Here is a 115,343-nt window from a genome sequence, read left to right on the forward strand (position 1 = left end):
CCCCGGGCGCAGCCGATGGGCGGCGGGTTGTCGCTGCGGACGATGATCGTGGCGAGGGCGACCACACAGGCGGCGAGGACGAGGGTGATGTTCCGGGCGGCGGGGCTGAAGGTCGGTGTCTTGTCGTCGACGCTTCTGGACACGTTGCGGTGGACGTCCACCGCGTCCCGGATGCCGGTGATCTGGATCGCGCGCTCCGTCACGCTGCCGGAGAGCATCACGAGTAGTTTGAAGTACTGGTTGCGCTCCAGGGAGACCTTGGGCATGAGGACGGAGGTGCCCTGCTTGCGCAGCCCGGGCCCCGCCCGCATCTCGTCCCGGACCGGTGCGTAGTCCGAGGGGATGGTGGCGACCACGGCCTTCACGTCCTTGTCGCTGAAGGTGATCTTCAGCCCCTCGGACTCGGTCGACGGCAGGTAGTCCCCGTGGTCGATGTCGCGCTGGCCGTCGTTCTCGATCCGGAGCAGGACCAGGGTGGAGCCGTTCTCGGCGATGTCGCCGTCCCGCAGGGTCAGGGTGCCGGCGGTCTCGCCGCCGTCGCGCAGGGGCGTGTTCAGCTGGACGCGGTACCCGAGCCGCTTGCCCCGCTGCTGGAAGCGCTCGTACACGATGACGCCGGCGGAGACGAGGACACCGAGGAGCGCGGTGCCGACGGCGATGACGTTCTCGGCGGTGAGCCAGTCCACGGATGCGACGGTACGGACGTGTGTGCGGTTCTGTGGGAGAGCTCCTATTCCGCCATCAGGAGTTCTCCCTTCGTTCAGCCGGCCCCGGCGGCCGGCACGGGTTGGCCGAACAACGGTTGCCGGGGCTGGGGAGCGTGGGTGTAATGGCCACGAGGGGGCCAGGCGGAGAGGAACCGCATGCGTGTCGTCGAAGTGACCGCCTACGGCGGCCCGGAGGTCCTGATGATGGCCCGCCGGCCGGAGCCCGAGGCCGGTGAGCGGCCCGGGCAGGTCCGGGTGCGCCTGAAGGCGGCCGGGGTGAACCAGGCCGACCTGCGGATCCGCGCGGGCCGGTACGGGGTGCTGATGGGCGCCCTGACGCCCCCGTTCGTCCTCGGCACGGACTTCGCGGGCAAGCTGCTCGATCCGGTCCCCGGCATGCCGGAGGGCACCCGGGTGGCCGGTTTCGTCCCCTGGTTCGAGGAGCTGACCGGCGAGGGCACGTACGCCGAGGTCATCTGGGTCGAGCCGGAGTGGCTGGCCCCGATCCCGGACGACGTGGAGTTCACCGTGGCCGCCTCCCTCCCGCTGGCCTCGGCCACCGCCCAGCGCGGTCTGGACCGGCTCGCGCTCCCGGCGGGATCGACCCTGCTCGTCTCCGGGGCCAGCGGCGTGGTGGGCCGGCTGGCGGTCCAGTACGCGGCGGCGGCCGGGCTGCGGGTGGTGGCCGTCGCCCACGAGGGCGACCAGCACGAGCTCAAGGTCCTCGGCGCCGAGCACTGCGTCGTGCGGGGCACCCCGGAGGAGATCGTCGCGCGGGTCGCCGAGGCGGTCCCGGAGAAGGTGGACGGAGCTTTCGACGGCGCGTTCCTCGGCGGTCCGCTGCTCCAGGCCGTGAAGGACGACGGCGCGTACATCGCGCTCGTCCCCGACCGCACGCCGGCCGCCGAGCGGAACATCCGGGTGGAGACCGTCCTCGGCAAGCCGGACTCCGCCCGGCTGAAGGAGTCCCTGGAGAAGGTGGCGGCCCGCGAGCTGATCACCCGGGTGTCGGACGTGATGCCGCTGGAGCACGCGGCGGAGGCCCATCGCAGGGCGGAGGCGGGGCACCGTCCCGGCCGCATCATCCTGATGATCTGACCGAGTCGTCGTGGTGCGCCGAAGGCGCCGAGGGCCTCACGGCACTCGGCGCCTTCGGCGTGCGCGACCTGCGCGGTGACCTGGCAGGAAGCAACGGCCGCACCCCGCACGAATGTTGAGGCACCACAAGAAACCGGAACCCCATATGTCACAAGTGTTGGTCTAGACCTTGACAGGTCCAGACCAAGGGCGCTTCGCTGGCCTTCCCCCACGGAAGGGCTAGCGCATCATGCGACGACTGCTCGTACTCCTGTCCGCGCTCCTCACGGCCGTCGGCCTGGCCGTCATCGTCCCCGCCACCACAGCGGGGGCGGCCCCCGCGTGCGTGGGCGCCTGGAACTCCTCCAGCGTCTACACGGGCGGCATGACCGCCTCGTACAGCGGCCGCAACTGGTACGCCAAGTGGTGGACCCAGAACGAACGCCCCGGCTCCTCGGACGTCTGGCGCGACGAGGGCGCGTGCGGCGGCGGTACGACCCCGCCGAACCCGTCCGGATTCGTCGTCTCCGAGGCCCAGTTCAACCAGATGTTCCCGAGCCGGAACTCGTTCTACACGTACAGCGGCCTCACCGCCGCCCTCGGCGCGTACCCGGCGTTCGCCAACACCGGCAGCGACACGGTGAAGAAGCAGGAGGCCGCGGCCTTCCTCGCCAACGTCAACCACGAGACCGGCGGCCTGGTCCACATCGTGGAGCAGAACACGGCCAACTACCCGCACTACTGCGACAGCAGCCAGCCCTACGGCTGCCCCGCCGGTCAGGCCGCGTACTACGGCCGTGGCCCGATCCAGCTCTCCTGGAACTTCAACTACAAGGCCGCCGGTGACGCCCTCGGCATCAACCTCCTCAGCGACCCGTACCGCGTCGAGCGCGACGCGGCCGTCGCCTGGAAGACCGGCCTCTGGTACTGGAACACCCAGAACGGCCCCGGCACGATGACCGGTCACAACGCCATGGTCAACGGCGCCGGCTTCGGCCAGACGATCCGTTCGATCAACGGCGCGCTGGAGTGCGACGGCAAGAACCCGGCGCAGGTCCAGAGCCGGGTCACCAAGTACCAGCAGTTCGCCCAGATCCTGGGCGTGCCGACGGGCGCCAACCTGTACTGCTGACGCCCCAGGGGTACGTAGCGCATACGGACACGGCGGTTCCCGGGCCTCTCGGAGGAGGCACCGGGAGCCGCCGTCGCTCGTCAGTCCTGCCACTCCAGGAACGCGCTCCAGGCGGCCGGCGCGACGGCGAAGGTGGGGCCGTCGGTGACCTTGGAGTCACGGAGGTGGACGGAGTGGGGGCAGGTGGCGACTTCTACGCAGTTGCCGCCGCCGCTGTCGCTGTAGGACGACTTGTGCCAGTCGAAGGCGACTTCGAGGCAGTCGCCGCCGCTGGAGCTGCTGTAGCTGGACTTGAACCAGCGCAGGGTCTCGCTCATCTACCTTCTCCCGCCAACTGCTCGATGAGACCCAACGACTCGCGCGTGCCAAGGGCCTGTGCCCGGATCTTCGCATAGCGCTGAGCGTACGTACGCACCTTCACCGGGTCGGTGATGATCACGCTCTCGTCCTGGATCTCCAGGTAGACGAGGCGGGTGTGTTCAGCGGTCTCGATCACGTTCAGCATGCCGCGATCGCCGGCGTTCTCGCCGGTCAGGCCGACATCCATCGGCAGGATCTGTACGGTGACGTTCTTCCGGCGGGCGCACTCCGCCAGATGCAGGTACTGCGCCCGCATGATCTCGTCGCTGCCGAACTTCCTGCCCAGTGCCGACTCGTCCAGGACCAGCTCGATCAGTCGCATCGGGTCCTTGTCGAAGAGCGCCTGGCGCGCGATGCGCGCCTCGACCAGCTCTTCGACGCGCGCGTCGGACGGGGGTGGGTAGCCGCCCGCGATCTGCGCCCGGGCGTAGGCCTCCGTCTGGAAGAGACCGTGCACGTTGTGCATCGAGAACAGGTTGAGACTCGTGGCCTTCTGCTCGATCGGCGCGTAGTCGCGGAACTGCTCCGGCAGTTTCTCCAGCCGTACGAGCTCCCGCATCTCCTCGAAGACGCCCGTCCCGTCCCCCAGTGCCTCTTCCAGCTTGACCATCATCTCGTCGCTCACCGGATGCAGCAGGCGCTCCATCGCGCTGATCGCCGCGCCCGTGTACCCCATGCGAGAGCCGAGTTGCTCCTGCGTCAGCCCCTTCCGTAGCCGCATTTTCTTCGCTACGGCGGCCACCATCCGCGCCGCAGGACCCACCGATTCCTTGTTCTCTGATCGCGCCATCGCGCTCCCCATTCGAACTCAACCGGTCTCAACCGGTCTCAACCGCTCCCCGCCGAATTCGACTGACCACAAGGGGCGTTGGCGCTGGTCAAGGGGTTGCCGACGCGTCCTCTCAGTCGTGGAAAACGCTAGCGGGGACGCGCCAGACTGTCCCCGTGAATTCAGAGAATGGTGGAGCGAACATGTGCTGGATTCCCGTTTCCGGATTCCAGCTCCGTAAGGCCGGTGTGCAATTCGACGCGGTACGGGTGGACGGCACCGACGGCCGACGCCTCGCCGACCGCATGGAAGAGCTCACCGGCGGCGACCCGGGGCCGGTCGTCATCGAGGCGAACGGGCGGCGCGGGGTCTACTTCCTCGTTCCGCCCGGGACGACCGCCCACCGGTCCTGGCCCCGGGGTGCGACGCGCTTCACGTCCGGTCCGGCCCACGTGGGGTACGTACCGGTGCCGGCGCTGACGGGGCGGACCTGGCCGCTGTCGTGGCGGTTTCCGCCGACGGAGCCGGACCGGTTCGTCCACACCCTCCTGCTGCGGAGCGCTTGCACGGAAGTGCTGTCGTCGACCGACGGGTGACCCCTCCTTATGTGCCCTTGCGTACCTTCCGTGGCGGGACGTTCGTGGGGTTGAGTCGGAGATCGCCGACGATCCCGGAGGGGCGGAGCCCGATGCGCGAGCGCCAGACCAAGGAAGCCACCGAGGAGAAGGAAGGCCGGATCAGGCGCGGGGTCGCCCGGTCCGGCCCGGGGCCCGCCGGGCACCGGCACGAACTCCTGCACCTCCAGGGCACGGTGGGCAACGCGAACGTCGTGCAGCGGCTGCAACGGTCGGGTCACGCGCCCCACGCGGAGGACCACGGCCACGGCCACGACCACCCCCACGGCCTTCCGGTCCAGCGGGCGATCACCGTCGACGGCACGGCGGTCGAGGACCCCGCCCAGGTGCTGGCGGCGAGCGACGTGGGCGACCTCCTCTCGGAGACGGGTCTGAGGGTGCTGAACTACCTCAAGCGACCCGAGTTCGGCGCGTCCCTGGACGTGAAGGACGGCGAGGAGCTGGCGATCGAGGTCGACAGGATCGCCGCGATGATCGACCTGGTGCACTCGATCAACTCCAGCGGCATCCTGGGCCGCAGGACGCTCGGGCAGCAGGGCATCGCGCACACCGGGTCCAACGACCTCGGCGACACCACGGCGCTGGCCGTGAACGTGCTCGACGCGCGGACCGCGACGGACCACGAGGCCCTCCAGGACGTGGTGACGAACTCGCTGACCTCCCGCAACAACGGCAGCTTCAGCGTCGCCATGGAACGCCCCCAGGACGAGGACATGATCCTCGCCGACCTCGCCGAGGTGACCGACGGCGGCGGTCTTTCGGAGACGGAGCTCGAAGGACTGCGGCGGGACGCGGCGGGCGACGCGAGCCTGCTCGGGATGCTCGTGAACGCCATGCGGAACCAGAAGCTCTCCGAGGCGCAGGGTGAGGTCGTGGCCCGGTACACGGCGCTGCTCCAGGCGCGTACGGAGAACACGGCGATGGCGATCATCGACCGGCCGGGCGCCGACGTCGCCACACTCGGCCCGGGCAGCCGGGCGTACGAGTCCGACGTACCGGCCGACCGGATCCCGCCGGGCGGGGCCGGCGGGTTCACCTCGCTCGTGCTGCCCGGATGGTTCGAGCCGTACGGGCTGCTGCTGATGACGAGGGACTGGCCGGCCGGGGTGAAGCTGCGCTTCGCCGGGACGAAGAAGATCACCGCCCACTACCGGGCGGCGGACCAGGACTGGCCCGTCACGGTCGATGCCCCGGACTACGCGTCCGAGATCGAGAAGACGCTCCAGGAGTTCAAGCTGATCGCGACCCACATCCTCAAGACCTCGGGCGGCATCTGACCGCCCGAGGCCGGGGGGCCGGGTCAGCCGCCGCTCCGCAGGGGCGCGACCGGCGTGGGGCCGGGGTAGATGTGGTCGGGGGTCACGACCCGGGTCACCGCCTGGCCGAGGAAGGCACTCGGCTCCTTGCCTTCGGTGAGGACGTCGGTGTTGAGGAGGATGACCAGGGACGCCCGTGCCTCGGGGAGGTAGACGACCAGGCTCTCGTACCCCAGCGTGGAGCCGTCGTGGCCGATCCAGCCGTTGACGTCGAAGATGCCGAGCCCGTACGAGGCGTTGGGGATGCCGATCGGCTGCGTGTCCAGCCGTTCCGCCTGGGTCTCGGGCGTCAGGAGCGTGCCGGTGGCGAGGGTCCGGGACCAGCTGCGCAGGTCCTGGAGGTTGGAGATGACGGCCCCGGCGGCCCACCCCCACGACGGATTCAGGTCGGTGGCGTCCTCGATCTCCCCGGAGGTCGTCTGGGCGGTGTAGCCGTGTGCGTGCGGCTCGGGGAACTCCGGGGTCGTCGGGAAGATCGTGTCGCGCAGCCCGGCGGGTTCCAGGACCTGGTCCTCCATGACGTCCTGGAGCGGTCGGCCGGTGACCTTCTCGATGGCCAGGCCGAGGAGGATCAGATTGGTGTTGGAGTACTCGAACGTCGAGCCGGGCGCGAACTGCACGCCGTGCTTGAAGGAGTAGTCGAGCAGGTCCTGTGGGGTGAAGGGCTCGGTGGGGAGCGTGTCGAGCCGCTTGTTGAAGTCCGGGTCGTCGGCGTAGTTGTAGAGCCCGCTGCGCATGCCGGCCAGTTGGCGCAAGGTGATGCGCTCGCCGTTCGGGACGCCGGAGACGTACTGGTCGATGGTGTCGTCCAGGCCCAACTGCCCCTGGTCGACGAGGCGCAGGAGCGCGGTGACGGTGAACGTCTTGGTCACGCTGCCGACGCGCATGTTGAGGTCGGGGGTCATGGGCGTGCCGGTCTGTTCGTCGGCGACGCCGAACGCCCTGACGTAGCTGCCCTTGCCGGGGGCCCACAGGCCCACGATGACGCCGGGCACCCGCGTCTGACGCATGGTGTCCTGGACCGCCTTGTCGATCTCGGCCGCGACGGCCGGTGTCAGCTCGGGGAACTCGCCGTCGTCGGTCTGCGGGACGGCGGTGGCGGGGGTGACGGCGGTGGCGGCGGCCTGGGAGGCCGCGGGAGCCGTTCCGTACGCGGCGCCCGCCGCGGTCGGTACGACGAGCATGCCTGCCGCTGCGGCGAGCGCGCAGGCGCTGCGCAGCCGGAGCCGGGTGGATCTCATGAGGCGCCCTCCTGCCGGTCAGGGACGGGGGCAACATCAACATGCTAGGTCGGGGGTCCCGGCACCGCGCGCCCAGAACGTTCCGGGGACCCGCTCCCGGCTCCCCGCACATCCGTCGCTCCGGGTCCGCCCTGCCGCCGCTCCGGCCGCTTCTACCCCTGCGGTCCCACCGCCCCGGCCCCGCGCCCCTCCGCCCCGGCCGCTTCCACCGCTTCCAGCGCCCCCGAGAGGCGTTCCAGGACCCGCACGGTCTCCTCGAAGGCGTCCAGGCCTCCGAGCGCATCCGTCAGGCGGGCCGCGAGCTCCGCGTGGCCCGGGTCGATGCGCCGGACGGCGGCGCGGCCCTCGGGGGTCGGGGCGAGCAGTTTGGCGCGGCGGTGGGCGGGGTTGGTCTCGTACGCCGCGAGCCCCCGCTCCACCAGCAGGTCCGCGATCCGCTGGACGCTCTGCCGGGTGATGCCCATGGCGCGGGCGATCCCGGCGACCGGCAGCGGTTCGGGCAGGACGGCGCCCAGGACCTGCCACCACGCGGCGGTCAGGCCGGCGGGCGCGGCCAACTTCTCGGAGACCGCGAGGAACTGGCCGTTCAGCCGGAAGACGCCGAGTGCCGTACGGGACAGGGCGTCCTGCTGCTCCCGGCTCACGCGTTGAGCTCCTCGTACGCCGCCGGGTCCGAGTCGTGGAAGAGGCGGTACCAGGCGTCGAGCCTGGCGCCCTCGAAGGCGCCCAGCCTCCCGAGGACCTCGCGGGCGAAGGCCACCGGTTCGGTCGGTCCGGCGGTGATCAGATCGCCGTCGGTGACCGCGTCCGCGTCGACGTAGTGCTGCCCGCCCTGGTAGCCGGTGGCGGCCAGGTAGAAGGAGATCGCGCTGGTGTGCGCGCGGTCGTCGAGGAGGCCCTCGCGGGCCAGTCCGGCGGTGGCGCCGCAGATGGCGGCGACCGGGACGCCGGCGTCGAGGAAGCGGCGGGCGGCGCCCGCGAAGGGGGCGAGGTCGTCGCTCGTGTCCCAGAGGTCGGCGCCGGGGAGGATCAGCAGCGCGCTGTCCTCCGGCCGCAGGTCGTCGAGGGCGAGATCGGGGAGGATCCGGGTTCCGGCGATGGTGGCGACGGGCTTGTCGGCGACGGGCCCGACGGTCCTGACCGTGAAGCCGGAGCGGGCGAGCCAGGCGGTGGCGTGACCCGTCTCCCAGTCGGCGAGGGTGTCGTACACGGCGAGGTGGACGGTGCGGGGCATGGTGGGCCTCCTGCGCGGTTTTGCGGTGCCGTTCTCGTATGACAGAAGGCTGTCATGTCGACAGGATGCTGTCAATGGTCGCCGTGCGTGGAATCACCTCCCGGCAACGTGTCGCGTCCGCCCCGGTCTCGGTGGACAAGATGGTCATGGCCGCTCCGACCTGCGCGTCCTTACCCTGGGGGCATGACCCCTCATGTCGAACCCGATCCCCAGGCCGGCGCGGCCGTGAAGGCCGCAGACCGCGCGCACGTGTTCCACTCCTGGTCCGCCCAGGGCCTGATCGACCCGCTCGCCGTCGCCGGCGCCGAGGGTTCGTACTTCTGGGACTACGACGGCAACCGGTACCTCGACTTCACCAGCGGCCTCGTCTACACCAACATCGGCTACCAGCACCCCCGTGTGGTCGCCGCCATCCAGGAGCAGGCCGCGAAGCTCACCACCTTCGCGCCCGCCTTCGCCATCGACGTACGCTCCGAGGCCGCACGCCTCATCGCCGAGCGCACCCCCGGCGACCTGGACAAGATCTTCTTCACCAACGGCGGCGCCGAGGCCGTCGAGAACGCCGTACGGATGGCCCGGCTGCACACCGGCCGCCACAAGGTGCTCTCCGCCTTCCGCTCGTACCACGGCGCCACCTCCACCGCGATCAACCTGACCGGCGACCCGCGCCGCTGGGCCTCCGACACCGGCTCCGCGGGCGTCGTGCGCTTCTGGGCGCCGTTCCTCTACCGCTCGCCGTTCTACGCCGAGACCGAGGCGCAGGAGTGCGAGCGCGCCCTCGCCCACCTCGAGGACACCATCGCCTTCGAGGGCCCGGGCACGATCGCCGCGATCATCCTGGAGACCGTCCCCGGCACCGCCGGCATCATGACCCCGCCGCCCGGTTACCTCGCGGGCGTCCGCGCGATCTGCGACAGGTACGGCATCGTCTTCGTCCTGGACGAGGTCATGGCCGGCTTCGGCCGCACCGGCAAGTGGTTCGCCGCCGAGCACTTCGACGTCGTGCCCGACCTGATGACCTTCGCCAAGGGCGTGAACTCCGGTTACGTGCCCCTCGGCGGCGTCGCGATCAACGCGGAGATCGCCGCCACCTTCGACAAGCGGCCCTACCCGGGCGGTCTGACCTACTCCGGCCACCCGCTCGCCTGCGCCGCCGCCGTCGCGACCATCGAGGTCATGGAGGACGAGAAGGTCGTCCAGCACTCCGCCCACATCGGCGAGACCGTCCTCGGCCCGGGCCTGCGCGACCTGGCCGAGCGCCACCCGTCGGTCGGCGAGGTCCGCGGCATGGGCACGTTCTGGGCGCTCGACCTGGTCAGGAACAGGGAGACCCGCGAGCCGCTCGTCCCGTACAACGCGACGGGTGAGGCCAACGCCCCCATGGCGGCCTTCGGCGCGGCGGCCAAGAAGCACGGCCTGTGGCCCTTCATCAACATGAACCGCACCCACGCCGTCCCCGCCTGCAACGTCAGCGAGGCGGAGGCGAAGGAGGGCCTGGCCGCCCTCGACGCGGCGCTGAGCGTGGCCGACGAGCACACGGTGTAGGAATCGTCACGGAGTCGGACCCTCCGTCTGGTCTAGGGTGTCCCAGAGCCGGACGGAGGGGGCCGACCATCATGCCCGCGAGCGGAGCTGTCACCCGCAACACCCTGCGGCGACAGATCGCGGACGCGCTCCGTGACGAGGTGCTCGCCGGGCGTTTGCAGCCGGGCGAGGAGTTCACCGTCAAACAGATCGCCGAGCAGTACGGCGTCTCGGCGACCCCGGTCCGCGAGGCCCTCGTCGACCTCTCCGCGCAGGGGCTCCTCGACTCCGACCAGCACCGCGGCTTCCGCGTGCACCAGTTCACGATCGCGGACTACCGCGGCATGGTCGAGGCCCGGATGCTCGTCGTGGACGGCATCTTCCGCCGCCACGACCCCGCCGTGCAGCCGCCGGGCCCCGACGTCTCCCGAGGGGTCGCGCTGGTCTCCATACGGCGCCGGGGCGAGGCCGCGGCCCGCGCGGCCCGCGCCGGGGACCTCGACATCCTCATCGGCTACGACATCCGCTACTGGCGCGAGCTGGGCCGGCTGGTCTCCGCCAACGACTACATCGCGGACTTCCTGCACCGGCTCCGGGTCCAGGCCTGGGTCTTCTCCGTGCCGTACCTGCGCGCCGACCGGGACGTCCTCGGCCGGCTGTGGAGCGGGCACGTGGAGCTCGTGGACGCGCTGACCCTGGGCGACGCGGTCGCGGCGGCCGAGGTCATGCGGGCGTACAACCGGCAGTCGCTGGAGTGGGCGGACCACCTGGAGACGCGCACGGCGTGACAGGACCGGCCGATCGCACCGCGAACCGGCCGATCGCATCGAGAACCGGCCGATCGCACCGCTCGGCGGGGTGTCGGGGAGGGCGCCCGGGGGCAGGTCCCCACCGGGTGTGCGGTGCGCACCGCGCCGACTACCCTGGCCGTCCCTGCAACTGACGGAGAGCGAGCGTCCCTTGGCCTGTGACCTGTGGCTGGTCCCTCTGGTCGACGTGCTGTGCCACAGCCCCGACAACCCCTTCGCCGAAGAGATCGCCGCCTACGACAAGGCCCTGACCGCGTCCGGCCTGCCGACCGTGCCGGTGTACGCCTACATGCCGGGGCTCTCCGGCGATGTCGCGCCCGTCGCCGGGTTCGACTACGACGCCCTGCACTTCCTGCGCCGCGCCTACCTGCTGCAGTTGTGCGGCCTGCCCGTCGAGCCGGTCGACGAGCTCGGCGGCGACTACGAACAGCTCCTGGAGATGTTCGAGTCGGCCGCGCAGCAGTCCCACCTCGTCTGGCACTACGACCACGCCGGGGCGTACGTGCCCGTGGACTTCCCGGCGCCGCTCTCCAGCGACGAACTCCTGGAGGGCGGCGGCCCGCTGGGGTCCTCGCACGGCCTGCTGCGGGAACTGGAGTTCGTCGCGCCCGCGATCGGGATCGACGCGGGCAACCCGCCGCCCGCGCCGGTGCCGCCGGAGCGGCCGACCTCGCTGGAGGAGCCGGCCAGGCCGATCGCGTACGACGACAGCCCGTTCGCGCGCGAGCGCCATGTCTGGCTGGGGCTGCACGCGGCGGCGACCCGGAGCCTCGGCCAGGGCTCGATGATCATCCTGAGCTGACGCGGACGGCCGACCGGATACGCGGACGGGCGGCCGGACGACGGGAAGGGCGCCCCCGGAGCCGACGGGGGCGCCCTTTCGCGTACGCACGCGAGGACGTTCGGTCAGCGCGGCTCGGGCGGGCGCTGCCTCGGCATGTTGGGACGGGTGCCCGGTGGGAGCGGGAAGCGGGTGGAGGGGTGGCCGCCCTCGGGACGGGACGGGCCCGCGCCGACGGCCTGGAGGGCGAGCGGCGCGGGGCCGGAGCGGAACTCGATCATCCAGTCCGCCGTCTCCGCCCGTACGAGCTCCGTCACGTCCTCCGAGAACCGGCGCAGCACCCCCAGGCACCGCTCCGCCGCCTCGCTCGCCGTCCCCTCGGTGGGCCCGAGGACCTCCCGCACGCTCTCCGACGCCCAGTCGAACTGCAGGGCCTGGAGTCGGCGCTGCACGGCCTGGGCGGTCGCGACGTCCCTTATCCAGCCGGACGTGAGCCCGAAGTACCGGTCGCACGCCATGCACGCGGCGCCGAGCAGCAGGGACAGGTACCCCCAGCCCGCTGCCCCGTCCGGCGCCACGTCGGTCAGGTCGAGCAGCGGCAGCGCGGCGCCCGCGATGACGCCCAGGGCCGTACCGACCCGCAGGGCCCGGGCGGAGCGGCGCTTCCAGACGCGGTCCGACAGGTACCACTCGGCGGTGCGCAGGGCCTGGGACTCCACCCACCGGTACAGCTCGTCCAGCCGCTCCGCGGGCTCGCCCCAGTCGCCGAGCGGGAACGGCGTCCCGGTCAGATCGCGGCGCGCGGCGGACCCCCCGGGCTGCGCCGGTCGCCCAGGCTCCCCGGGGGGCGGCTGCGGCGGCTGCATCTCCGGCTGCTGGCTCACCGGGGCACTCCTCTGTTCAGCTCAGCGCTCGTGACGCTCTGTGGCGTGCGGTGCACGTGGTGCCTGCCCTTCCTACCGCCGAATGGTGGGCTGCGGGCCCGGAATCCCGGGATTTCCGCCCGCAAGGGGGTCTTGATCAGCTAGAGGAGCCCGCAGTTTCTCACCCGAAAGAGTTGTGGCGGCAGGGCGGGCATGGACCACGTAGGCTCGGCATACCGAACATCAGTCGTCCCGGTGTCCCCCGGATACCGGCGAAAAGCCAGGAGTGACCGTGATTCCCGGTGGTGGCCAGCCCAACATGCAGCAGCTCCTCCAGCAGGCCCAGCAGATGCAGCAGGATCTCGCGCGCGCCCAGGAGGAGCTCGCCGCGACCGAGGTCGAGGGACAGGCCGGCGGCGGCCTGGTGACCGCGACGGTAACCGGCTCGGGCGAGCTGCGCGGCCTGGTCATCGACCCCAAGGCGGTCGACCCGGAGGACACCGAGACGCTGGCCGACCTGGTCGTCGCCGCGGTCAAGGCCGCCAACGACAACGCGCAGCAGCTCCAGCAGGAGAAGCTGGGCCCGCTGGCGCAGGGCCTGGGCGGAATGCCGGGCCTGGGCTTCTGAGCCGCTTCCCGGCCTGGGCTACTAAGGCGCCCCGGCAGCCACTACCGTAAGAAACAAGCACTTCTGAGAAGGGCGCTGGCGTTGTACGAAGGCGTGGTTCAGGACCTCATCGACGAACTGGGCAGGCTGCCCGGCGTCGGCCCCAAGAGCGCCCAGCGGATCGCCTTCCACATCCTCCAGGCCGAGCCGACCGACGTCCGCCGGCTGGCGCACGCGCTCCTGGAGGTCAAGGAGAAGGTCAGGTTCTGCGAGGTCTGCGGCAACGTGGCCCAGCAGGAGCAGTGCGCCATCTGCCGCGACCCGCGCCGGGACCAGTCGGTCATCTGCGTGGTCGAGGAGCCGAAGGACGTCGTGGCGATCGAGCGGACCCGCGAGTTCCGCGGCCGCTACCACGTGCTCGGCGGCGCGATCAGCCCGATCGAGGGCGTCGGGCCGGACGACCTGCGCATCCGTGAGCTGCTCGCACGGCTCGCGGACGGGACGATCACCGAGCTGATCCTCGCGACCGACCCGAACCTGGAGGGCGAGGCCACCGCGACCTACCTGGCGCGGATGATCAAGCCCATGGGCCTCAGGGTCACGCGTCTGGCGAGCGGCCTGCCGGTCGGCGGTGACCTGGAGTACGCCGACGAAGTCACCCTGGGGCGTGCCTTCGAGGGGCGGCGGCTGCTAGATGTATGACGACAGGGCCTGCGCGCCCGCGCCCGCGCTCGAAGGAGGCACCCGCGATGTCTGATGCCACACTGCACGCGATCACGCAGGACCCGGACGACTTCGCGGTCCAGATCGCCGACTCGATCGAGTCGTTCATCGTGGCGACGACGGAAGTCGCCAAGGGCGACGAGCCCGACAGCGCGGTGCCCTTCCTGCTCCTGGAGATCTCCCAGCTGCTGCTCGCGGGCGGGCGGCTCGGCGCGCACGAGGACATCGTCCCGGACGAGCGCTACGAGACGGACACGGGCCCGGAGCCGGACGTGGACGACCTGCGCGAGCGCTTCGCGGCGATGCTCGACCCCGTGGACGTCTTCTCCGAGGTCTTCGACCCGTACGAGCCCCGCAAGGCGCCCGTGCCGGCCCGGATCTCCGACAACCTGGCCGACATCGTCACCGACCTCCGCCACGGCCTGGCCCACTACCGGGCGGGGCGCACCAGCGAGGCGCTGTGGTGGTGGCAGTTCTCGTACTTCTCCAACTGGGGCCCGACGGCCTCGGCGACCCTCCGCGCCCTCCAGTCGCTGGTCGCCCACGTCCGGCTCGACCAGCCGCTGGCCGCCCTCGACGGCCTGGACACGGACGAGGACCTGACGGAGGACGACCTGGCGGAGGAGGCGGGCCGGGTCATGGCGGAGGAGATCGCGGGTCCGCTGGGGCTGGGACTGCAGAAGTAACGCCGAGGGGCTGATGGGCGGGGGAGCGGCCCGGACGGAGGCGTCCGGCGAACGGGCGGTCGCGGCGGGCGGGGCGATCGGGCAGGTCAACACGGGCGACCACGTCACGCAGGTCGAACGGGCGACGCTGCTGCCGCCGGAGGCGCTTGACGTCGCCCCGGCGGGCCTGGTCCATCTCCCGGAGCGCACGAAGCTCTTCGTGGGTCGCGCCCGCGAACTCGCCCTGCTCGACGAGGGGGCGGGCGTCCAGGTCATCTGCGGCCTGGGCGGCATCGGCAAGTCGACGCTGGCGGCGCGGTGGGCGGCGGACCGGGTGGGCGACCACCCGGTGGTCTGGTGGATCACGGCCGAGACGCCGGCCGAACTGGACGCGGGTCTGGCGGAGTTGGCGCGGGCGATGCAGCCGTCGGTGGTGGGTGTCCTGCCGGAGAACGCCCTGCGCGAGCGGGCGTTGCAGTGGCTGGCGACCCACGAGGGCTGGCTCCTCGTCCTGGACAACGTCTCCGACCCGGCGGACCTGCGCCCCCTCCTCGCCCGGGCGGGCGAGGGCGGCCGAATCCTGGTCACCTCGCGCCGGGCGACCGGCTGGCAGGACATCGCCCGCACGGTGGCGCTGGACGTCCTGGGCCCGGCGGAGGCGGCGGAACTCTTCACGGGCGTGTGCGAGGCCGACGACGGACTGGGCTCGCTCTGCGAGGAGTTGGGCCACCTGCCCCTGGCCCTGAAGCAGGCGGCCGCGTACTGCGCGGAGGCGGGCATCACACCGCGCACGTACCTGGAGCTGCTGGCCGCGTACCCCGCCGAGATGTTCGCGGCGACGGCGGAGGGCGGCGAGGCGGCGCGGACGATGGCGCGGGTGTGGCAGGTGACACTGAACCGCCTGACGGACACGCCGTTGGCGGTCGTGGTTCTCCGGGTCATCGCGTGGTGGGCGCCGGAGGGGATTCCGCGCCAGTTCCTGCAGCCGTTGGGGACGCCCCTGGAAGTGACGGAGGCGGTCCGGCGGCTGTCGGCGCACAGCATGATCACGCTGCGGGACGGGGAGCTGAGCGTCCACCGGCTGGTGCAGGCGGTGGTGCGGGCGGACGCGGCGGGGGCGAGGGCGCGTGGCCCTGCCATGCAGCTGTTGCACAGGGGCGCCCGGGCCGCCGGCTGGCAGGCGGCCGTCCACGCCGAGGCGCTGGCCGGACACACCGATCCGGAGGCGGACACCGAGGCCGAGGCCGAACTGTTCCAGCTGGCCGGGGTGCTCTTCGGCAGGGACACGGCCGTGCGCCGGGCGCTGCCGCTCTTCGAGCGGGCGGTGGACTCCCTGCGTCGATCGCACGGCCCGGACCATCCGTCCACGGTGAGCGCCGTACAGCGATGCGCCCTGGCCATGGGGTGGGCGGGCGACACCGAGCGGGCCGCCGAGCTCCTGACGGATGTCCTGGCGGCCCGGCTGCGGGATCTCGGGCCCGACGATCCGGAAACCCTGGAAGCCCGTAGGGGGCTCGCCCGAGTCCTGCGGAAGTCTGATCATCAGCGAGCGGCGGACCTCCTCACCGAGAACGTCGCGCAGTGGCAGAGCCTGCTGGGGCCCACGCACCCCCGGACGATCCGGGCGCGGTTCGAGCAGCTCGAAGCCCGCTTCGGTGCCGCCATGGAGGTGACGGCTCTCGAGGAGCTCGCGGACGAGGCCGAGCGGGCTTCGCCGGAGGACCCCGACCTGCGGGCCTCGATCAAGCGCACCCTCGTCCTGGCGCTCTCGACCGCCGGAGAGACGGAGCGCGCCCTCGCCCTCGCGGAGGAGGTGACCGAGGAGGCCCGACGCCGCCTGGGCACAGGCGACTCGAACATCCTCCTCTCGCGCCTTCTCACCATTCAGGTGCTCAACAGGGGAGGCCACGAGGCTCGCGGTCGTCTTCTCGGGGCCAAGCTGCTGGAGGACTGTCTGCGGACGGTCGGGGAGTCCGAGCTCACGCGACTCGTACGGAAGGTGATGTCCTGACCCCCGCACGGCACCACCCCCGCGCTGCCATCATGGACGCATGGCAACACAGGGGCGGGCGAAGGCAGTTCTGTGGACCGGCGTCGGACTCGCGGTCGTCGGCGTCGGTGCGCTGATCGCCGTCGCCGTAGCCGACCTCGGCAAGGCGGACCAGATCGCGAGCGTCGTCGGGGCCGTCCTGACCGCCGCCGGTTTCGGGCTCTCCCTCTGGGGCCAGTTCGGGCCCCGCGGCACGGCGACGCCGGGCGTGACCGCGTCCGGCGCGGGCTCCGTCGCGGCGGGCGGCAACATCGGGTCGGCGACGACGGGCAGCGGTACGTCCCCCGCACCGGCACCGACCCCCGCACCGGCACCGACGCCCGCGCCGGCACCGACCCCCGCACCGGCACCGACCCCCGCACCGGCACCGACCCCCGCACCGGCACCGACGCCCGCGCCCACCTCCACACCCGCCCCCGCACCGACCCCCGCGCCCACCTCTGCCCCCAGCTCCACCCCCACCCCCGGCTCCGTGACCGCCTCCGGTGACCGGTCCGTCGCCGCCGGTGGTGACATCGGGAGCGTGTCGACGGGCGACGCGTGACGGGACGCGAGCGCGGCGAGCGCGGCGTCGAGGCCGCCGGGGACCGGGCCGTCGCCTCCGGCGGGAACATCGGGCGGGTCGTCACCGGGGACTACGTCACCCAGGTCGAACGCGCCGTCCTCCTCCCGCCCGAGGCCCTCGCGCCCGCCGTCTGCCCGGACGGGCTGTCCAAGGTCCCGCGCAAGGCCGTGCGGTTCGTCGGGCGGGAGCGGGAACTCACCTGGCTGGACGCGCACCTGGGAGACCAGGGCCAGGGGCTCGCCGTCGTCCGCGGCCTCGGCGGCATCGGCAAGTCGACGCTCGCGGCCCGCTGGGCGACCCTGCGGGCCGAGGGCCACCGGCCCACCTGGTGGATCACCGCCGAGAGCCGTGCCGACCTCGACACCGGGCTCGCCGGCCTCGCCGGGGCCATGCAGCCCGCGCTGATCGACGTACTCCCGCAGGAGGCCCTGCGTGAGCGGGCGTTGCAGTGGCTGGCCACGCACGACGGGTGGCTGCTGGTGCTCGACAACGTCACCGAGGCCGCCGACGTCGAGCCCCTGCTCGCGCGGGTCGCCGGGCGGCGCGGCCGGATCCTGATCACGACCCGGCAGGCGGGCGGGTGGGACGGCCTCGCCGAGGTCCTGGCCCTGACGGTGCCGGACACGGACGACGCGTACGCGATGTACGCGCAGGTCGTCACCGGCCTCGGGGACGGGTACGACCGTCACGCGAGGAAGCTCTGCGCGGCCCTGGGCCACCTGCCGCTCGCCGTCGCCCAGGCCGCCGCGTACTGCGCCGAGACGCGGACGACGCCCGGCGAGTACCTGGATCAGCTACGGCAGTACCCGGGCGCGTTGTACGAGTCGCCCGGCGACGGGCGGCAGGCCGTCGCCTGGACCTGGCGGCTCACCCTGGACCGGCTCGTGGCCGCCGATCCGCTCACCGGCACCATCCTGCGCGTCCTGGCCTGGTGGGGGCCCGACCGGATCCCCCGGCACCTGCTCGACCGGCTCGGCCCCGCCCCGCTCGTGCGCCGGGCGGTCGGCCGGCTCGACGCGCACAGCATGGTGACGACGCACGAGGACGGCGCCGTCTCCGTGCACCGGCTGGTCCAGGCCGTCGCCCGCACGGCGGACGCGAACGATCCGCACCGGCGGGCGGAGGACATCGAGGCGGCCCGTCTCGTCGCGGAGGAGGTGCTGACCTCGGCCCTGCCGCAGGGCGCCGACGGCCGGGCGGAGTGGGGCGCGTGGCGCGCGCTGTTCCCGCACGTCGAGACGTACGTGGGGCACGTCGACCCGGCGGCCGAGACCGCGGGCACGGCCGCGCTGGTGCACCGGGGGGCCCGGTTCCTGGTGTCGGACCAGGACACGTGGGAGGCGGAGCGCTGGTTCGAGCGGGCGGTCGCCTGCCGGGAGCGGGTGCTCGGCGCGGACCACCCGGAGACCGCCGCCAGCCGGGCGGGCCTCGCCGAGTGCTGGGGCATCGCCGGGGACCTGGAGCCGGCGGCCGAGCTCCAGGCGCGGGTCGTGGCCGACCTGGAGCGGGTGGCCGGCGAGGGCCGGGCGGAGACGCACGTGGCCCGCGGCAACCTGGCCATCACCCTGCGCCATCTGGGAGACAAGGAGGGCGCCGTCGTCCTGCTCGAAGGGGCGCTCGCAGGGCTCGAACGGCTGCGGGGGCCCGCCCACCGGGACACCCTGCTGGTGCGCAGTCACCTCGGAGTCGCCTACCAGGACGCCGGGCGCCTGGAGGACGCGATCGTCCTGCACGAGCGGACCCTCGCGGAGCGGCGGAGCCTGCTCGGCCCGGACCACCCCGAGACGCTGACGTCGCGGCTGAACCTGGTCCGGCTGTACGAGGCGGTGGGGGAGGTCGAGCGGGCCGTGGCGGAGTACGACGCGGTGGTCGACGACGCCGTACGGGCGCTGGGGGAGGACCATCACTTCACCACGCACCTGATGCACGTCGACCCTCCGGGCGGGCGTCGGCCGCACGGTCCACGCTGGTGGCCGACCATGTGAGCCCGGTGGCCGACCATGTGAGCCCGCCCACAGATCCGCGTACCCCCGCTCCTCCCGGGCATGCGGTCCTCCACGGGCGGCCCGGATTCGACGGTCGTGATCACGTCCTGAGCGGGACATCTCAGGATGCGAGATACGGTCGGCGATTCCGGGCCGCTCGTTAAACTGAGCCGACCGCAGTAATGACTGCGGCAGATACTGACCGAGGAGCGCACGTGGGCCTTGTCGTGCAGAAGTACGGAGGCTCCTCCGTTGCCGATGCCGAAGGCATCAAGCGCGTCGCCAAGCGAATCGTGGAAGCCAAGAAGAACGGCCACCAGGTGGTCGTCGTGGTCTCCGCGATGGGCGACACGACGGACGAGTTGATCGATCTCGCCGAGCAGGTATCCCCGATGCCTGCCGGGCGTGAGTTCGACATGCTGCTGACCGCCGGAGAGCGGATCTCCATGGCCCTGCTGGCCATGGCGATCAAGAACCTGGGCCACGAGGCCCAGTCGTTCACCGGCAGCCAGGCCGGTGTCATCACCGACTCGGTCCACAACAAAGCGCGCATCATCGATGTCACGCCGGGCCGGATCCGTACCGCCCTCGACGAGGGCAACATCGCCATCGTCGCGGGCTTCCAGGGTGTGTCCCAGGACAAGAAGGACATCACCACGCTCGGCCGCGGCGGCTCGGACACGACCGCCGTCGCGCTGGCCGCCGCACTCGACGCCGAGGTCTGTGAGATCTACACCGACGTCGACGGCGTCTTCACGGCCGACCCGCGCGTGGTGAAGAAGGCGAAGAAGATCGACTGGATCTCCTTCGAGGACATGCTGGAGCTCGCCGCGTCCGGCTCCAAGGTGCTGCTGCACCGCTGCGTCGAGTACGCACGTCGTTACAACATCCCGATCCACGTCCGGTCGTCCTTCTCGGGGCTGCAGGGCACCTGGGTCAGCAACGAGCCGCAAGGGGACCGCAAGGTGGAGCAGGCCATCATCTCGGGCGTCGCCCACGACACCTCCGAGGCGAAGATCACCGTCGTCGGCGTGCCGGACAAGCCGGGCGAGGCCGCGGCGATCTTCCGCGCCGTCGCCGACGCCGAGATCAACATCGACATGATCGTCCAGAACGTGTCGGCCGCGTCGACCGGTCTGACGGACATCTCCTTCACCCTCCCCAAGGCCGAGGGCCGCAAGGCCATCGACGCCCTGGAGCGGACGAGGGACCTGATCGGCTTCGACTCGCTGCGCTACGACGACCAGATCGGCAAGATCTCCCTGGTCGGCGCCGGCATGAAGACCAACCCGGGCGTCACGGCCGACTTCTTCCGGGCGCTCTCCGACGCCGGGGTGAACATCGAGCTGATCTCGACCTCCGAGATCCGGATCTCCGTCGTCACCCGCGCCGACGACGTCAACGAGGCCGTCCGCGCCGTGCACAGCGCCTTCGGCCTGGACAGCGACTCCGACGAGGCCGTCGTCTACGGAGGCACCGGGCGATGACCCGTAAGCCGACGCTCGCGGTCGTCGGTGCGACCGGAGCCGTCGGTGCGGTCATGCTCCAGATGCTCACGCAGCACGCGGACGTCTGGGGCGAGATCAGACTCGTCGCCTCCCCCCGTTCGGCCGGCTCCAAGCTGGCCGTGCGCGGGGAGGAGACCGAGGTCCTCGCGCTGAGCGAGGAGGCACTGGAGGGCGTCGACCTGGCGCTCTTCCTCGTGCCGGAGGACATCGCGGCGCGCTGGGCGCCGATCGCCGCCGCCAAGGGCGCGGTGGCCGTGGACACCTCGGCGGCGTTCCGGGCCGACCCGGACGTGCCGCTGGTCGTCCCCGAGATCAATCCGCACGCCGTACGGGTACGGCCCCGGGGCATCGTCGCGAGCCCCGGCTGCTCCACGCTGGCGCTGATCGTCGCCGTGGGCGCGCTGCACGCCGAGTTCGGGCTCGTCGAACTGGTCGTGACCGCGCAGCAGGCCGCGAGCGGGAGCGGGCAGGCGGGCGTCGCGGCGCTGCGCGCGCAGCTCTCGCTGGTGGCCGGGACCGAGCTCGGCACGCACCCCGGTGACGTGCGGCGGGCCGTCGGCGACGACACCGGGCCGTTCGCGGGGCCGGTCGCGCTGAACGTGGTGCCCTGGTCCGGCGCGCTGACGGCGGACGGCTGGTCCTCGGAGGAGCTGGGGCTGCGCGAGGAGACCCGCAAGATCCTCGACCTTCCCGGGCTGCCCGTCGCCGCGACCTGCGTCCGCGTCCCGGTGGTGACCGCGCACTCGGTCTCCGTGCACGCGCGGTTCGAGCGGCCGGTGAGCGTCGCGCGGGCGCACGAGATCCTGGCGACCTCGCCCGGTGTGGTGCTCTTCGACGACCCGGCCTCGGGCGACTTCCCCACGCCCGCCGACGTCGTGGGTACGGACCCGGTCTGGGTGGGGCGGGTCCGGCGGTCGATGGACGACGAGCGGACGCTCGAGTTCTTCGTCTGCGGCGACAACCTCCGCAAGGGCGCGGCGCTGAACGCCGTACAGATCGCGGAGTCGATCATTCGTCCGGAGCGTCCGGAAATCGGCGACGACTGATCGTTCGACTTTGTAGGATCTGTGAACGACCTGTGAGCAAGTCGGCGGCAAGCCCCCCTTGAACTGGGGTGACGCCATGTCCGACGATGCTCTTCACCCTTGCCGCAACCGGTAGTTGGGTAAGGGGCGTCTCATTGCGCGCCGAGGTGGTGCGTCGCGATGGGTGCTGTGAATACGGGGCATTGGGGAAGAGCGGGTACGCATGAGGGCAATAGGTGCACCGTCAAGAACGGTGGCGTACTCGTACAACCCTGGCGGGGGGAAGCGTGTCCAACAGGCGTGGCAGAGGTACTCGACATCGCAGCGGTCGTCCCGCTCCGCGGCACGCTCACGGCTCCCGCACGCAGCGGCTACGCCGCGGGCGGCGGCATCCCCGTGGTGCGTCCGCTCAGGCGCCCGCGTCCGGCCGGCGGCATGCCGGTGATCGCCCCCATGCCCGCGGGCACCAGGACGGCCGGTGTGTCCGGCATTCCCTCGCCGCGCGAGAGCGCTGACGGCGTCGTGTCCGCGGGCACCTCCGTCGACCACCTGACCGAGACCTACCGAGCGCACTACCGCTCGCTGCTCGGTCTCGCCGCGCTGCTCCTCGACGACACGGCCTCCTGCGAGGACGTGGTCCAGGAGGCGTTCATCCGCGTCCACTCCGCGCGCAAACGGGTCCGTGACCCGGAGAAGACCCTGGCCTATCTGCGCCAGACCGTCGTCAACCTCTCGCGCTCGGCGCTGCGCCGCCGCATCCTCGGGCTCAAGCTGCTGTCCAAGCCGATGCCGGACATGGCGAGCGCGGAGGAGGGCGCGTACGACCAGCTGGAGCGGGACGCGCTCATCAAGGCGATGCGCGGGCTCCAGCGGCGGCAGCGCGAGGTGCTGGTCCTGCGATACTTCGCGGACATGACGGAGGCCCAGGTGGCCGAGACCCTCGGGATATCCCTGGGGTCGGTGAAGGCGTACGGCTCGCGTGGCATCGCGGCGCTGCGCGTCGCGATGGAGGCGACGGCATGAGCTCCGGCGGCATGAGTTCCGGTGGTACGAGCGGACTGCCCGACGGTGAACGCGACGACATGGGACACGAGATTGTGAACGACGGGCCGGACAACGAGCGGGCCGACGGCCACGACGGACTTTTCGACGGCGACGAACTCGCCCTGAGGCGACTGCTCCACGGCGCCGTGGGCGACCTCCGGCCCACCGACGGCGCCCTCGACCACCTGCGCCGGGCCGTACCCGCGCGGCGCACCCGCAAGCGCCAGGCCGTCGTCGGCTTCGCCGCGGCCGCCGTGCTGCTCGGCACGGCCGTACCCGCCTTCGTGCACGTCGCCAACTCCGGCGGCATCACCGCCGACCAGGCCATCAACGCCGGCCACGGCGAGGAGGCACAGGGCGGCACCGGCTCGGAGACCGGCGTCGAGGGCGGCGGGCAGGGCGCCGACAGGCCGAGCGGCACCGCGGCCCCGAGCCAGGGCGCCGCCGTCGGCGGTGGAGGCCACGCCGAGGACACCGCGAACGGGACCACGGGCGGCGGCGCGCAGTCGCCGGAAGGCTCCCTTCCGGCCTGCGAGGCGGGGCAGCTGGCCGTCGGCTCTGCGGAGGCGGGCGGACCCGACTCCGAGGGGAAGGTCTACGGCACGTTCCGCATCTCCAACGTCTCCGGCAAGGAGTGCGTGGTCGGCGAGGGCAGTGTCGGCTTCCAGGCGCTCGGTGCGGCCGACCCGTCCAGGATCACGGTCGTCACGCACACCGCAGGCGACGCGGCGAGCGGCCTGCCCGACCCCTCGCAGCAGTCGCCCGCACTGGTCCTCAAGCCGGACAACGCCTACGAGGTGAAGTTCGCCTGGGTCCCCACGTCGACCTGCCCGACCACGGGCACCTCCCCGGACCCCGGCCCCGACCCGGACCCGGACCCGGAGCCCACCCCGACCCCGGAGCCGACCCCGACCCCGTCGAAGGGCGGCGAGGACACGTCGACGGGCGCCACGGGCTCCACCGGTTCGGAGAGCGAGTCGGTGGAGGGCACGGCCCCGCAGCTCGTCATGGACGGGACACCGGCCGACGGCAGCGTCGCGATCAACCACACCGCCGAACCCGGCGGCCCCCAGGCGGTCACCACGATCCCCAACGCGTGCGCGGGCACGATCTACCGCACGGGCGTACTGGACGCGTCCTAGGGCGACGGGGGAAGGGCCCCAGGGGGCGATGCGCTCCGGGGCCAGGCCCCAGGGGGCTCGGCGCTCCCGCGCAGGGGGCTTCGGGTGCTCCGGTCCCGGGCCAGGCCCCCAGAGGGCTCGGCGTTCCCGGGCCAGGTCCTAGGGGGCCCGGCGCTCCCGCGCAGGGGGCTTCGGGGGCTCAGCATTCCCGGGCCGGGCCCAAGGGGCCTCGGCGCTCCCGCGCATGGGGCCCCGGGGCACCGCCCCTGGGCCGTGCGCGGAGGGCGTCAGAGCCCCAGGGCCTCGTCGCGGTGGGCCTCCGCCTCGCGGCGCAGCAGGCGGAACCACATGAAGACGACGAAGCCCGCGAAGACGAACCACTCCGCCGTGTAGCCGAGGTTCTGGAACGCCTTCAGGTCCAGCGACGTGCCCGCCGCGGCCGCCGCCGGGACGGGGGTCAGCCCGGCGGGCGAGTCCGTGAGCGTGACCCACGCGTCGTAGACCTCGTCGGGGACCACGTTCACCAGGGACCCCGCGCTGATCATCGCGAGCTGGCCCTCCGGGAGACCGCCCGCCGCGCGGACCCCCTTCGTCCCCGCGGTCTCCGACGCCTGGAGCGCGCCGACCACGGTGACCTCGCCCGTCGGCGGGGCCGGCGCCTTCGCGCCGGCCGGCAGCCAGCCCCGTACCACCGGCAGGGACTTGCCGTCATCCGTCTTCAGCAGCGTCAGGACGTACGCGCCGGCGCGGCCGTCCAGCTCACGGTCCGGCACCAGGAACTGCTCCTCGTACCGTCCGCTCACCTCCGCGTGCCGCCCCGAGGTCTCGGTGTCCACCGGCAGCAGCGCGTCCAGCGGCTCGGTCTTCAGCGTGCCCGGGTCCGGGGCCCGCTCCGCCTCCCGGTGGGAGTCGACGCGGTCCTCGAACTTCCCCATCTGCCACACCCCCATGAACAGGCAGAACGGGATCGCCAACAGGACGAAGACGTTGATCCCCCACCAGCGGGGCGTTCTCAGGAACCGGTACACCCCTCCACGGTACGCAGCCGCCTCACCCCCCTACCGGCCGGGTCCCCAGGTGACGCGCGGCGAAGGCGAGCTCCTGGCGGACCTGCTTGATCCGCTCCTCCACCACCAGGGAGCCGTGCCCCGCGTCGTACCGGTACACCTCGTGGACGGCGGCCCGGGCGGCCAGCCGGTCCACGTAGTTGTCGATCTGGCGGATCGGGCAGCGCGGGTCGTTGACGCCCGCCGAGATGTACACGGGGGCCGTGACCTTGTCCACGTACGTCAGCGGGGACGAGGCCGCGAACCGGTCCGGCACCTCCTCCGGCGAGCCGCCGAAGAGCGTCCGGTCCAGCGCCTTCAGGGCCTCCATCTCGTCCGCGTACGCCGTCACGTAGTCGGCGACCGGGACGGCGGCGAGCCCGAGCGACCAGGCGTCCGGCTGCGTGCCGAGCCCGAGCAGCGTCAGATACCCGCCCCAGGAGCCGCCCGACAGGACCAGCTTCGCCGGGTCGGCGAGTCCCGAGTCCACCGCCCACGCGCGGACCGCCCCGATGTCCTCCAGCTCGATCAGGCCGACGCGGTGCTTGAGGGCGTCCGTCCACTCCCGGCCGTACCCGGTCGAGCCCCGGTAGTTGACCCGGACCACCGCGTACCCGTGGTCGAGCCAGGCCGCCGGGCCCGAGGCGAAGGCGTCGCTGTCGTGCCAGGTGGGGCCGCCGTGCACCTCGAAGACCGTCGGGAACGGCCCCTCGCCCCCGGCGGGCCGCTGCACGAGCGCGTGGATCCGGCCGCCCGGGCCCTCCACCCACACGTCCTCCACCGGCACCGAACCGGGCGCCCGCGGCCCCGGCGGGTCGAGGACGACCCCGCCGTCCGTCGAACGCACCCGCGCCGGCTCCGCTGCCGAGGACCACAGGTACTCCACGCTGCCGTCGGGGCGGGCCGTGGCGTCCGACACCGAACCGGCCGGCGTCTCCACCCGCGCCAGGGCGCCCGTCGCGATGTCGTACCGCCACAGCTCGCTGCGCGCCTCGAAGCTGTGGACGATCAGCAGGCCCGAGCCGTCCGCGTACCACTCCGCCGAGACGTCGCCCGGCAGGTCGAGGCGGAGGTCGGTCTCCCGGCCCGTCGCCACGTCCCACAGCAGCGGCTCCCAGCGGCCCCGCCGCTGGTGCCCGATGAGCAGCCGGGTGTCTCCGTCCACCGGCGCGAAGCCCAGCACGGAGAGCCCCAGCTCCTTCGTGCCGCCCTTGGAGTCGTCCAGCTCGGCCGCCACCGAGGAGTCCTCGGTGCGCAGCACCCGCAGCGCCTCGTGCATCGCGTCGCCGTGCTCGGTGTGCTCGATCACGATCAGCGAACCGTCGTGCGAGAGGTCACCCACCCCGGCCGACTCCGGGTGCCGGTAGATCTCGACGGGCGCCGCCCCGCCCCGTACGAGATGGATCGTCGAACCCTCCTCGTCCGTCGAGCGGCCGACGACCACGGTGCCGGTCCGGCCGATCGCGAGCCCCGCCGGATAGGAGGGCGCGAGCCCGGGCACCGCGGGCTCGTCCGGGCCGCCCTCGAAGGGCTGGCGCATCCAGACCCCGAACTCGTCCCCGTCCTTGTCCGAGAACCACCAGATCCACCGGCCGTCCGGCGACAGCGTGCCGTCCGTCGTCCCGTTCGGCCGGTCCGTGACCTGCCGCTGGACACCGGTCGCCCGGTCCCAGGCGTACAGCTCGTACGTCCCCGTCGCGTTGGACACGAACAGCGAACGGTCGGGCGCCTCCTCGGCCCACTCGGGCAGGGACACGCGGGGGGCCCGGAACCGCTGTTCCCAGGCGGGGATGTCGGTGATCTCGTTGCTCTCGGTCATGCCCCCCATCATGCTCCGAACGGCGGACATTCCGTCGGCCGCGTCCGCAGCCTGTGGATAACTCCCGCACGGCGGCACGGCCGGGTCACGACGCCCGCCGCCCAGCCCGTCCCCCTCCCTGCCGCTACCCCTCCCCCGGCCGGCACCAGATGTCCGGGCGGACGTGGTGGACGCGGCGCCCGTCCGGGCCCAGGACCTGGGCGCCCAGCTTCCGGACGCGCAGGGAGAGGGCGGTGCCCGTGATGCGCAGGCCCGGGACGGCGCGGGCGACCGCCGCCGTCACGTCGTTCAGCTCGTCGACCGAGCGCAGCCACATCGCGGCGGTCAGGTTGTGCGGACCGGTCACCGAGGTGACCACCCGGGTCTGCCGCAGCCGCCCCACCGCGGCCGACGCCGACGCCACCTCCAGGGGCGGCACGTCCGCCTTGACCAGCGCGAACACCGGTCGCCCCGAGAAGCGGGGAGCCGGCTTGCAGTGGTGGAAGAGCGCCCCGCCCGCCGCCAGGGCCTCCAACCGCCTCCGTACCGTCGACTCGCTCGTACCGACCTGCCGGGCGAGCTCGGCGGCGCTGATCCGGGCGTCCCCGGCCAGCGCGGGGAGGATCCTGAGGTCCGTGTCGGTGAACCGGTGGGGCTTGCGCCCGGGCCCCGCCGGTCCTGCGAGTTCCGAGAGCCGCTGCGCCTGCTGGGGCGTCAGCTGGTCGAGCTGCCAGCTGTTGCGGAGCGGGTGCATCCGCGTGACCACCTGCGTCCGGGACCGGGTCACGCCGGGCAGCCTCTGCACGCGCCGCGTCAGGTAGTCGTCCAGCGCCACCAGATCGGGACAGGTGACCAGCAGGACCAGATCGGCCTCCCCGGTGACCTGGTGGACGCTGTGCGTGTACGGGTCGCCCGCGAGCTCGGTCGCGGTCTCCTCGGAGCGGCCGGCCGCGCAGTCCACCTCCACCCAGGCGTAGAGCGCGACGGCGGAGGCGTGGTACCGCGCCAGGATGCCCGCCCAGGCGAAACCGCCCGCGGTCAGCTGCTCCCAGCGCCGCGCGAGCGTGTCAGGGCTGGTGCCGATGACCGCCGCCAGGTCCGTCCAGGTGGCACGAGGCGCCAGCTGCAGTGCGTGGATGAGCGCAAGATCCGCCTCCCCCAGGACGGATTCCCCGGTACGCATTTCCCTCCCTGGCCGTTCTCCGGCAAACCGCCGGTGCCTGCGCCGCGGCGCCCCAGGATGGCCCCGAGGCAAGAGGCATTCAAGCCGCAATAGCTCTGAAACGCCATGAAGAGACACTGAGGACAGGGACCGTAGCGATGGGCGAGGCGGAGCACCTGGCAGGCGGGGAGCGGGAGTTCGGCGAGGCGATACGCGCGCGGCTGCGCGAGGGCGGCGCGCTCGTCACCCTGACCGGCCCGCCGGGCGATGGCAGAACACTCCTCGCGCAGGCGCTCGCACGGGACCTCGCGCGCGAACTCGCTCCGGGCGCGGGCGCGGAGGTGATGTGGGAGCCGGCGGACGGCCTCGCTCCGGACCTCCTGCCCGCCCTCGCCGCCCGTCTCCGCCGCGGCTTCGCCGCTCCCGGCGCCCCGTCATGTCTCGTCCTGACGGACTGGGACCGCCTCGGCGCGCCGGGCACGGCGCTGGTGGCCGGGCTGCTCCGGGCGGAAGGCGCCCCCACCATCCTGGTCACGGCGCGAGCCGCCCTGGGGCTGCCGGGGGAGATCACGATGCCCGTCGAGACGACCACCCCACCGGAGCCCTCACCCCCCGAGCCGTCCGACCAACCCCCCTCCGTCGACGGGCTCACCCCCGCGCAACGGGCCGCGGCGGAGGCCGGATACGCCGACTGCGACCGCGCCGAGCAGCTCCTCTGGGAGCGGCTCTCCGTCTTCGAGGGCTCCTTCGGACGGGAAGCGGTACGGGAGGTCTGCGCCTCCGGCGCGCTGCCGGCCTCCGAGATCCTCGCCGTCCTCGAGCGGCTCGCCCCGCGCGCCCTGCTGCCCGCCGACGGCGTCGGCGGCGAGCCCGGCTACTGGATGCCCCGCCCGATGCGGGCCGTCGGAGCCCACCGGCTCACCGAACGCGGGGACCGTTGGGCCGTCGTCCTGCACCACCGTAGGTGGTACGTGAAAGTCGCCCGGCGGGCCGCCGCCTGGTGGCACGGCGGACGACAGGAGGACGCACGCGCGCTGGCCCTGCGCGAACTCCCCGACCTGACCGCCGCCATGGACCCGACCACCGCCCCGCTGTCACCGTCGGCCGAGGCGGACTCGGCCGTGGAGATCGCCGTCTCGCTGTGGTTCCTCTGGGCGGCCTGCGGGCGGGCCGTGGAGGGCCTCACACGGCTCCGGCACGCCACCGCCCTGCACCCGGGCCCGCTGCCCGCCCGCGCCCTCTGGTTGGCCGCGTACCTGGAGCTGGAGGCGGGCCGCCCGGAGGCCGCCGACCCGCTGCTCGTCCAGGCCTGGGCGGCCGCCGTGCGCGAGGGCGACGACCGCTGCCTGGCGCTCCTGGCGCACCTTCGGGGCTCGACGGCGCTGTTCCAAGGGCGTACGGAGGCGGCGGCCGCGGAGTTCCGCGAGGCCCTGAACACGATCGGCGACGACCCGGAGGTGGGTCCGAGCCGGGAGGCCGTGTGGGCGGCCCTCGCGCTCGCCCTGGTCCGTACGGACCCCGAGGCCGCCCAGGAGGCCCTGGACCGGGCGTCGGGCTGGAACTGGACGGGCCGGGACGTCATGGCCGAGGCCTGGACGCATTACGCCCGGGCCGAACTCCACTGCTGGGAGGGCGACCCGGCGCGCGCCGAGCGGCACGCCCTGCGCGCGCTGCGCACGCACCTCCGGCTCGGCTGTGTCGTCGGGGCGGCCTGCGCGGCGGAGCTCGTCGCCCGGCTGCGGATCGGATCGGGGCGGCCGAGGAACGCGGCGCATCTGCTGGGTGCCGTGGACCTGTTGCGGGCTTCCGCCTTCGACGACTCGTACCGCGTCGCGCAGTTCTGCGTCCCGACGCGCCGCCACAGCGACGGCGCCCTCCGTGAGGCCTTACCGGCACGGGAGTTGATGAGGGCGTACGAGGAAGGCGCCCGGCGCGGACTCGACGCGCTCGCGTACGAGACGCCGTGACGCGGACGACGGCACCTCCCGTGAGGCGCTCTCAGTAACCCGGCCGGTTCCGGGTCCGGTGGTCCGCCGGAGGCCCGGCATCGGGCGTCCGGGGGGAGGGATCGTCGATCGTCTTCGACATCCGGATGCGGACGACCGCGGTGCCGATGGCGCCCGCGACGGCGGCGGCGCCGAGGCCCAGGGCGAGGGCGGACGGGCCGGAGTCGGAGACGACGTCGGCGGGAACGGTGGCCGCCGCCTCGGCGGCTGTCCGAAGGGGGTGCATGTCTTCAGGGGACCGGACAGGGCTGCTCCGGGCCACCTGGCGGACCCCGTTCGGGTCAACGCCGTGGTCGGCTCAGGACAGCCAGGCCATGCCGATCAGGAGGAAGACGACGAAGGCTATGCCGCCGGCGACGGCGGCCGTCTTGCGCGGGCGGCGACGGGAGAGGGCCGCGAGGCCGCTCTCGGCGCGGCGAGTCTGGCGGCGGGGCGCGGCGACGGCGGAGTGCGAGCCGGAGTGCGAGCCGGAGTGCGGGGCGTTCTGTGGCACCGGCACCGCACGGGTCGCCGGCCGCGGGGCGGAGCGCGGGAGGGACCGTGACGCGGATCGCGACCGAGGCTGCACGGCCTGTACCGACCCACTGTTCCTCGACCGATGCCCGGCCTGCGGCTGCTGCTGCGGCCGCGACTGCGTCGGGGGCTGGCGGTGCCGTTGCGACGACTGGCGCGGCGCCTGCTGGGGCAGCGGATGTTCCCGCCAGGCACCCGAGGTGAACCAGTCCGAGATGGCCTGGGCCGGGGGTCTCTGCTCGGGCTCCTTCGCCAGCATGGTGAGGAGGTACGACTCGAACGCGGCGGGCAGCCCGACGCCGAGCTGCCGGGGCGGCGCGGGCGGGGTGTCGATGTGCTGGTACAGCAGGCCGGTGGCGGTGTCGGCCTGGAACGGGGGCCGTCCGGTGAGGAGTTGGTACAGCACGCAGCCGAGCGAGTACACGTCGGAGGCCGGTGAGGCGTTGCGGCCGAGGGCCCGCTCGGGGGCGAGGTAGAGACCGGTGCCGACGATCTGGCCGGTGGTCGTGAGCGCGCCGGACGGGTCGTCGACGAACCGGGCGATCCCGAAGTCCGCGAGCTTCACGGTCCCGTCCCCGTCGAGCAGCAGGTTCCCGGGCTTGATGTCCCGGTGGACGACCCCTTCCCGATGCGCGGCGGCGAGCCCGGCGGCGGCGTGCGCGGCCACGACGGCCACCCGCTCCGCCGGCAGCACGAGGGGCGGCGCCCCGGGCTCGGAGGCGAGGCTGGACCCCTCGACCAACTCCATGACGAGGAACAGCTTTCCGTCCCACGTACCGAAGTCGAAGACGCCGACGACATGGGGATGGCTCAGCCGCGCGGCGGTCTGCGCCTCCAGCCGGAACCGCTCACCGGCGGAGGGGTCGGAGTCGTGACCCAGCATCAACTTCACGGCCACGGACCGCCCGAGCACCTCGTCGGTGGCCTGCCACACCTCACCCATGCCCCCACGGCCGACACACATATGAAGCCGATATCGGTCCGCGACCAGCACCTGAGACCCAGCCTTTCGACGGTCGACAACCTGACAGCAAGCACGCGTCGCCGTCCTCCGCCGTCCGGCACCGATGCCGTAACAGCGTAGAGCCGCTTGATCGACTCCCCGCACACGCCCCGGCGCGAACCCCCACGCCCCACCCTCCCCGACCCCGCCCGGCCCGAGACGGCACCGAGCCCACCGGAAAGAACCCGCGGGCACTACCGTCGCGGCCCACGAAACCCCACCGGCACCCGCCCGGCAGTTTCGCCTGGTCACAGGGTCGGAGCGGGCAGTGGTCTCGGGAGGTGTCGCGGGGGCTTGGGGAGGAGGTCGGCTCCCAAACGGCTCCCCGTGCGAGCCCATGCCTGCCGGGCGGGCGATGCGGCATTCACCGAAAGGTCGGGTGTCTATCCGATGCGGCGGGGTGGCAGGGGCATGTTGGGCTCGGTTTTCCGCGTGTGCCACCATTCGATGATGTTTGTCTTCGCCATCAAGGCGAACCAGGAGTGCGCTTCTGCCGTTTCGCTCTGATGCGCGGCGGCGGCGTCGAATTCGGAGAACTCCAGGCTGAGGAGCCACCGCTCGCTGCGTTCGCGGTCAGGGGTGATGTCCACGGTCGCGGACAGAGTGAGTTCGCCGCCTTCACGTGGGAACGCGATGCTTGACAGCTTGAAAGCGGGATCCCCTGGACCTCCGAACGACTTTTCCAATTCCATTTGAAGGTGGAGAGGGATGCTCACTTGCTCCATGCGTCGATGTTAGCAGGCGGCTGCGGCCGCCTGAGGGGCGATGGATGAAATGTGGCCCGCCTGGTAGTAGGCGATAATGATGCCCTGCGGCCTTACTCCGGTACCGCCAAGGGCCCCGTCGTTGTAGACGACCTTGAACGTCGTGGGCGGACACTGGGCCAGGTTCGTGTAGTAGAACCCAAAGCTCTGCTTGCCTCGTGCCACAGTGTTGGCGATCTGGCTGTCATTGAATCCGTGCTTGGGGACCAGGTGCCGATATCCCCAGGTCGACGTTGCGCAACGCAGCGGGACGTTGACGAATCCCCTGGTGTAGTTCTTGACGATGTGGTTTTCGGACTTCCCTGCGCGCGGGTCCGCTGTGACGGTGGCCATTGCAGGGATAGATGTCATCACGAGCGCCGAGACTGTGATTGAGAGTGCGCTTCCGACCATCGAAATTCGCCCCGTGAACTTCACGGTTCCCCCTTTATTCAAGGCTTGTGGTCGCCATAGAGGCTATGGGGAAATTAAGGGAATGCGCCAGGAGGGTCGGATGGTCTGGCATCGGTCTCGCGGGAGTAGCCGTGAGCGAGTTCCTCCCCGTCGCCGCCCACGATGATGGCACCGACCGAAAAGGCTCCCTCTGCCGACGGGCATGTGCGTGAGAGGTCGATGGCCCGCTCCATCCAGGCTCGGTCCTCGGCAGCGGTCACGCGAGGCTCCCCTGCTCGGGCAGGCACCGGAGGAGCGCGTCGTCACCTATCGTGCGCGCCTCAGCGAGGTCCATGCGGCGCCTCGAACCTCCGGGGTAACTGGCGGGGTGCAGGAGCCGCGGAGCGTCCGCCTCGCGCGCCGGCCCAGGTCATCGAGCGAAGCGGCGAAGTCGACGAAGGGTCCCAAAGGCACCACGTCGGCGAGGCCGGCCAGCCGCGCGACTAGTCACGCAGCATGAGTCAGGGCCGGTTCCAGTGAAGGAAGCCGGCCCTGACCTGGTACTTAGAGCTGTCGGGGTGGCGGGATTTGAACCCACGACCTCTTCGTTCCGAATCAGGGACGCTGGGTAACGGCCCTGCGCTCCGCACCCTCCTGACCTGCACTGCAGCGTCGCATAAGCGCAGGTCAGAGGTATTGGTTCAAGGCCGGCGTCCCGCCGCCCTGGGTCTGCGCTACCTCTGGGGCACCCCTCCCGCACTCCTTAGTTCCGGAGACCGACACCCGGTTCACACCCAGAATCGGCAGAAGTACCGCAGACGTGTGCCCAGGTTGGAGAGGGTGCAACGCTGCCCCCGACACCTGGGTGTCGCCTCCAGAACTGGGTGTCGTACCCAGGCGAGCGCCGACTGCGGCCGGGTCGACGGTGGCCGGGACCCCTCGGTGCCGGGAGCGAGGCATGTCCGGACCCGATGGGGCCCGACGGGCGGCGGTCTCAGCTCGCCGGGGCGGACACGGCGGCGTGCAGCTCCCGCACGCCAACGGCACGAGGGTGCCGCTGCGCCAACTCGGTCACGATACTGCGGATTGCGGGTCGGTCTCTCACCTCGCCGGGGCTCGCACGGTGGGCGTCGAGCAAGGCGCGGGCGGTCTGCTCAGGGCGGCCCCACGCCCACCAGGCACGGGCCATGTCTGTGCCCAGGCGTGCCTTCCGCTCAGCCGTGGGGAAGTGCTCGGGCCGAAGGTTCCGCCCCGCCTCCAGGGCGGCGCCGGCGTCGCCAAGGGCCCAGTGGACGCCGACGGCGTAGAGATCCACGGCGGCCGGGCTGATGGGGAGGAGACGCCCGGCAGGCGCCTGGAGCGGCAGGCGCCGTGCGGCCCGCCGCGCCTCCTCGGCCATGGCCAGGGCCTCCGCGCGCCGGTCTCCCCGGGCGGCGGTGTAGGCCAGGGTGCAAAGCATCTGCGCGTAGGCCGACGAGGCCGCGTCCGTCCGCAGCCCTGTCGCCTCCACCCGGGCCGCGGCCGACTCCATGAGGGTTTGGGCTTCCTCGCCCCGGTCCTGGTGGCGCAGCACGATTGCGAGCTCGCGGGAGGCAGCAGCGGCGGCGAGCGGGGACCCGGACACCTCGGCCCAGGTGCGCGCGCGGTCGGCGGTGAGGCGAGCCTGCTCGTACGAGCCGAGCTTGATCAGCAGGGCGGCGCTCAGGCTGTAGACGGAGGACATTCGGGCCTGGTCCAGCTCGCGGCGCGAGGAGGCAGCGGCGTGCCCGTCGGCCAGGAGGCCCGGCAGCAGACCGAGGAGCTGTGTGTGGGCCCCCTTGTCGAAGAGGTCGCGGGCGGAGGTCAAGCGGGCGTCCAGGGCGCCCCTGCCCGTCGGCGGCGGGGTGTCGGCCAAGGCCCGGTCCATGCCGAGCAGCATGGCGGCCGGTACGGTCGCCGTGGCGGCGAGCAACGAGCGGCGGCGCATCGGGTCCTCCTCGGCGTGCGGACTGGCCGACACTCTAGTGCTGGCCAATCCGGAAGGAACGGGGGGCGCCAGAGAACTCACCAGGACGTGTCGAGGAACGCCCACCGTTGAGGCGGCCCGGTGAATGAGCGTCAGGTCGGTGACCCGGGTCCGGCGTTCCATCCGCGAGACCGTCGCCGCCGAGCACCCCAGGTGCTCGCCGAGTTCGGCGAGCGTCCATTCTCGGTGCTCACGGCCCAACCGTACGAGTCCGCCCGGTTGTCGCCGGGCGACTAACTCCCTGACCTTCGCGCTGTTCCAGAGCGGGTCACCGGGCACTGGTCCCTCCCCCTGCTACACGACCGGGGGCCACCACGGTACGGGCGCGGGACGGCGTCCGTCGAGACCGCTTGCACGACGTGCAAACGCCTTGCAAGGAAACCCAGTTGATCATCGGCCGGGGGCCGGATGCGGTGTTCTCGTTACATCGCCCCATACCTCATGGGGCAGGCACCATCCAAGGGAGGCACCATGGCAACCGCAGTCGACACCCCCGTCGCCACCGACCCGGTGACCGGACCGGCCCGCTCCCCCCGTGACATCGTGCCGGCGGACCTCTGGGAGAAGCAGGTGGGCCTGCTGATGCGGGACTACCCGTACGACTCCGTCATGGCCACCCGCGTCCTCGGCCAGGGCTACGCCTACTTGCTCACTGCCATGTCCCTCCGGGGCCAGGGCCTGGGACTCGCCCCGAGCAAGCTGGTCGACATCGGCGCCCACACGATCATCCTGGACACCGTCGCCTACGCCGAGCTGTGCGACAAGTACAACGGAGGGCACTTCCTGCACCACGTGCCCAAGGTCGAGATGAAGAACGACGGGTCGGTCATCAAGACCGCCCATCTCGTCGCCCGCGCCGGTTGGGAGGTGGACCTCCCGCTGTGGGAGGACGCCGCCGACTGCGGGCCCTGCCACCCGGGCAACGACTCGCACTGACCTCACGTGATGCCCTCGTCGGTCCGGGCCCACGGCTCGGGCCGCCGAGGCACGCCCGGGTGACTTTCGCCGGGACCGGCAGCAGCCCCCGCGCGGTGCCGCCAGGATGACGCGGGTGACGACCACGACCACAGACCTATGGCACCACTACGGCCGGGCCCGCGCCGCGCAGGACCACGCCGTCCCCGACTCCTTCCGCTGGACCTGGGATCAGCAGGACGGGCCGGGCCCGGAAGTCCTCGGCGACCTCACCGGCAAGACCGTGGCCGACCTCGGCGCTGGCACCGCCCGCCACGCCGCGCACCTGGCCGTGCACCACGCCCCGAACCGGATCGACGCCGTGGACGCGTCCACGGCCCAGCACAGCATGGCCACCGCCCTGTACGCCGACCTCGCCCCGCGCCTGCACTTCGTCCACGCGGACGTCGTCGCCCACCTTCGCGTGAACCCGGGCGCCTACGACGTGCTTTACAGCCTCTTCGGGGCGGTGGACTTCACCGACCCCCGCGAGCTGCTCCCGGCCGCCGCTGACGCGCTCCGCCCCGGTGGACACCTGGTCTTCTCCACCCTCGCCCACTACCTGTCCGGCAAGCCCGCGCAGCCGGATGTCACGGCCGCCGAGGTGCCGGCGAAGACCCCGGGGGGCGAGAGCGCCACCATGCACCGGTGGGTGCTGCAGGAGCACGTCTGGACCAAGGTCCTGGACCAGGCCGGGTTCACCGACATCCGCGTCGAGGAGCTGCCCGCTGGCGACGGCCCCCGGCCCGCCGCCACCCTCCTCGTCACGGCCGAGCGTCCCGCCACCTGAGACCGGGCCGGGGAATGCCGTTGCCCCGGGCCCAGTTTCCTGGGCTCCGGGGCCGCGGTGCGTTCGCGCTGAGGGTCAGCTGGGGCGTGCTGGCTGCCGATCAAGGACCGGCTGACCCGTCACGGGCTCCGCCACGGGCCACCGCACGCTCCTGGAGGGGCTGGGCTGCCCGAAGTTTCTCGCGGACGAGCGTCTGGGCCACGCGGACGGATCGGTCAGCGCCCGGTATGCCCACGTGACGGACACCATGCACGCGCTCCTCATGGACCAGCTCACCGAGGTCTGGCACGAGTCCCTGGACGACCGGCCGCTCCTCGCCCCGCGCTCCCGACCCCGATCCTCGACCGGCTCTTGCAGCAGCGCGCCGCCGAGCGGTGACATCCCGTTTCAAGATCACACCCAGATGGCACCCGGATACAACGCAGTCAGGGCCGGTCCCCCTGAAGGAAAACCGGCCCTGACCTGGTGTTTCAGCTGTCGGGGTGGCGGGATTTGAACCCACGACCTCTTCGTCCCGAACGAAGCGCGCTGCCAAGCTGCGCTACACCCCGATGTCACTGCGCTGTTCTTCACGTCGCGGCGACATCGATTACTTTAGCCCACCCGCGCCCTGAGACGAAATCCGGTTTTCGCGCCCCCGCACCGCAGGTCGGACGCGGTCCAGGCCGACGATCACGAGGCCCAGCGCGTAGAAGGCGAGGCCCAGGACCAGGGCGTTGGTGGCCACGCCTCCGTAGCCGTACTCGGTGACGTCGAGGAAGGGGTACGTGTACCGGGTCGGGGCGTCCGGGGAGAGCAGGGCGCCGCGGATCAGCGCGAACGCAAGGTACGCCGCCGGCGCCGCGAGCCACTGGGCGGCGTGGCGCCACCGGAGGGCGCCGGGGAGGGTGAGGAGCAGCCAGTCGAGGGCCGTGCCGACCGGGGTCACGGTGTGCAGGAGCTGGTTGGCGACCGCCCTGCCGCCCGTGAGCTTCGCGATCTCCGCGGCCTGGTTGAACTCGCTCGACCCGTTGGCCAGGATCAGGTGGAAGACCAGCCCCACCACCGAGACGCACAGCAGCGCCCCGCCCGTCCACAGCGCCGGCAGCGGTGGTCGGCCGGTCCAGGCCCGGCGGGCCGAGAGCGCGAGGACGATCGCGACCGCGATGTTCGACCAGACGGTGAAGAAGCTCAGGACGACCGGCACGCTCCCGAGGGCGCACTCGATCACCACGCCCGTCGCCGCCGCCGACGCGATCAGCCCCCGGAAGACCGCCGCGACGGGGCGGCGGACCGCCGGAACGACGGCGGAGGCGGGCACGGACGCGGCGTTCGGCGTAAGCATCCCCCCACCGTAAAGCCGCGCCGTTCGGGGGGAAAACGGTTCATTCGGGGAAACGGTTCAGTCGCGGGCGGTCAGCGTCAGCAGGGTCGCCTCCGGCGGGCAGGCGAACCGGACCGGCGTGTACCGGTTCGTTCCGCACCCCGCCGAGACGTGCAGGAACGACGTCCGGCCCGCCGCCGTGTGCGTGGAGAGCCCCTTCACCCGGTCCGTGTCCAGGTCGCAGTTGGTCACCAGCGCGCCGTAGAAGGGGATGCACAACTGTCCACCGTGCGTGTGCCCCGCCAGGACCAGCCCGTAGCCGTCCTGCGTGAACGCGTCCAGCGTCCGCAGGTACGGGGCGTGCACGACGGCCATCGAGAAGTCCGCCGACTCGTCGGGGCCGCCGGCCACCTGCTCGTAGCGGTCCCGCTTGATGTGCGGGTCGTCCAGGCCGGTGAAGGCCAGGTCGAGGCCGGCCAGCTTCAGCCGGCCGCGCGCGTTGGTCAGGTTCACCCAGCCCGCCTCGTCGAAGGCGTCCCGGATCCCCTCCCAGGGGTTGTGCACCGCGCCCACCACCGGCTTGTTGCCGTTCAGGCCGTGCCGCCCCTGGGTCTTCTCCAGGAGGTAGCGGGCGGGGTTGCGCAGCCGGGGCCCGTAGTAGTCGTTGGAGCCGAAGACGTACACGCCCGGGAACTCCATCAGCGGGCCCAGCGCGTCCAGGACCTCCGGGACCGCCTCCGTGTCGGAGAGGTTGTCGCCGGTGTTCACGACGAAGTCCGGTCGCAGCCCCGCGAGCTTCTGCAGCCAGGCCCGCTTCTTGTGCTGGCCGCACACCATGTGGATGTCGGAGACCTGAAGGACCCGCAGGTCCCGCATCCCTCGGGGGAGGACCGGGATCGTCACCCGGCGCAGCCGGAACGAGCGGGCTTCGAAGCCCGCCGCGTAGACGATTCCGGCCGCGGCCGTCGCCGTGAGACCTGCCGTGACCTTCAGGGGGATCCCGTACCGTGCGCGCATCCCCCCATCGTCGCAGACCCGGTGGGCGGAAATGGGCGGGCGGGTGGGGCGCGGCACCTGACACACTTGGGGCATGACCACGCTCAAGGCCAAGCTTCAGGACGACCTCAACGCCGCCATCAGGGAGCGCGACGAGCTGCGCTCCTCGACGCTGCGGCTCACCCTCACCGCGATCACCAAGGAGGAGGTCGCGGGTACGACCAAGCGCGAGCTCTCCGACGACGAGGTGCAGAAGGTGATCGCCCGCGAGGCGAAGAAGCGCCGCGAGGCCGCCGAGGCCTTCGCCCAGGGCGGTCGCGCCGAGTCGGCCGAGCGGGAGAAGGCGGAGGGCGTGCTCCTCGACGCGTACCTGCCGAAGCAGCTCGACGACGCGGAGCTGGAGCAGATCGTCGCCGCCGCCGTCGCCGAGGCGCGCGCCGCCGGCGCCGAGGGTCCGCGCGCGATGGGCGCCGTCATGAAGATCGTGAACCCGAAGGTCGCCGGCCAGGCCGAGGGCGGGCGCGTCGCGGCCGCGGTGAAGAAGCTGCTCGCGGGCTGAGCCCCGGCCCCGGGCACGCACGTGCCCTGAGCCCCCGGGCCGGTCCCCGGCCCCGGGCACGCACGTGCCCTGAGCCCCCGGCCTCAAGTCCGCCCAGGCTCATGCGCATGCACACATACGACCGAGGGCGCCCCCCGCCGCGCGGGAGGCGCCCTTCGTCATGTCCTGTGCCGGTACGGCGTATGCCCTACGGGCCGTTGCCGCCCCGGCCGCCGGGCCCGCCGATGATGCCCTCCGGGAGGTCGAAGTCCGGGAGGTCCGGGCCGTCGTCGTTCCCCGGCTTCCCGGGCTTCTGGGGCTTGCCCGGCTTGTTGTCGCCGGGCTTGGGCTTGTCCTTCTCCTCCGGCTTCTCGCCGCGCGGTACGGAGACGGGGGCGAACTGCGGGGTCTCGGAGGCGTCCAGCGCCCCGGTCATCGCGATCTTCCAGATCGGGCCGGGGAGGCAGCCACCACAGACCTTCGGGTAGTACTCGCCGCCGATGGTGATGTCGAACATCGACTGCTTCTCGCCGACGTCGTCGCCGACCCAGACGGCCGTCGACAGGTTCGGGGTGTACCCGACGAACCAGGCGTCCTTGCGGTCGTTCGTCGTACCCGTCTTGCCGGCGTTGTCGCGGTCGCTCAGACCGGCCTTCGTACCCGTGCCGTCCTCGACGACGCCCTTCAGCATCTGGTTGATGGTGTCGGCCGTCCGCTCGCTCATGGCGCGCGAGCACTCGGTCTGCGGCACCTTCAGCTGCTTGCCGTCGGCCGTCTTGATCGACTCGAGGACGATCGGGGTGCAGTACGTACCGCGGTTGGCGAAGGTCGCGTAGCCGGCGGCCATGTCGAGCGGGGTGGCCTCGATGGCGCCGAGCGTGATCGAGGGGCTCTCCTTGACCTGCTTGCCCAGCTCGCGCTCGTATCCGACGTTCTTCGCCATCCGCACCGTCTCGCAGAGGCCGGCCATCTGCTCCAACTTAGCGAAGTAGGTGTTGATGGACTTGCCGAGCGCGCTCGTCATGTCCCACGTGCCGGTCTCGGACTTGAGCTCGTTGCCGACCTTCCAGTCGGCGTATCCGGCCGGCTTGCCGTCGCAGCGCGTGAACGAGTTCTCCGGGATGGTGATCTCGTAACCGGAGGAGAAGCTCTGCGCGGGGCTCAGCCCCTTCTCCAGGGCGGCCGCGGCCGTGATCGGCTTGAAGGTCGAGCCGACCTGGAAGCCGTACGTCGTGCCGCCCATCTTGCTGCCGACGGCCAGGTTGAGCGTGGTCTGGTGCTGCTTCTGGTCGAGACCGTACGGCCGCGACTGACCCATCGACAGGACCTTGCCGGTGCCCGGCTGGACCTGGACGACCGAGGCGGCGACCTTGTCGTCCTCGTTGACGTGGGCGACGGCCGCCTCGTTGGCCGCCTCCTGCGCGCGCGGGTCGAGCGTGGTCCGGACGGTCAGGCCGCCGAGGTTCCACAGCTTCTGCCGCTCCTCGACCGTCTTGCCGAAGGCCGGGTCGTTGAGGATCGTCTTGCGCACGTAGTCGCAGAAGAAGCCGGCGCCGTCGACGGCGGTGATGCAGCCGTTCTTCGGGGTCTTCACCTTCAGCCTGATCGGAGCGGCCTTCGCCTTGTCCGCCTCCGCCTGGCTGATGTTCTTGACCTCGGCCATCCGCTGGAGCACCACGTTGCGACGCTTGGTGGCTTCCTCGAGGTCGTTGATCGGGTCGTAGCGGCTCGGCGACTGGACGAGGCCGGCCATCATCGCGGCCTCCTCCAGCTTCAGGTCGGCGGCCGGCTTGGAGAAGTAGCGCTGGGCCGCCGCCTCGATGCCGTAGGCCTGCTGACCGAAGAAGGTGATGTTGAGGTAGTTCTCGAGGATCTTGTTCTTCCCCAGCTCCTCCTCGACCTGGATCGCGTACTTCAGTTCGCGCACCTTGCGGCCGATGGTCTGCTGGGTGGCCTCGGCGACCTTCTCGGGGTCGTCACCGGCCTCCTCGACGAAGACGTTCTTCACGTACTGCTGCGTGAGCGTGGACGCGCCTTCGGAGACACCGCCCGACTGGGCGTTGCGGTTGATCGCGCGCAGCACGCCCTTGAGGTCGATCGCCCCGTGCTCGTAGAAGCGCGAGTCCTCGATCGCCACGATCGCCTTCTGCATGTACGGAGAGATCTTCGCCAGCGGCACGACCTTCCGGTCGCGCGAGTACACGGTGGCGAGGTGGCCGCCCTCCGAGTCGAGGATGGTGGTGCGCTGACTCAGGGGTGGGGTCTTCAGGTTGGAGGGGATCTCGTCGAAACCCTCGACCGTCCCCTTGGCCGCGAGCCCCAGTGCGCCGGCCGCGGGCAGGGCGATGCCTGCCAGCACGGCTCCGGAGAGCACACTGACACCGAGGAACTTGGCGGCCTGCTGGGTCCCGGTCAGACCTCCGCCCGAGCGCTTCTTTGCCATGGGGGCAGCCTAATCCGTAGTGATGAGCGTTCCGTAGGAGCGGGGGCCTCTCGGAGCGTTCGCGTACGAGACCGTGACATGCGGGCCGCGCGGGCGGCCTCGACGACACGCGGACGCGGGCGGCCTGACGGCACGGCGACGCGGGCGGCCTGACGGCACGGCGACGCGAGCGGGCTACGTTCCCATTCGCCGGACAGGCGTATAGGCCTTGGCCTAAGCTGCTCTCAACTGTCACAGCAGTGTGGTTCCGCATCAAGACCCGGGTGTGACATCGGCAGGAACTCCCTTGGCCCCGAACCCTGGGAACCCCCTGCCCGATTCCGCCCCATGCGTCACTCGGTGCCCCTTGTGGCTCCGTCACAACCGGGCGAACTGTACCGGTTCGCCGGTTTCGACACGCATGTCCTCCGGTCACTCCCCTGGGTGATCTGCCGCGTACGCATAGTCCGTTCGGGCCATTCAAGATTGGGCCCGAAGGGGGTGTTGCGCTGTGCCCACCTTCCGTAACGTCACCAACTGGCAGCGGTGAATATGCCGCTACCGCCGTGGGGGAGCCTCGATTCGGGAGAGGACGGCGCCGGTATGGGCTGGGTAGCTGACTGGAGTGCGCAGGCGGCCTGCCGCACTACCGATCCGGATGAACTTTTCGTGCAGGGAGCGGCGCAGAACAGGGCAAAGGCGGTGTGCACCGGGTGTCCGGTGCGGACCGAGTGCCTCGCCGACGCGCTCGACAACCGCGTGGAGTTCGGTGTGTGGGGCGGCATGACGGAGCGCGAGCGCCGTGCCCTGCTGCGCCGGCGGCCGACCGTCACCTCGTGGCGGCGCCTGCTGGAGACGGCGCGGACGGAGTACGAGCGGGGAGCGGGCCTGCTGCCCGTGGCGATGGAGGACGACGCGACGTACGAGGCGTACGCGGCGGTGGGCTGACCCCCACCCCTCGGCGCCGTAGGACGCGGTACGCGCCGCCGGGTACGGGTGGGAGACGCGCCGTACGCGAACGGGTGCAGGGACGCGGGGATGACCACCCGACCCCGCCGGGCCCCGTCACGCGAGCGCTCAGGACTGCGGCCCCGCTCCGCCACACGAGCGCTCAGGGGCTGCGGCATGCGGCCCCGCCCCGTTACGCGGGCGTGCTCAGGGCCTGCGGCATACGGCCCCGCCCGTCACGCGGGCGTGCTCAGGCCTGCGGCATGCGGCCCGCCGTGAGGCGGTCACCGATGGCCCGAAGCCCGGACAGGTCGTGGACGTCGCCGGGCAGGGCTGCCACCTCGGCGACAGCCACCTCCGGGTGGAGCGCCGTGAAGCGGTCGCGCGTGCGCTGTTCGCGCGCGAGCACCTGCATGCGTTCGGCATGCAGTCGGAGCAGGCCGGCGGTCAGCTCCTTGATGTCGTGAACCTCGCTGTGTGCGTCGGCGTCCGCGCCGGAGTCGGCTGTGGGGGCAGCCTCATCGTGCGCGGAATCGTGCGCGGAATCGTGCGCGGAAGGTGCGGGGCGTGCGGGAGGTGCCGAACGTGCGGGGGATGCGGCGGCCTTGCTCGGGGCTGTGCCTGGTGCGTGATCGGCGGCGGTCGCCGAGTCCGAAGGCTCGGAGGAGGCGGCGGTGGCGGTGGCGGTGACGCGGGAGCCACGCCCAGCAGTCTTCCCATCCTCCTGATCCACCATGCGACCCTCGTCAAGATTTTCCGCCGCGGCCCGTGCCCGCTCGGCCGAGAGCCGGGCGGCGCCACTGGCGTGCACGCGGTTGAGGACCAGACCCGCCAGCGGCATCTCCTCCGCCGCCAGCCGCTCCACGAAGTACGCCGCCTCGCGCAACGCGTCCCGTTCCGGCGTGGCCACCACGAGGAAGGCCGTCCCCGGCGCCTGCAGCAGCTTGTACGTGGCGTCCGCCCGGGTCCGGAAGCCGCCGAACATCGTGTCCATCGCGGCCACGAACGTCTGCACGTCCTTCAGGAACTGACCGCCCAGCAGCTTCCCGAGCGTCCCCGTCATCATCGACATCCCGACGTTCAGGAACTTCATCCCCGCCCGGCCGCCCATCTTCGCGGGGGCCATCAGCAGCTTGATGAACGTCCCGTCCAGGAAAGAACCGAGCCGCTTCGGCGCGTCCAGGAAGTCGAGCGCGGAGCGCGAGGGCGGGGTGTCGACGACGATCAGGTCCCACTCGTCACGGGCCCGTAGCTGCCCGAGCTTCTCCATCGCCATGTACTCCTGCGTACCGGCGAAACCGGCCGACAGGGACTGGTAGAAGGGGTTCTCCAGGATCGCCCGGGCTCGCTCGCCGTCCGCGTGCGCCTCGACGATCTCGTCGAAGGTCCGCTTCATGTCGAGCATCATCGCGTGCAGCTCCCCGCCGTCGGAGCCCTTGATGCCGTCGACCCTGCGCGGGACGTTGTCGAGCGAGTCGATCCCCATCGACTGCGCGAGGCGCCGCGCCGGGTCGATCGTCAGCACGACGACCTTGCGGCCCCGCTCCGCCGCCCGTACGCCCAGTGCCGCCGCCGTCGTCGTCTTCCCGACACCGCCCGCGCCGCAGCAGACGATGATCCGGGTGCCCGGGTCGTCGATGAGCGGATCGAGCGCGAGTACGGGTACGGAGTCCAGACCGTTCGCCGTGCCGTTCACCGGACCCGTCACACGCCCACCCCTTGCTTCCGCAGCTCCTTCGCCAGCCGGTACAGGCCCGCGATGTCCGCCCCGTCCCCCAGGAACGGGAGCTCGTACGCCGGTACGTCCAGCTCCATGAGCACGGCCCGCTGCTCGCGCTCCAGCTCCACCCGCTGCGCGTGCTCGCCCGCCTGCTCCAGGAGCGGCTCGACCAGCTTCGTACCGCCGCGCACCCCCGCCGCCGCCAGTGTCCGCGCGACGGCGTCCCGGTGGTCGCCGGAGGCCGCCCGTACCGCCGCCTCGTCGAGGACGTGCGGACGGACCATGTTCACGATGACGCCGCCCACCGGCAGTTCGGCCGCGCGCAGCTCCGCGATGCCGTCCGCGGTCTCCTGGACCGGCATCTCCTCCAGGAGCGTCACCAGGTGCACGGCCGTCTCCGGGGACTTCAGGACCCGCATCACCGCCTGCGCCTGATTGTGTATCGGGCCGATCCTGGCCAGTCCCGCCACCTCGTCGTTGACGTTCAGGAAGCGGGTGATCCGGCCGGTCGGAGGCGCGTCCATGATCACGTGGTCGTAGCTGTAGCCGCCGTGCTTCTCGCGTCGGCGGACCGCCTCGCAGGCCTTGCCGGTCAGCAGCACGTCCCGCACCCCGGGCGCGATCGTCGTCGCGAAGTCGATCGCGCCGAGCTTCTTCAGGGCCCGGCCCGCGCTGCCCAGCTTGTAGAACATCTGGAGGTAGTCGAGGAGGGCGCGCTCGGCGTCGATGGCCAGCGCGAAGACCTCCCCACCGCCCGGAGCGACGGCGATCTTGCGCTCCTCGTAGGGCAGCGCCTCCGTCTCGAAGAGCTGTGCGATGCCCTGTCTGCCTTCGACCTCCACGAGGAGGGTGCGCTTGCCCTCCGTCGCGAGGGCGAGCGCGAGGGCGGCGGCGACCGTCGTCTTACCGGTACCGCCCTTGCCGCTGACGACCTGGAGCCTGCTCACGCCTTCGAGCCTAACCACTGGAGCGCCCGCCTAAGCAGGAGGCTGCCTGTGGCAGCGGATACAGTCGGCTCCATGACCAAGTGGGAATACGCGACCGTGCCCCTTCTCGTGCACGCGACGAAGCAGATTCTGGACACCTGGGGCGAGGACGGGTGGGAGCTCGTCCAGGTCGTTCCCGGGCCGAACAACCCCGAGCAGCTCGTGGCCTACCTGAAGCGGGAGAAGTCCTGATGGGCGCGGCCGCGAACGGCACCGGGTCCGTCGAGGAGAAGCTCGCCGAGCTGGGCCTGACCCTGCCGGAGGTCGTGCCGCCGCTGGCCGCCTACCAGCCGGCCGTGCAGTCGGGCGTGTACGTCTACACCGCGGGCCAGCTCCCGATGGTGGAGGGCAAGCTTCCGGTGACCGGCAAGGTCGGCGGCGAGGTGACCGCCGAGGAGGCCAAGCAGCTCGCCGCCACGTGCGCGCTGAACGCGCTCGCGGCCGTGAAGTCGGTCGCCGGTGACCTGGACCGGATCAAGCGGGTCGTGAAGGTCGTCGGCTTCGTCGCCTCGGCCGCCGACTTCACCGGTCAGCCGGGCGTCGTCAACGGCGCCAGCGAGCTGCTCGGCGCCGTCCTCGGCGACAAGGGCGTGCACGCGCGCAGCGCCGTGGGCGTGGCGGTCCTCCCGCTCGACGCCCCGGTCGAGGTCGAGGTCCAGGTCGAGCTCGTCGACGCCGAGGTCCACGTCCGCGCCTGACGGCAGGCAGCGGGCAGCAGGTAGCGGGCAGCGGGCAGCGGGACGGCTCGTAGCTCCGTCCGTACGCCGTCCGTAGCTCCGCCCGTACGCCGTCCGTAGGTCGGACCCGTACGCCGTACGCCGTACGTCGTTCACGAGAGCCGGTTCTCCCGTCCAGGGGGAATCGGCTCTCGTGCGTGACGGTAGTTGCGCATACCATCCGGCCATGCCGAATGGTCAGTGGTACCCATCGGAATGGCCCGACCGCATCCGCGCCCTCGCCGTGGGTGAACTCACCCCGGCGACTCCCAGACGGGCAGCCACGGTCCTGCTGCTGCGGGACGGCACGGGCGGGCCGAGCGTCCACATGCTGCGGCGGCGCACCTCCATGGCCTTCGCCGGCGGCGCGTACGCCTATCCCGGCGGCGGTGTCGACCCGCGCGACGAACACCCGGTGCGCTGGGCGGGCCCCTCGCTGGAGAGCTGGGCCGCCCGCCTCGGCGTCGGGAGTACGCAGGAGGCGCAGGCCATCGTCTGCGCGGCCGTGCGCGAGACGTACGAGGAGGCGGGCGTGCTGCTCGCAGGGGAGACCGCCGACACCGTGGTCGGGGACACCACCGGCGACGCGTGGGAGAAGGACCGGGAGGCGCTGGTCGCCCGCGAGCTGTCCTTCTCCGACTTCCTGGACCGGCGCGGCCTGGCGCTGCGCTCGGACCTGCTGGGCGCGTGGGCGCGCTGGATCACGCCGGAGTTCGAGCCGCGGCGGTACGACACCTGGTTCTTCGTGGCCGCCCTGCCGGCCGGTCAGCGCACCCGCAACGCCTCGTCGGAGGCCGACCGCACGGTCTGGATCCGCCCGGCGGAGGCGGCGGCCGGGTACGACCGGGGCGAGCTGACGATGATGCCGCCGACGGTCTCGACCCTGCGCGGCCTCACGGAGTTCGGTTCGGCCGCCGAGGCGCTGGCCGCCGCGGCCGCCCAGGACATGACTCCCGTACTGGCGCGGGCGCGTCTCGAAGGCGACGAACTGATCCTGAGCTGGCCGGGCCACGACGAGTTCACGAAGCACATCCCGTCGGGCGCGGACGAGGGCACGGGAGCCCCGGCCGCGGCTGCGGCTGAGTCTCCGGCTGCCGCTCCGGCTCCGGCTGAGGATCCGGCTCCGGCTCCGGCTGAGGCTCCGGCGTCCGATGCCCGGCGATCCGCGTCCGACCGCGGGGGTGACGAGCGATGACCGCCGCCGGTTCGCTGCCCGGACAGCCGCGGGGCGGGGTGCTCTCGGGGCCCGCGACCGCCCGCACCGTCAACGTCCTCGCGCCCAACCCGTCGGCGATGACCCTGGACGGCACCAACACCTGGATCGTCTCCGAGCCCGACTCCGGTCTCGCCGTCGTCATCGACCCCGGTCCGCTCGACGACGGCCACCTCCGGAACGTGATCGCGACCGCCGAGAAGCTGGGCAAGCGCGTCGCGCTCACGCTCCTCACCCACGGCCACCCCGACCACGCCGAGGGCGCCGGCCGGTTCGCGGAGCTGACGGGGACTCGGGTACGCGCCCTGGACCCGGCGCTGCGCCTCGGCGACGAGGGCCTCGGCGCCCGGGACGTCGTCACGGTCGGCGGCCTGGAGCTGCGGGTGGTGCCGACGCCCGGTCACACCTCGGACTCGCTCTCCTTCCATCTGCCCGCCGACCAGGCGGTCCTGACGGGCGACACGATCCTGGGGCGCGGCACGACGATGGTCGCCCATCCCGACGGGCGCCTCGGCGACTATCTGGACTCGCTGCGACGGCTCCGCTCGCTCACCGTCGACGACGGTGTCCGCACCGTGCTGCCGGGCCACGGCCCGGTCCTGGAGGACGCTCAGGGCGCCGTGGAGTTCTACCTCGCGCACCGCGCCGGCCGGCTCGCACAGGTCGAGACGGCCGTCGAGAACGGGCACCTGACGCCGTCGGAGGTGGTCGCCCATGTGTACGCGGACGTGGACCGCTCGCTGTGGCCGGCCGCCGAACTCTCCGTGCGGGCGCAGCTGGAGTATCTGCGGGAGCACGGCCTGATCTGACCCCGCCGACTCCCCACCCCCGAGGGCACGCTGCACCCGCAGTGCTTTACGCTCCGCTTACTTTGACCGTAGCTCTCGGGGGGAAAGCCCATGTTCGTCATATCGATCCTGCTGCTCATCGCAGCGGTCGTGTTGTTCTTCGTCAGCCGGTCCAACGGCTCGAAGGGGCTGAAGCTGGGGGCGCTCGGTGCCGCCCTCGCCGGCGCCTTCGCCCTGATCGCCAGCATGACCTACGTGGTCAGCGCGTACGAGGTCGGCGTCCCGGTCGCGTTCGGCAAGGTGGGGCAGCCGATGACCTCGGGCATGCACGTGAAGTCGCCGTTCACCGACGTCACGACCTTCTCCACGCGCCCCGTCGACCTGAACCTCTCCGACAAGGACGTGGTCGAGGTCCGTTCCTCGCAGGGCGGTGTGATGGAGGTCGAGGTGACCGTGAAGTGGGCGGTCACGCCGGCCAAGGCGGTCGAGTTGTACCGCCTGGCGGGCAGCGAGGAGTCCATCCAGCAGCGCCTGGTCTACCCGGACAGCCGGGAGATCGTCCGTAACGTCTTCGCGCGCTACACGAGCGAGCAGGGCTACGCGAGCGACCGCGAGAAGATCAACGCCGAGATCGGCACGCTCGTCACGGAGCGCCTCGCCCCGCGCGGGATCGCCGTCACCGCCGTGAACCTGCGCAACGTGAAGCCCTCGGCGTCCCTGCAGACCCAGATCGACCGCAAGATCCAGCAGCAGCAGGCCACCGAGCGGGCCACCGAGGCCTCGCGCACGGCCAAGGCCGAGGCGGACCGGCGCCGTATCGAGGCCGAGGGCATCGCCCGCGCCAACAAGATCCTCAACGAGTCGCTGACCGACAAGGTCCTGATGAACCAGTGCATCGACGCGTACAAGGAGGCCGCGGCGAAGAACCCGGTGTACGCGGTTCCGTGCGGCGGCGGCACGGGGAACCCGCTGATCGTGGACGGTACGAAGCGGTAGTCACGGAGGTCGTACCTATGTACGCGAGAAGGCCGCCCCGGTCCGACGACCGGGGCGGCCTTCCTCGTACGTCGTCGTACGGGGCGTGCTAGCGCGATCGCTTCGCGAGGCGCTCCACGTCCAGCAGGATCACGGCGCGGGCCTCCAGGCGCAGCCAGCCGCGCTGGGCGAAGTCCGCCAGGGCCTTGTTGACCGTCTCGCGGGAGGCGCCGACCAGCTGGGCCAGCTCCTCCTGGGTGAGGTCGTGGACGACGTGGATGCCCTCCTCCGACTGCACGCCGAAGCGGCGCGACAGGTCGAGGAGCGCGCGGGCGACCCGGCCCGGCACGTCGGAGAAGACCAGGTCGGACATCTGGTCGTTGGTCTTGCGGAGTCGTCGGGCGACCGCGCGCAGCAGGGCGGTGGCCACCTCGGGGCGGGCGTTCAGCCAGGGCTGGAGGTCGCCGTGGCCGAGGCCGAGCAGCTTGACCTCGGTCAGCGCGGTCGCGGTGGCGGTGCGCGGGCCCGGGTCGAAGAGCGAGAGCTCACCGATGAGCTCGCCGGGGCCGAGGACCGCCAGCATGTTCTCCCGGCCGTCGGGCGAGGTGCGGTGCAGCTTCACCTTGCCCTCGGTGACCACGTACAGGCGGTCGCCGGGGTCCCCCTCGTGGAACAGCGCGTCGCCACGGGCGAGCGTCGCTTCACTCATCGAGGCGCGCAGCTCCGCGGCCTGCTCGTCATCGAGCGCCGCGAAGAGCGGGGCGCGCCGCAGAACGTCGTCCACGAGTTCTCTCCTATGTCGACCTGCTCAGGGGATCTTGCTCCCATGATGCCGGACGTACAAAACAGTGCGATCAATCACAACAAGTTTGACGTACCGAACCGCCCGTCCGTACGTCAGGGCCCCGATTGGGTCCTCATCGGGCGTGGCCGGGGCGGATGTCGGTGGGGGCGCTTAGGCTGGCCGGGTGTCCAACTCGCCGGTGAGAGCGCAGGCCAAGGGGGCTGGGAGAGTGTCGGCCAAGGGTAATTCCGCTGTGGGCGAACAGGGTACGCCGAAGCGGACAAATGCGGCTGAACGCACCACGGCGGCCGCCGGGAAACCTAGCGGGAAGCCTACGGAGAAGCCCGCCGCGAAGCCTGCCGAGAAGGCTGCCGCGCAGACCGGCCGGAAGCCTGCCGGAGCGGCCGCCGGGCAGGGCGCACAGAAGCCGGCCGGAAGGGCCACCGGGCAGGCCGCCCGGAAGCCGGCCAAGAAGGCTGCCGGCAAGACCGCGGCGACGGCGGCGGGGGCGAAGGCGGCGGGGGCCGGGCAGCCCCGCGGGAAGGCGGCCGCGCAGTCCCGCGCGAAGGCCGGGAGACCGGAATCCCGGCTCGGGATGGTCCGGCGGGCCCGGAAGATCAACCGGGAGCTGGCCGAGGTCTTTCCGTACGCCCATCCCGAGCTGGACTTCCGGAACCCCTTCGAGCTGCTCGTCGCCACGGTCCTCTCGGCGCAGACCACCGACCTGCGGGTCAACCAGACCACCCCCGCGCTGTTCGCCGCCTACCCGACCCCTGAGGACCTGGCCGCGGCCGTCCCGGAGGAGGTCGAGGAGCTGATCCGGCCCACCGGCTTCTTCCGCGCCAAGACCAAGTCGATCATGGGCCTCGCCGCGGCCCTCAGGGACGACTTCGGCGGCGAGGTCCCGGACCGCCTCGACGACCTGGTCAAGCTGCCCGGAGTGGGCCGCAAGACCGCCTTCGTCGTCCTCGGCAACGCCTATGGGGTGCCCGGGATCACCGTCGACACCCACTTCATGCGCCTCGCCCGCCGCTGGAGGTGGACCGAGAGCGACGACCCGGTCAAGATCGAGGCCGAGGTCGCGGAGATCTTCCCGAAGAGCGAGTGGACGATGCTCTCGCACCGGGTGATCTTCCACGGCCGCCGGATCTGCCACGCCCGCAAGCCCGCGTGCGGTGCCTGCCCGATCGCCCCGCTCTGCCCGGCGTACGGAGAGGGCGAGACGGACCCGGAGAAGGCCGAGAAGCTCCTGAAGTACGAGAAGGGCGGCTACCCCGGCCAGCGCCTCAATCCGCCACCGGACTATCCGGGCCGCCCGGCGGCCCCCGCCCCCGGCGTCTCCCCGGGGGCCGAGTGAGCCCAGGCGCGGGGGGAACGAACGGACGCGCGGATCGCGTTGTGAAACACGGGGGTGTCTGCCTATGACGCGCACGGAGGAAGAGACGGAAGCCGAGAACGGCCCGACGGCCGGGCGGCCGGCGATCAACCGGCCCACAACGGCCGACCGGCCCACAACGGCCGACCGGCCCACAACGGCCGACCGGGCCACGACGACTGACCGGCCCACGACGGCCGACCGGCCCACGACGACTGACCGGCCCACGACGGCTGACCGGCCCACGACGGCTGACCGGCCCACGGCCCATCGGCCCGCGCCGGACCGACCGACGGAGCACGGCCCGGCGGAGCACGCGCCGACCGGGCACGCGCCGACCCGGCACGGGCCGACCGGCCACGCGTCGATCAGCCACGCGCCGACGGAGCACCCGACGGACGCGCCGGTCGTCGGGGCCGGGGCACGCCCAGCCGCTGTCCCGCAAGCCGACGATGCTTCGCGAGCCGACGATGCCCCGCGAGCCGACGGCGCCCCGCCCGTATCCGGCGCCCCGCGAGCCGACGCTCTGCCGCACGAAGGCGTCGCCCCGCCCGTACACGGCGCCCCGCGAGGCGACAGTGCCCCGGGGGCCGACGGCGCCCCGCCCGTATCCGGCGCCCCGCCCGTATCCGGCGCCCCGCACGCAGACGGCACCCCGCCCGCAGACGGCGCCCCCCGCGCAGACGGTGTGCCGCGTGGCGTCGGTACCGGTGGGCTGGTGCGGCGGGACGGGCTGCCCGAGTGGCTCGCCCCCGTGGACCGGGCCGCGCGCACCGTGCGACCCGAGCAGCTCAGCCGCTTCCTGCCGCCAGAGAGCGGCGCCGGACGGCAGTCCGCCGTCCTCATCCTCTTCGGCGAGGGCGAGCGCGGTCCCGAGCTGCTGCTCATGGAGCGCTCCGGCTCGCTGCGCTCGCACGCCGGCCAGCCCTCCTTCCCTGGCGGGGCCCTGGACCCCGAGGACGGCCCGCCCGCAGACGGAGGCCTGCTGCGGGCCGCCCTGCGCGAGGCCGAGGAGGAGACCGGCCTCGATCCCTCCGGTGTCCAGCTCTTCGGCGTCCTGCCTCAGCTCTACATCCCGGTCAGCGGCTTCGTCGTCACCCCCGTCCTCGGCTGGTGGCGCACGCCCACCCCGGTCGGGGTCGTCGATCCGGCCGAGACCGCCCGGGTCTTCACCGTCCCCGTGGCGGATCTCACGGATCCCGCCAACCGCGCGACGGCCGTCCACCCCAGTGGTCACAACGGCCCCGCGTTCCTCGTCGCATCCGCTCTGGTCTGGGGTTTCACGGCCGGGGTGATCGACCGGCTGATGCACTACGCCGGCTGGGAGCGACCGTGGGACCGGGCCAAGCAGGTCCCGCTCGACTGGCGCTCATGACAGGCTGATCAGGCCGGACCGGGGCGAAGGCCGGCCCGGCGGCGACCGAAGACGAATCTGCGAGGCTATAGACGGTGAACGTGCTGGACATCCTGTTGCTGCTCGCCGCCGTATGGTTCGCGATCATCGGTTACCGCCAGGGCTTCGTGGTCGGCATCCTGTCGGTCATCGGCTTCCTCGGTGGTGGGCTCGTCGCCGTCCTCCTGCTCCCCGTCATCTGGGACCAGCTGACGGACAACTCCGAGGTCTCGACCACGGCGACCGTCGTCTTCGTCGTCGTGGTGATCGTCTGCGCGTCCGTCGGTCAGGCCTTCACCACCCACCTCGGGAACAAGCTGCGCCGCCACATCACCTGGTCACCTGCGCGCGCCCTGGACGCCACCGGTGGCGCGCTGGTCAACGTGGTCGCCATGCTCCTCGTGGCCTGGCTGCTCGGCTCCGCGCTCGCGGGCACCTCGATGCCCACGCTCGGCAAGGAGGTCCGCAACTCCAAGGTGCTGCTCGGCGTGGAGCAGGTGATGCCCGATCAGGCGTCCACCTGGTTCACCAACTTCACCTCGGTGCTCGCCCAGAACGGCTTCCCGCAGGTCTTCAGCCCGTTCGCCAACGAGCCGATCACCGCCGTCCGTCCGCCGGACCCGGCGCTCTCCGGCAGCCCGGTCGCCGCCGAGGCCAAGCGCTCCATCGTCAAGGTCGTCGGCACGGCCCCGAGCTGCGGCAAGGTCCTCGAAGGCACCGGCTTCGTCTTCGACCGGCGCCGCGTGATGACCAACGCCCACGTCGTCGGCGGTGTCGACGAGCCCACGATCCAGATAGGCGGAGAGGGCAAGCTGTACGACGCCAAGGTCGTCCTCTACGACTGGCAGCGCGACATCGCCGTCCTGGACGTGCCGAACCTGAACGCCGAGCCGCTCCAGTTCACCGAGCAGGACGCCCGCAGCGGCGACAGCGCGATCGTCGCGGGCTTCCCCGAGAACGGGTCGTACGACGTCCGCTCGGCGCGCGTGCGGGGTCGTATCAACGCGCAGGGCCCGGACATCTACCACCGCGGCGAGGTGCGCAGGGACGTGTACTCGCTGTACGCGACGGTCCGTCAGGGCAACTCCGGCGGTCCGCTGCTCACCCCGGACGGCAAGGTGTCGGGCGTCATCTTCGCCCGCTCCCTCGACGACAGGAACACCGGCTACGCCCTGACGGTCGACGAGATCCGCGAGGACATCGTGCAGGGCCGAGCGGCGAACCAGCAGGTCGACACCCAGGGGTGCGCACTTTAGGGCCGTGGCCCCAGGACGTGCCCTAAGGCGTGTTCCTGGGACGTGCCCTAAGGCGTGTTCCTGGGACGTGCCCTAAGGCGTCTTCCTGGGACGTGCCCTAGGACCTGTTCCAGGGACGTGCCCCAGGACGTGTCCGTAGGCCATGTCCTGGGGCGTCACCGGCGTCACAGCCGAGGAGGGGCGGGCGAGGGTGGGGTGCGGCGGGCGCGCCCGGGCTCTCAGTCCCGGGTGTGCCGGAGCCGGGCCGAGACCCAGCGGGCCCGGCGGCGCAGGATGTGCGGGATCCCGACGTCCTGCGGCGGATGTGAACGGCCCTGTTCCTGCGGACCGCTCCTTTCGTGCGAGCCCGGCCCAGCGGCCGAGCGGCGGTTGCGTGCTGTGTCACCGTAGTCGTGCGTCCAGCCCATACCCCGACGTCTGCCCGTGGCCCAAGGTCGGTAACCGCCCGGGGGCCCGCCAATTGGAGTATGCGCCGGGCACATGGCCGATTCTCGAACGGGCGTACGGCGAGGGTGTGTCGGCCGTGTCTCAGCGGTCGGGCTCGGGGTCCTTGAGCCAGTTGATCAGCTCCGTGGAGAACGCCGCAGGGTCCTCCTCGTGGGGGAAGTGCCCGAGGCCGTCGAAGAGCCGCCAGCGGTACGGAGCCTCCACGTACTGGCCCGAACCGGCCGCGCTGCGCGTGCGCATGACCGGGTCCGTCGAACCGTGCAGATGCAGCGTGGGCACCCGCACCGGGCGCTTCATACGCCGGTTGAACTGGAGGCCGTCCGGCCGCGCCATGGACCGCACCATCCAGCGGTACGGCTCGATCGAGCAGTGTGCCGTCGACGGGATGCACATCGCCCGCCGGTACACCGCGACCGCCTCCTCGTCCTGCAGGCCGGCCCCGGACCAGTCCTCGATCAGCCGGCCCACCAGCGCCGCCTCGTCCGCGACGAGCTGACGCTCCGGCAGCCACGGGCGCTGGAAGCCCCAGACGTACGAACCGGCGCGCGACTGCGAGACGTCCGAGAGCATCGCCGAGCGCCAGCGGCGCGGGTGCGGCATCGAGGAGACCGCGAGCCGGCGCACCAGCTTCGGCCGCATGACCGCCGCCGTCCAGGCGAGGTAGCCGCCCAGGTCGTGGCCGACCAGGGCCGCGTCCGGCTCGCCGAGCGAGCGGACGACGCCGGTGATGTCGAGCGCCAGGTTGGCGGGGTCGTAACCCCGGGGCGTGCGGTCGCTGCCGCCGACGCCCCGCAGGTCCATGGCCACGGCCCGGAAGCCGGCCTCCGCGAGAGCGGGCAACTGGTGGCGCCAGGTCCACCAGAACTGCGGGAAGCCGTGCAGCAGCAGGACGAGCGGCCCGTCGCCCATCTCCGCGATGTGGAAGCGCGCGCCGTTGGCGGCCACATCGCGGTGGGTCCAGGGGCCGTCGATCCGTACGGGACTGCCGACAGGACTCCCGCTGCCGTTGCTGCTCTCAGGGACGGTCATACGGACGAGCGTCCCACAGCCGCGACCTCGTCCTGGACCGCGGCGGGCAGAGCCGCCCGTTCGGGGCGGGGGTGCGGCTTGGCGTTCTGCAGGACGGCGGCGGTCTGCTTGGCCGAGGCGATGGACTTCTCCGGCGGCTTGACCTTCTTGAACTTGCCGTAGGCGAACAGCCCGAGCACCCCCGCGAGCAGCACGTTCGCCGCGAAGGAGAGCAGGAAGCACCAGGCGAGGTTCCAGCCGCCGTTGCCGTTGTGGCCGCCGGTCCAGGCGTTGATGCCGTACGCGAGCGCGAAGCTCAGCATCGGCAGGGAGAAGAGGAGCACGGTGGCGGCCGTCGCGCCTGACGCGCCGCCGATGGCTCCTCGCTTGACGTCCTGCCGGATCTCGGCCTTGGCCAGGGCGAGCTCGTCGTGCACCAGTGCGGACATCTCGGCGGTCGCCGAGGCGACCAGCTGTCCGAGGCTGCGCTCGGCTCCGTTGACCGGGTCGCTCATCGCTGCTCCCTCTTCTCTTCTACGGTCCGACCCTCAGATCATGCCGGACTGTCGCCCTCGTCGCGCGATGCCCCCGCCAGTTCGGCGCGCTGCCGGTGTTCGGCGGCCTTCCGCTCGTAGATCGCGGCCATCCGGAGGTGGTACTCCGGGTTGTCCTCCTCGTAGATGTCGGGGATGCCGTCCTCGTCCTCGTCGCGGTCCTCGTCGGCCATCAGCGCCTCGTACCGGCGGACCCGCATCTTGAGCAGGATCGTGGCGAGGACGGCCGCCGTGAGCGAGCCGATCAGGACGGCCGCCTTGACCTCCTCCGTCAGCGCGGCGTCGCCCTCGAAGGCCAGCTCGCCGATGAGGAGGGAGACGGTGAAGCCGATGCCGGCGAGGGAGGCGACGGCGAAGACGTCCGGCCAGGCCAGGTCGCTGTTGAGTTCCGCGCGGGTGAAGCGGGCCGCGAGCCAGGTGCCGCCGAAGATGCCGATGGTCTTGCCGAGGACGAGACCGAGGATCACGCCGAGGGTGACGGGGTTGCTGGAGACCTCGGCGATGGACTTGCCGGAGATGGCGACGCCCGCCGAGAACAGCGCGAACAGCGGCACCGCGAGGCCGGCGGAGAGCGGCCGGACCAGATGCTCGATGTGCTCGCCGGGGGAGTGCTCCTCGCCCTCCTTCCGGGTGCAGCGCAGCATCAGGCCCATGGCGACGCCGGCGATGGTGGCGTGGATGCCGCTGTTGTACATCAGGCCCCAGACGACCAGGGCGAGCGGGACGTAGACGTACCAGCCGCGGACGCCCTTGCGCAGCAGCAGCCAGAAGACGGCGAGGCCGGCGAAGGCGCCGCCGAGCGCGGCGAAGTTCAGGTCGCTGGTGAAGAAGACGGCGATGATCAGGATGGCGAAGAGGTCGTCGACGACGGCCAGCGTGAGCAGGAACGCGCGGAGCGCGGACGGCAGCGAGGTGCCGATGACGGCGAGGACCGCGAGGGCGAAGGCGATGTCGGTGGCGGTGGGCACGGCCCAGCCCTGCATGGAGCCGCCGCCGATGACGTTGGTCACCGCGTAGACGAGCGCCGGTACGGCCATGCCGCAGAGGGCGGCGATGACGGGGAGCGCGGCGGCCTTGGGGTCACGCAGCTCGCCCGCGACCAGTTCGCGCTTGAGCTCGATTCCGGCGACGAAGAAGAAGACCGCGAGGAGGCCGTCGGCCGCCCAGTGCTGGATCGAGAGGTCCAGGCCGAGCGCGGCGGGGCCTATGTGGAAGTCCCGTACCGTGTCGTAGCTGTCGCTGAGGGGGGTGTTCGCCCAGACGAGAGCGGCGATGGCGGCCACGAGCAGGAGCACGCCACCGACGGTCTCGGCGCGGAGCGCGTCGGCCACGAACCGTCGCTCGGGCAGCGACAGACGGCCGAGGAACTTACGGTCGGTGGGTGTGGGCGCGGGCACAGTGGGTGACCTCCGGTCGGGCGGGCAGGACGAAGCACATGCCGACCAGACTTCCCGGCGCACCTAGGTTTTTCTGTCGCGTCTCTGACGCGATCTTTACCTTACCTAACGAGCCGGGGTGTGTCCGGTGATCTTCACTTTAGGGACAACACCGCACTCCGGCCCGTTGTGGACGCAAAGGGGCGCCCCCTCCAGGTGGCCTGGAGGGGGCGCCTCTTGCGGAAGCCCGAGGTGCGGGGCTGCGATGGACCGAGGTGCGGGCCTTGCGGCACCCCGCCCGCGAGAGCCCGAGGTGTGGGCCTCGTCCTAGTCCTCGCTGGAGGCGCTCGGCAGCTTCGTCTGGATGAGGTCCATGACGGAGGAGTCCGTGAGCGTCGTCACGTCGCCGAGCTCCCGGTTCTCCGCCACGTCCCGCAGCAGCCGCCGCATGATCTTGCCGGAGCGGGTCTTCGGCAGCTCCGCGACCGGCAGGATCCGCTTCGGCTTCGCGATCGGGCCGAGCGTGGTGCCGACGTGGTTGCGCAGCTCGGCGACGAGGCTGTCGTTCTCGCTCGCCGTACCGCGCAGGATCACGAAGGCGACGATCGCCTGGCCGGTCGTCTCGTCGGCCGCGCCGACGACCGCCGCCTCGGCGACGGACGGGTGGGAGACGAGCGCCGACTCGACCTCGGTGGTGGAGATGTTGTGCCCGGAGACGAGCATGACGTCGTCGACCCGGCCCAGCAGCCAGATGTCGCCGTCCTCGTCCTTCTTCGCGCCGTCGCCGGCGAAGTACTTGCCTTCGAAGCGCGACCAGTACGTGTCGAGGAAGCGCTGGTCGTCGCCCCAGATGGTGCGGAGCATCGACGGCCACGGCTCGGTCAGGACCAGGTAGCCGCCGCCCCCGTCCGGCACCTCGTTGGCCTCGTCGTCGACGACGGTGGCGGAGATGCCGGGGAGCGCGCGCTGGGCGGAGCCCGGCTTGGTCTCGGTGACGCCCGGCAGCGGCGAGATCATCATCGCGCCGGTCTCGGTCTGCCACCAGGTGTCCACGATCGGGGTCTTCCCGGCGCCGATGTGCTCGCGGTACCAGACCCAGGCCTCGGGGTTGATCGGCTCGCCGACCGAGCCGAGCACGCGCAGGCTCGACAGGTCGAACTTGGCGGGGATGTCGTCGCCCCACTTCATGAACGTGCGGATCGCGGTGGGTGCCGTGTAGAGGATCGTGACGCCGTACTTCTGGACGATCTCCCAGAACCGGCCCTGGTGCGGGGTGTCCGGCGTGCCCTCGTACATGACCTGCGTCGCACCGTTGGCCAGTGGTCCGTACGTGATGTACGAGTGCCCGGTCACCCAGCCGATGTCGGCGGTGCACCAGTAGACGTCGGTCTCCGGTTTGAGGTCGAAGACGGCGTGGTGGGTGTAGGCCGCCTGGGTGAGGTAGCCGCCGGAGGTGTGCAGGATGCCCTTCGGCTTACCCGTCGTGCCGGAGGTGTAGAGGATGAAGAGCGGGTGCTCGGCCTCGAACGCCTCGGGGGTGTGCTCGGCGGACTGGCGGGCGACGATGTCGTCCCACCACACGTCCCGGCCCTCGGTCCACGCCACGTCCTGGCCCGTGCGCCGGACGACGAGGACCTTGTCCACCTTGTCCGTACGGGTGAGGGCCTCGTCGACGGCGGGCTTGAGGGCGCTGGGCTTGCCGCGGCGGTAGCCGCCGTCGGCGGTGATCACCAGTTTGGCGTCCGCGTCGTCGATGCGGGTGGCGATGGCGTCGGCCGAGAAACCGCCGAAGACCACGGAGTGCGCGGCGCCGATGCGGGCGCAGGCCAGCATCGAGACGACGGCCTCGGGGATCATGGGGAGGTAGATCGCGACCCGGTCGCCCTTGGTCACGCCCAGCTCGGTCAGGGCGTGGGCGGCCTTGGAGACCTCGTCCTTGAGCTCGGCGTAGGTGATCGCGCGGCTGTCGCCGGGCTCGCCCTCGAAGTGGAGGGCGACGCGGTCGCCGTTGCCGGCCTCGACGTGGCGGTCCACGCAGTTGTACGCCACGTTGAGCGTGCCGTCGGCGAACCACTTGGCGAACGGCGGGTTCGACCAGTCGAGGGTCTCGGTCGGCTCGGTGGCCCAGGCGAGCCGCTTCGCCTGCTCGGCCCAGAAGCCAAGCCTGTCCGCCGCGGCCTGCTCGTAGGCCTCCGCCGTCACGTTGGCGTCCGCGGCCAGCTCGGCGGGCGGCGCGAACCGCCGCTCCTCCTTGAGCAGGTTGGCCAGGCTTTCGTTGCTCACGACATCTCCCTTTCCCAGGGCGTCCTATGTGCCTATGTGTCCCGCGTCATAGCTCATCAGTCAGACGGCCGGGTGACAAGAGCCTCCAGGCAATTGGTTTAGACCTGTGCGCCGACGGGGGTGCGCGGTGGCCCCTCCGTCCCGAGCGGTGGGACGAAGGGGCCACTCAGTCTCACGGACGCGCGGGCCGGAAGGTTCAGGACGCGCGGGCCTTCGACCGTTCCTTGATCATGGACGGCGCGATCCGGTCGTCGGCCGGTTCGGAGGACTGGGCAGGTTCGGCCGGCTGGGACTGCTCGGACGGTTCGACCGGCTGGGGCTGCTTGGCGGGTTCGGACGGTGCGGACGATCCGTCGGACGGCTGGGGCTGCTTGGCGGGTTCGGACGGTCCGTCGGACGGCTGGGGCTGCTTGGCGGGTTCGGACGGTTCGGACGGTCCGTCGGTCGGTTCGGACGGTCCGTCGGTCGGTTCGGACGGTCCGGACGGTGCGACCCGGTCGAAGACGTCCTCGTAGCGGTGCTGCTCGTCCGGCCCGGCCAGCAGATACGCCTGGGCCTCGCCCACGTGGAAGTACATCCCGTGCAGCGTCAGCGTGCCCTTGGCGAGCCGCCGCGCCACCGGCTCGTACGCCCGCAGGTGCTCCAACTGCTGGACCACGTTGGTCAGACAGAGCTGCTCCACCGCGTCGGCCGGCAGCCGACCGGAGATCCGGGCCCAGGCGTGGCTGCGGCTGGCCATCCGCTCCAGGCTGGGCAGCCCGTGGCGCAGCCACCGCCGCAGTGGGGTCTGGGCGGCGTCCGGCGTGCTGTTCAGGAGGGCCTGCATCGCACCGCAGCCGGAGTGTCCGCAGACGGTGATCGACTGGACCTGGAGCACCTCCACCGCGTACTCGATCGCCGCCGCCACCGAGTCGTCGCCGCTCTCCTCGCCGGGCAGCGGCACGAGGTTGCCCACGTTCCGAACGGTGAACAGGTCGCCCGGCCCGCTGGAAGTGATCATGCTCGTGACCAGGCGGGAGTCGGCGCAGGTGAGGAAGAGCTGCGAGGGGCTCTGGCCCTCGCGGGCGAGGCGCGCGAGCTCGTCGCGCACCAGCGGGGCGGTGTTGCGCTGGAACTTCCCGATTCCGCTCGCCAGTTGGTGCCCCGTCACGCGGCGTGTCTCCTCGGCGGGGTGGTGGTGCTCGCCGCAGTGGTTGCGCCACGGGGTCCAGGGGCGGCAGCAGGCGTGGGACGCCGCGTCGTGCTCGGCGATGCGCGCACCGGCGGGGCCGGTCATCTCGACCGCGCCGCCGTGCCGCACATGGCTCGCCTGCCAGTCGTGCAGTGTCTCGTAGGCGGCGTGGTCCATGAAGGACCCGTCCAGCTCGACGACCACCCGGGCTCCTTGGGGTAGTTGGTGAAGTGCCCGGCTCAGCCGGGGGACGGCGAGGAAGGTCAGTTGCCCGCGGATGCGCACCAGCTGGCGGCCGTCCCGCTCCTCGCGGGTGATGCGGGTCTTGGTGAGGCGGTGCATCGCGACGGCGGTGGCCACCGCGATGCCGAGGCCGACGCCCTCGAGGATGCCGATGAGGACGACGCCGCTCAGCGTCACCGCGTACACGAGGACCTCGCGGTGGCGCGTGACGCTGCGGATGTGGGTGATGCTCACCATCTGGATGCCGACGACCATGACGAGCGCGGCCAGTGCGGGCAGCGGGATCAGGTCGAGGACGGGGACGAGGAAGAGCGCCGCCAGCACGATCCACAGGCCGTGCAGCATCGTGGAGTTGCGGCTCACGGCGCCCGCGGAGACGTTGGCCACGCTGCGCACCGCGACCCCGGCGACCGGGAGGCCGCCGAGCGCGCCGGAGACGACGTTCGCCGCGCCCTGGCCCGCCAGCTCGCGGTCGAGCCGGGACCTGGGCACGCCGTGGCCGCGGTCCGCGCGGGCGGCCACCAGCTTGTCCACGGCGACGGCGGAGAGCAGCGACTGCACGCTGGTCACCAGCGTGATGGTGAGGACGCCCGCCGCGATGCCGAGGACGGGGCCCTCGGGCAGTCCCGGCAGCGCGTGGCTGCTCCAGGAGGGCAGGTCGACGCGCGGGACGGCGAGCCCGGCGAGCGCGGCGACGGCAGTCGCGGCGGCCACGGCGGCGAGTGCGGCCGGGATCTTCCGTAGCAGCCGTCCCGTACGCCCGGGCAGGCGCGGCCAGAGCAGGAGCAGGCCGACGGTGAGGGCGCTGATGAGCAGGGCGGCCGGGTGGACGTCGGCCAATTGGGCGGGCAGGCCGAGGACGTTGTCCACGGCGGAGCTCTGGGGGGTGCCGCCGAGCACGATGTGCAGCTGGGCGAGGGCGATGGTCACGCCGATGCCGGCGAGCATGCCGTGCACGATCGCGGGCGAGACCGCGAGTGCGGAGCGGGCCACGCGCAGGGCGGAGAGGCCGATCTGGGCGAGCCCCGCGAGGACGGTGATGGCGCAGGTGGTGCGCCAGCCGTAGCGCTGGATCAGTTCGGCGGTGACCACCGTGAGGCCTGCGGCGGGGCCGCTGACCTGGAGCGGCGACCCGCCGAACCGGCCGGCGACGAGGCCGCCGACGGCGGCGGCCACCAGTCCGGCCTGGAGCGGAGCGCCGGTGGCGAGCGCGATGCCGAGGGAGAGCGGCAGCGCGATCAGGAAGACGGCGATCGAGGCGGACACGTCGGCGCCCGCGATGCGGAACCGGCGCGCCGGCCCGCCGGGCGGGCTGTGCGGGCGCTCGTCGGGGGTGCGGCGGATGGGTGGGCAGAGAGTCATGTGTTCCCGTCTTCTCCGGGGCGGCGCGGTCGCGGCTCGTGCGGGACGAAGGTGGGGTCGCGGCCGTGGGTCACGGCGTGCAGTGGCGGGATGACCGGGCGAGTATCAACGCTCGGTAAATGGATCGTAATGGAGAGTAAAGACTGCGGCATTATTTTCGGGGCAAACAGGGCAATGATTCACCGGTTGGGGTGACACTCCGTCGCCGTGCCGCTTGTCGTTTCATCTTTCCGGTCTCCAGGGTGCGACGTTGACGCCGCTCGCACGCCGTACGGAACTGAGGAGAGGTGGGCGGATGTCAGCCGCCGGGAGAAGGACCACTGTCCGCAGAAGGGCACTCGGCGCCGGTGCCCTCGCCGTCGCTCTGTTGGCCGGCCTGGCCGGATGCTCGGACCCCTCGGGGACGGCGCCGCCCAAGAGCGGCGGAGCCGCCGGGGCGAAGCAGCCCCCAGCCGGAGCCGCGCCGAACGCGGTGCGCCTGATCGGTGACGGTTCCACCGCCTTCACCGGCGCGCAGCCGCGTCAGCCGGTCTGGCAGAAGCTGAAGCCGGGTGAGAAGCCCCCGCAGTTCGTGGTGTTCTCCTGGGACGGCGCGGGCGAGGACAGCCAGAAGCTCTTCTCCCACTTCCGCGAGGTGGGGAAGAAGTACGACGCGACCATGACGTACTTCCTCAGCGGTGTGTACCTGCTGCCCGAGGAGAAGCGCAGCCTCTACGACCCGCCGGGTCACGCCGCCGGCAGCTCGGACATCGGCTTCAACGACGCCGAGGGCATCCGCGCCACCGTCCGCGAACTGCGCGGCGCCTGGCAGGAGGGCAACGAGGTCGGCACGCACTTCAACGGCCACTTCTGCGGCCCGGAGAGCGGCGTCGGCACCTGGTCGGTCGAGGACTGGAAGAGCGAGATCAAGCAGGCCAAGTCCTTCGTGAAGGGCTGGAAGTCGAACTCCGGCCTGAGCGCCGAGCAACCGCTGCCGTTCGACTACGACAAGGAGCTGGTCGGCGCCCGCACGCCCTGCCTGGAGGGCCGGGAGAACTTCGTGAAGGCCGCGTCCGAGCTGGGCTTCCGCTACGACACCAGCGGCGTCAACGACCAGATCTGGCCGAAGAAGGACCACGGCCTGTGGGATCTGTCGATGCACCTGGTCCCGATGCCCGGCCGCGCGTTCCAGACGCTCTCGATGGACTACAACTTCATGGTCAACCAGTCGGGCACGAAGACCCAGGGCGACCCGTCCCAGCACAAGTACTGGGGCGACCAGATGCGGGACGGCCTGGTGCAGTCCTTCAACCGGTCGTACCACGGCAACCGGGCGCCGGTGATCATCGGCAACCACTTCGAGTCCTGGAACGGCGGCACGTACATGCGCGCCGTCGAGGAGACCATCGCCACGGTGTGCGTGCAGAAGGACGTGAAGTGCGTGTCCTTCCGGCAGCTCGCGGACTGGCTGGACGCCCAGGATCCGGCGGTGATCGAGAAGATGCGGACCCTGAAGGTCGGCGAGGCCCCGAAGGGCGGCTGGGCGACCTTCCTGGCCCCCCAGCCGCTGGCCCCGTCGACGCCGCTCTCCCCGGCCTCGCCGCTCGCCACCGCCCCGGCGGGTCAGGCGGCCCCCGGCAAACCCTGAGGTCGAGCGGGCAGGTGGTCCCTCAGCCGGCCCCGATAGGCCTTGAGGTTCCACGGGCAGGTGGTCCCTCAGCCGGCCCCGATAGGCCGTGAGGTTCCGCGGGCAGGTGGTCCCTCAGCCCGCTGAATCGGCTGGCCATCAGCCGGCCGTCAGTTGGGCATCAGCTGGGCTGGGGGACCGCCAGCTCCTCGCCGAGCACGAAACCGGGGTCGACCTGGGCCGCCAGGTCGACGCCGGTCTTGGCGTTGCCCCAGCTCTCCGCGTTCCGCAGGTGGAAGTGGACCATCTGGCGCGTGTACCGCTCCCAGTCGCGATGGGCGTACGAGTCGTCCGCCGCGTCCTGGAGGGCCTGGAGCGCCATCCGGTTGTCCGCCTCCAGGAGCTCGAACCGGGCGGGCCGGCCCTTCTCCATCGAGCGGACCCAGTCCGAGTGGCCGACCGTCACCAGCAGGTCGTCGCCCACCTCGGAGCGCAGGAAGTCCAGGTCGTCCGGGCCCTGCACCTTGTTGCCGACGACCTTGAGCGCGACGCCGAAGTCCCGCGCGTACTCCTTGTACTGGCGGTAGACCGACACCCCCTTGCGGGTCGGCTCGGCGACCAGGAACGTCATGTCGAAGCGGGTGAACATCCCCGAGGCGAAGGAGTCCGAGCCGGCCGTCATGTCGACGACGACGTACTCGTCCACCCCGTCGACCAGGTGGTTCAGGCACAGCTCCACGGCGCCCACCTTGGAGTGGTAGCAGGCCACGCCCAGATCCGACTCGGTGAACGGCCCCGTCGCCATCAGCCGGATGTCGCCGTCGTCGAGGCGCACGGTCCGCGCGCAGGCCTCGTACACCGGGTTGTCCTCGCGGACCCGCAACAGCTGTGAGCCCTCACCGGGCGGAGTCGTCTTGATCATCGACCCCGCCGAGGCGATCCGCGGGTTGGAGCCCCGCAGGTACTCCTTGATCATCGGCAGATGCGCGCCCATCGCGGGCAGCGCAGCCGCCTCGGCCTCGTCGAGCCCGAGCGCGGTCCCGAGATGCTGGTTGATGTCGGCGTCCACCGCGACGACGGCGGCCTCGTTGGCGGCGAGATGGCGGATGAAGAGCGAGGACAGCGTGGTCTTGCCGCTGCCGCCCTTCCCTACGAAAGCGATCTTCATGTTCACGAAGCGTAGCGGCATGATTGCGTCGAGTGGTCAAGGTCCGTGAAGAAGACCACTCCAAGGTGGGGCGGGCGGCGCGGGCGCGTAGCCTCGCTACTTATGAGTACGCACGCCTCTGACCCCCTGGCCGCCCTCGGCTCCCTGCCGGGCGTCGCCGATTCGGTGGACTCCGTACGCAAGGCCGTCGACCGGGTCTACGGCCACCGCGTGATGCGGCGCCGCAGCAACGAGATCACCTCCGAGGCCGCCCTGCGCGGGGCGCGCGGCTCGGCCGCGCTGTCCGGCGCCGACTGGGCCCTGGAGGAGGTTCGCCGGCGTACCGACTTCGGCGGTGACGCCGAGGCGCGGACGGTCGGCGCGGCCCTGCGGCTGGGCGCCGAGGCGGGCCAACTGCTCTCCATCTGGCGCCAGTCGCCGCTCCGGGTGCTGGCCCGGCTGCACCTGGTCGCGGTCGGCGACGCGGCGCCCGGGCCGGCTTCGGCGGACGGGGCGCTGAAGGCTGCCTCGGCGGACGGGGCGGCCTCGGCGAGCGGGGCGGCCTCGGAGGAGTGGGGCGATTCGGTCGGCAGGCCCCGGCAGCTCGGCGAGACCGTCGACGAACCGCTGATCGAGGCGCCGCTGCCGGACCCGGCGGAGGTCGCGGGGCGGCTCGACGGGCTTTCCGAACTGATCATCGCGGGCGGTACGGCCCCGGCGCTGGTGACCGGGGCCGTGGTGCACGGCGAGCTGCTCGCGCTGCGCCCCTTCACCTCGTACAACGGGCTGATCGCCCGGGCCGCCGAGCGGATCGTGCTGATCGGCAGCGGGCTCGACCCCAAGTCGATCTGTCCGGCCGAGGTCGGGCACGCGGAGCAGGGGCGGGCGGCCTACCTCGCCGCGTTCGAGGGGTACCTGTCGGGAACTCCGGACGGTATGGCGGCCTGGATCGCCCACTGCGGGCGGGCTGTGGAGCTGGGGGTCCGGGAGTCGACGGCGGTCTGCGAGGCGCTCCAGCGCGGCGCGGCCTGAGGGAGGCGCTCCAGCGAGACGCTGCCTGCGGGGAGGCGCTCCAGCGAGACGCGGCCTGCGGGGAGGCGCTCCAGCGAGGCGCTGCCTGCGGGGAGGCGCTCCAGCGAGGCGCTGCCTGCGGGGAGGCGCTCCAGCGAGGCGCTGCCTGCGGGGAGGCGTCCGGAGAAACGGCCCGGACAGGGTTGCGGCGGTACCAGTCCTGGTACCGCCGCTGGCACGTCCGCCGAGTTACCAAGCGTCCTCGATATGTGCCCATCAGGCGGGGAACTTTGCCCGTCGCCTGGTGCGGCTGGCCCGTAATCGACGGGTCGACGTCGCGTGGGTGCTCAGTTTCTGTGCGTGGTCCGTGGGGCCTTCTTGCTCAACAGGTGATCCTCTCGGATGTCCTAGGTCTCGCGGGCCTGATTCCTTTCTACTCCTGTCGAGTGGGAAGCGAAAGCCCTGGCTCCGCTTCTTTTGCCGTCGGCTCACATTCGGGCAAAGCGATCGGCAAGGGCGGTGTGGCGCCGTCGGTTCGCGTACCAGACCAGCCCGGCCGTCGCGGCGGCCGCGCCCACGGCGGCGGCGGCGAGAAGCGCGGGGCGCGGCGGCATCCGGAAGGCGGGCAGCCGCTGCTTGAGCCGGACCGGCTTCTCGAACGCCAGGATCGGCCAGTCCCGGGCGGTGGCCTCGCGGCGGAGCGTCCGGTCCGGATTGACCGCGTAGGGGTGGCCCACCGACTCCAGCATCGGTACGTCGGTCGCCGAGTCGCTGTACGCGTAACAGCGCGAGAGGTCGTACCCCTCCGACTCCGCCAGCTCCCGGACCGCGTCCGCCTTGGTGGGCCCGTAGGCGTAGTACTCCACCTCGCCGGTGAAGCAGCCGTCGTCGCCGACGACCATTCGGGTGGCGACGACCCGGTCGGCGCCGAGCATCTCGCCGATCGGCTCGACCACCTCGGCGCCGGAGGTGGAGACGATCACCACGTCCCGGCCGGCGGCGTGGTGCTCCTCGATGAGGGACGCCGCCTCGTCGTAGATGATCGGGTCGATCAGCTCGTGCAGGGTCTCGGCGACGAGCTCCTTGACCTGCGCGACGTTCCATCCCTTGCAGAGCGCGGAAAGGTATTCCCGCATCCGCTCCATCTGATCGTGGTCGGCGCCGCCCACGAGGAAGACGAACTGGATGTAGGCCGTCCGCAGGACGGCCCGGCGGTTGATCAGTCCGCCTTGGTAGAAGGACTTGCTGAAGGTCAGCGTCGAGGACTTCGCAATGACCGTCTTGTCCAGGTCAAAGAAGGCGGCTGTGCGCGGCAACGAGTGGTTTTCCACAAGCCGAGCATAGGTGCCCGCCATTCGGCGTACGCTCGGGCGTGTGGGTTTGCCTGAGAAGGCTCTCGGGTACACCATGGAAGTCACGGATCGTTCGCGACCGTGCTAACCCGGTCCGGCTCCTCCCCCCCCGAGTCGGCCGGAGAGACGACCCCCGCTCTCCCCCCCGGCGGGGGTCGTCGCATGTCCGGACGCGTTTTCGTCCGTCGAATCCTCACCTCTCCCCCTCTCCGCGGCCGGGTGGCCGCGATGTCGTGATGCCTCCATTTCGTCACTCAGCGTAGCGGCCGGGCTGCTCTCCGGGCATCCCCGGTATGGGGCATGGGGATATTCACATCCGCTGGGTTATCCACAGTTTTCGAGCAAGATCCACACGATTTCCGGGATGGCGCCACGGTGATTCCGACCGCGAACTCCGCGGACGGCAGGAATCACCGATCTCGACCGCGCGACGAGCGCGGACGGGATCGCATCGACAGGGGGCGTGTGCGGTGGCGGGAACCATGACTTTCAGGACCTCGGGGCCTTCGCGGGCGGACGGCGTTTCGAGGTGGAGCGGGGCGGCGCGGGAGGCGAGCACGCCGGCCGCCTGGAGGCCGGGCGGGCCTGGGGGGGTGCGCGGGGCTCTGGGGGTGCGCGGGGCTTCGGGAGCGCGCGGGGCTTCTGAAGTGCGCGGGACTCTGGGGGCGGCCGGATCGTCGGAGGACGTCCGGGTGGGCGGCCCGCTGATCGTGACCGAGGACCTCGCGCTCCTCGACGACCTGCTGCGGCTGTGCGCCGCCGCGGGAGCCGAGCCCGAGGTGCACCACACCGTGCCGGAGCGCCGAGCCAGTTGGGCCGACGCCCCGCTCGTCCTGGTCGGCGACGACGCCGCGGCGCGCTGCCGTGGGGCGGCGCGCAGGCAGGGGGTGATCCTCGTCGGCCGGGAACGGGACGATCCCGACGACCCCGACGTGTGGCGGCGAGCCGTGGAGATCGGCGCCGACTGTGTGCTGCGGCTGCCGGACGCCGAGAGCTGGCTGGTGGACCGCATCGCCGATGCGGCGGAGGGCGCGGGCCGGCAGGCCCTGACCGTCGGCGTCATCGGCGGACGCGGCGGGGCGGGGGCCTCCACCCTGGCCTGCGCGCTCGCGCTGGCCGCCGCCAGGACCGGGCGGCGCACCCTGCTCGTGGACGGCGACCCGCTCGGCGGCGGCCTGGACGTCCTGCTCGGAGGGGAGCGGGCCGAAGGCAGGCGGTGGCCCGACTTCGTCGCCTCCAAGGGCCGCGTCGGTGGCGGCGCCCTGGAGGAGTCGCTGCCCTCGGTGCGCGGACTGCGGGTGCTCAGCTGGGACCGTGGCGAGGAGGTCCAGGTGCCGGCCGAGGCCATGCGCGCCGTGCTCGCTGCGGCCCGCAGGAGGGGCGGCATCGTCGTCGTGGACCTGCCCCGCCGGATCGACGAGCCGGTGACCGAGGCGCTGGCCCAGATGGACCTCGGACTGCTCGTGGTCCCGGGCGAGTTGCGGGCCGTCGCCGCGGCCCACCGGGTCGCCTCCCTCGTGGGTGGGGTGCTGGACGACCTGCGCGCCGTGGTCCGCGGACCGTATGCGCCGGGGATCGACGAGCAGTGGGTCGCGGACACCCTGGGGCTGCCGCTCGCGGGGGAACTCCCGCACGACCCGGGGCTCCTGGCCGCGCTCGACGGCGGGGCGCCGCCGGGCGGCGAGGCGCGCGGCCCGCTCGGCCGGTTCTGCGCCGCGTTCTGGGAGCGTGCGCTCGCCCCGGAGGCCGTCTCATGACGGCCACGGCGCACGAGGGCGGCGCGGGACTCCTGGAGGCCGTACGCCGGCGGCTCGCCGAGAGCGGAGCCGAACCGACACCGGCCAGGGTCGCGGCGGCGCTGCGGGCGCAGGGGCGGCTCCTGGGCGACACGGAGGTCCTGGGCGCGGCCGAGGCGTTGCGGAGCGAACTGGTCGGCACCGGCCCGCTGGAGTCGCTGCTCGCCGACCCCGACGTCACCGATGTGCTGGTCTCCGCCCCCGACCGGGTCTGGGTCGACCGGGGCGCCGGCCTCGAACTGACCGCCGTCCGCTTCCCGGACGCCCCGGCCGTGCGCCGGCTCGCACAGCGGCTCGCGGCGGTCGCCGGCCGACGCCTGGACGACGCCCGCCCCTGGGTGGACGCCCGGCTCCCGGACGGGACCCGGATGCACGCGGTCCTGCCACCGGTGGCCGTCGGATCGACGTGCCTGTCGCTGCGGGTGGTGCGGCCCCGCGCGTTCTCCGTGGGGGAGTTGACCCGGGCGGGCACCGTCCCGCCCGGTGGCGAGCGGATCCTGCGCGCCCTGATCGAGGCCAGGGTCTCCTATCTGATCTCCGGAGGCACGGGGTCGGGAAAGACGACGTTGCTGTCCACGCTGCTCGGTCTCGTCGGAGAGCGGGAGCGGATCGTCCTCGCCGAGGACTCGGCCGAACTGCGGCCCGACCATCCGCACGTGGTGCGTCTGGAGGCGCGACCCGCGAACCAGGAGGGCGCCGGTCTGGTGACCCTGCGGGACCTGGTCCGGCAGGCGCTGCGGATGCGACCGGACCGGCTGGTGGTCGGCGAGGTGCGGGGCGGGGAGGCGGTCGACCTGCTGGCCGCGCTGAACACCGGCCATGAGGGCGGCTCGGGCACGCTGCACGCCAATACGGCCGCGGACGTACCGGCCCGGCTCGAAGCCCTCGGGACGGCCGCCGGACTGGACCGGGCCGCGCTGCACAGCCAGTTGGGCGCGGGCCTGTCGGCGGTGCTGCATCTCGTACGGGACCGGGCGGGGCGCCGGCGGATCGCGGAGATCCATGTCCTGGAGCGGGATCGCGAGGGTCTGGTCGTGACCGTTCCCGCGCTGCGCTGGGGCGCGTCCGGGTTCGAGCGGGAGCGCGGCTGGGAGCGGCTGCGGTCGCTGATCGGGGGTGGCTCGTGAGCGGGAGCCAGTGGGCGATGGTCCACGGTGCGGCGGTGCTGTGCGCCGGGGCCGCGTTGTGGCGGGTGGCCGAGCGGGGGCGGGGCCTGCGCAGGGCGCGGCTGGTGCTCGCGGGCGTCGGTGCTCCGGGCGCCCAGGGGCTTGAAAGGGCCCCGGACCGGTCCGGTCCGTCCTGGTGGGCGGTCGGCGAGCGATGGTGGGCCGCTGTGCGGGGGCGGCGTGCCTGGCTCTGTCTGGCGGTGGCGGCGGTCCTCGCGGTCCTCGGGGAGTCTCCGCTGCCGTTGGTGGCGGGGGCGGTCGCGGTGCCCCTGGTCGGGCGCCGGCTGCGGGCGGCGGCGCTCCGCAGGGCGAGGGAGGCGCGCTCGGACGCCGTGGTGGGCCTCTGCGGCACGGTCGCGGCCGAGCTGAGGGCGGGGCGGCAGCCTGCGGGGGCCCTGCTGTTCGCGGTCAGGACGGCGGGGGCGCTCGGGCCGCGGGAGGAGGCGGAGGTGCTCGCGGCGGCCCGGTTCGGCGGCGATGTGGCCGGGGCGCTGCGGAGGGCGGCGCGCCAGGACGGGGCGGACGGGCTGGCCGGTCTGGCGGCCTGCTGGCAGGTCGCGGTGGACGGCGGCGCGGGGCTGGCCGCGGGACTCGACCGGCTGGAGGCGGCGCTGCGGGAGCACCGGGACCAGCGGGAGCGCCTGCGGGCCCAACTGGCTGGTGCCTGGGCGACGGTGGCCGTCCTCGCGGTGCTCCCGGCCGTGGGACTCGTGCTCGGTTCGGCGCTCGGCGCCCGCCCGCTGTACGTGCTGCTGCACACGCCTGTGGGTCTCGGGTGTCTGGCCGTCGGCGCGGCCCTGGAGGCGGTCGGCCTGTGGTGGGCGGCCCGGATCGTGCGAGGAGGGGAGCGGGTGTGACCGCTGTGGCGGGACTTGTGGGCCCTGCCGGGGGGTTCGTCCACAGGCTGGGGGTGCTGGTCGTGGTGCTCGCCTCGTTGGCCTGGGCGTTCTGGACGGTGGTCGACCGGCGACGTGAGCGGAGGACCCGGAGGCGGATCGAGGCCCTGCTGGGCAGCCGGCCGGTGCGCGGTCGACGGTTCGGGAGCGGATGGCCGCTGTGGCTGCGGACCTGGGCCGCCCCGCTCGCGGCGACGGCCCTCGGGTGTGCCCTCGTCGGTGGGGTGCCGGGAATCCTCGCCGGGGTGGCGGCGGGCCTGGGCGTACGGCGGTGGCGTGCGCGACGGGTACCAGCGGCCGGTGACCAGGAAGAGGCGGCGCGGCAGTTGCCGCTGGCGGCGGACCTGTTGGCGGCCTGCGCGTCCGCCGGAGCGGGTCCGGTCGAGGCGGCGGAGGCGGTCGGGCGGTCGCTGGGCGGACCGGTCGGCGAGCGGTTGATGCGCACGTCCGCGGAGCTGCGGCTCGGCGGCGAACCGGCCGACGTGTGGCGGAGGTTCGGCGCGATACCCGGCGCCGAGGGGCTGGCCCGATGCCTCGAACGATCCGGCTCCTCCGGGGCGCCCGCGGCCGAGGCCGTCTCGCGCCACGCGGCCGACCTGCGCGCCGACCGGGCCCGCAGGGCGGCGGCCCGGGCCCAGCGGGCCCAGGTCCTGATCACCGCGCCCGTGGGGCTCTGCTTCCTGCCCGCGTTCCTCGCGGTGGGTGTGGCCCCGGTGGTGATCGGCCTCGCGACCGGACTGCTGCGGAACTGACCGGAGGCCACGAAGACCGGCACGACGACGAACGCGACCACGACGAACACGACCACGAACTCGACGACGAACACGACCACGAACACGAAGACGAAAACGACGACAACACATGGGGGTTGGCATGACCGGGACGCAGGGGAAGCAGAAGCGGTGGACGGGCGGCGCGTGGTGGCGGGTGCGGCGGGCCGCGGCCCGGGGCGACGCGGGGATGACCACGTCGGAGTACGCGATGGGGACGATCGCGGCGGCCGGCTTCGCGACGATCCTGTACAAGATCGTGACCAGTGGATCGGTCTCCGGAGCGCTGGAGTCCGTGATCGGGAAGGCGCTCGATGCGCCGTTCTGACGACCGGGGCGTCGTGACCGTGGAGGCGGCGATGGTCCTGCCCGCGCTGGTGGTGTTCACCATGGCCCTGGTCTGGGCGCTCGCCGCCGCCGCGGCGCAGATCCAGTGCGTGGACGCGGCGCGGGCCGGGGCCCGGGCGGTGGCCAGGTCGGAGCCGGTGTCCGGCGCCGAGGCCGCCGCGCGGGCGGCCGCGCCGGAGGGCGCCCGGGTCTCGGTCACCCGTTCGGGCGAACTGTGGCGGGTGACCGTGGAGGCCCCGGCCCCCGGTCCCGGCGGGATGGGCCTGACGCTGCGCGCGGGCGCGGCGGCCCTCGCCGAGGACACGGTGGGGGTGACGGCGCCGTGAGCGGCGGCCGGAGCGTGGGGGCTCCCGGCGCGGCCGGGAGGGGTACGGCGGTGGCTCCGATGCGGGGCCCCGGCCGGGACCGGGGAGTGGCGACGGTGTGGACCGCCTTCGCGGCCTGTGTCCTGTGCGTGGTGTTCGGCGCCGTCCTCGCGCTGGGGCAGGCGGTGGCTGCCCGGCACCGGGCGGGCGGGGCCGCGGATCTGGCCGCGCTCGCCGCCGCCGACCGGGCCCTGTGGGGCGAGGAGACCGCCTGCGCCGCGGCCGCCCGGGTCGCCGCGGCGCAGGGGGCGGCCGTGGTGCGGTGCTCCGTGCGGGGCGACGTCGCGGACGTGACGGCGGCGGTGCGCCTCGGGCCGTACGCGCCGGCGGTCAGGGCGCGGGCGGGGCCTCCTGGGGCGCTGCCGGGGCTTCCCGCAGCAGTTCCGTGAGCAGGCGCACGGCGCCGCGCTTGTGGAGCGGGTCGTTGCCGTTGCCGCACTTGGGGGACTGGATGCAGGAGGGGCAGCCCGCCTCGCACTCGCAGGAGGAGATCGCCTCCCTGGTGGCCGTCAGCCAGGTGCGGGCGGTGTGGAAGGCCCGCTCGGCGAAGCCCGCGCCGCCCGGATGCCCGTCGTAGACGAAGACGGTGGGCAGCAGGGTGTCGGGGTGGAGCGGCACGGAGACCCCGCCGATGTCCCAGCGGTCGCAGGTGGCGAAGAGCGGCAGCAGGCCGATGGAGGCGTGTTCGGCGGCGTGCAGGGCCCCGCCGAGGATCTCCGGGTTGATCCGGGCGGCGTCCAGCTGGTCCTCGGTCACCGTCCACCACACGGCCCGGGTGCGCAGGGTGCGGGGCGGCAGGTCGAGCTTGGTCTCGCCGAGCACCTCGCCGGTGATCAGGCGGCGGCGCAGGAAGGAGACGACCTGGTTGGTGACCTCGACGGAGCCGTAGCAGAGGCGGCCGGCGCCCCAGGGGATCTCGGTGTCGGTCTCCAGGACGGAGATGGAGGTGGTGTCGCGGGCGGTGGTCGAGTACGGCGGGGAGGCCTCCTCGACGAGGGCCACGGAGTCCTTCAGGTCCAGGGTCTTCACCACGTACGTACGGCCCTGGTGGAGGTGGACGGCGCCCTCGTGGACGGCGGTGTGGGAGGCGGCCTCGTCGACCGTGCCGAGGAGGCGGCCGGTGGCGGCCTCCACGATCTGGACGGGGCTGCCGCCCCCGCCCCGGATGTCGGTCAGGTCGGCGGCCCGCTCGCGGCGGGTCCAGTACCAGCCGGTGGAGCGTTTCCGGAGCAGTCCGGCGCCCTCCAGCTGGGGCAGCAGCTCGGTGACGGCCGGGCCGAAGAGGGCCAGGTCGGCGTCGGTCAGCGGCAGCTCGGCGGCGGCGGCGCACAGGTGCGGGGCGAGGACGTAGGGGTTGTCGGGGTCGAGGACGGTCGACTCGACCGGCTGCTGGAAGAGCGCCTCGGGATGGTGGACCAGGAAGGTGTCCAGCGGGTCGTCCCGGGCCACCAGGATCGCCAGGGCGCCCTCGCCCGAGCGGCCGGCGCGGCCCGCCTGCTGCCACAGGGAGGCCCGGGTGCCCGGGTACCCGGCGATCACCACGGCGTCGAGCCCCGAGACGTCCACGCCCAGCTCCAGGGCCGTCGTGGCGGCAAGCCCGAGGAGTTCGCCCGAGTGCAGGGCGCGTTCCAGGGCCCGGCGCTCCTCGGGGAGGTAGCCGCCGCGGTAGGCGGCGACGCGGCGGGCCAGCGAGCGGTCGACCTCGGCGAGCCGCTCCTGGGCGATGACCGAGATCAGCTCCGCGCCGCGCCGGGAGCGGACGAAGGCCACCGAGCGGACGCCCTGGACGGTCAGGTCGGTCAGCAGATCGGCGGTCTCGGCGGTGGCCGTACGGCGCACCGGGGCGCCCTGCTCGCCGTGCAGCTCGGTCAGCGGCGGCTCCCAGAGGGCGAAGACCAGCTCGCCGCGTGGGGAGGCGTCGTCGGCGACCTCCGCGACCGGCAGGCCGGTCAGCCGGCCCGCGGCGAGGGCCGGCTCGGCCGAGGTGGCGGAGGCGAGCAGGAAGACGGGGTCCGCGCCGTACCGGGCGCAGACGCGGCGCAGACGGCGCAGCACCTGGGCGACGTGGGAGCCGAAGACGCCCCGGTAGGTGTGGCACTCGTCGATCACGACGTAGCGCAGGGAGCGCAGGAAGGAGGACCACCTGGGGTGGGAGGGGAGTATGCCCCGGTGCAGCATGTCGGGATTGGTCAGCACGTAGTTCGCGTACTGGCGGACCCACTCGCGTTCCTCGACGGGCGTGTCGCCGTCGTAGACGGCGGGCCGGATCCGGTTGCCGAGCGGAGCCGCCAGCTCCCGGACCGCGCGGCGCTGGTCGGCGGCGAGGGCCTTGGTGGGCGACAGGTAGAGCGCGGTGGTCCCCCGGCCGTTGGCGGCCTCCGAGCCGTCCAGGAGGGTCGACAGGACGGGGGCGAGGTACGCCAGCGACTTGCCCGAGGCGGTACCCGTGGCGATCACCACGGATTCGCCGTCCAGGGCGAGCTCGGCGGCCTGGGCCTGGTGGGCCCAGGGGTGCTCGATGCCCGCCGCCTGGATGGCGGCGATCACCTCCGGCCGGATGCGATGCGGCCAGACTGCATGCCGACCCGCCCGGGCGGGCAAGTGCTCCGTATGAGTGATGCGCGCGGCTCGGCTCTCTCCCGAGGAGAGCCGGTCGAGGACCATGCCGGGAGAGGGGCGGCTGCCCCTGTCCCCGGCTGGACGACTGGGGCGGTGATTCTTGGCCATCGGCACCGAGTGTGTCACTGGCGTGACGGACAATGCTCCCAAGGCGTCGTGCATGGCTGCTGGTAAGTGATTGAATGCCATCGCGGCTGGCGATCCGTCCCCCGACTCCGCCGGGGAGACTTGAGGAACGACCGCTCGATAGCAAGGTGCTGGAGGATCCGTGGACCTGTCCCTGTCGACTCGCAATGTGTCCGGCCCGAGTGGCGACCGTACGGTCGTCGAGGTCGGTGGCGAGATTGATGTGTATACCGCGCCCAAGCTGCGCGAGCAGTTGGTCGAGTTGGTGAACGACGGCAGCTACCACCTGGTTGTCGACATGGAAGGCGTGGACTTCCTCGACTCGACCGGCCTCGGCGTGCTGGTGGGCGGCCTGAAGCGCGTGCGCGCGCACGAAGGCTCGCTGCGCCTGGTCTGCAACCAGGAGCGCATTCTCAAGATCTTCCGGATCACGGGTCTGACCAAGGTGTTCCCCATTCACACCACGGTCGACGAGGCTGTCAACGCCACCGACTGACGGCCGGCCCAGGTCGGAAGAAGGAGTGGAGAACCGGGTCTGGCACGCCCGGTCCTCCGAGTTGCCCGCCCAGACGTTTTCAGGGGGACCGCATGGCCACCGTCGAACTCCGCTTCAGCGCCCAGCCCGAGCACGTCCGCACGGCCCGCCTCGTGGCGGCCGCGGTGGCGCGCCGGGCCGGGGTGGACGAGGCGGTCCTCGACGAGGTCAGACTCGCGGTCGGTGAGGCGTGCTCCCGCGCCGTCGGGCTGCACCGCAGCAACGACGTCATCACTCCCGTCCGGGTCGTGCTGACCGAGGAGGAGAAGACGTTCTCCATCGAGGTCGGCGACGAGGTGCCGGGCGCGGGCGTGGCGGCGGCCGATGCCGCCGGTGTGCCCGGTGCGCGGGACGAGGCTCCGGTCGAGGAGTTCGACGACGCCGACGGCGAGGACGAGATGGGTCTCGCGGTGATCCGCGGGCTCGTCGACGACGTCGAGGTGCGGGCCGGCGAGGAGGGCGGGGTCATCAGGATGAGCTGGCCGACGACGCCGGCGGTCGTGCTCCCCTGACCGACGCGCTCCGATCGACCCGCTTCGACCGGCCCGGTGCGATCGACCGCTTCGATCGGCCCGTCGCCGTCGCTCCGGTCGGACAATTCGAGATCATGAGAAGAGGCCCTGCCGAGCAGGGCCTCTTCTCATTTGTCCAGATCATCGATCATGTGTCAATGCTTTGGGCCCATTACCGCATTCGGTGGGAAGATCGTGGCAATGGTGAATTCCATTGCGGCGCCCTGTTTTGATCAGGTTCCGCTCCCTACAATCCGTCCACATCTTGAGCTCGCAACGTCAAGGAGGACGAATGGCGGGGCTCTTCAACCCAGAACTGGCCGGACACCCCACTTCTCTCGCCGCAGCGGTACTCACGGACGAGAACCGTACGATCGTGATCGTCATCGCGGCCGTCGCGCTCGCCGCTCTGCTCGTCGCCCAGGTGCTGGTACGCCAGGTGCTGGCCGCCGGTGAGGGCACCGACTCGATGAAGGAGATCGCCGCCGCCGTGCAGGAAGGCGCCAACGCCTATCTCGCACGGCAGTTGCGCACCCTCGGCATCTTTGCCGTCGTCGTGTTCTTCCTGCTGATGCTGCTGCCCGCCGACACCTGGTCGCAGCGCGCCGGACGTTCTCTGTTCTTCCTGGTGGGTGCGCTTTTCTCGGCGGCCACCGGATACATCGGCATGCGTCTCGCCGTACGGGCGAATGTACGCGTGGCCGCAGCCGCGCGAGAGGCGACCCCGGCGCCGGGAGAACCGGAAAAGGATCTGACGGACGTCTCCCACAAGGCCATGAAGATCGCTTTCCGCACGGGCGGAGTGGTCGGCATGTTCACCGTGGGCCTCGGTCTGCTCGGTGCCGCCTGTGTCGTCCTCGTCTACGCCGCCGACGCGCCCAAGGTTCTGGAGGGCTTCGGCCTGGGAGCGGCCCTCATCGCCATGTTCATGCGTGTCGGCGGCGGCATCTTCACGAAGGCGGCCGACGTCGGCGCCGACCTCGTCGGCAAGGTCGAGCAGGGCATCCCCGAGGACGACCCGCGCAACGCGGCGACCATCGCCGACAACGTGGGCGACAACGTCGGCGACTGCGCGGGCATGGCCGCCGACCTCTTCGAGTCGTACGCCGTCACGCTCGTCGCCGCGCTCATCCTGGGCAAGGCCGCCTTCGGCGACCTCGGCCTCGCCTTTCCGCTGATCGTCCCGGCGATCGGTGTGATCACCGCGATGATCGGTATCTTCGCGGTCGCCCCGCGGCGCTCCGACCGCAGCGGAATGTCCGCCATCAACCGCGGCTTCTTCATCTCCGCAGTGATCTCCCTCGCCCTGGTGGCGGTCGCCGTCTACGCCTACCTGCCGTCCTCCTACGCCGACCTCAAGGGCGTCACCGAGGCCGGGATCCAGGACCACCCCGGCGACCCGCGGGTCCTCGCCCTGGTCGCCGTCGCCATCGGCATCGTCCTGGCCGCGCTGATCCAGCAGCTCACCGGCTACTTCACGGAGACGACCCGGCGCCCGGTCAGGGACATCGGCAAGTCCTCGCTCACCGGCCCCGCCACCGTCGTCCTCGCCGGCATCTCCATCGGCCTGGAGTCCGCCGTCTACACGGCCCTGCTCATCGGCCTCGGGGTCTACGGCGCGTTCCTGCTCGGCGGTACGTCCATCATGCTGGCGCTCTTCGCCGTCGCCCTGGCCGGTACCGGACTGCTCACCACCGTCGGTGTGATCGTCGCCATGGACACCTTCGGCCCGGTCTCCGACAACGCGCAGGGCATCGCCGAGATGTCCGGCGACGTCCAGGGCGCGGGCGCGCAGGTCCTCACCGACCTGGACGCCGTCGGCAACACCACCAAGGCCATCACCAAGGGCATCGCCATCGCCACCGCCGTCCTGGCGGCGGCCGCGCTCTTCGGTTCGTACCGGGACGCCATCGCCACGGCGGTGTCCGACGTCGGGGCCAAGGCCTCCGAGATGAATCTCTCGATGGACATCTCGCAGCCCAACAACCTCTTCGGGATGGTCCTCGGCGCGGCGGTCGTCTTCCTCTTCTCCGGCCTCGCGATCAACGCGGTCTCGCGCTCGGCCGGCGCGGTGGTCTACGAGGTGCGGCGGCAGTTCCGCGAGCACCCCGGGATCATGGACTACACCGAGAAGCCCGAGTACGGACGGGTCGTCGACATCTGTACCAAGGACGCGCTGCGCGAGCTCGCCACGCCCGGGCTGCTCGCCGTGATGGCGCCGATCGCGGTCGGCTTCAGCCTCGGCGTCGGCGCGCTCGGCTCGTACCTCGCCGGCGCCATCGCGACCGGCACCCTGATGGCGGTCTTCCTCGCCAACTCCGGCGGCGCCTGGGACAACGCCAAGAAGCTCGTCGAGGACGGCCACCACGGCGGCAAGGGCAGCGAGGCGCATGCCGCGACGGTCATCGGCGACACCGTCGGCGACCCGTTCAAGGACACCGCGGGCCCGGCCATCAACCCGCTGCTCAAGGTGATGAACCTGGTCGCCCTGCTGATCGCGCCCGCCGTGGTGCAGTTCAGCTACGGCGACGACGCCAGCGGCGCACTGCGGACCCTGGTCGCGATCCTCGCGATCGCCGTCATCGTCGTCGCGGTCTACATCTCCAAGCGACGCTCCGTGGTCGTCGGGGACGACGAGAGCGACGGCGTGAACGGGGACGTGGGTGACGAAGGCAACGCCGCGCGCCGATCGGCCGCCTCACCGGATGCTCCGGTGATTTCGTAACACCAGCTCAGAAGGCGGGCGGGCAGCACGTACTGACGTGCTGTCCGCCCGTCGGCGCGACCGGCGTGAGGCGTGTCTCCCTTGGTGCAATCGGCTGCAATAGGGGACGAATCCGTCGCACGAAAGGTGGATGGCGCCCGCTCGGCGTGTATGTTCCGGGGCCGAGAGCCTTGGAAGGGACCGATCCGTGAACAAGAAGCTTGCTGTCGCGCTGTCAGGCGCCGCTGTACTGGTGCTCACGCTGTCCGGCTGCAGCGACGACGGCGACAAGGTGAACGACTGGGCCAAGACGGTCTGCGACCAGGCGAAGCCCCAGATCCAGAAGCGGGCCGACGCCCAGCAACTGATCATCTCCACGGCCGCGGACGGGAAGCCGGCCGACATCCAGGCCGCCGACTCGAAGGCCTTCCAGGACATCGCCAACGCGGACCGTGCCCTGGCCAAGGCCATCGAGGGCGCGGGAGTTCCGCCGGTCGACAACGGCGAGAAGCTCCAGCAGGACGCGGTCACGGAGCTCAACGCCACGGCGGTGGCCTACGAGGGGCTGAAGAAGCAGGTCGACGCGCTCGACCCGAACAACCAGCAGAAGTTCGCGGACGGTCTGCAGGACGTCGCCGACGGCCTGAAGAAGATCGAGAAGATGGACCAGGACGCGCTGGCCAAGCTCCAGTCCGGTGAACTGGGCACGGCCATGGCGAAGCAGCCGGGCTGCCAGAAGGCGACCCCCTCGCCCGCCGGCTCCGCCTCCCCGAAGGCGGGCTCCACGCCGTCGGGCAAGGCCTCCGCCACGCCGTCGGGTTCCGCGAGCAAGTCCTCGGAGTAGCACCGACCTCCGAGTGTCGTACGAGCCCCGGGTCACGTACGAGCCCTCTGGTGTCGTGCGAGCCCTGGGTGTCGTGCGAGCCCTCTGGTGTCGTGCGAGCCCTGGGTGTCGTGCGAGCCCTGGGTGTCGTGCGAGTCCCGTGGTGTCGTACGAGTCCCGGGCGACGTACGAGTCCCCTGGTGTCGTACGAGGGCCCCGGACGAGCACGCCTCGCCCGGGGCCTTCGCGTGCCTGCGGTACGCGGCCGGTGCCGTCGACCGGGGCCCTTCGTGTGCGGTAGGCGGTCGGCGGCCCGTGCCGTCGGGCGGGGCTGACGCGGCATTGTCGGTGGCGGCCGCCACAATGGTGGGGTGAGTACGACCAGCCTGACCTCCCGCCTCCCCGTCCCCGCGCACGCCGCCCGGCTCCGCGAGGCCCTGCTCGCCGCCGACTTCACCGCCGACGGCCTGCTCGAACTGCTCGGCGCCCCCGCCTACACCGCGCTCGCCCGCAGCGAGACCGTGCCCGCGCTCCGGGCCACCCGGGGGGACTCCGCGCTGGAGACGCTCGTGCGGCTCTTCCTCCTCCAGCGCCCCGTCTCCCACGCCCGCGCCGCCGCCGCGCTGCCGCTGGAGGAGTGCCTGAAGGACGGCTGGCTGGTCCAGCTCACGGAGGACGGTGACACCGACGGCCAGGAGACCGGCGGTCAGGGCAGCGGCGGCCAGGTCGGCGCCACCGTGGACATCAGGCCGTACGGCGGGCCCGACGGGCAGGACTGGTTCATCGTCTCCGACCTGGGCTGCGCGGTCGGCGGCGCCGGCGGCATCGGCAGCAAGGACGAGGGCGTCGTCCTCGGCGTCGGCGGCGCCTCCACGACCCTGGCCGGCATCACCGTCCGTACGCCGGTGTCCTCCGCGCTCGACCTCGGCACCGGCTCCGGCATCCAGGCCCTGCACGCCGCCCAGCACGCCACGCTGGTCACCGCGACCGACCTGAACCCGCGCGCCCTGGACTTCACCCGCCTCACCCTCGCGCTCTCCGGGGCCCGCGAGGCGGAGCTGTTGCGGGGTTCGCTCTTCGAGCCGGTCGACGGCGACACGTACGACCTGATCGTCTCCAACCCGCCGTTCGTCATCTCCCCGGGCGCCCGCCTCACGTACCGCGACGGCGGGATGGCCGGCGACGACCTGTGCCGCACGCTCGTGCAGCAGGCGGGGGAGCGGCTCAACGACGGCGGATACGCCCAGTTCCTCGCCAACTGGCAGCACGTCGAGGGCGAGGAGTGGCAGGACCGGCTGCGCTCCTGGGTGCCGCGCGGCTGCGACGCCTGGATCGTGCAGCGCGAGGTCCAGGACGTCACGCAGTACGCCGAGCTGTGGCTGCGGGACAGCGGCGACCACCGCGCGGACCCGGCGGCGTACGCGGAGCGGTACGGGGCGTGGCTGGACGAGTTCGAGGCCCGGAAGACCAAGGGCGTCGGCTTCGGGTGGATCACCCTGCGCAAGAACGCGGCCGTGGCCTCCGGCGCGGCCGAGCCGTCGATCGTGATCGAGGAGTGGCCGCACCCCGTCGAGCAGCCCCTCGGCGACACCGTGCGCGCCCACTTCGAGCGCCAGGACTACCTGCGGTCGCGCGACGACGCGGCCCTGCTCGCCGACCACTTCACCCTCGCGCCGGAGGTCGTGCAGGAGCAGGTGGGGCTGCCGGGCGCCGAGGACCCGGAGCACGTCGTGCTGCGGCAGAACCGGGGCATGCGGCGCGCGACCAAGGTGGACCACGTGGGCGCCGGGTTCGCGGGCGTCTGCGACGGGACGCTCAGCGCGGGCCGGATCCTGGACGCGATCGGTCAGCTGATGGGCGAGGACCCGGTGCTGCTGCGGGACCGCACCCCGCAGGCCATCCGGCTCCTCGTGGAGGAGGGCTTCCTGCTCCCGACGGCCTGAGGCCGACACCCCGGGCGCCCCGATCGCCTCTCCGACGGCGTGAAGCCGACGCCCCAGCGGAGCCTGGCCGCTTCTCCGACGGCCTGAGGCCGACACCCCGGGCGCCCCGATCGCCTCTCCGACGGCGTGAAGCCGACGCCCCGGCGGGGCCTGGCCGCCTCTCCGACGGCCCGAAGTCAGCCGCCCCGGCGGAGTCCGGTCGCCGCCGAGGCCGGAAGCCGAATCCGCCGCGGCCCCGTCACCTCTCCCGACGCCCCGGTCCCTCGTGCGGTGAGGTGACCCCCGACACGCCGCGCCCGGCCGCGATGTGACGAACGAGATGGCCGGCGGTGGGGCACTACCGGCCATATTCGTGAACCCGTACGGGACCGCCCGCGTCGTTCACCCCGAATTCGCGCCAGTGACGCCGGGAGGTGCCAGCCTCGGCCTCCAGGGCCATCAGGGCCCGTGAAGGGAACGGGGTACGGGCATGGAGAGCGGGCCTGCGATCTTCGCCGGAACGGCGTTCGCGCTGTTCGGAGCCGCACTGCTGCTGTGGACGGGGGTGCGCGTGGCGCACGGCGAACCCGTCGCGCAGGGGGTCGCCACGCGGGTCGCCGCCACGCTCACGACGATCTTCGGATCGAGTTTCCTCCTCCTCGGGGTGTGGTGCTTCGGGCGGGTGTGACGAGGTCGTTCCGCTTGGCCGCGCCCCACAGGACCGGGAGTCCGGGCGGCAGGAATGCCAGGAGTCGGGTTACCGTTCGAGTGGCCGTTGCGGGCTTTCGCCGTTTGACACGGGGGCGGGTTGTACCGTCACACTCCGCAGCGACGGCAGCGTCACCAGGTGTGGCGCCGCTGTGCGAGCCGGCGGAGTGCCAGCGCCGTACGTGCCACCGAGCGTCGACCGGAGAGAAGAGCGAAGTTGTCCCCGACCAGCGAGACCGCACAGGGCGGCCGCCGACTCGTCATCGTCGAGTCGCCTGCCAAGGCGAAGACGATCAAGGGCTACCTCGGCCCCGGCTACGTCGTCGAGGCGAGCGTCGGGCACATCCGCGACCTCCCCAGCGGCGCCGCGGAGGTGCCGGAGAAGTACACCGGTGAGGTGCGCCGCCTCGGTGTCGACGTCGAGCACGACTTCCAGCCCATCTATGTCGTCAACGCCGACAAGAAGGCGCAGGTCAGGAAGCTCAAGGAGCAGCTGGCCGGGGTCGACGAGCTCTTCCTCGCCACCGATGAGGACCGCGAGGGCGAGGCCATCGCGTGGCACCTCCTCGAAGTCCTGAAGCCCAAGGTCCCGGTCCACCGGATGGTCTTCCACGAGATCACCAAGGACGCGATCCAGGAGGCCGTCCGCAACCCGCGCGAGCTGAACAAGCGCATGGTGGACGCCCAGGAGACCCGCCGCATCCTCGACCGTCTCTACGGCTACGAGGTCTCGCCGGTCCTGTGGAAGAAGGTCATGCGCGGCCTGTCCGCCGGCCGTGTCCAGTCCGTCGCCACCCGGCTCGTCGTCGAGCGTGAGCGCGAGCGCATCGCCTTCCGCTCCGCCGAGTACTGGGACCTCACCGGCACCTTCTCCACCGGCCGCGCCGGAGACTCCTCCGACCCGTCGTCGCTGGTCGCCCGGCTGAACACGGTCGACGGAGCGCGGGTCGCCCAGGGCCGTGACTTCGGCGCCGACGGGCAGCTGAAGAGCGCGAACGTGCTCCACCTCGACGAGGAGAAGGCGCGGGCGCTCGCCGCCTCGCTCACCGACACCTCGTTCAGCGTCCGGTCGGTCGAGTCGAAGCCGTACCGCCGCTCCCCGTACGCCCCCTTCCGTACGACGACCCTCCAGCAGGAGGCGAGCCGGAAGCTGGGCTTCGGCGCGAAGGCGACCATGCAGGTCGCCCAGAAGCTGTACGAGAACGGCTTCATCACCTACATGCGTACGGACTCCACGGTCCTCTCCGACACGGCCGTCTCGGCGGCTCGTGCGCAGGTCACGCAGTTGTACGGCGCCGACTACCTGCCGGAGAAGCCGCGGGTCTACGCGGGCAAGGTCAAGAACGCGCAGGAGGCGCACGAGGCGATTCGCCCTTCGGGTGATCGTTTCCGCACCCCGGCGGAGACCGGCCTGACGGGCGACCAGTTCCGGCTCTACGAGCTCATCTGGAAGCGGACCGTCGCCTCCCAGATGAAGGACGCGACCGGGAACTCGGTCACGGTGAAGATCGGCGGCCGGGCGGCCGACGGCCGGGACGCCGAGTTCAGCGCCTCCGGCAAGACGATCACCTTCCACGGCTTCATGAAGGCGTACGTGGAGGGGGCCGACGACCCGAACGCCGAGCTCGACGACCGTGAGCGCCGGCTGCCGCAGGTCTCCGAGGGCGACGCGCTGTCGGCCGAGGAGATCACCGTCGACGGCCACGCGACCAAGCCGCCGGCCCGTTACACCGAGGCCAGCCTGGTCAAGGAGCTCGAAGAGCGCGAGATCGGCCGCCCGTCGACGTACGCGTCGATCATCGGCACGATCCTGGACCGCGGCTACGTCTTCAAGAAGGGGACGGCGCTCGTGCCGTCGTTCCTCTCCTTCGCCGTGGTCAACCTCCTGGAGAAGCACTTCGGCCGGCTCGTCGACTACTCCTTCACCGCCAAGATGGAGGACGACCTCGACCGCATCGCGCGGGGCGAGGCCCAGGCGGTGCCGTGGCTGAAGCGTTTCTACTTCGGTGAGGGCGAGGCCTCCACCGCGGGCGGCGCGGCGGACGCCGGGAACGGCGACGGCGACCACCTCGGCGGTCTGAAGGAGCTGGTGACCGACCTCGGCGCGATCGACGCCCGGGAGATCTCCTCCTTCCCGGTCGGCGACGGCATCATGCTGCGCGTCGGGCGGTACGGCCCGTACGTCGAGCGGGGCGAGAAGGACACCGAGGGCCACCAGCGGGCCGACGTGCCCGAGGACCTCCCGCCCGACGAGCTGACGGTCGCGCACGCCGAGGAGCTGCTCGCCAAGCCGAGCGGCGACTTCGAGCTGGGCGTGGACCCGGTCAGCGGCAACCAGATCGTCGCGAAGGACGGCCGGTACGGCCCGTACGTCACCGAGATCCTGCCCGAGGACACCCCGAAGACCGGCAAGAACGCGGTGAAGCCGCGGACCGCCTCGCTCTTCAAATCCATGGCGCTCGACACGGTCACGCTGGAGGACGCGCTCAAGCTGATGTCCCTGCCGCGCGTGGTCGGGGCGGACGCGGAGGGCGTCGAGATCACGGCGCAGAACGGCCGCTACGGCCCGTACCTGAAGAAGGGCACGGACTCGCGGTCGCTGACGGAGGAGGAGCAGCTCTTCACGATCACGCTGGAGGAGGCGCTCGCGATCTACGCGCAGCCCAAGCAGCGTGGCCGGGCGGCCGCCAAGCCGCCGCTGAAGGAGCTGGGTGTCGACCCGGTCAGCGAGAAGCCGGTGGTCGTCAAGGACGGTCGCTTCGGCCCGTACGTCACCGACGGCGAGACCAACGCGACCCTGCGGACCGGCGACAGCGTCGAGGAGATCACGCCGGAGCGCGGCTTCGAACTGCTCGCCGAGAAGCGGGCCAAGGGGCCGGCGAAGAAGACGGCCAAGAAGGCGCCCGCGAAGAAGACGGCCGCCAAGAAGGCCGCCCCGGCGAAGAAGACGGCGGCCAAGAAGACCGCCGCGAAGAAGACGACGACGGCGAAGACCGCCGCGACGAAGAAGACGACGGCCGCGAAGAAGACGACAGCGGCGAAGTCGGAGTAAGGCTCTGAGCGGGTAAGGGGCGGGGGTCATGGACCCTCGCCCCTTACGTGTTTCCCGGCCACCCGACGTTTGTTCGGACGGAGGCCACGGGGAGTCAGAGGGTCCGGATAGGGTGGACGGATGACGCGAGCAGAGCAGCCAGACTCCGACGTCGCGCTTGTCGCAGACTCCAGGGAGCGTGCCGTACGGGCGCTTTTGCGCCATCCACCCTTGCGACGGTTGTGGAGCGCGCAGTTGGTCGGTGGGGCGGGTGACGTGCTCGCTGTGCTTGTGCTGGTGCTGCTGGGGCTCCAGGCCGCCGTCTTCGAGCAGGCCTTCGGCGGCGGGTACCGCGGTGCCGCGTTGGCCGTGGCCGCCGTGGTCGGCGCCCGGCTGCTCGCCTCGGTGGTGTTCGGTGCCGTCCTGCTCGGTCCGCTCACCACCCTGACCGGGCCCAGCGGTCCGCTCGACCGGCGCTGGACCATGATCGGGGCCGACGGTCTGCGGATCGTGCTGCTCGTGGTCGCGCCCCTGTGGATCGACTGGACCCCGGCCAGCGCCCTGTGGTTCCTGCTCGGCACCGTCTTCGTCGCGGGCGCCGCCGAACGGCTGTCGACCATCGCCCGCGAGGGCGCCGCCCCGGCGCTGCTGCCCGCGCCGCCGTTGGAGGGCGCGGCCGTACGCCCGCTGCCGGACCACCTCGACGCGCTGCGCCGACTCTCGCTGCGGACGGGCTTCCTGGCCGTCCCGGCCGCCGCCGCCGCGCTCCTGGTCGCCACGCTGCTCAGCAACCTGCTGGGCGCCGGTATCGACTGGTTCACGCTGCATCAGGCCGCCCTCGCCTCGTACGTCGCCGCCGGCCTGTTCGCCGCCTCCCTCTCCGTCCTGTACTTCATCGAGCTGCCCGGCGGCCAGACGCCGCGGCCGCGTTCGCCGTTGGAGGGCCTGCGCCGCCCGACGGCCGAGAAGGGCCGCACGGGCGCGGTCGGACTGCTCGTCATCGCCTGCGCCACGGTCGCCGGCGGGATCGCCGCCGCGGCGGCCGTCGCCGTCCTCCACGCGTACGACCTCGGCGGCGGTCCGGTCACCTTCGCGCTGCTGGTCCTCGCGCTGAGCGGCGCCACCGCCGTCGGCATCAGGACCGCCGGTTCCGTGCTTCCCGTACTCTCCCGCCGCCGGCTCCTCGCCCTCGCGATCGCCCTCACCGGGATAGCGCTGCTCGCGATGGGCCTCGTGCCGGACACGGCCACGGTGCTGCTCCTCGCCGTCCTCGCCGGGTACGCGGCCGGGGTCGCCGCCCACACCGGCCACACGCTCATCGACCTGGAGACCGAGGACGCCCGGCGCCCCCGGGTCACCGACCACCTCCAGGCCGTCGTCCGGGTCGCCATGGCCGTCGGCGCGCTCGGCGCGCCGCTGCTCGCCGCCGCGATCGGGCCGCACCGGCTCGCCTCGGGCAGCTTCGTCTTCGCCCACGGCGGCGCCGCGTTCACGCTGATGCTGGTCGGCGCGCTGCTGCTGCCCGTCGCCGCGCTCGTCCTCGCCAAGACCGACGACCGGTCCGGCGTACCGCTGCGGCGCGATCTGCGGGACGCGCTGCGCGGCGCCGACCCGGCCCAGGCGCCCGCCCCCACCGGCTTCTTCATCGCCCTGGAGGGCGGCGACGGCGCCGGCAAGTCCACCCAGGCCGAGGCGCTCGCCGAGTGGATCCGCGCCAAGGGCCACGAGGTCGTCGTCACCCGCGAGCCGGGCGCCACGCCGATCGGCAAGCGACTGCGCTCGATCCTGCTCGACGTCTCCAGCGCCGGTCTCTCGAACCGCGCCGAGGCGCTGCTGTACGCCGCCGACCGTGCCGAGCACGTCGACTCGCTGGTCAAGCCCGCCCTGGAGCGGGGCGCGGTGGTGATCTCCGACCGGTACATCGACTCGTCCGTGGCCTACCAGGGCGCCGGGCGTGACCTGTCGCCGACGGAGATCGCCCGGATCAACCGCTGGGCGACCGGCGGACTCGTCCCGCATCTGACTGTCCTGCTCGACGTCTCGCCGGAGGCCGCGCGGGAACGGTTCACCGAGGCGCCGGACCGACTGGAGTCGGAGCCGCCGGAGTTCCACGCGCGCGTGCGGGCCGGTTTCCTCACCCTCGCCGCCGGAGACCCCGGCCGCTACCTCGTCGTCGACGCCGGTCAGGAGCCGGAGGCCGTCACCACCGTCGTACGGCACCGGCTCGACCGGATGCTGCCGCTGTCCGAGGCCGAGGTGAAGGCCCAGGAGGAGGCGCGCCGCAAGGCCGAGGAGGAGGCGCGCCGCAAGGCGGAGGAAGAGGCCGCGCGCAAGGCGGAGGAGGAGCGGCTGGAGCGCGAGCGCCAGCAGCAGCTCGCCAAGCTCCGTGCCGAGGAGGAGGAGCGCAAGCGCCAGGAGGAGGAAGAGGCGCGGCGCCGCGAGGCCGAGCGTCAGGCCGAGGAGGCCCGCCGCCGTGCCGAGGAGGCCCGGCTGGCCGCCGAGGAGGAGCGCAAGCGGCGCGAGGCCGAGGAGAAGGCCCGCCGCGCCGAGGAGGAACGCCGCCGCAAGCAGGCCGAGGAAGAGGCCCGGCTGCGCGCGGAGGCGGAGGAGCGCCGCCTGGAGAAGCAGCGCAAGGCCGAAGAGGCCCTGCTGCGGGCGGAGGAGGCCCGTCGCCTCGCCGAGGCGGCCGCCTCGAAGGCGGCCGAGGAGTCGGCGCGGAAGGCGGCGGCTGAGGCCGCGGCCGCCGCAGAGGCGGAGCGCGCGGCCGAGGCGGCGCGGGCCGCGGAGGCCACCAGGGCCGCGGAAGCGGCGCGGGCCGCGGAGGCCGAGAAGGCGGCGCGGGCACAGCAGGCGGCGGAGGCGGCGCGGGCCGCAGAGGCGGCCGCGGTGGCCAAGGCCGCGGCGGAGGCGGAGAAGGCGGCGGAGGTCGCGGAGGCCCGGCGCCGGGCCGAGTCCGTGAAGGCGGCGGGGTCGGCGGCGCGGGAGACCCGTACGGCTGCGGAGTCGGCGAACGAGATCACGGTCCCGACGCCGATCGTCAAGCCGGACGCCAAGCCGGACGCCAAGCCGGGCGCCAAGCCGGACGCCAAGCCGGACGCCAAGCCGGGCGCGCGGGCTGACGGGGCGTTCGACGGCGGGCGTGACCCGCGATCCGAGAACTGGTCCGGCGGGCGGTCCGACGCGGGGGCCGAGGCGCGGTCCGACGCGGGGTCCGAGGGGCGGTCCGCGGCGGGGTCCGAGGCTCGGGCCGACGCGCGGTCCGGCAGGCGGCCCGCGGCGGGGCCCGCGGCGGGGTCCGACGACGTGACGCAGACGGTGCCCGTGGTGTCGCCGAACGAGGTCACCGTCCCCACGCCGGTCGTCCGGCCGGACGCTCCCCGGCCCGAGGAGGAGACCACGGTTCTCCGTCCGGTGCGGGACGCCGAGGAGACGACGGTCCTGCCGCAGATCCCGGCTCCGGACGAGACGGCCGTCCTGCCTTCCGTACGGGACACGGACCCGGCCGACCGGGTTCCGCCGGGCATCTTCCGCGACGAGGCGGCCGGGTCCGGGGGCGCCGGATCGAACGACCGGACGCGTGAACTGCCCCAGCTCGACGAGCAGGGCCGCCCGAAGCGTCGCTCCGACTGGGCGGAGGAGACCCCGCTGGACGACCTGCCCACCCTGGCGGACGAGCTCCTCGGCCCGCACGACGACGACGACAACGACGGCCGCCGCCGGGGCCGGGGCCGGGGCCGCTGAGCCGAGCGGCGGGCGGCGGGCGGCTTCGGCCTGGCTGCCGTGAACGACGGACGGGCCGTCCCCTGGGCAGGGGGGCGGCCCGTCCGCTGTCGGCGGGCGATGTGCCGGACGGCCGCCGTTCGGAATTCGACCGTGTGGCATCCGGCTCTCCGGCCGCCCGGCATCCGGCCCCTCTGGCCCTCTGGCGGCCCGGCCGCCTGGCGGCCCGGCATCGGGCATCCGGTGGAGGCAGTCGGCCCGGCCGGGGGTGTCAGTGGGGTGCCCCACAATGGGGGGCGTACCTGAGGAGGGCACATGGGCGTATGGGACGACCTGGTCGGGCAGACGCGCGTCGAGGAGCAGCTGGCCGCCGCCGCGCGGGACGCCGACACGCTCGTGACCGCCCATGCCGCCGGTGCGCCGGCCCCCGAGGCGTCCAAGATGACCCACGCCTGGCTCTTCACCGGGCCCCCCGGCTCCGGGCGGGCGACGGCGGCACGGGCGTTCGCGGCCGCGTTGCAGTGCGTGAGCCCGGACCGGGCGCTCGGCGGGGCGCCGGGGTGCGGGTTCTGCGACGGTTGCCACACCGCGCTGGTCGGGACCCACGCGGACGTGGAGGTCGTGCGGACGGACCTGCTCTCCATCGGTGTGAAGGAGACCCGTGACCTCGTCCGGCGCGCCCAGCTCTCCCCGGCGGGCGGCCGCTGGCAGGTGATCGTCCTGGAGGACGCCGACCGGCTCACCGAGGGCGCGGGGAACGTGCTCCTGAAGGCGGTCGAGGAGCCCGCGCCGCGCACGGTCTGGCTGCTCTGCGCGCCCTCCCTGGAGGACGTGCTGCCCACCATCCGTTCCCGCTGCCGCCACCTGACCCTGCGGACGCCCCCGGTGGACGCGGTCGCGGACGTGCTCGTCCGCCGGGACGGCATCGAGCCCCAGGTCGCTGCGGCGGCCGCCCGCGCCACCCAGGGCCACATCGACCGGGCACGGCGGCTGGCCACGGACGAGCGCGCCCGGGCCCGCCGGGCCGTCGTCCTGAAGCTGCCGCAGCGGGTCGGTGACGTCGGTGGCTGCCTCAAGGCGGCCCAGGAGCTGATCGACGCGGCCGGCGAGGACGCCAAGGAGGTCGCCGAGGAGGTCGACGTCAAGGAGACCGAGGAGCTGAAGGCCGCCCTCGGCGGCGGCCAGGGCGGGCGGATGCCGCGGGGCACGGCCGGGGCGATGAAGGAGCTGGAGGAGCGGCAGAAGCGGCGCAAGACGCGTACGCAGCGCGACAGCCTGGACCTCGCGCTCACCGACCTGACCGGTTTCTACAGAGACGTGCTGACCCTCCAGCTCCGGGCCCGGACCCCGATCGCCAACGAGGACGTGCGTGACGCGGTGGAGCGGATCGCCCGGGACACCCCGCCCGAGCGGACACTGCGCCGGATCGAGGCGGTGCTCGCCTGCCGCGAGGCACTGGACCGGAACGTGGCCCCGCTGCTCGCGGTGGAGGCGATGACGATGTCCCTCCGCGACTGAGCCCCTGCGTGACTGAGCCGCTGCGTGACTGAGCCGCTGCGTGACTGAGCCGCTGCGTGACTGAGCCCCTGCGTGACTGAGCCGCTGCGCGACTGGGCGCGGAGGCCCGGGCGGGAGCATCCGCTGAGCGGAAGGGCCAGCCGGGCGGATGAGGCCGCCGGGGGGAAGGGCCCGTCGGACGGGAGGGCCAGCCGGGCGGATGAGGCCGCCGGGGGGATGAGGCCACGTGGCCGCCGGGCGCGAGGGCCCGCTGGGCGGGTGAGAGGGGCCGCCGGGCGGGAGGTTGCCGAGCCCACGCGATTGGACACGTTCCGTACTCGTACGGATACGCTCCGGGGATGGACTCCAGGCACCCCAGGCGTTTGCTCCGTACGTCCACGACGGCCCTGGCCGCCGCCGGGCTGATCCTCTCCGGCTGCACCGGCGGAAGCGACGCCGCCGCGCCGGCGGGCGCGACCTCGGCGGTCTCGCAGGCCGGCCCCGCCGCATCCGCCGCACCCACCACACCCGACCCGGCGCTGCGGAGCTTCTACGCGCAGAAGCTGACCTGGCGGGAGTGCGGGACGCCGAAGTTCCAGTGCGCGACGCTCCGCGCTCCGCTCGACTACGCGAAGCCGGCGGCCGGTGAGATCAAGCTGGCGGTCTCCCGGGTCGCGGCCACCGGCCCCGGCAAGCGCCTCGGCTCACTCCTGGTCAACCCGGGCGGGCCCGGCGGCTCGGCCGTCGGCTACCTCCAGGGCTTCGCGGGCATCGGCTATCCCGTGCAGGTCCGCGCCCGCTACGACATGGTCGCCGTGGACCCGCGGGGGGTCGCCCGCAGCGAGCCCGTCGAGTGCCTGACGGGACCGCAGATGGACAGCTTCACGCAGGTCGACCAGACCCCGGACGACGGCGCCGAGACGACGGCCCTGACGGCGGCCTTCAAGGGGTTCGCGGCGGGCTGCGCGAAGCGCTCGGGGCAGGTCCTGCCGCACGTCTCCACCGTGGAGACGGCCCGGGACATGGACATCCTGCGGGCGGTCCTCGGCGACGAGCGGCTGAACTACGTGGGCGCCTCGTACGGGACCTTCCTCGGCGCCACGTACGCGGAGCTGTTCCCCGGCCGGGTCGGACGACTGGTCCTGGACGGGGCGATGGACCCCTCGCTGCCCGCGGTCGACCTCGCGCGCGACCAGACCGCCGGTTTCGAGACCGCGTTCCGGGCCTTCGCGGCCGACTGCGTCCAGAAGCCGGACTGCCCGCTGGGCACGGAGTCGGCCGACGCGGCCTCGGGCAACCTGAAGGCCTTCTTCCGTACGGTCGACGCCGAGCCGGTGCCGACCGGCGAGAGCCGCCGGCTCGGCGAATCGCTGGCGACGACCGGGGTGATCGCGGCGATGTACGACGAGGGCGCGTGGCCGCAGCTGCGCGAGGCGCTGACACGGGCGATGGGTGGCGAGGGGGCGGGCCTGCTCGCGCTGGCCGACAGCTACTACGAGCGCGAGGCGGACGGCACGTACACGAACCTGATGTTCGCCAACACGGCCGTGAACTGCCTGGACCTCCCGGCGGCGTACACCGGCCCGCAGGACGTCGAGCGGGCGGTCCCGTCCTTCGAAAAGGCGTCGCCGGTCTTCGGCGAGGGGCTCGCCTGGGCGGCCCTGAACTGCTCCTCATGGCCCGTCCCCGCCACCGGCCGCCCCCACCGCATCACCGCCGCGGGCGCCGCCCCCATCGTCGTCGTCGGCACCACCCGCGACCCGGCGACCCCGTACAAGTGGGCCCAGTCCCTCGCGGACCAGCTCTCCTCCGGCACGCTCCTGACCTACGAGGGCGACGGCCACACGGCGTACGGCCGGGGCAGCGACTGCATCGACTCCGCGATCAACACCTACCTCCTCGACGGCACGCCCCCGACGGCGGGGAAGCGCTGCACGTGAGGGGGTGTCCTGGAGCACGCACGGGGTGGTCAGGAGCACCCCCGGAAACTGTGTAGACTTGGCGAGGCCGCTGCGCCCAAGCTTGGGATCGCACGGCATGCCGCCTTAGCTCAGTTGGCCAGAGCAACGCACTCGTAATGCGTAGGTCTCGGGTTCGAATCCCGAAGGCGGCTCGGATCAGCCCCAGGACTCACTCGCCGTGACCTGGGGCTTTTTCATGCCCTGACGCGCCGGTTCGGAGGGCGATGCCCGCGGGGTGGGAGTGCGTCGTCCGGTGCGTGGCGGGGGATCGGCTGGGGCGATAGAGGTGTTCGGGAGGTCGTATGGGGTGGGTGTTGTGGGGGGTGGGGTGGGGGGATCAGGGTGGGGTCGCGTCGGTCGGGATGGTCGGCCGGGTGGTTCGTGGAGGTGCGGGGTGGAGCGGTTCACCGTTGTCGTCAACGGGGAAGAGCAGTACTCGATCTGGGCCGAGGGGCGTGAACTGCCCGCGGGCTGGCGGGACGCGGGGATGGCCGGGACCAAGGACGAGTGCCTCGCGCACATCGACCGGGTGTGGACCGATCAGCGACCCCTGAGCGTGCGGTAGGGGCCGGGCTGTTGTCACGGGTCCTGGGGGAGCCAGCCTCTCTGGACCGCTCTCGCGCCGGCCTCGAAGCGGCTGCGGGCGCCCAGGCGGTCCATCAGGACCGTGGCGATGCGGCGGGCCGTGCGGTGGGAGACGCCCAGGCGCTTGGCGATGCCCTCGTCGGTGTGGCCCTCGGCCAGCAGGCGCAGGGTCGCGGCCTCCTGGTGGTCGAGTTCGGCCTCGTCGCGGCGGGGTGCCTCGCCCAGCGGACGGGCGCCCGCCCAGACCGTCTCGAAGAGCGTGCACAGGGCCGTCAGGATGCCCTGCCCCGTGAGGACGACCCCGCCCGCGCTGCTGTCCTCGCTGTCGACCGGGATGACCGCCGTCGTCCGGTCCACGATCGTCAGCCGCAGCGGGAGCGTCGCCACCGTGCGGACCTGTCCGCCGAGCTCCGTCAGCCACTTGGCGTGCGCCACGCTCGCCGGGCTGTTGCGCACGCTGTCCAGGTAGATCGTGCGCATCGCGACCCCCTGGGTGAGGAGCCGTTCGTTGAGGGGCCGGGACGCGGCCATGTTCGCCTCGGTCTGCGCCCCGCCGGGTGCGAAGGCCATCACCTCGGTCCGTACGTTCTCGGTGAGCACCGCCAGCCGCGCCCGGATCTCGTCCAGGGTGGCGAGGTGCTCCACCCCCACCGGCGGGTCCGCCGGGCGCAGTTCCTCGTACTCGGAGATCAGCCGTTCCGCCGCCGCCCGGGCGCCCGCGATCCGCTGCCGCTGAAGCTCGAACTCGGCCTCGCGCTGGGTCAGCAGGTACTCCAGGCCGACCTCGGGACTGACCGCCCGGGGCGGCGCGGAGGCGCCGGGCGGGGAGTGGGTGGGGTACTGGGCGAGCGACAGGTCCGTCAGTCGCCGCCAGGCCTCCCGTACCGATTCCTCCGGTATGCCGAGCCGTTCGGCCAGCGCGGGAGCTCCCGTCTCGGGGTGGGTGAGCATCGCCCGGTACACGGCCTCGGTCGGTTGATCCAGTCCCAGTAGTTCGAGCACGCGTTCCCCTCCGTCCGTCCCCGGTCATTATCCCCGGGGTGGCCGAAACGGCCCGGGTGGCCCGAATGGGTCAGGACCCATTCGGGCCACCCGGAATCCTTTCCTCCCCATGTCACCAGTCGTGATGCTGTGACCACAGGGATCACGAAGTCACAGGGGGATTCGTCATGCTTCGCGTTCGTATGGTCAAGACCGTCGCCTTCCTCGCCATGGTCACCGGCGCGCTCCTCGCGCCCGCCGCCGTCGCCCAGGCGGACACGGGCACGGGTACGGCCACGGGCGTGGCCGCGGCCGCTCCGGTGCAGCAGGGCGCACCGGACGTCACCGCCGCGTCGGACGTCACCGCCGTCGTCGCCGACATGGGTTGGCAGTGACCCCCGTCGGAAGACGCGCTCCTCGTCCGCCGCGGCGTCGGGACAGCTCATGGATCTGAAGCAGCTCACCACCTTTCACCGGGTCGCCACGCTGCTCAGCTTCACCCGCGCCGCGGCGGATCTGAAGTACGCCCAGTCCAGCGTCACCGCCCAGGTCAAGAGCCTGGAGGTGGCGTTGGGCGTGGAGCTCTTCGAGCGGCTGCGGGGGCGCATCCGGCTGACGCCGGCCGGTGAGCGGCTCATCCCGTACGCGGAGCAGATCCTCTCCCTCGTCGAGGAGGCCCGCGACCGGACGACCGGCCAGGGGGAGCCGTCGGGGGTGCTCACCATCGGCACGATGGAGAGCTTCACCTCCTACCGCATGCCGCCGGTCCTGGAGTACTTCCACCACCGCTACCCACGCCTCCAACTCGCCCTGCGCCCCAGCCTCTGCCAGGACACCTGCGAGTCGCTCCGCCAGGGCACCTTCGACCTCGGCGTCCTCATGGAGCCCGAGACCGAGCACCCCGGGGTCGTCACCGAGGTCCTCGGCTCCGAACCGCTCGTCGCGGTCGCCGCGCCCGGGCACGTGCTCGCCGACACCCGCCACCTCACCACCGCCGACCTGCGCGCCGTGCCCATCCTCGCGCCCGAGCCCGGCTGTTCGTACGGGGCGATGTTCGAGGCGGAGCTCAACGACCGAGCGGCCGAACCCGTACCCCTGCTCCAGTTCGGCAACATCGAGTCGATCAAGCGCGGGGTCTCCGCCGGGCTCGGCATCAGCGTGCTGCCCGCCATGGCGGTGGCCGCCGAGGTCGAGGCGAAGTCGCTGACGGTCCTCGACTGGACGGCGCCGTTCGAGGTGTACACCCAGATCGCCTGGCGGTACGGACGCCGACTCACGCACGAGATGCGGGTGTTCATCGACGGGACCATCCGCTTCATGGAGCAGGAACGGCCCCGGACGGCCTGCTGACGGTGAGGGCTCACAGAGTGCCGCGCGCGAGCACCTCCTCCACGATCCGTACGGCGTCCAGCGCGCCCCCGACCCGGAGGTTGTCGGTGGCCAGCCACAGCCAGAAACCGTCGGACGCGGTGGCGGCGACCCGGATCCGGCCCACGTGGACACGGTCCGGGTCGTCCAGGTCCGCCGGAGTGGGAGCCCCCGGAGAGTCGTGCACCGTGACCCCCGGCAACGCCCGGAGCAGCGCGACCAGTTCGCCGCGGTCCACCGCCTCCCGGCACTCCACCCACACCGCCGCGCCCTGCCCGCCGACCACCGGAACCCGGACACAGGTCGCCGTCACGTCGAGCCCGGGCAGCCCGAGGACCGTGCGGATCTCCTCGGCCAACTCCCGCTCCTGGCGGGTGGAACCGTCCTCCAGCGTCTCGCCGATCCTTGGCAGCACGTTGAAGGCGAGCGGCGGCGAGAACACCGCGGACACCGGCGTGGCCTGCGGGTCCTGCAGCACGGTCCGCGACCCGTCCTGCAACTCCTCGATGCCGGCGTGCCCGGCGTCCGACGCCCCCTGGTACGTGCTGACCACGATCCGACGCAGCCCCCAGCGGCGCTCCACGTCCCGGACCACCCGCACCACCGGCACCGCGGCCGCGCCCGGCACCGCGATCACCCCGCCCGCCGGTCGGGCGTCCAGCAGCTCCGCCGCGAGCTCCGTGACGACCAGCGGGGTGCCCGGCGCCGTCCGGAAGGCGGAGGTGCTGTCGACGACCAGCGCGCCCCGCGCCACGGCGACCGGGACCCACTCCCGGCTGACCTCGGCGCCCGCGCAGAAGAACGCGACGTCCACCGAGCGGAAGTCGAACCGGTCCAGCTCCGCGACCTGGTGGTCGTGGCCGTCGACGCGGATCGTCCGGCCCGCCGAGCGCGCGGAGGCCACCAGGTGCAGCCGCCGGTACGGCAGCCTGCGGTCCTCGATGAGTTCGAGCAGGGTCCCGCCCACCGCGCCGGTCGCGCCTACGACGGCGATACGGGGGGCGGCCGGGGCGTCGGCCAGGAGCATGGGCTTCTCGGATCCGCTAGGCAGTGGAGCCACGACCGCCCCGGCCGCTCCCGGGGCGGGAGGCACCGACGGGCGGCTGTGCGGCCGCGGGATCCGGGCGTCGATCCTGTGGGAGTACGTGCCGGACACACGGCCGTGGGGCGGGGCGCGATCGGCGCCGGTTCGATCATCGGGGTCCCGCGGGCGCGCGGCAATGGGGGGCCGTACGGGCATCTCCGATGGCTCCCATCAGTGGGAACGATCGGGTCCGGCCGCCGTCGGTCACGCCATCGGAAAGTCCGAACCCCGGCATCGGAACTCCCGTCCTGCGAGCGTTGACCGGCGCGTGGGCTTGGCGAAGGCTGTGGCCGGTCTTGATCGGTCGTCGGCTTGGTCGACCGGTCGGCCGAGGGGGCATCACATACCGCAGCCGCGAAACGGGGAGTTCATGCAGCAGGCCGTGAAGGTCGTCGGAATCGGGGGGTCCTCCCGGCCCGGCTCGACGGCGGAGCTGGGTCTTCGGGTGGTCCTCGCGGAGGCCGCCCGGCTGGGCGCCGACGTCAGTCTCGTCGGCGGTGCCGACCTGGTCATGCCGCTGTACGACCCGAGGGCGGCGAGCTGCTCGCCCCCCGCGCGCCGGCTGCTCGACGAGGTGGCCTCGGCGGACGGGGTGGTCCTGGCGAGCCCCGCGTACCACGGCACGGTGTCCGGACTGCTGAAGAACGCCCTGGACCACACCGAGGAGCTCCGGGACGACGCCCGGCCCTACCTGTCCGGCCGCGCGGTCGGCTGCCTCTCCGTCGGCATGGGCTGGCAGGGGGCGGTGACCACGCTCGCCGCGCTGCGGGACATCGTGCACGCCCTGCGCGGCTGGACCACGCCGCTGGGCGTCGCCCTCAACAGCGCGACCACCGGGTTCGGCCCCGACGGGCAGTGCGACGACCCGCACGTGCAGGGGCAGTTGCTCGCCATGGGCGGACAGATCGTCGAGTTCGCCGAGGCGCGTCGGGTCCATCAGTCGCTTCGGGACCAGCAGACGCACCGGGACGTGCGGGAGGTCCAAGGCCCACAGGCGCTCCGGGACCAGCAGACGGTCCTGGACCAGCAGACGGTCCTGGCCGAGGCGGTGCCCGCCCGATGACCGGCACCGCCGACAGTCACTGTTCCGACGGCCACTGTTCCGACGGCCGCTGTCCCGACGGCCGCTGTTCCGACGAGCGCTGTTCCGACGGCCGCTGTTCCGGCAGCCGCTTCGAGGGGCGTGCGGTCGCGAGCCTCCCCTCCAGCCCCTGGATCCGCTGCTTCCACCCGAAGCCGGCCGCCTCGCACACCCTCGTCTGCTTCCCGCACGCGGGCGGCTCCGCCAGCTACTACTACGGCCTCTCCGCCGCCCTCGACCCCGACGTCGAGTTGCTCGTCGTCCAGTATCCGGGCCGCGAGAACCGGCTCTTCGAGGAGCCCGCCGCCTCCGTCGCCGAGCTGGCCGACGGCGTGTACGGGGCGCTCCGCCCCCGGTTGCGGCGGCGGCCGGCCTTCTTCGGTCACAGCATGGGCGGCGTCGTCGCCTTCGAGGTCGCCCGCCGCCTGGAAAGCGACGGTGACGGTGGTGGTGTCCCCGCCGGTGACCTCGCCCCGTACGCCCTCGTCGCCTCGGCGAGTTCGGCGCCGTCGGTCCGTACGGCACGGCCGGCCGTCGCCGACAGCGCCCATGGTGAGGCCGAGGCCGACGACGCCGTCCTCGCCCGGATCATGGGCCTGGGCGGTACGCGGACCGACGTGGGCGAGAACCCCGAACTGGTCCGGCTCGTCCTCCCCGCCATCCGGGCCGACCTGCGCGCCCTGGCCGCCTACCGGGTCGCCGAAGGGGCGGCCGTCCGCTGCCCGGTCACCGTCTTCGTGGCCGACGCCGACCCCGACGTACCGCCGGAAGAGGCGTACGCCTGGGCCGGCCACTCCACGGCCGGGTCCTCCGTCCACGTCTTCGAAGGCGACCACTTCTATCTGGGCGGCCTGCCGCCGACGTTCCTCGCCCTGCTCCAGGCCGCCGTACGCCACTCTCGCCCCGGGACATCACACGCATGACAGCCATGGGATTCGTCGAGGAAGAGCTCGCCCAGATGTGGGCCGAGTTGCTGCCCGCCCGCACCGAGGTGCCGCTCGACGCCGACTGGCACGCCCTGGGCGGCCGGACACCGGCGCTGGACCTGCTCGCCGACCGGATCGACGACGGACTCGGCGTACGCGTCGCACCCGGGGAGCTGGCGGTCGCCACCACCCTCGCCGGGATGGCGAAGCTGGTACGGGACGCCATGGCGGCGCGCACCGCCGCCACCAGGGGGGCGGCTCCACCGGCACCGGCACCGGCACCGGCGGCGGCCCGCGCGGAGCGTCCGGTGCTGTCGTTCGCGCAGCAACGCCTGTGGTTCATGCAGCAGATCGACCCCGACACCACGCTCTACAACGTGCCGACCGTGCTCCGTATGCGCGGCGCCCTCGACCGGGACCGGCTCGGCCGGGCGCTGGGCGCGCTCGTCGCCCGCCACGAGGTGCTCCGCACCACCTACGAGGCGCCGTCGGGAATCCCGCACCAGGTCGTCGCGGAACCGGCCCGAACGGGCGCCGAGTTCGACCTGCCGTACACCGACCTGACCGGCCCATCCGACCTGTCCGGCCCATCCGACCTGTCCGGCCCATCCGGCCTGTCCGGCCCATCCGGCCTCTCCGACGGCGCCGACTCCACGGCCGGTCCGACCGCAGGTCCGACGGCGGGTCCGACGCCGGGTCCGACGGCGGGTCCGGCCGCTGATCCGCGGGCCGAGGCGGCCCGCCTCGCCGCCGAGGAGGGCCGGTGGGTCTTCGACCTCGCCGCCGCCCCGGCCTTCCGGGCCCGGCTGCTCCGGGTCGCGGAGTGCGAGCACCACCTCGTCGTGACGTTCCATCACATCGCCATCGACGGCTGGTCGGTGGAGATCTTCTTCCGTGAACTCGGCCTGCTGTACGGGGACGGCGCGAGCGTCCCGCAGGTGCCGGCCCTCCACTACGCCGACTACGCCGCCTGGCAGCGGGAGTGGCTCCAGGGCTCCACCCTGGACGCCCTCACCGACCACTGGCGCGCCGTGCTCGGCGAGAACCCGCAGGCTCTCGCCGTCCCCACCGACCACCCCAGGCCCCGGCGCCGCTCCTTCCGGGGGGCCGTCGTCACCCGCACGCTGGGAGCCGAACTGACGGCTCGCATACGGCGGTTCGGTCGAGCCGAGCGGGTCACGCTGAACATGACGCTGCTCGCCGGGTTCCAGGCGCTGCTCGCCGGCTGGTCCGGATCCGACGACATCACCGTCGGCACACCGGTCTCGGGCCGGACCCGGCCGGAGCTCCAGGACCTCGTCGGCTGCCTGATCAACATGGTGCCGGTCCGGGTCCGGCTGGACGGCGACCCCGACTTCCGTGCGCTGCTCGCCCGTACCCGTACCGCGCTGATCGAGGCCTCCGCCCACCAGGACCTCCCCTTCGACAAGCTGGTAGAGGTCCTGGTCTCCCGGCGGAGCCGCGATTTCCTGCCCGTCTTCCGGGTGATGTTCAGCTTCCTCAAGGAGCAGGCGGAGCCGGTCTTCCCCGGGCTCGACCACTGCTCCCTGGACCTCACCGGCCCCCAGGACACCGCCAAGTACGACCTCAGCCTGTACGCGCAGGAGTCCGGCGCGGGCGTCGCGCTGACCCTGGAGTACGACACCGATCTCTTCGGCCCGGACACCCCGGCCGAGCTGCTGGCCGCCTACGAGCAGGCGCTGCACGACGCGATCACCCTCCCGGACGGACCGGTTCTGGACCTCGTCGCGGTCCGGTTCCGGGGGTCCGGCTCCGACGGCTCCGAGAGGACGACCCACCTTGACCGTTGACGGAGTGCCCACGGCAGGGCTGCCGGGCACCATCGACGCCCGGTTCGCACGGCAGGCGGCCGAGCGCGGCGACGCGATCGCCGTGACCGGCATCGACGGCCGACTGAGCTACCGCGACCTCGACCGTGCGGCCAATCGCCTCGCGCACCACCTGCGGACGCTCGGCGTCGGCCCCGAAGTGCCGGTCGCCGTCTGCGTGGAGCGCACGACGACCCTGGTGACCGCGCTGCTCGCGGTGGTCAAGGCGGGTGGCGCGTACGTGCCGCTGGACCCGGCGAGCCCCGACGACCGGATCGCCTTCACCCTCGCCGACGCCGGAGCCACCGTCCTGGTGACGGACCGGGCCGGGCGCGGCCTGCCCGTCGCCCACACCGTGGTGACGGGCCCCGGCGCCACCGACCTCGCCCGATACCCCGACACCGCCCCCGAAGCCCCCGGCACCGGGCCGAACAGCCTGGCGTACGTCATCTACACCAGCGGCTCGACCGGCACTCCCAAGGGCGTCATGGTCGAACACCGCAACGTCACCGGCCTGTTCGACGGCACCCGCCGCCACTTCGGTTTCGGGGCCGACGACGTGTGGTCGATGTTCGCCTCCGCCGCCTTCGACGTGTCGGTGTGGGAGATGTGGGGCGCGCTCCTGCACGGTGGCCGGCTGGTCGTCGTACCGGAGGAGACCCGGCGCGCCCCGCAGGAGCTGCACGCGCTGCTGCGCCGCGAGCGCGTCACCGTCCTCAACCAGACGCCCGCCGCCTTCCGCCAGCTGATCCGGTACGAGCAGGAGGCGCGACCCGCCGCCCTGGACGCGCTGCGGCTTGTGGTCTTCGCCGGGGAGGCGCTGCCGCCCGAGATGCTGCGGCCGTGGATCGACCGTTACGGCGACGACCGGCCGGAACTGGTCAACATGTACGGGATCACCGAGACCACCGTGCACACCACCCACCGCCGGATGACCTCGGCCGACCTCGACTCAGGGGCCGGCAGCGTGATCGGCGGCGCCTTCGACGGCTGGACCATGAGCGTCGCGGCGCCCGACGGCACCGAGGCCCCGGCCGGTGAGGCGGGCGAGCTGTTCGTCGGCGGGGCCGGTGTGGCCCGGGGCTACCTGGGCCGCCCCGCGCTGACCGCCGAGCGTTTTCTGCCCGACCCGGACGCGGTCGTGCCCGGCGCCCGCCGCTACCGCTCCGGCGACAGCGCGCGGCGCACGGCCGACGGCGACCACCTCTACCTCGGGCGCCTCGACCACCAGGTCAAGGTGCGCGGCTACCGCATCGAGCTCGGCGAGATCGAGAACACGCTCACCCGGCACCCGGCCGTCCGCGACTGCGTGGTCGTCGTCGACGAGGACTCCGTCGGCGATCCGCGCCTGGTGGCGTACTGGGTACCGGGCCCGGCGGACGGCGCCGCGGGGCACGGCACGGTCGGGCTGCGCTCGGACGGCGCTGCGGGCCCCGGCACGGTCGGGCTGCGCTCGGACGGCGCTGCGGGCCCCGGCACGGTCGGGCTGCGCTCGGACGGTGCCGTGGGCCACGGCACGGTCGAGCTGCGCGAGTACCTGGGCCGGACCCTGCCCGCGTACATGCTGCCCAACGTCTTCGTCGCCCTGGACCGGCTGCCGCTGACCCTCAACGGCAAGGTCGACCGCCGCGCGCTGCCCGCGCCCGACGCGGTCAGGCCCGAGCTCGGCGGCGGGTTCGAGGCGGCCGGGACGCCCGTGGAGAAGGCCCTCTCGGAGATCTGGGCCGACGTGCTCTCGGTCGACCGGGTCGGCCTGGACGACGACTTCTTCGACCTCGGCGGGCACTCGATGCTCGCGACCCAGGTGGTGGCCCGCACCAAGGAGCAGTTCGGGGTCGCCGCGACGCTACGGCTCTTCTTCGACGCGCCGACGGTACGCGAACTCGCGGAGGCCGTCGAGGAGCTGCTCGCCGCACAGTCCACTACCCACCCGCACGGGGAGAACGCATGACGTACGAGACGGAACTGCCGCTGCCCGAGCAGTCCGTGGCCATCATCGGGATGAGCGGACGCTTCCCCGGCGCCGGCGATGTCGACGCGCTGTGGCGCATGGTCGCCGCGGGTGAGGAGGGCCGCCGCGCCTACTCCGACGAGGAGCTGGCCGCCGCCGGTGTGTCCGAGCGGCTGCTGGCCGACCCGGCCTTCGTGAAGGCGGGCTTCCCGCTCGACGGGTTCGACCGCTTCGAGGCCGAGTTCTTCGGCGTCACCCGCGCCGAGGCCGAACTGATGGACCCGCAGCACCGGGTGTTCCTGGAGACCGCCTGGCAGGCGCTGGAGCGGGCCGGCTACCCGGCGGGCACCTCCGAGGGCCGTACCGGTGTCTTCGCGGGCACGTCCGGCAGCGGCTATCTGCGCGAGCGGATCGACGGCGGCGCCCGTGGGGACGGCTCCGGTTCCGGCGGCTCCGGTTCCGGCTCGGGCGGCTCGGGCTCGGGCGGGTCGGGCTCGGGTTCCGGTGGTGACGGGCGGATATCGGACGAGATCCAGGTCGCCATCGGCAACGACCCCGGCATGCTCGCCCTGCGCGTCTCGTACAAGCTCGGGCTGACCGGCCCCAGCTTCACCGTGCAGAGCGCCTGCTCCTCCTCGCTCGTCGGCGTGCACCTGGCCGTGCAGTCGCTGCTCGGCCGTGAGTCCGACCTGGCGCTCGCGGGAGGCGTGGCGGTACGGGAGTTCGAGCCGCGCGGCTACCGGTACGAGGAGGGCGCGATCCTCTCCACGGACGGCCGATGTCGTCCGTTCGACGCGGACGCCTCCGGCACGGTCTCCGGTGACGGTGTCGCCGTGGTCGTCCTGAAGCGTCTTGAGGACGCGGTCGCCGACGGCGACCACATCCACGCCGTGATCCGCGGCTCGGCCGTCAACAACGACGGCTCCGCCAAGATCGGTTTCACCGCGCCGTCGGCGCACGGCCAGGCCGAGGTCATCGCCGAGGCCCTGGCGGTGGCCGGGGTCGAGCCGGGCACCGTCCAGTACGTCGAGGCGCACGGCACCGCCACCCCGCTCGGCGACCCCATCGAAGTGCAGGCGCTCAACGAGGTGTTCGGGCCCGAGGCGGCGGCCGGAACGATGCATCTGGGCTCCGTGAAGTCCAACATCGGCCACCTGGACGCGGCGGCCGGTGTCGCCGGTCTGATCAAGGCCGCGCTCGCCCTGGAGCACCGCTTCGTCCCGCCGACCGCGCACTTCCGCGCCCCCAACCCGCGACTCGCTCTCGACAAGGGCCCGTTCAAGGTCAGCGGCACGGGCACCCCGTGGCCGACGCCGGCCGGTCCCACGCCCCCGCGTGCCGGGGTGAGCGCCTTCGGTATCGGCGGCACCAACGCGCACGTGGTGCTGGAGGCCGCGCCCAAGGTGGCGCCCGGCGCCACCGCCGCGACCGCCACCGGCGCCGCGACCGCCGCCGGCGCCGCGACCGCCGCCGGCGCCGCGACCGCCACGGGCGTCGCCGCGACCGCCGCCGCCGTGACCGCCACCGGCGCCGCGACCGCCACCGGCGCCGCAACCGCCACGGGCGTCGCCGCGACCGCCGCCGCCGCAACCGCCACCGGCGCCGCAACCGCCACCGGCGCCTCCAAGTCCGCCGACTGGCAGGTCCTGCCGCTGTCGGCGCGTACCCCCGAGGCCCTGCGGACGGCCGCCGAGCGGCTGGCCGAGGCGCTCACGCGCACCGGCGCCCCGCTCGCGGACGTCGCCCACACCCTGCAGTCGGGCCGCGTCGAGCTGGCCCACCGGCGGGCCGTCGTGGCCGACAGCCGGGAAAGCGCCGCCGCCGCGCTGCGCCAGGTCCGGGCCGGCACGGTCGCGGGGAAGGACGACGCGGCGCCCGCCGTGGTCTTCCTCTTCCCCGGCCAGGGCGCCCAGTACCCGGGCATGGGCGCGGACCTGTACCGCACCGAGCCGGTCTTCCGCGCCGCGTTCGACGAGTGCGCCGAGCTCCTCCTGCCGGAACTGGGCTGGGACATCCGGGAGGTGGCGTTCGCCGCCGACGGCGAGGAGAGCCGGGAGCGGCTGCGGCAGACGCTCGTCACCCAGCCGACCGTCTTCGCCCTCGACTACGCCACCGCGCGACTCCTGCTCTCCTGGGGGATCCGCCCGGACGCGATGACCGGACACAGCCTCGGCGAGTACGTGTCGGCCTGCCTGGCCGAGGTGTTCACCCTGGCGGACGCCCTGCGCGTGGTCGCCCGCCGCGCCCGCCTGATGCAGGACCTCGCACCGGGCCGGATGCTCTCCGTGCTGCTCGACGAGGAGACGCTGACGACGGCGCTGGAGGGCCGGGCGACGATCGCCGCGGTCAACGGACCCGGCTCCTGCGTGGTCGCCGGCACGCCCGAGGAGGTCGCCGAGGCCCGCCGCGTCCTGGAGGCGCGGGGCGTGTCGGTGAAGGAGCTGGAGACCTCGCACGCCTTCCACACCGCTCTGGTCGAACCGGCCCTGCCCGGCCTTGAGGAGGTCCTGCGCGCGGTCACGCTGAACGCGCCGCGCATCCCCTTCCTCTCCAACGTCACCGGCACCTGGATCACCGACGAGCAGGCCACCGACCCGGCGTACTGGGTCTCCCACACCCGTCGCGCGGTCCGCTTCTCCGACGGCATCGCCGCCCTCGCCCAGCGCGGCCCGACCGTCTTCGTCGAGGCGGGGCCCGGCAGCCAGCTCGGCGGCCTGGTCAGGACCCACCCGGACCACGGGCCCGTCGTCACGCTGCTGCGCAAGCCGCGGGCCGGTGCCGAGGCGCGCCCCGAGGACCTCGGCGTCCGCGAGGGCCTGGCCGAGCTGTGGTGCCACGGTGTGCCCGTCGACTGGACGGCGCTGCACATCGCGGGCGAGCGCCGCCGGGTGCCGCTGCCGGGCCACCCCTTCGAGGGGCGGAGCTTCCTGCTGCCCAAGCCGACCGCGGCGACCCCCGCGCGGACGGATCCGTCGAGGTGGACCTACGCCCCCGTCTGGCACCGGGCCCCCGCGCCCGCCGCCCCGGAGCGGACCGAGAGCGCCTCCTCCTGGCTGGTCCTCGCGGACGGCCGCGGCCTCACCGACGCGTGGACCGCCGCGCTGCGCGAGCGCGGCGAGAGCGTCACCACGGTGCGCGGGGCGGGGGCGTACGCCCGCACCTCCGTGCACGGTTACGACGCCGACCCGGCGGACCCGGAGCACCTCGCCCGGATCCTCGAGGAGCTGGCCCAGGACGGGCTGAGCCCGGACCGGATCCTGCACGCCTGGGCGGTCACCGACCCGGCGGACGGGACCGTCCGCCCGGCGGCCGACCGGTACGCCCACTCCATGGCGACCGGCTTCCACAGCCTGGTCGCGCTGGCCCAGGCGCTCGACGGGAGCGGCGCCGGCACCCCCGTACGGATCGACGTCCTCACCGACCACCTCCAGGACGCGCACGGCACGCCCGTGACGCAGCCGGAGCGGGCGGCCCTGTACGGCGCGGTGACCGTGCTGCCGCAGGAGTACGCCTGGCTGACCTGCCGGAGCATCGACGTCGACCCGCCCGCCGACGCCGTCGCGCACACCCGGCTCACCGCGCAGCTGACCGCCGAACTGGCGGGCCCCGGCGCCGAGCCGCTCGTCGCCTACCGGGGCGCGCAGCGGCTGACCCGCGCCTTCGCGCCGGTCGAGCTGGCCGCCGTGCCCGTCGAGCGGGCCTGGAAGGCCGGCGCCGGATACCTGGTCACCGGCGCGTCGGGCGAGGCCGGGCTCGGCTTCGCCGAGCAGCTCGCCGGGGCGGGCGCCCGCCTGGTGCTGGTGGGCGACCCGGCGTTCCCCGCCCCCGCCGACTGGCCCGGTCTGCCCGCGGGGCCCGAGCGGGACCGCGCCGGGCGGCTCGCCGCGCTGCGCGCCGCCCATCCGGACGCCGTCACCTATCGCGCCGCCGATCTGGCCGACCCGGACCAGGCGCGGCGGACCGTGGAGGAGGCCCGGGCGCTGCTCGGCGCCGTCGACGGCGTCCTGCACTGCGCCGACGCGCGGGGCACCGGTCTGGTCGCGCTCAAGACGCGCGACGACTTCGAGAAGGTCCTCGGCGCCCGGGTCCGCTCGACCCTCCTCCTCGACGAGCTGCTCGCCGACGACGCGCTGGACTTCTTCCTGACCGGCTCGGCCACCACGGGCATCGTCGGCGGCTTCGGCCAGGCCGACAACTGCGCGGCCGCCGCCTTCCTGGACGCCTTCGCCGCCGCGGCGTCGGCGTCGGCGTCGGCGCGTACCACCGTGACCCTGGACTGGGCGCAGTGGGAGTGGGACGACTGGTTCGAGCAGCAGATGGCCGGACTGCCCGAGGTGCGCGAGCTGTACGAGCGGCTGCGCCGCAGCCAGGGCATCCCGGTCGCGGACGGCCTTGCGCTCGCCCGCGCCGCGCTGGCCGGCGGGCTGCCGCAGCTGGTGGTCTCCCGGGCCGACTTCCAGGACGTTCTCGCCGACCAGCAGGGTCTGACCGCGAGTTCGTTCACCGACGCGCTCGGCAGCGGCCGGCCCGAGGACAGCGACTGGGACCCGGCGACGGTGTGGCCGGACGACGAGCTGGCCCAGTCGGTGGCACGCGTGTGGCAGGAGATGCTCGGCGCGGCCCCGATCGGCCCGGACGACGACTTCTACGACCTGGGTGACAACTCGCTGTTCGCCATCCAGATCGTGGGCCGGCTGCGGCAGGCGCACGGCGACTTCCCGATGAGCGCCGTCTTCGAGGCACCGACCGTTCCCGGGCTCGCGGCGGCGATCCGCGCCCACCAGGCCGAGTCCATCGGCCTGGACGAGTTCGAGGCGATGCTGCGCGAGGTCGAAGCCCTCTCCGCCATCGAGGCCGAACAGAAGCTGAAGGGGGACAGCTGACCATGGCTGACGACGACACGACCACCGAGTCCCAGGCCGCACAGGGCGCTCAGGTGGCTCAGGGCACCCAGGCCGTTCAGGGCGCTCAGGCGACTCAGGCCGCTCAGGCCGCTCAGGCCGTTCAGGGCGCTCAGGAGGCTCAGGGCACCCAGGCCGCTCAGGCTGCTCAGGCGCGGGCGCTTCAGGAGCGGCTCGCCTCGCTCTCCCCCGAGCAGCGCGCGGTCCTGGAGCGCTCGATGCGCGAGCGGGGCGTGAAGGGTCCCGCCGGGGTGGAGACGGGGGAGCGGGCGGCCGCCGGCCGGCAGCCCGCCGCCCCGCGCCGGACCCGCCGCGACGGCAGCGTGATGGAGTTCAGCCTGTTCTTCTTCTCCGGCGACGGCAGCGCCGCGGGCCCGGGGAAGTACGACCTGCTGATGGAGAGCGCCCGGTACGGCGACGCCAACGGCTTCGCCGGGATCTGGGTGCCCGAGCGGCACTTCGTGGACTTCGGCGGGCTGTACCCCAACCCCTCCGTGCTGGCCGCCGCCATCGCCGTACAGACCGAGCGGATCCAGATCCGCGCGGGCAGCTGCGTGCTGCCGCTGCACCACCCCGTCCGCGTCGCCGAGGAGTGGGCGGTCGTCGACAACCTGTCCGGCGGGCGGGCCGCGCTCTCCGCCGCCTCCGGCTGGCACCCCGACGACTTCCTCCTCGCCCCCGGCGACGGGCAGGCGCGCTACCCGCGCCGCAAGGAGGAGATGTTCGAGGCGCTCGGCACCATCCAGCGGCTGTGGGCCGGGGAGAGCGTCGAACTGCCGCGCGCCGACGGCTCCTTGCAGTCGGTACGGACCCTGCCGCGCCCGCTCCAGGCCGAACTGCCCGTCTGGGTGTCGGCGCAGGGCAGCCCCGAGACCTTCGTCAAGGCCGGTGAGGCCGGTGCGTACCTGCTGACCGGGCTCGTCGCCCAGCGGCCCGCCGACCTGAAGGACAAGATCGCGGCCTACCGCGAGGCGCTCGTCGGCGCCGGTCACGACCCGGCGCGCGCCAAGGTCACCGCGATGGTGCACACCTTCCTGGACGCCGACGTGGACACCGCCCGGGAGATCGTGCGGAAGCCGCTCACCGCGTACCTGAAGACCTTCCTGGCCCAGCAGGACAGCTTCGGCAGCGAGTACTCCCGGCTCTCCGAGGCCGAGCGGGACGTGATGCTGAACGCCACCTTCGAGCGCTACTTCGACTCCCTCGCGCTGCTCGGCACCCCCGACACCTGCGAGTCCCTCATCGAGGACCTGGTCGACATCGGCGTCGACGAGGTGGCCTGCCTGGTCGACTTCGGCCTCGGCAACGACCAGGTCGTCAAGGGCCTGGAACACCTCACCGAACTCAAGAACCGGTACCGGGCCACGCCCGAAGGAGAGCAGCAGTCGTGACCGAACTCGCCGACCGGCTGGCCGGCCTCACCCCCGCCCAGCGGGCCCTGCTCGACAAGAAGATGCGCGAGCGCGCCCAGGCCCCCGCGACGAACGCCCCGATCCCCCGGCGCGCCGGCGGCGACCGCGTCCCTCTCACCGTCGACCAGGAACGCATCTGGCTCATCCACCAGTTCGACACCGAGGACCCGCTCTACAACGTCTACTTCACCTCCAAGCTCCACGGCGAGCTGGACCGGGACGCGCTGCAGCGCGCCACGGACGCCTTCGTCAAGCGCCACGAGGCGATGCGGACCACCTTCGAGCAGGACGGCCACGCGCCCGTCCAGGTCGTGCACGACTCCATGACGGTCCCCGTCCGCCACGTCGACCTGCGCTCCGTCCCCGACGCCGAGCGCGACGCCGAACTCGCCCGGCTCGCCAGCGAGGAGATGCGCGCCCCCTTCGACCTGGTGAAGGGCCCGCTGTTGCGCATCGCGATGCTGCGGACCGCCGACGAGGAGCACGTGCTCCTCGGCACCGTCGACCACCTGGTCTGGGACCGCGGCTCGATGGGCCTCTTCAACGCCGAGTTCGCCGAGTTCTACACGGCGTTCGCCACCGGTCGCGAGCCGCGGCTGCCGGAGATCGCGCTGCACTACGCGGACTACTCCGAGTGGCAGCCGCAGTGGCTGCGCGAGGAGGTCGCCCACAAGCACCTGCCGTACTGGAAGAAGCAGCTCGCCGGCTCCGACCTGGTCCTGGAACTCCCCACCGACCGGCCCCGGCCGCCGCTGATGACCTCCAACGGCGCCCGCTACCAGTTCCCGCTCACCCCGGAGCTGACGCAGGCCGTCCGGGGCCTCGCCAAGCGCGAGGACGTCACCGTCAACATCGTCCTGCTCGCGGCCTGGCAGACGCTGCTCGCCCGGCTCAGCGGCCAGCAGGACGTCGTCGTCGGCACCACCTCCTCCACCCGGAGCAGGCCCGAGACCGAGCCGATGGTCGGCTACTTCCTCACCATGCTGCCGCTGCGGACCACGGTCGCGCCCTCGATGACCGTGCGCGAACTGCTCCAGGCGACCCGCTCGACGATGCTGGGCGCCTTCGACCACCACGACATCCCGTTCGGCACCCTCCTGGACGAGCTCGACCTCGTCCGGGACCCCAGCCGTACCCCGATCTACCAGGCGTCCTTCATCCTCGTGGACTTCCTCCACGAGGAGCCGCCGCCGATGGCGGGGCTGCGCGTCGAGGAGCTGATGCTCGACAACGCCACCGCCAAGGACGACGTGATGCTCGGGTTCCTCGACGACCCGGCGCTCGCCGCCGACCACCTGCACGGCCTCTTCGAGTACAACACCGACCTGTTCGACGAGTCCACGATGGCCCGGATGGCGCGGCAGGTCGTCCGCGTCCTGGAGCAGATGACCGAGGACGCCGGCCGTGCCGTCGGCGATCTGTCCCTGGTCGACGCCGCCGAGGCGCACACCCTGCTCGTCGAGTGGAACGACACCGCGGCGGCGCGCGAGCCCGGCCTCTGCCTGGAGGAGCTGGTACGCCGCCAGGCCGCCGCCACCCCGGACGCGGTCGCCGTCTCGTGCGGGGCGGAGCAGCTCACGTACGCCGAACTCCTCGACCGCGCCGGCCGGTTGGCCTCCCACCTCCAGGCCAGGGGCGTGGCCGCGGAGACCGTCGTCGGCGTCTGCCTGGAGCGCTCGGTGGACCTCGTGGTCGCCCTGCTCGGCGTGCTGATGTCGGGCGGCGCCTACCTGCCGCTGGACGCGGGCTATCCGGCCCAGCGGCTCGCGGACATGACCGGGGACGCGGGCGCCGCGTTCCTGCTGACCCGCTCGGGACTGCTCGACGCGCTCGCGGAGTGCCCCGGCGAGCGGATCCTGCTGGACGGCGACGCCGAGGCCATCGCCGCCGCGCCCGCCACCCCGGCCGCGCCCGCCGCTGCCTCCGCCTCCGCGCCCGCCACCCCGCCCGCCCCCGCCGCGGCCTCCGCGTCCGGTTCCGGCTCCGCGTCCGGCTCCGGTTCCGCGTCCGCCGCGTCCGGCTCCGCGTCCGGTTCCGGCGAGGACCGGCTCGCGTACGTCATCTACACCTCGGGTTCCACCGGCCGCCCCAAGGGCGTCGAGGTCACCCACCGCAACCTGGTCAACTTGCTGCTCGCGATGGCCCGGGAGACCGGGCTCGCCCCCGGCGACACCCTGGCCGCCGTCACCCCGGTGACCTTCGACATCGCGGGCCTGGAGCTGTACGCGCCGCTGATCAGCGGCGCGCGGGTGCACGTCGTCACCAAGGAGCAGGCCGTCGACGGCCGGCGCCTCGCCGAGCTGCTCGGCGAGATCGGCGCCACGGTCATGCAGGCCACGCCCGCCACCTGGCACCTCCTCGTCGAGGCCGGCTGGCGCAACGACGGCTCGCTGCGCGTCCTCGTCGGCGGCGAGGCCCTGCCCCCGGCGCTCGCCGAGCAGCTGGTGGTGGAGCCCGGCCTCACCTGGAACGTCTACGGACCGACCGAGACCACCATCTGGTCCACCGTCCACCGCCTGGAGAGCGGCACCGAGCAGATCTCCATCGGCCGTCCGCTGGACAACACCCAGGTGTACGTCCTCGACGAGCGCCTCGAACCGGTGCCGGTCGGCATGCCCGGTGACCTCTACCTCGGCGGCGCCGGCGTGGCCCGCGGCTACCGAGGCCGCCCCGGTCTGACCGCCGAGCGGTTCGTGCCCGACCCGTACGGGACGACCCCGGGCGCCCGGCTGTACTTCACCGGCGACAAGGCGCGGCTGCGCGAGGACGGCACGCTCGTCTTCCTCGGCCGCGACGACGGCCAGATCAAGCTGCGCGGCTTCCGCATCGAACTGGGCGAGATCGAGGCCCGGTTGGCCGAGCACCCGGCGGTGCGCCGCGCGGTCGCCCTGGTCCGCGAGGACCGGCCCGGCGACAAGCGGCTGACCGGCTACGTCGAGAGCGCCGACGAGACACTCACCGCCGAGCGGCTGCGCGAGCACCTGCGCGGCACGCTCCCCGACTACATGGTCCCCGCCGCGGTCGTCCGCCTGGAGACCTTCCCGCTGAACACCAGCGGCAAGATCGACCGCAGGGCGCTGCCCGCCCCGGCCGTCGAGCGCGACGCGGCGAGCTACGTGGCGCCGCGCGACGCCGTCGAGCTCGAGGTCGCCCACATCTGGGAGGAGGTCCTCGGGGTCTCCCCGATCGGCCTGCACGACCGGTTCTTCGACCTGGGCGGCCACTCCTTGCTCGTGCTGCGCCTGATGGCGGAGATCGAGAAGCGGTTCGGGCAGCAGCTGCCCATGGCCGCGATCTTCCAGGGCGCCACCGTCGACCGGTTCGCGCGGATGCTGCGCGAGGGATACCGGGCCGAGACCGGCGTCCACCTGGTGGAGCTGGGCTCCGGTACGGGGACGGGCGCGCCGGTCTTCTTCGCGCACCCGGCCGGCAGCGAGGTCGTCTGCTACCTGCCGTTCGCCGAACTCGTCGAGCCCGCGGGCCGCCCGCTGTACGCGCTCGCCTGCCCGCCGCCGGTCGACGGGAAGCTGCCCTTCGACGGCTTCGGCGACCGCGCCGCCCAGTTCGCCGACCTGATCCGCGCGACCCAGCCCGAGGGCCCGTACACGCTCGCCGGCTGGTGCTACGGCGGCGCCAACGCCTTCGCCGTGGCGGGGGAGCTGGAGAAGGACGGTGCCGAGGTGTCCGTGGTCATGATGGACGCGCACGCGCCCGCCAAGGTCGAGGCAGGCTCCGAGCCCGACCCGGCCGAGATCGTGGAGGCCATCGCCGCCAACCTCCAGTGGGACTACGGCGACCGGCTCAAGCCGCTCGACGAACTCCGCGCGATGGACACCGAGGGGCACCTGGACTACCTGCTCGACATCGCCCGCGCCTCCGGCTACGTGCCGCCGGACGCCGGCCGCGAGCAGATCCGGGACATCCACGAACTGTGGGTCGCCAACCTGCGCCTGGTGTGGAACTTCCGCCCCGCCCCCGTCAAGGGCCGGGTCACGCTCATCCGCGCCGGCGAGGAGAGCTGGGACCTGGCCTCGTCCTGGCGGGAGCTGACCGGGCAGTCCTTCGACGTCCGCACGGTCGCGGGCAACCACTACACGATGATGCGCCACCCCCACATCGAGGGTGTCGCCGCCGTGCTCAACGACGTCCTCGACGACGTGACCGACGACGTGCTCGACGACGCGCACGACGACGTACCGAACGCCGGCACGCCCGGTGACGGAGGCGACCATGCTTGAACTCCTGAAGGACCGCACGTACATCCGCTACTGGCTGGCGGTGGTCGCCTCCTTCCTCGGTGACGCGATCACGAAGATCACCCTGATCTACGTCGTGGCCACCGAGACCGACGACCCGGTGCTGTACGTGTCGCTGGTCGTCATCGCCCAGCTCCTGCCGTTCGGGCTGCTCGGCGCCTTCGTCGGCCCGCTCGCCGACCGGCTGCCGGCCCGCTTCCTCATGGTCGGCTCCGACCTGGTCCGGATCGTCCTGGTCCTCGCGATGATCGTCGTACGGGACTCCCCGCTGGTCCTGCTCGTGCTGATCCTGCTCAGCGGCATCGCCAAGGCCTTCTTCGAGACGGCCCGCATCACGGCGATCCCGCTCATCGTGCGGGGGCACAGCATCCCGACCGCGGTCGCCCTCTTCCAGTCGACCAACCACACCCTGAACCTGATCGGCCCGGCGCTCGGCGGACTGCTCATCGCCTTCGGCAGCGTCACCTTCGTCTTCGTCCTCGACGCGGCGACGTTCGCCGTCTCCGCCGTGCTCCTCGCCAGCATGGCCGTCCTGCGGGAGGTGCCCGTGCGGGGCGCCGACAGCGGGCGGGAGGGGTACTGGCACTCCCTGCGCACCGGGATCTCCGGCGTGCTCGCCGTGCCGTCGCTGAAGTTCCTCGCCCTCGTGATGGTGCCGGTGATGCTGGTCCTCGGCCTGTTCACCACCAACCTCAACTCCCAGCTCCTGAACGTCTTCGAGCTGCCCGCCACCAGCTTCGGCCTCGCGCAGGCCGGGTTCGGCGCGGGCAGCGTCATCGGCGCGCTGACCGGTCCGGCGATGGTCCGGCGGTTCTCCGACCGCACGCTCCTCATCGGCTCGATCGTGCTCTTCGGCGCCTCGCTGCTCCTGCTCGCCCCCACCGGGGCCGTCTGGGACGCCACCGACCGGGGCACGCTCGGCGTGGTCACCGTCCTCGCGTGGTGCGTCGTCGCCGGGCTCGGCTCCGGGCTCTTCCAGGTCCCGGTCGCCAACACGCTGCTCAGCGACCTCCCCGAGGAGCTGCGCGGCCGCGGGGTCGGCCTGCTCAACGCCCTGATGGTCAACTTCACCGTCGTCGGTGTCGTGGTCGGCGGACTGCTCGCCGGTCTCGTGGGCATCGCCGGCTCCATCGTGTGGGCGGGTGCCGTCCTGGTCCTCGCCTCCCTCGTCCTGCTGGTCCCGTCGCTGCGCGGCGGCCCGGGCGCCGGCGCGGGCGGCGACACGGCGGGCGCGCCGGAACCGGAGGCGGTCAAGTGAGCCCGAGACAGCTTCCCCTCAGCCCCGCCCAGCGGCGGCTGTGGGCCCTCGGCCGGCTCCGTCCCGGTGACCCGTTCTTCAGCGTCCCCTTCGCCGTCACCGTCGAAGGCCCGCTGGATCTCGCGGCGCTGCGGCACGCCCTGGACGCCCTCGTCCTGCGCCACGACGCGCTGCGGGTACGGATCGTGCGCGGCGCCGACGGGGAGCCCGTCCAGGAGATCGGCGCACCGGCCCCGCTCGACCTGGACCCCGTCGAGGTGACGGGGGAGGAGGCGGCGGCCGGGCTCGCGGACGCCTTCGCCGCGACACCCTTCGTACTCGACGGCGGCCCGCTGCTGCGGGTGCGGCTGCTGCGCCTCGGCGCGGAGCGGCACCGGCTGCTCGTCGGCGTCCACCACATCGTCTTCGACGGGTCCTCGCTGGAGCTCTTCACCTCCGAACTCGCCGTGCTGTACGGCGCGTTCGCGCGGGGTGACGCGGCTTCCGGGGCCGACCCGCTGCCCCGGCCGGCCGTCGGGTACGCGGAGTTCCTCGCCCGGCGCACCGCCGAGGACGAGCAGGCGCGCGCCGAGCGCCTCGCCTACTGGACGAAGCGGCTCGCGGGCGCGCCCGACGTGCTCGAACTGCCCCTCGCCGGGCCGCGCGCCGCGCGCGCCGGCCACGAGGGCGGCCGGGTCACCGTGTCGCTGCCGGAGTCGGTGGTCGCGCCGTTGCGGCGGCTCGCCCGCTCCAGGCGCGCCAGCCTGTTCATGGTCCTGAAGGCCGCCGTCGACGTGGTGCTCAGCCAGTACGGCGGCACGGACGTGCTGACCGGCATGGCCCTCTCCGGCCGCGACACCACCGAGAGCGCAGGCGTCATCGGCTACCTCACCCGGCCCGTGGTGCTGCGCGGCGAGCTGTCCGGCGACCCGGAGTTCACCGACCTCGTCGGCCACGTCCGCGGCGACCTGCTCGACGCCCTGGACCACCCCGACCTGCTGGTCGACGAGGTCATGGACGAGCTCGGACTCCGCCGCGACCCGAGCTACCACCCGCTCTACCAGGTCATGTACACGCACTCGCCCGCCGCGCCCGTGCACGAGGCG

At 72.7% G+C, this 115,343-nt stretch carries 93 protein-coding genes and 2 tRNA genes (2 of these 95 only partly in view); 62 read left to right on the top strand and 33 right to left on the bottom strand.

Annotated features, from left to right (window positions below; all coding sequences use genetic code 11):
• Positions 1-686, bottom strand: the 5' portion of a protein-coding gene (locus ACIPPS_RS21110) for a substrate-binding domain-containing protein (protein WP_401434154.1). The gene continues 835 nt to the left of window position 1, outside the view; only the first 686 of its 1,521 coding nucleotides appear in the window; its start codon is at positions 684-686; its stop codon lies off the left edge, out of view.
• Positions 687-863: 177 nt separating this feature from the next.
• Between ACIPPS_RS21110 and ACIPPS_RS21115 the strand changes: the two genes are divergently transcribed.
• Positions 864-1,805: an NADP-dependent oxidoreductase gene (locus ACIPPS_RS21115; RefSeq protein ID WP_401434157.1), complete on the top strand. Its 942-nt coding sequence runs from the start codon at positions 864-866 to the stop codon at positions 1,803-1,805.
• A 229-nt stretch (positions 1,806-2,034) separates the two neighbouring features.
• Positions 2,035-2,916: a glycoside hydrolase family 19 protein gene (locus tag ACIPPS_RS21120; RefSeq protein WP_401434159.1), complete on the top strand. Its 882-nt coding sequence runs from the start codon at positions 2,035-2,037 to the stop codon at positions 2,914-2,916.
• Positions 2,917-2,996: 80 nt separating this feature from the next.
• On the opposite strand, the gene ACIPPS_RS21125 is transcribed toward ACIPPS_RS21120, so the two are convergent.
• Complete coding sequence (locus tag ACIPPS_RS21125; protein WP_401434162.1) at positions 2,997-3,233, bottom strand: DUF397 domain-containing protein; 237 nt, start codon at positions 3,231-3,233, stop codon at positions 2,997-2,999.
• Complete coding sequence (locus ACIPPS_RS21130) at positions 3,230-4,066, bottom strand: helix-turn-helix transcriptional regulator (protein WP_401434164.1); 837 nt, start codon at positions 4,064-4,066, stop codon at positions 3,230-3,232. The genes ACIPPS_RS21125 and ACIPPS_RS21130 overlap by 4 nt, the downstream gene beginning before the upstream one ends.
• Positions 4,067-4,248: 182 nt before the next feature.
• On the opposite strand from ACIPPS_RS21130, the gene ACIPPS_RS21135 reads away from it, so the two are divergent.
• Positions 4,249-4,641, top strand: coding sequence for a hypothetical protein (locus ACIPPS_RS21135; protein ID WP_401434167.1), 393 nt, complete (start codon positions 4,249-4,251; stop codon positions 4,639-4,641).
• 92 nt (positions 4,642-4,733) lie between these two features.
• On the top strand, positions 4,734-5,957 hold the full coding sequence (locus ACIPPS_RS21140; RefSeq protein ID WP_401434169.1) for a hypothetical protein: 1,224 nt from the start codon (positions 4,734-4,736) through the stop codon (positions 5,955-5,957).
• A 23-nt stretch (positions 5,958-5,980) separates the two neighbouring features.
• On the opposite strand, the gene ACIPPS_RS21145 is transcribed toward ACIPPS_RS21140, so the two are convergent.
• The 3 genes from ACIPPS_RS21145 to ACIPPS_RS21155 form a co-directional block, all read right to left on the bottom strand.
• A complete protein-coding gene (locus ACIPPS_RS21145) occupies positions 5,981-7,237 on the bottom strand; it encodes a serine hydrolase domain-containing protein (RefSeq protein ID WP_401434172.1) in 1,257 nt (418 codons plus the stop codon).
• A gap of 152 nt (positions 7,238-7,389) precedes the next feature.
• Positions 7,390-7,881 carry a MarR family winged helix-turn-helix transcriptional regulator gene (locus ACIPPS_RS21150; RefSeq protein ID WP_401434175.1) on the bottom strand — a complete coding sequence of 164 codons (492 nt, stop codon included), beginning with the start codon at positions 7,879-7,881 and terminating at the stop codon, positions 7,390-7,392.
• On the bottom strand, positions 7,878-8,471 hold the full coding sequence (locus ACIPPS_RS21155; protein WP_401434177.1) for a DJ-1/PfpI family protein: 594 nt from the start codon (positions 8,469-8,471) through the stop codon (positions 7,878-7,880). The genes ACIPPS_RS21150 and ACIPPS_RS21155 overlap by 4 nt, the downstream gene beginning before the upstream one ends.
• A 183-nt stretch (positions 8,472-8,654) precedes the next feature.
• Between ACIPPS_RS21155 and ACIPPS_RS21160 the strand changes: the two genes are divergently transcribed.
• The 3 genes from ACIPPS_RS21160 (at position 8,655) to ACIPPS_RS21170 (ending at position 11,606) form a co-directional block, all read left to right on the top strand.
• Positions 8,655-10,016 (top strand): aspartate aminotransferase family protein, encoded by a 1,362-nt coding sequence (locus tag ACIPPS_RS21160; protein WP_401434180.1) that lies wholly within the window; start codon positions 8,655-8,657, stop codon positions 10,014-10,016.
• A gap of 71 nt (positions 10,017-10,087) precedes the next feature.
• Positions 10,088-10,783, top strand: coding sequence for a GntR family transcriptional regulator (locus ACIPPS_RS21165; RefSeq protein ID WP_401434183.1), 696 nt, complete (start codon positions 10,088-10,090; stop codon positions 10,781-10,783).
• A gap of 172 nt (positions 10,784-10,955) precedes the next feature.
• On the top strand, positions 10,956-11,606 hold the full coding sequence (locus ACIPPS_RS21170; protein ID WP_401434186.1) for a hypothetical protein: 651 nt from the start codon (positions 10,956-10,958) through the stop codon (positions 11,604-11,606).
• A 104-nt stretch (positions 11,607-11,710) separates the two neighbouring features.
• On the opposite strand, the gene ACIPPS_RS21175 is transcribed toward ACIPPS_RS21170, so the two are convergent.
• A complete protein-coding gene (locus ACIPPS_RS21175) occupies positions 11,711-12,451 on the bottom strand; it encodes an SLATT domain-containing protein (RefSeq protein WP_401434662.1) in 741 nt (246 codons plus the stop codon).
• 289 nt (positions 12,452-12,740) lie between these two features.
• Between ACIPPS_RS21175 and ACIPPS_RS21180 the strand changes: the two genes are divergently transcribed.
• From ACIPPS_RS21180 to ACIPPS_RS21225, 10 genes are all read left to right on the top strand, one after another.
• Positions 12,741-13,076, top strand: coding sequence for a YbaB/EbfC family nucleoid-associated protein (locus ACIPPS_RS21180; RefSeq protein WP_401434189.1), 336 nt, complete (start codon positions 12,741-12,743; stop codon positions 13,074-13,076).
• Between the two features lie 81 nt (positions 13,077-13,157).
• The gene (gene recR, locus ACIPPS_RS21185) at positions 13,158-13,757 is read left to right on the top strand and encodes a recombination mediator RecR (RefSeq protein WP_401434192.1); all 600 of its coding nucleotides are present in this window, start codon (positions 13,158-13,160) and stop codon (positions 13,755-13,757) included.
• Between the two features lie 47 nt (positions 13,758-13,804).
• Positions 13,805-14,464, top strand: a complete 660-nt coding sequence (locus ACIPPS_RS21190) for a DUF5063 domain-containing protein (RefSeq protein WP_401434195.1) — start codon at positions 13,805-13,807, stop codon at positions 14,462-14,464.
• Positions 14,465-14,477: 13 nt separating this feature from the next.
• Positions 14,478-16,454: a tetratricopeptide repeat protein gene (locus ACIPPS_RS21195; protein ID WP_401434198.1), complete on the top strand. Its 1,977-nt coding sequence runs from the start codon at positions 14,478-14,480 to the stop codon at positions 16,452-16,454.
• 40 nt (positions 16,455-16,494) lie between these two features.
• Positions 16,495-17,037: a hypothetical protein gene (locus tag ACIPPS_RS21200; RefSeq protein ID WP_401434201.1), complete on the top strand. Its 543-nt coding sequence runs from the start codon at positions 16,495-16,497 to the stop codon at positions 17,035-17,037.
• Positions 17,034-19,043, top strand: a complete 2,010-nt coding sequence (locus ACIPPS_RS21205; protein WP_401434204.1) for a tetratricopeptide repeat protein — start codon at positions 17,034-17,036, stop codon at positions 19,041-19,043. Before ACIPPS_RS21200 ends, ACIPPS_RS21205 begins: the two co-directional genes overlap by 4 nt.
• Positions 19,044-19,258: 215 nt before the next feature.
• Positions 19,259-20,530, top strand: coding sequence for an aspartate kinase (locus ACIPPS_RS21210; protein ID WP_401434206.1), 1,272 nt, complete (start codon positions 19,259-19,261; stop codon positions 20,528-20,530).
• On the top strand, positions 20,527-21,597 hold the full coding sequence (locus ACIPPS_RS21215) for an aspartate-semialdehyde dehydrogenase (RefSeq protein ID WP_401434208.1): 1,071 nt from the start codon (positions 20,527-20,529) through the stop codon (positions 21,595-21,597). The genes ACIPPS_RS21210 and ACIPPS_RS21215 overlap by 4 nt, the downstream gene beginning before the upstream one ends.
• 279 nt (positions 21,598-21,876) lie before the next feature.
• Positions 21,877-22,599, top strand: a complete 723-nt coding sequence (locus ACIPPS_RS21220) for a SigE family RNA polymerase sigma factor (RefSeq protein ID WP_401434211.1) — start codon at positions 21,877-21,879, stop codon at positions 22,597-22,599.
• The gene (locus ACIPPS_RS21225) at positions 22,596-23,762 is read left to right on the top strand and encodes a hypothetical protein (protein WP_401434214.1); all 1,167 of its coding nucleotides are present in this window, start codon (positions 22,596-22,598) and stop codon (positions 23,760-23,762) included. The genes ACIPPS_RS21220 and ACIPPS_RS21225 overlap by 4 nt, the downstream gene beginning before the upstream one ends.
• Positions 23,763-24,028: 266 nt before the next feature.
• Here the strand turns inward: ACIPPS_RS21225 and ACIPPS_RS21230 are convergent, their stop codons facing one another.
• The 3 genes from ACIPPS_RS21230 to ACIPPS_RS21240 all read right to left on the bottom strand — a co-directional run bounded on the left by ACIPPS_RS21230 (position 24,029) and on the right by ACIPPS_RS21240 (position 27,768).
• Positions 24,029-24,769 carry an SURF1 family protein gene (locus ACIPPS_RS21230; protein ID WP_401434217.1) on the bottom strand — a complete coding sequence of 247 codons (741 nt, stop codon included), beginning with the start codon at positions 24,767-24,769 and terminating at the stop codon, positions 24,029-24,031.
• Positions 24,770-24,791: 22 nt separating this feature from the next.
• Positions 24,792-26,606, bottom strand: coding sequence for a prolyl oligopeptidase family serine peptidase (locus tag ACIPPS_RS21235; protein ID WP_401434219.1), 1,815 nt, complete (start codon positions 26,604-26,606; stop codon positions 24,792-24,794).
• A 124-nt stretch (positions 26,607-26,730) separates the two neighbouring features.
• Positions 26,731-27,768: an Lrp/AsnC family transcriptional regulator gene (locus ACIPPS_RS21240; protein WP_401434221.1), complete on the bottom strand. Its 1,038-nt coding sequence runs from the start codon at positions 27,766-27,768 to the stop codon at positions 26,731-26,733.
• A 137-nt stretch (positions 27,769-27,905) separates the two neighbouring features.
• Between ACIPPS_RS21240 and ACIPPS_RS21245 the strand changes: the two genes are divergently transcribed.
• Positions 27,906-29,714: a tetratricopeptide repeat protein gene (locus tag ACIPPS_RS21245; protein WP_401434224.1), complete on the top strand. Its 1,809-nt coding sequence runs from the start codon at positions 27,906-27,908 to the stop codon at positions 29,712-29,714.
• A gap of 31 nt (positions 29,715-29,745) precedes the next feature.
• Here ACIPPS_RS21245 and ACIPPS_RS21250 read toward each other — a convergent pair whose 3' ends face one another.
• The 5 genes from ACIPPS_RS21250 to ACIPPS_RS21270 all read right to left on the bottom strand — a co-directional run bounded on the left by ACIPPS_RS21250 (position 29,746) and on the right by ACIPPS_RS21270 (position 34,689).
• Complete coding sequence (locus ACIPPS_RS21250) at positions 29,746-29,979, bottom strand: hypothetical protein (protein ID WP_401434226.1); 234 nt, start codon at positions 29,977-29,979, stop codon at positions 29,746-29,748.
• Between the two features lie 72 nt (positions 29,980-30,051).
• Entirely contained in the window at positions 30,052-31,260 is a 1,209-nt protein-coding gene (locus ACIPPS_RS21255; protein WP_401434229.1) for a protein kinase, read from the bottom strand.
• Positions 31,261-31,652: 392 nt separating this feature from the next.
• Entirely contained in the window at positions 31,653-31,994 is a 342-nt protein-coding gene (locus ACIPPS_RS21260) for a hypothetical protein (RefSeq protein ID WP_401434231.1), read from the bottom strand.
• A gap of 9 nt (positions 31,995-32,003) precedes the next feature.
• Positions 32,004-32,450, bottom strand: a complete 447-nt coding sequence (locus ACIPPS_RS21265) for a hypothetical protein (RefSeq protein WP_401434233.1) — start codon at positions 32,448-32,450, stop codon at positions 32,004-32,006.
• Between the two features lie 949 nt (positions 32,451-33,399).
• A complete protein-coding gene (locus ACIPPS_RS21270) occupies positions 33,400-34,689 on the bottom strand; it encodes a helix-turn-helix domain-containing protein (RefSeq protein ID WP_401434236.1) in 1,290 nt (429 codons plus the stop codon).
• 192 nt (positions 34,690-34,881) lie between these two features.
• Here ACIPPS_RS21270 and ACIPPS_RS21275 point away from each other — a divergent pair, with 192 nt between their 5' ends.
• Together ACIPPS_RS21275 and ACIPPS_RS21280 are read left to right on the top strand one after the other, a co-directional pair.
• The gene (locus tag ACIPPS_RS21275; RefSeq protein WP_401434238.1) at positions 34,882-35,346 is read left to right on the top strand and encodes a glycine-rich domain-containing protein; all 465 of its coding nucleotides are present in this window, start codon (positions 34,882-34,884) and stop codon (positions 35,344-35,346) included.
• Positions 35,347-35,452: 106 nt separating this feature from the next.
• Positions 35,453-36,154, top strand: a complete 702-nt coding sequence (locus tag ACIPPS_RS21280; protein WP_401434240.1) for a class I SAM-dependent methyltransferase — start codon at positions 35,453-35,455, stop codon at positions 36,152-36,154.
• A gap of 477 nt (positions 36,155-36,631) precedes the next feature.
• On the opposite strand, the gene ACIPPS_RS21285 is transcribed toward ACIPPS_RS21280, so the two are convergent.
• The 3 genes from ACIPPS_RS21285 to ACIPPS_RS21295 all read right to left on the bottom strand — a co-directional run bounded on the left by ACIPPS_RS21285 (position 36,632) and on the right by ACIPPS_RS21295 (position 38,474).
• Positions 36,632-36,705: transfer RNA gene (locus tag ACIPPS_RS21285), tRNA-Pro, on the bottom strand.
• Positions 36,706-36,743: 38 nt separating this feature from the next.
• Positions 36,744-37,478, bottom strand: a complete 735-nt coding sequence (locus ACIPPS_RS21290) for a Pr6Pr family membrane protein (protein WP_401434242.1) — start codon at positions 37,476-37,478, stop codon at positions 36,744-36,746.
• Between the two features lie 57 nt (positions 37,479-37,535).
• Positions 37,536-38,474, bottom strand: coding sequence for a metallophosphoesterase (locus tag ACIPPS_RS21295; protein ID WP_401434245.1), 939 nt, complete (start codon positions 38,472-38,474; stop codon positions 37,536-37,538).
• A 73-nt stretch (positions 38,475-38,547) separates the two neighbouring features.
• Between ACIPPS_RS21295 and ACIPPS_RS21300 the strand changes: the two genes are divergently transcribed.
• Entirely contained in the window at positions 38,548-39,012 is a 465-nt protein-coding gene (locus tag ACIPPS_RS21300) for a GatB/YqeY domain-containing protein (RefSeq protein WP_401434247.1), read from the top strand.
• A 187-nt stretch (positions 39,013-39,199) separates the two neighbouring features.
• Here the strand turns inward: ACIPPS_RS21300 and ACIPPS_RS21305 are convergent, their stop codons facing one another.
• Positions 39,200-41,434, bottom strand: a complete 2,235-nt coding sequence (locus tag ACIPPS_RS21305) for a transglycosylase domain-containing protein (protein WP_401434249.1) — start codon at positions 41,432-41,434, stop codon at positions 39,200-39,202.
• 582 nt (positions 41,435-42,016) lie between these two features.
• Between ACIPPS_RS21305 and ACIPPS_RS21310 the strand changes: the two genes are divergently transcribed.
• Complete coding sequence (locus tag ACIPPS_RS21310; protein WP_026058363.1) at positions 42,017-42,361, top strand: WhiB family transcriptional regulator; 345 nt, start codon at positions 42,017-42,019, stop codon at positions 42,359-42,361.
• 250 nt (positions 42,362-42,611) lie between these two features.
• On the opposite strand, the gene ACIPPS_RS21315 is transcribed toward ACIPPS_RS21310, so the two are convergent.
• Positions 42,612-44,069 (bottom strand): ArsA family ATPase, encoded by a 1,458-nt coding sequence (locus ACIPPS_RS21315; RefSeq protein ID WP_401434252.1) that lies wholly within the window; start codon positions 44,067-44,069, stop codon positions 42,612-42,614.
• Entirely contained in the window at positions 44,066-45,028 is a 963-nt protein-coding gene (locus ACIPPS_RS21320) for an ArsA family ATPase (protein WP_401434254.1), read from the bottom strand. Before ACIPPS_RS21320 ends, ACIPPS_RS21315 begins: the two co-directional genes overlap by 4 nt.
• Before the next feature lie 72 nt (positions 45,029-45,100).
• Here ACIPPS_RS21320 and ACIPPS_RS21325 point away from each other — a divergent pair, with 72 nt between their 5' ends.
• The 5 genes from ACIPPS_RS21325 to ACIPPS_RS21345 all read left to right on the top strand — a co-directional run bounded on the left by ACIPPS_RS21325 (position 45,101) and on the right by ACIPPS_RS21345 (position 48,780).
• Entirely contained in the window at positions 45,101-45,259 is a 159-nt protein-coding gene (locus ACIPPS_RS21325) for a DUF4177 domain-containing protein (RefSeq protein ID WP_017947820.1), read from the top strand.
• Positions 45,259-45,765, top strand: coding sequence for a RidA family protein (locus ACIPPS_RS21330; RefSeq protein WP_401434256.1), 507 nt, complete (start codon positions 45,259-45,261; stop codon positions 45,763-45,765). Before ACIPPS_RS21325 ends, ACIPPS_RS21330 begins: the two co-directional genes overlap by 1 nt.
• Positions 45,766-45,970: 205 nt before the next feature.
• A complete protein-coding gene (locus ACIPPS_RS21335; protein WP_401434258.1) occupies positions 45,971-46,978 on the top strand; it encodes an NUDIX hydrolase in 1,008 nt (335 codons plus the stop codon).
• On the top strand, positions 46,975-47,805 hold the full coding sequence (locus tag ACIPPS_RS21340) for an MBL fold metallo-hydrolase (protein WP_401434260.1): 831 nt from the start codon (positions 46,975-46,977) through the stop codon (positions 47,803-47,805). Before ACIPPS_RS21335 ends, ACIPPS_RS21340 begins: the two co-directional genes overlap by 4 nt.
• Positions 47,806-47,895: 90 nt before the next feature.
• Positions 47,896-48,780: a prohibitin family protein gene (locus ACIPPS_RS21345; protein WP_401434262.1), complete on the top strand. Its 885-nt coding sequence runs from the start codon at positions 47,896-47,898 to the stop codon at positions 48,778-48,780.
• Positions 48,781-48,868: 88 nt separating this feature from the next.
• Here ACIPPS_RS21345 and ACIPPS_RS21350 read toward each other — a convergent pair whose 3' ends face one another.
• Positions 48,869-49,543 carry a Crp/Fnr family transcriptional regulator gene (locus ACIPPS_RS21350; protein WP_015034542.1) on the bottom strand — a complete coding sequence of 225 codons (675 nt, stop codon included), beginning with the start codon at positions 49,541-49,543 and terminating at the stop codon, positions 48,869-48,871.
• Between the two features lie 253 nt (positions 49,544-49,796).
• Between ACIPPS_RS21350 and nth the strand changes: the two genes are divergently transcribed.
• From nth to ACIPPS_RS21365, 3 genes are all read left to right on the top strand, one after another.
• Positions 49,797-50,900 (top strand): endonuclease III, encoded by a 1,104-nt coding sequence (gene nth, locus ACIPPS_RS21355; RefSeq protein ID WP_401434664.1) that lies wholly within the window; start codon positions 49,797-49,799, stop codon positions 50,898-50,900.
• 706 nt (positions 50,901-51,606) lie between these two features.
• Positions 51,607-52,293 (top strand): NUDIX hydrolase, encoded by a 687-nt coding sequence (locus ACIPPS_RS21360; RefSeq protein ID WP_401434264.1) that lies wholly within the window; start codon positions 51,607-51,609, stop codon positions 52,291-52,293.
• Positions 52,294-52,367: 74 nt separating this feature from the next.
• A complete protein-coding gene (locus ACIPPS_RS21365) occupies positions 52,368-53,567 on the top strand; it encodes a MarP family serine protease (RefSeq protein WP_401434266.1) in 1,200 nt (399 codons plus the stop codon).
• Between the two features lie 218 nt (positions 53,568-53,785).
• On the opposite strand, the gene ACIPPS_RS21370 is transcribed toward ACIPPS_RS21365, so the two are convergent.
• From ACIPPS_RS21370 to ACIPPS_RS21395, 6 genes are all read right to left on the bottom strand, one after another.
• A complete protein-coding gene (locus ACIPPS_RS21370; protein WP_401434268.1) occupies positions 53,786-53,974 on the bottom strand; it encodes a hypothetical protein in 189 nt (62 codons plus the stop codon).
• Positions 53,975-54,095: 121 nt separating this feature from the next.
• Positions 54,096-55,043 carry an alpha/beta fold hydrolase gene (locus tag ACIPPS_RS21375; protein WP_401434271.1) on the bottom strand — a complete coding sequence of 316 codons (948 nt, stop codon included), beginning with the start codon at positions 55,041-55,043 and terminating at the stop codon, positions 54,096-54,098.
• Positions 55,040-55,537, bottom strand: a complete 498-nt coding sequence (locus ACIPPS_RS21380) for a phage holin family protein (RefSeq protein ID WP_401434273.1) — start codon at positions 55,535-55,537, stop codon at positions 55,040-55,042. The genes ACIPPS_RS21375 and ACIPPS_RS21380 overlap by 4 nt, the downstream gene beginning before the upstream one ends.
• Positions 55,538-55,575: 38 nt before the next feature.
• The gene (gene nhaA, locus ACIPPS_RS21385) at positions 55,576-56,973 is read right to left on the bottom strand and encodes a Na+/H+ antiporter NhaA (protein ID WP_401434276.1); all 1,398 of its coding nucleotides are present in this window, start codon (positions 56,971-56,973) and stop codon (positions 55,576-55,578) included.
• A 306-nt stretch (positions 56,974-57,279) separates the two neighbouring features.
• Positions 57,280-59,235 carry an acetate--CoA ligase gene (gene acs / locus ACIPPS_RS21390; RefSeq protein ID WP_401434279.1) on the bottom strand — a complete coding sequence of 652 codons (1,956 nt, stop codon included), beginning with the start codon at positions 59,233-59,235 and terminating at the stop codon, positions 57,280-57,282.
• A 196-nt stretch (positions 59,236-59,431) separates the two neighbouring features.
• Positions 59,432-62,011, bottom strand: a complete 2,580-nt coding sequence (locus tag ACIPPS_RS21395; protein WP_401434281.1) for a SulP family inorganic anion transporter — start codon at positions 62,009-62,011, stop codon at positions 59,432-59,434.
• A 295-nt stretch (positions 62,012-62,306) separates the two neighbouring features.
• On the opposite strand from ACIPPS_RS21395, the gene ACIPPS_RS21400 reads away from it, so the two are divergent.
• Positions 62,307-63,638, top strand: a complete 1,332-nt coding sequence (locus tag ACIPPS_RS21400; RefSeq protein WP_401434283.1) for a hypothetical protein — start codon at positions 62,307-62,309, stop codon at positions 63,636-63,638.
• 160 nt (positions 63,639-63,798) lie between these two features.
• Here the strand turns inward: ACIPPS_RS21400 and ACIPPS_RS21405 are convergent, their stop codons facing one another.
• Positions 63,799-64,785, bottom strand: coding sequence for an ATP-binding protein (locus ACIPPS_RS21405; RefSeq protein ID WP_401434286.1), 987 nt, complete (start codon positions 64,783-64,785; stop codon positions 63,799-63,801).
• Between the two features lie 102 nt (positions 64,786-64,887).
• Here ACIPPS_RS21405 and ACIPPS_RS21410 point away from each other — a divergent pair, with 102 nt between their 5' ends.
• Positions 64,888-65,796, top strand: coding sequence for an oxidoreductase (locus tag ACIPPS_RS21410; RefSeq protein WP_401434288.1), 909 nt, complete (start codon positions 64,888-64,890; stop codon positions 65,794-65,796).
• A 467-nt stretch (positions 65,797-66,263) separates the two neighbouring features.
• Here ACIPPS_RS21410 and ACIPPS_RS21415 read toward each other — a convergent pair whose 3' ends face one another.
• The gene (locus tag ACIPPS_RS21415) at positions 66,264-67,130 is read right to left on the bottom strand and encodes an HAD family hydrolase (protein WP_401434291.1); all 867 of its coding nucleotides are present in this window, start codon (positions 67,128-67,130) and stop codon (positions 66,264-66,266) included.
• A gap of 644 nt (positions 67,131-67,774) precedes the next feature.
• Between ACIPPS_RS21415 and ssd the strand changes: the two genes are divergently transcribed.
• The 7 genes from ssd (at position 67,775) to ACIPPS_RS21450 (ending at position 72,857) form a co-directional block, all read left to right on the top strand.
• On the top strand, positions 67,775-68,884 hold the full coding sequence (gene ssd, locus ACIPPS_RS21420; RefSeq protein WP_401434293.1) for a septum site-determining protein Ssd: 1,110 nt from the start codon (positions 67,775-67,777) through the stop codon (positions 68,882-68,884).
• Positions 68,881-70,050 (top strand): TadA family conjugal transfer-associated ATPase, encoded by a 1,170-nt coding sequence (locus tag ACIPPS_RS21425; RefSeq protein ID WP_401434296.1) that lies wholly within the window; start codon positions 68,881-68,883, stop codon positions 70,048-70,050. The genes ssd and ACIPPS_RS21425 overlap by 4 nt, the downstream gene beginning before the upstream one ends.
• Before the next feature lie 17 nt (positions 70,051-70,067).
• Positions 70,068-70,946: a type II secretion system F family protein gene (locus tag ACIPPS_RS21430; RefSeq protein WP_401434667.1), complete on the top strand. Its 879-nt coding sequence runs from the start codon at positions 70,068-70,070 to the stop codon at positions 70,944-70,946.
• Complete coding sequence (locus tag ACIPPS_RS21435; protein ID WP_401434299.1) at positions 70,943-71,737, top strand: type II secretion system F family protein; 795 nt, start codon at positions 70,943-70,945, stop codon at positions 71,735-71,737. Before ACIPPS_RS21430 ends, ACIPPS_RS21435 begins: the two co-directional genes overlap by 4 nt.
• Before the next feature lie 121 nt (positions 71,738-71,858).
• The gene (locus ACIPPS_RS21440; protein WP_401434301.1) at positions 71,859-72,083 is read left to right on the top strand and encodes a DUF4244 domain-containing protein; all 225 of its coding nucleotides are present in this window, start codon (positions 71,859-71,861) and stop codon (positions 72,081-72,083) included.
• Positions 72,070-72,429: a TadE family type IV pilus minor pilin gene (locus ACIPPS_RS21445; RefSeq protein WP_401434303.1), complete on the top strand. Its 360-nt coding sequence runs from the start codon at positions 72,070-72,072 to the stop codon at positions 72,427-72,429. Before ACIPPS_RS21440 ends, ACIPPS_RS21445 begins: the two co-directional genes overlap by 14 nt.
• A 59-nt stretch (positions 72,430-72,488) precedes the next feature.
• Positions 72,489-72,857, top strand: a complete 369-nt coding sequence (locus tag ACIPPS_RS21450; RefSeq protein WP_401434669.1) for an Rv3654c family TadE-like protein — start codon at positions 72,489-72,491, stop codon at positions 72,855-72,857.
• Here ACIPPS_RS21450 and ACIPPS_RS21455 read toward each other — a convergent pair.
• A complete protein-coding gene (locus ACIPPS_RS21455) occupies positions 72,799-75,276 on the bottom strand; it encodes a DEAD/DEAH box helicase (RefSeq protein WP_401434305.1) in 2,478 nt (825 codons plus the stop codon). The genes ACIPPS_RS21450 and ACIPPS_RS21455 overlap by 59 nt on opposite strands.
• Before the next feature lie 79 nt (positions 75,277-75,355).
• Between ACIPPS_RS21455 and ACIPPS_RS21460 the strand changes: the two genes are divergently transcribed.
• From ACIPPS_RS21460 to ACIPPS_RS21515, 12 genes are all read left to right on the top strand, one after another.
• The gene (locus tag ACIPPS_RS21460) at positions 75,356-75,709 is read left to right on the top strand and encodes an STAS domain-containing protein (RefSeq protein ID WP_137988538.1); all 354 of its coding nucleotides are present in this window, start codon (positions 75,356-75,358) and stop codon (positions 75,707-75,709) included.
• Positions 75,710-75,801: 92 nt separating this feature from the next.
• Positions 75,802-76,260 (top strand): ATP-binding protein, encoded by a 459-nt coding sequence (locus ACIPPS_RS21465; RefSeq protein ID WP_401434307.1) that lies wholly within the window; start codon positions 75,802-75,804, stop codon positions 76,258-76,260.
• Positions 76,261-76,552: 292 nt separating this feature from the next.
• A complete protein-coding gene (locus ACIPPS_RS21470) occupies positions 76,553-78,985 on the top strand; it encodes a sodium-translocating pyrophosphatase (protein WP_401434309.1) in 2,433 nt (810 codons plus the stop codon).
• Positions 78,986-79,172: 187 nt separating this feature from the next.
• Positions 79,173-79,808, top strand: a complete 636-nt coding sequence (locus ACIPPS_RS21475) for a small secreted protein (protein ID WP_401434311.1) — start codon at positions 79,173-79,175, stop codon at positions 79,806-79,808.
• Between the two features lie 350 nt (positions 79,809-80,158).
• Entirely contained in the window at positions 80,159-81,730 is a 1,572-nt protein-coding gene (locus ACIPPS_RS21480; protein ID WP_401434314.1) for a methyltransferase, read from the top strand.
• Between the two features lie 469 nt (positions 81,731-82,199).
• Positions 82,200-82,397: a hypothetical protein gene (locus ACIPPS_RS21485; protein WP_401434316.1), complete on the top strand. Its 198-nt coding sequence runs from the start codon at positions 82,200-82,202 to the stop codon at positions 82,395-82,397.
• Positions 82,398-82,634: 237 nt separating this feature from the next.
• A complete protein-coding gene (topA, locus tag ACIPPS_RS21490; RefSeq protein ID WP_401434319.1) occupies positions 82,635-85,469 on the top strand; it encodes a type I DNA topoisomerase in 2,835 nt (944 codons plus the stop codon).
• Positions 85,470-85,589: 120 nt separating this feature from the next.
• Entirely contained in the window at positions 85,590-89,189 is a 3,600-nt protein-coding gene (gene tmk / locus ACIPPS_RS21495) for a dTMP kinase (RefSeq protein WP_401434322.1), read from the top strand.
• Positions 89,190-89,483: 294 nt separating this feature from the next.
• Positions 89,484-90,686: a DNA polymerase III subunit delta' gene (locus ACIPPS_RS21500; RefSeq protein ID WP_401434325.1), complete on the top strand. Its 1,203-nt coding sequence runs from the start codon at positions 89,484-89,486 to the stop codon at positions 90,684-90,686.
• Between the two features lie 338 nt (positions 90,687-91,024).
• A complete protein-coding gene (locus ACIPPS_RS21505) occupies positions 91,025-92,605 on the top strand; it encodes an alpha/beta hydrolase (RefSeq protein ID WP_401434328.1) in 1,581 nt (526 codons plus the stop codon).
• 99 nt (positions 92,606-92,704) lie between these two features.
• A tRNA-Thr gene (locus tag ACIPPS_RS21510) sits at positions 92,705-92,778 on the top strand.
• 242 nt (positions 92,779-93,020) lie between these two features.
• The gene (locus ACIPPS_RS21515) at positions 93,021-93,191 is read left to right on the top strand and encodes an MbtH family protein (RefSeq protein WP_401434330.1); all 171 of its coding nucleotides are present in this window, start codon (positions 93,021-93,023) and stop codon (positions 93,189-93,191) included.
• Between the two features lie 14 nt (positions 93,192-93,205).
• On the opposite strand, the gene ACIPPS_RS21520 is transcribed toward ACIPPS_RS21515, so the two are convergent.
• Positions 93,206-94,213, bottom strand: coding sequence for a helix-turn-helix domain-containing protein (locus ACIPPS_RS21520; protein ID WP_401434333.1), 1,008 nt, complete (start codon positions 94,211-94,213; stop codon positions 93,206-93,208).
• A 167-nt stretch (positions 94,214-94,380) separates the two neighbouring features.
• On the opposite strand from ACIPPS_RS21520, the gene ACIPPS_RS21525 reads away from it, so the two are divergent.
• Both ACIPPS_RS21525 and ACIPPS_RS21530 read left to right on the top strand, forming a co-directional pair.
• Positions 94,381-94,587: a hypothetical protein gene (locus ACIPPS_RS21525; protein ID WP_401434335.1), complete on the top strand. Its 207-nt coding sequence runs from the start codon at positions 94,381-94,383 to the stop codon at positions 94,585-94,587.
• Between the two features lie 49 nt (positions 94,588-94,636).
• Positions 94,637-95,542, top strand: coding sequence for a LysR family transcriptional regulator (locus ACIPPS_RS21530; RefSeq protein ID WP_401434338.1), 906 nt, complete (start codon positions 94,637-94,639; stop codon positions 95,540-95,542).
• A gap of 10 nt (positions 95,543-95,552) precedes the next feature.
• On the opposite strand, the gene ACIPPS_RS21535 is transcribed toward ACIPPS_RS21530, so the two are convergent.
• The gene (locus ACIPPS_RS21535; RefSeq protein WP_401434341.1) at positions 95,553-96,620 is read right to left on the bottom strand and encodes an aspartate-semialdehyde dehydrogenase; all 1,068 of its coding nucleotides are present in this window, start codon (positions 96,618-96,620) and stop codon (positions 95,553-95,555) included.
• A gap of 394 nt (positions 96,621-97,014) precedes the next feature.
• Here ACIPPS_RS21535 and ACIPPS_RS21540 point away from each other — a divergent pair, with 394 nt between their 5' ends.
• The 9 genes in view from ACIPPS_RS21540 to ACIPPS_RS21580 are tightly spaced (at most 2 nt apart) and all read left to right on the top strand, a layout consistent with a single transcriptional unit that may run on beyond the window.
• Positions 97,015-97,707, top strand: a complete 693-nt coding sequence (locus ACIPPS_RS21540) for an NADPH-dependent FMN reductase (protein WP_401434343.1) — start codon at positions 97,015-97,017, stop codon at positions 97,705-97,707.
• A complete protein-coding gene (locus ACIPPS_RS21545) occupies positions 97,704-98,648 on the top strand; it encodes a thioesterase II family protein (protein WP_401434345.1) in 945 nt (314 codons plus the stop codon). Before ACIPPS_RS21540 ends, ACIPPS_RS21545 begins: the two co-directional genes overlap by 4 nt.
• Entirely contained in the window at positions 98,645-100,462 is a 1,818-nt protein-coding gene (locus tag ACIPPS_RS21550; RefSeq protein ID WP_401434348.1) for a condensation domain-containing protein, read from the top strand. Before ACIPPS_RS21545 ends, ACIPPS_RS21550 begins: the two co-directional genes overlap by 4 nt.
• Positions 100,452-102,431, top strand: a complete 1,980-nt coding sequence (locus ACIPPS_RS21555; protein WP_401434350.1) for an amino acid adenylation domain-containing protein — start codon at positions 100,452-100,454, stop codon at positions 102,429-102,431. The genes ACIPPS_RS21550 and ACIPPS_RS21555 overlap by 11 nt, the downstream gene beginning before the upstream one ends.
• Positions 102,428-107,314 carry a beta-ketoacyl synthase N-terminal-like domain-containing protein gene (locus ACIPPS_RS21560; RefSeq protein ID WP_401434353.1) on the top strand — a complete coding sequence of 1,629 codons (4,887 nt, stop codon included), beginning with the start codon at positions 102,428-102,430 and terminating at the stop codon, positions 107,312-107,314. Before ACIPPS_RS21555 ends, ACIPPS_RS21560 begins: the two co-directional genes overlap by 4 nt.
• A 2-nt stretch (positions 107,315-107,316) precedes the next feature.
• A complete protein-coding gene (locus ACIPPS_RS21565) occupies positions 107,317-108,723 on the top strand; it encodes a MupA/Atu3671 family FMN-dependent luciferase-like monooxygenase (protein ID WP_401434355.1) in 1,407 nt (468 codons plus the stop codon).
• Positions 108,720-112,982 (top strand): amino acid adenylation domain-containing protein, encoded by a 4,263-nt coding sequence (locus ACIPPS_RS21570; protein WP_401434358.1) that lies wholly within the window; start codon positions 108,720-108,722, stop codon positions 112,980-112,982. The genes ACIPPS_RS21565 and ACIPPS_RS21570 overlap by 4 nt, the downstream gene beginning before the upstream one ends.
• Positions 112,975-114,258: an MFS transporter gene (locus ACIPPS_RS21575; RefSeq protein ID WP_401434361.1), complete on the top strand. Its 1,284-nt coding sequence runs from the start codon at positions 112,975-112,977 to the stop codon at positions 114,256-114,258. The genes ACIPPS_RS21570 and ACIPPS_RS21575 overlap by 8 nt, the downstream gene beginning before the upstream one ends.
• A protein-coding gene (locus tag ACIPPS_RS21580; protein WP_401434364.1) for a condensation domain-containing protein crosses the window boundary here: on the top strand, positions 114,255-115,343 show its 5' portion. It continues 2,121 nt past the right edge of the window; only the first 1,089 of its 3,210 coding nucleotides appear in the window; the start codon lies at positions 114,255-114,257; the stop codon falls past the right edge of the window. The genes ACIPPS_RS21575 and ACIPPS_RS21580 overlap by 4 nt, the downstream gene beginning before the upstream one ends.

The organism is Streptomyces sp. NPDC090127 (assembly GCF_044746945.1).
Lineage (GTDB): Bacteria > Actinomycetota > Actinomycetes > Streptomycetales > Streptomycetaceae > Streptomyces.

Excerpts from the sequence above, each read along its gene's own strand:
- ACIPPS_RS21115 (WP_401434157.1), top strand. The coding sequence starts at position 864 with ATGCGTGTCGTCGAAGTGACCGCCTACGGCGGCCCGGAGGTCCTGATG.
- ACIPPS_RS21120 (WP_401434159.1), top strand. The coding sequence starts at position 2,035 with ATGCGACGACTGCTCGTACTCCTGTCCGCGCTCCTCACGGCCGTCGGC.
- ACIPPS_RS21125 (WP_401434162.1), bottom strand. The coding sequence starts at position 3,233 with ATGAGCGAGACCCTGCGCTGGTTCAAGTCCAGCTACAGCAGCTCCAGC.
- ACIPPS_RS21130 (WP_401434164.1), bottom strand. The coding sequence starts at position 4,066 with ATGGCGCGATCAGAGAACAAGGAATCGGTGGGTCCTGCGGCGCGGATG.
- ACIPPS_RS21135 (WP_401434167.1), top strand. The coding sequence starts at position 4,249 with ATGTGCTGGATTCCCGTTTCCGGATTCCAGCTCCGTAAGGCCGGTGTG.
- ACIPPS_RS21140 (WP_401434169.1), top strand. The coding sequence starts at position 4,734 with ATGCGCGAGCGCCAGACCAAGGAAGCCACCGAGGAGAAGGAAGGCCGG.
- ACIPPS_RS21145 (WP_401434172.1), bottom strand. The coding sequence starts at position 7,237 with ATGAGATCCACCCGGCTCCGGCTGCGCAGCGCCTGCGCGCTCGCCGCA.
- ACIPPS_RS21155 (WP_401434177.1), bottom strand. The coding sequence starts at position 8,471 with ATGCCCCGCACCGTCCACCTCGCCGTGTACGACACCCTCGCCGACTGG.
- ACIPPS_RS21160 (WP_401434180.1), top strand. The coding sequence starts at position 8,655 with ATGACCCCTCATGTCGAACCCGATCCCCAGGCCGGCGCGGCCGTGAAG.
- ACIPPS_RS21165 (WP_401434183.1), top strand. The coding sequence starts at position 10,088 with ATGCCCGCGAGCGGAGCTGTCACCCGCAACACCCTGCGGCGACAGATC.
- ACIPPS_RS21175 (WP_401434662.1), bottom strand. The coding sequence starts at position 12,451 with ATGCAGCCGCCGCAGCCGCCCCCCGGGGAGCCTGGGCGACCGGCGCAG.
- ACIPPS_RS21190 (WP_401434195.1), top strand. The coding sequence starts at position 13,805 with ATGTCTGATGCCACACTGCACGCGATCACGCAGGACCCGGACGACTTC.
- ACIPPS_RS21195 (WP_401434198.1), top strand. The coding sequence starts at position 14,478 with ATGGGCGGGGGAGCGGCCCGGACGGAGGCGTCCGGCGAACGGGCGGTC.
- ACIPPS_RS21200 (WP_401434201.1), top strand. The coding sequence starts at position 16,495 with ATGGCAACACAGGGGCGGGCGAAGGCAGTTCTGTGGACCGGCGTCGGA.
- ACIPPS_RS21215 (WP_401434208.1), top strand. The coding sequence starts at position 20,527 with ATGACCCGTAAGCCGACGCTCGCGGTCGTCGGTGCGACCGGAGCCGTC.
- ACIPPS_RS21225 (WP_401434214.1), top strand. The coding sequence starts at position 22,596 with ATGAGCTCCGGCGGCATGAGTTCCGGTGGTACGAGCGGACTGCCCGAC.
- ACIPPS_RS21235 (WP_401434219.1), bottom strand. The coding sequence starts at position 26,606 with ATGACCGAGAGCAACGAGATCACCGACATCCCCGCCTGGGAACAGCGG.
- ACIPPS_RS21240 (WP_401434221.1), bottom strand. The coding sequence starts at position 27,768 with ATGCGTACCGGGGAATCCGTCCTGGGGGAGGCGGATCTTGCGCTCATC.
- ACIPPS_RS21245 (WP_401434224.1), top strand. The coding sequence starts at position 27,906 with ATGGGCGAGGCGGAGCACCTGGCAGGCGGGGAGCGGGAGTTCGGCGAG.
- ACIPPS_RS21250 (WP_401434226.1), bottom strand. The coding sequence starts at position 29,979 with ATGCACCCCCTTCGGACAGCCGCCGAGGCGGCGGCCACCGTTCCCGCC.
- ACIPPS_RS21260 (WP_401434231.1), bottom strand. The coding sequence starts at position 31,994 with ATGGAGCAAGTGAGCATCCCTCTCCACCTTCAAATGGAATTGGAAAAG.
- ACIPPS_RS21275 (WP_401434238.1), top strand. The coding sequence starts at position 34,882 with ATGGCAACCGCAGTCGACACCCCCGTCGCCACCGACCCGGTGACCGGA.
- ACIPPS_RS21280 (WP_401434240.1), top strand. The coding sequence starts at position 35,453 with ATGACGCGGGTGACGACCACGACCACAGACCTATGGCACCACTACGGC.
- ACIPPS_RS21290 (WP_401434242.1), bottom strand. The coding sequence starts at position 37,478 with ATGCTTACGCCGAACGCCGCGTCCGTGCCCGCCTCCGCCGTCGTTCCG.
- ACIPPS_RS21295 (WP_401434245.1), bottom strand. The coding sequence starts at position 38,474 with ATGCGCGCACGGTACGGGATCCCCCTGAAGGTCACGGCAGGTCTCACG.
- ACIPPS_RS21300 (WP_401434247.1), top strand. The coding sequence starts at position 38,548 with ATGACCACGCTCAAGGCCAAGCTTCAGGACGACCTCAACGCCGCCATC.
- ACIPPS_RS21305 (WP_401434249.1), bottom strand. The coding sequence starts at position 41,434 with ATGGCAAAGAAGCGCTCGGGCGGAGGTCTGACCGGGACCCAGCAGGCC.
- ACIPPS_RS21310 (WP_026058363.1), top strand. The coding sequence starts at position 42,017 with ATGGGCTGGGTAGCTGACTGGAGTGCGCAGGCGGCCTGCCGCACTACC.
- ACIPPS_RS21325 (WP_017947820.1), top strand. The coding sequence starts at position 45,101 with ATGACCAAGTGGGAATACGCGACCGTGCCCCTTCTCGTGCACGCGACG.
- ACIPPS_RS21330 (WP_401434256.1), top strand. The coding sequence starts at position 45,259 with ATGGGCGCGGCCGCGAACGGCACCGGGTCCGTCGAGGAGAAGCTCGCC.
- ACIPPS_RS21335 (WP_401434258.1), top strand. The coding sequence starts at position 45,971 with ATGCCGAATGGTCAGTGGTACCCATCGGAATGGCCCGACCGCATCCGC.
- ACIPPS_RS21340 (WP_401434260.1), top strand. The coding sequence starts at position 46,975 with ATGACCGCCGCCGGTTCGCTGCCCGGACAGCCGCGGGGCGGGGTGCTC.
- ACIPPS_RS21345 (WP_401434262.1), top strand. The coding sequence starts at position 47,896 with ATGTTCGTCATATCGATCCTGCTGCTCATCGCAGCGGTCGTGTTGTTC.
- ACIPPS_RS21370 (WP_401434268.1), bottom strand. The coding sequence starts at position 53,974 with ATGGGCTGGACGCACGACTACGGTGACACAGCACGCAACCGCCGCTCG.
- ACIPPS_RS21375 (WP_401434271.1), bottom strand. The coding sequence starts at position 55,043 with ATGACCGTCCCTGAGAGCAGCAACGGCAGCGGGAGTCCTGTCGGCAGT.
- ACIPPS_RS21380 (WP_401434273.1), bottom strand. The coding sequence starts at position 55,537 with ATGAGCGACCCGGTCAACGGAGCCGAGCGCAGCCTCGGACAGCTGGTC.
- ACIPPS_RS21395 (WP_401434281.1), bottom strand. The coding sequence starts at position 62,011 with ATGACTCTCTGCCCACCCATCCGCCGCACCCCCGACGAGCGCCCGCAC.
- ACIPPS_RS21400 (WP_401434283.1), top strand. The coding sequence starts at position 62,307 with ATGTCAGCCGCCGGGAGAAGGACCACTGTCCGCAGAAGGGCACTCGGC.
- ACIPPS_RS21405 (WP_401434286.1), bottom strand. The coding sequence starts at position 64,785 with ATGAAGATCGCTTTCGTAGGGAAGGGCGGCAGCGGCAAGACCACGCTG.
- ACIPPS_RS21410 (WP_401434288.1), top strand. The coding sequence starts at position 64,888 with ATGAGTACGCACGCCTCTGACCCCCTGGCCGCCCTCGGCTCCCTGCCG.
- ACIPPS_RS21415 (WP_401434291.1), bottom strand. The coding sequence starts at position 67,130 with ATGGCGGGCACCTATGCTCGGCTTGTGGAAAACCACTCGTTGCCGCGC.
- ACIPPS_RS21425 (WP_401434296.1), top strand. The coding sequence starts at position 68,881 with ATGACGGCCACGGCGCACGAGGGCGGCGCGGGACTCCTGGAGGCCGTA.
- ACIPPS_RS21430 (WP_401434667.1), top strand. The coding sequence starts at position 70,068 with ATGGTCCACGGTGCGGCGGTGCTGTGCGCCGGGGCCGCGTTGTGGCGG.
- ACIPPS_RS21440 (WP_401434301.1), top strand. The coding sequence starts at position 71,859 with ATGACCGGGACGCAGGGGAAGCAGAAGCGGTGGACGGGCGGCGCGTGG.
- ACIPPS_RS21445 (WP_401434303.1), top strand. The coding sequence starts at position 72,070 with ATGCGCCGTTCTGACGACCGGGGCGTCGTGACCGTGGAGGCGGCGATG.
- ACIPPS_RS21450 (WP_401434669.1), top strand. The coding sequence starts at position 72,489 with ATGCGGGGCCCCGGCCGGGACCGGGGAGTGGCGACGGTGTGGACCGCC.
- ACIPPS_RS21455 (WP_401434305.1), bottom strand. The coding sequence starts at position 75,276 with ATGGCATTCAATCACTTACCAGCAGCCATGCACGACGCCTTGGGAGCA.
- ACIPPS_RS21465 (WP_401434307.1), top strand. The coding sequence starts at position 75,802 with ATGGCCACCGTCGAACTCCGCTTCAGCGCCCAGCCCGAGCACGTCCGC.
- ACIPPS_RS21470 (WP_401434309.1), top strand. The coding sequence starts at position 76,553 with ATGGCGGGGCTCTTCAACCCAGAACTGGCCGGACACCCCACTTCTCTC.
- ACIPPS_RS21485 (WP_401434316.1), top strand. The coding sequence starts at position 82,200 with ATGGAGAGCGGGCCTGCGATCTTCGCCGGAACGGCGTTCGCGCTGTTC.
- tmk (WP_401434322.1), top strand. The coding sequence starts at position 85,590 with ATGACGCGAGCAGAGCAGCCAGACTCCGACGTCGCGCTTGTCGCAGAC.
- ACIPPS_RS21500 (WP_401434325.1), top strand. The coding sequence starts at position 89,484 with ATGGGCGTATGGGACGACCTGGTCGGGCAGACGCGCGTCGAGGAGCAG.
- ACIPPS_RS21505 (WP_401434328.1), top strand. The coding sequence starts at position 91,025 with ATGGACTCCAGGCACCCCAGGCGTTTGCTCCGTACGTCCACGACGGCC.
- ACIPPS_RS21525 (WP_401434335.1), top strand. The coding sequence starts at position 94,381 with ATGCTTCGCGTTCGTATGGTCAAGACCGTCGCCTTCCTCGCCATGGTC.
- ACIPPS_RS21530 (WP_401434338.1), top strand. The coding sequence starts at position 94,637 with ATGGATCTGAAGCAGCTCACCACCTTTCACCGGGTCGCCACGCTGCTC.
- ACIPPS_RS21540 (WP_401434343.1), top strand. The coding sequence starts at position 97,015 with ATGCAGCAGGCCGTGAAGGTCGTCGGAATCGGGGGGTCCTCCCGGCCC.
- ACIPPS_RS21545 (WP_401434345.1), top strand. The coding sequence starts at position 97,704 with ATGACCGGCACCGCCGACAGTCACTGTTCCGACGGCCACTGTTCCGAC.
- ACIPPS_RS21550 (WP_401434348.1), top strand. The coding sequence starts at position 98,645 with ATGACAGCCATGGGATTCGTCGAGGAAGAGCTCGCCCAGATGTGGGCC.
- ACIPPS_RS21560 (WP_401434353.1), top strand. The coding sequence starts at position 102,428 with ATGACGTACGAGACGGAACTGCCGCTGCCCGAGCAGTCCGTGGCCATC.
- ACIPPS_RS21565 (WP_401434355.1), top strand. The coding sequence starts at position 107,317 with ATGGCTGACGACGACACGACCACCGAGTCCCAGGCCGCACAGGGCGCT.
- ACIPPS_RS21575 (WP_401434361.1), top strand. The coding sequence starts at position 112,975 with ATGCTTGAACTCCTGAAGGACCGCACGTACATCCGCTACTGGCTGGCG.